This is a genomic window from Herbaspirillum sp. GCM10030257, assembly GCF_042666555.1.
In the GTDB taxonomy this organism is placed as follows: domain Bacteria; phylum Pseudomonadota; class Gammaproteobacteria; order Burkholderiales; family Burkholderiaceae_D; genus Noviherbaspirillum.
The window spans coordinates 346,029-461,371 of the sequence record NZ_JBHTDH010000003.1 but is presented as its reverse complement, the minus strand read 5'-3'; the positions used below and the strand labels follow the sequence as shown (position 1 = coordinate 461,371).

Below are 115,343 nucleotides of genomic sequence, written 5' to 3'. Positions count from 1 at the left end.
TGAAACCGAAGGCCCCGAGCGCGCGCATTACCTGATGGAGCGCATGGTTGATCTGGCCCGCCGCCGCGGTGCGCATATCCCGTTTTCAAGCAATACCGCTTACGTCAATACCATCCCCGCCCACCTTGGCGAACACTGCCCCGGCAATCTGGAATACGAGGAGCGCCTGCGTTCGTGGATGCGCTGGAATGCGATGGCGATGGTGGTCAAAACCAACCGTGCCGATGGCGATCTCGGCGGCCACATTTCCAGCTTTGCTTCGCTGGCCAACATGCTCGGTATCGGCTTCAACCATTTCTGGCATGCGCCGACTGAAGATCACGGCGGCGACTTGCTCTATATCCAAGGACACTCCTCGCCTGGTATCTATGCGCGCTCCTTCCTCGAAGGCCGTCTGACTGAAGAGCAACTGCTGAACTTCCGCCGCGAAGTGGACGGCAAGGGCCTTTCTTCCTATCCGCATCCAAAACTGATGCCGGACTACTGGCAGTTCCCCACGGTATCGATGGGCCTTGGCCCGTTGATGGCGATCTACCAGGCCCGCTTCCTCAAATACCTGCATGCACGCGACATCGCCAAGACCGACAATCGCAAGGTATGGGCATTCTGCGGTGACGGCGAAATGGATGAACCGGAATCGATGGGTGCGATCGGTGTGGCCGGTCGTGAACACCTCGACAATCTCGTGATCGTCGTCAATTGCAACCTGCAGCGACTCGACGGGCCGGTGCGCGGCAACGGCAAAATCATCCAGGAACTGGAAGCTGATTTCCGTGGTGCCGGCTGGAACGTCATCAAGGTGATCTGGGGCAGCTATTGGGATGAGCTGCTAGCGCGCGACAAGGAAGGCATCCTGCAGCGCGTGATGATGGAAACCGTCGATGGCGAGTACCAGAACTACAAGGCCAAGGATGGCGCTTACGTGCGCAAACACTTCTTTGGCAAGCATCCGAAGCTGCTCGAAATGGTGTCCAAGATGTCCGACGACGATATCTGGCGCCTCAACCGCGGCGGGCATGATCCGCACAAGATCTACGCGGCTTTCAAGCAGGCGCAGGAACACAAGGGCCAGCCGACTGTGTTGCTGGTCAAGACCATCAAGGGCTTCGGTATGGGCAAGTCCGGCGAGGCACGCAACACCGCCCACCAGACCAAGAAGCTCGACGACCAGGCCGTGCGCGAAATGCGCGACCGCTTCAATATTCCGATTCCGGACGACAAACTGGCCGAAGTGCCGTTCTTCAAGCCGTCCGACGATTCACCCGAAATGAAGTACCTGCACGAGCGCCGCAAGGCGCTCGGCGGTTACCTGCCGCAGCGGCGCAAGCAGGCTGACGAGACGCTGCCAGTTCCAGAGCTTTCCGCATTCCAGGCAGTGCTTGACCCCACTGCGGAAGGCCGTGAGATATCCACGACGCAGGCTTACGTCCGCATCATCACAACACTGCTGCGCGATCCCAACCTTGGCAAACGGGTAGTGCCGATCCTGGTCGACGAAGCACGTACCTTTGGCATGGAAGGTTTGTTCCGTCAGATTGGTATCTTCAACCAGCAAGGTCAGTTGTACGAGCCGGTCGACAAGGACCAGGTGATGTACTACCGAGAGGACAAGGCCGGTCAGATCCTGCAGGAAGGCATCAACGAAGCCGGTGCGATGAGTTCCTGGATCGCTGCGGCGACCTCGTACTCGACCAACAATCGCGTCATGATTCCGTTCTATATCTTCTACTCGATGTTCGGGTTGCAGCGTGTCGGCGATCTGGCGTGGGCGGCGGGCGACATGCGTGCGCGCGGCTTCCTGCTAGGCGGTACCGCGGGACGCACCACGCTCAATGGCGAAGGCTTGCAGCATGAGGACGGTCACAGCCATGTCCTGGCCTCGACCATTCCGAATTGCATCCCCTACGATCCGACCTTTGCGCATGAAGTGGCGGTGATCATGCATGACGGCTTGAAGCGCATGGTCGAAAAACAGGAAGACGTGTTCTACTACATCACTTTGATGAACGAGAACTACCCGCATCCGGGTTTGCGTCCAGGTACCGAGCAAGACCTGCTCAAGGGCATGTATCTGCTGCAGGAAGGCGACAAGGGCGGCAAGCAGCGCGTGCAGCTGATGGGTTCCGGCACCATCCTGCGTGAAGTGATGGCCGCTGCCGATCTGCTCAGGAATGATTGGGGCATCGAATCCGATATCTGGTCAGCACCTTCATTTACGCTGCTGGCACGTGACGGCCAGGATGCAGATCGCTGGAACCTGTTGCACCCGACCGAAGAGCCGCGCCTGTGCCATGTTGCAAAACTGCTGCAAGGCACCACCGGCCCGATCATTGCATCGACCGACTACATGCGGACATTTGCAGAGCAGATCCGTGCGTACATGCCGAAGGGACGCAACTACAAGGTGCTGGGAACCGATGGTTTCGGACGCTCCGACAGCCGCGCGAAACTGCGCGAGTTCTTTGAAGTCAATCGTTATTACGTGACGGTTGCCGCATTGAAGGCATTGGCGGAAGATGGAGCCATCAAGCCGGCTGTCGTTGCGGAAGCAATCGCGAAATACGGCATCAATCCGAACAAGCCGAATCCGGTAACGCTGTAACTCTCAATTAACAAAACTAACAACTCCCTCCCGGCTGGGAGAGGGTTGGGTCGGGATGGCTTTCCAGCGCGAATGGAAACCGTCTCCCCAGCCCTGTGCCCGGGGAGGGTGAGAACGGAGCAAACGCTATGAGTACAACGGTCAAAGTCCCGGACATTGGCGATTTCAAGGAAGTGGAAATTATTGAGCTGCTCGTCAAGCCGGGTGATACCGTCACTGTCGACCAGTCACTGATCACGGTCGAATCCGACAAAGCCAGCATGGAAATCCCGTCTAGCCATGCGGGTGTGGTCAGGGAAGTTAAGGTCAAGGTAGGTGACAAGGTCTCCGAGGGCAGTGTATTGCTAGTGCTGGACGAAGCTGCCGGCGCCGCCGCCACTACGCCGGCACCTGCTGCAGCAGCCGCGCCAGCACCGTCTCCTGCAGCAGCCCCTGCGCCAGCAGCCGCAGCGCCCGCAACCGCCGCAAGCGGATCGACCGTTGAAGTACAGGTACCCGACATTGGCGACTTCAAGGACGTTGAAGTCATTGAACTGATGGTCAAGCCAGGCGATACCGTGAAGGTAGACCAGTCGCTGTTGACCGTCGAATCGGACAAGGCCAGCATGGAGATTCCCTCAAGCCATGCAGGCGTGGTCAAGGAATTGAAGGTCAAGGTCGGTGATAAGGTGTCTAAGGGAGCGTTGATTCTGACCTTGGCTGCCGAAGGCGGTGCGCCTGCGCAGGCTGCTGCACCTGCCCCCGCGACCCAGGCCACCGCTATTGCACAGGCTTCCGCCAGTGCACCGGCTTCCGCGCCGGAATCCCGGCCCGCGCCGACCGCCGCACTCGAACCGGTGCAAGGAAATGGCAGCAAGGCCCACGCATCGCCTTCCATCCGAAAATTTGCCCGCGAACTCGGTGTCGATCTCGGCCGCGTGAAGGGAAGCGGCCCGAAGGGACGCATCCTGCAGGTAGACATACAAGGCTTCGTCAAGTCCGTCATGTCCGGCGCCGCTGCGGCACCGGCGGCATCCGCTGCGAAAGGCGGCGGTGGCGGACTCCAGGTGCTGGCATGGCCATCGCTCGATTTCTCCAAATTCGGTGAAACCGAATTGCAGCCGCTGTCCCGAATCAAGAAGATCAGTGGCCCCAACTTGCATCGCAACTGGGTGATGATCCCGCACGTTACGCAATTCGAAGAGGCCGATGTCACTGACCTCGAAGAATTCCGGAAGGATTCCAACGCGGCGATGGCCAAGTCCGGCGTCAAGCTCACCATGCTGGCATTCGTCATCAAGGCCAGCGTCTCGGCACTGAAGAAATTCCCGGCCTTTAATTCCTCCTTGGACGAGAAGGGCGAGAACCTGATCCTCAAGAAGTTCTACAACATCGGCTTTGCGGCGGATACACCGAACGGCCTGGTGGTCCCGGTGATCAAGAATGCCGACGCCAAGAGCATCTCGCAGATCGCGCAGGAAATGGGCGACTTGTCCGCGCAAGCGCGCGAGGGCAAGCTCAAGCCGGCCGACATGCAAGGCGCGACCTTCACCATTTCCTCGCTTGGCGGTATCGGCGGTACGGCATTCACGCCGATTATCAACGCGCCTGAAGTGGCGATCCTTGGCTTATCCAAGTCGGGGATCAAGCCGGTGTGGGACGGCAAGCAATTTGCCCCGCGCCTGATGCTGCCGCTGTCGCTGTCCTACGACCATCGTGTGATCGACGGTGCGATGGGTGCGCGGTTTGCGGCGTATCTCGCGGAAGTGCTGGGCGACATGCGCAAGACATTGCTGTAATCCAATAGTTGAGGTACCGGGCGCCGGTCACAGCGGAAAGTGAGAAAATCGCTCTCTTTTCACTGAAGACCTGGCGCTTCAAACCTTGCTTACGGAGAGTCCCAATGACCACTTGCGTCGTCGTCAAGAAGAACAATCAAATCGCCATTGCATCCGATTCACTTGTAACGTTCGGCGATACCCGGTTGTCCCATGCATACGAAGTCAACGAAAAGATTTTTCCGGTAGGGGATTCCTACGTCACGCTGGCCGGTACGGCGGCGCACTTTCCGGTGATGCGCAAACTGCTCACCGGCATGGGCGAAGAATGCAAGCTGGGCAACCGCGACGAAGTTTTCGAGACATTCTCGCGGGTGCATGAAATTTTGAAGGAAAAGTATTTCCTGAACACGAAGGAAGACGAGGACGACCCCTACGAGTCTTCGCAGATCACCGCGCTGATCGCCAATCCGAACGGCATCTTCGGCGTCTATTCGTATCGGGAGGTATTCAGCTTCGATCGTTTCTGGGGTATTGGCAGCGGGCGCAATTTTGCATTAGGCGCCATGTATGCGGCGTACGACAAGGCAACAAGCGCGCGAGAAATTGCCGAGATCGGCGTGCATGCCGGCGCGGAGTTCGACAAGAGCACATCGGGACCATTCCGGATCTACAGCATCCCGATGAGAGATTAATAATAAGTCCCTTCCCCAACGAGGGCGGAGGAGAACGGAGCTAAAGCTATGAGCATGATCGAAGTAAAGGTCCCCGATATCGGCGACTTCAAGGAAGTGGAAGTCATCGAGTTGCTGGTCAAGGCCGGCGACACCATCAAGGTCGACCAGTCGCTGATCACGGTTGAATCCGACAAGGCCAGCATGGAAATTCCATCGAGCCATGCCGGTGTGGTCAAGGACTTGAAGGTCAAGGTTGGCGACAAGGTGTCGGAAGGCTCATTGCTGTTGCTGCTCGAATCCTCCGATGCGGCCGTGGCTGACTCGGCGCAAGCACCCGCCAGCTATGGCGCATCAGCACCTGCCGGTGCGGCGCCTGCGCCAACTACTCCCGCACCGACGCCGACTGCTGCAAGCTTCAGCGGCTCGGCAGACATCCAATGCGACATGCTGGTGCTGGGTGCCGGTCCAGGCGGTTATTCCGCCGCCTTCCGCGCGGCCGATCTCGGTATGAATACGGTACTGGTCGAGCGCTATGCGACCCTTGGCGGTGTCTGCCTCAATGTCGGCTGCATTCCTTCCAAAGCCTTGCTGCACGTGGCAGCGGTAATCGATGAAACGGCTTCCATGGCAGCGCATGGCGTGACTTTCGGCAAGCCGCAGATCGACATCGACAAGCTGCGCGAGTACAAGGACAAGGTAGTCAAGAAAATGACCGGCGGCCTTGCCGGAATGGCAAAGGCGCGCAAGGTAAATGTAGTACAGGGTGTAGGCCAGTTCGTCGGCGCCAACCATCTTGAAGTCACTGCGACGGATGGCAGCAAGAAGACCGTGCAATTCAAGCAAGCCATCATTGCCGCGGGCTCCTCTGTTGTAAACCTGCCTTTCGTTCCGCAAGACCCGCGCATCGTCGACTCTACCGGCGCCCTGGAATTGCGCGAGGTTCCGAAGAAGATGCTGGTGATCGGCGGCGGCATTATCGGCCTGGAAATGGCGACCGTCTATTCGACGCTCGGTGCCCGTATCGACGTGGTTGAAATGATGGATGGACTGATGCAGGGCGCGGACCGCGACATGGTCAAGGTCTGGCAGAAGTTCAATGAAAAGCGTTTCGACAAGATCATGACCAAGACCAAAACGGTCGGTGTCGAAGCCCTGAAGGAGGGGATCAAGGTCATCTTCGAGAGCGCGGACCCGTCAGCGACGGCTCCCGAGCCGCAACTCTATGACATGGTCCTGGTTGCGGTTGGCCGCAGCCCGAATGGCAAGAAGATCGCCGCCGACAAGGCGGGCGTCGCCGTGACCGACAGGGGATTCATCAACGTCGATTCACAGATGCGCACCAACGTGCCGCACATCTTTGCGATCGGTGACGTCATCGGCCAGCCTATGCTTGCGCACAAGGCGGTGCATGAAGCGCATGTGGCTGCGGAAGCAGCCGCAGGACAGAAGTCGCATTTCGATGCGCGTGTCATTCCTTCCGTTGCTTACACCGATCCGGAAGTGGCATGGGTTGGCATTACCGAAGACGAAGCAAAAGCCAAGGGCATCAAGCTCGAGAAGGGCTTGTTTCCTTGGGCCGCTAGTGGACGCGCTGTTGCCAACGGGCGTGATGAAGGGTTCACCAAACTGTTGTTCGATGCCGAGACACATCGCATCGTTGGCGGCGGCATCGTCGGCACGCATGCCGGCGACATGATCGGTGAACTGGCCTTGGCGATCGAGATGGGCGCCGACGCGGTCGACATCGGCAAGACGATTCACCCACACCCGACCTTGGGCGAATCGATCGGCATGGCTGCGGAAGTCTTCGAAGGCGTGTGTACGGACTTGCCACCAATGCGCAAAAAGTAATTGCGCGACTAAATGAACCCAACAAAAAGGCGACGTGTTTTCACGTCGCCTTTTTTATTTTGCTGCCAGCGCGGACATCGATCCGCGCTTCGATTATCAATGACCTAGCTTGATCAGGATGTCGGACAGCATCGACACCATCTGGTCCAGTTCTTCCTTGGTCACGTTCAGGGAGGGCATGAAACGCAACAGGTCGGGACGCGGCGAATTCAGCAACAGGCCCACTGGTTCCATGTTACGGGCGGCTTCCACGATTTGCGGGCCGATATCCTTGCCAAGTTTCAGAGCGCGCAGCAAACCTTCGCCGCGCTCGCCATCCAGCCCATGCTTTTCGCTCAGCTTCAGCAGTTCGCCGCGCAGGTATGAACCCTTGTCCTTGACGGACTGCAGAAAACCGGGCTTGAGCAACTCGTTGAGCACGGCAATGCCGACTGCAGTCATGACCGGATTGCCATTGTAGGTACCACCTTGCTCACCCGGTTCAAACACCGAGACTTCCTCGCGTGCCAGCAAGGCAGCCAGCGGTACGCCACCACCAATGCCTTTGCCCAAGGTCATGATATCGGGCTCGATGTTCGACAACTGATACGCAAACAATTCGCCAGTCCGTCCCATGCCGGCCTGTACTTCATCGACGATCAACAGCATGTTGTGCTTCTTCGTCAGTGCACGCAGCGCCTGCATGAATTCGCGTGTGGCGGGAATCACGCCGCTTTCGCCTTGCACCGGCTCCAGTATGACAGCGACGCTTTTATCGGTAATCAGCTTTTCAACACTTGCAATGTCGTTCAATTCAGCTTTTGGGAAACCAGGGACCTGGGGCGCGAACATCGTATCCCAGCCGGACTTGCCGCTGGCTGACATGGTCGCAAGCGTACGGCCATGGAAGCCGTGGTTGAAAGTGATGATTTCATAGCGGCTTTCGCCGGCCGCATTCTTGTTGACCTTGCCCCATTTGCGCGCGAGCTTGATAGCCCCTTCGTTTGCCTCCGCACCGCTGTTGGCAAAGAATACGCGATCAAATACGGAATTCGCGGTCAGCAAGGATGCCAGCACGATGGAAGGTTCGTTATAAAAAGCAGGGGAGGGATTGAGAAGTTTTCCTGCCTGTGACGTAATGGCGTCGACAATGCACTGCGGCGAATGGCCAAGGCAATTCACTGCCCAGCCTTGCAGGTAATCGAGATAGCGCTTGCCGTTATTGTCCGTCAGCCACATACCTTGGCCTTGCGTAAACACGAGTGATGGCCTGCTGGTGATTTGCATGAGGGCGTTGACGTCGTACTGGCTGAATTCCATCTCGGGGCTCCTGAAGAAAGTCGATGTAAAGTCGATGAGGGTCAAAAATCGGGATCAAAAAAAAAGCCACAGGGCAGGCCTGTGGCTTAGTGAGCAGCAAACACTTACACGCACGGCTTCCCGGGTTGAGGCAGCAATGTACGGCGTCGCAAGGATTTGGCTGTCATATTCATAAAGTCAATGTTAAGACCTTTTGCGCGGTGCGTCAAAAACTATTTCGCAAACTATTTCGTTGTCAAAACACCATCCGCCAAGTCGGCCTCGGAAGTGAAAGCGTCTGCGTAGAATTCTTCTTCCGGCAATTTGCACTGTGCGACGAAATCCTGCTTTGCCGAATCAACCATGACGGGAGCACCACAAGCATAGACTTGATATCCGGACATATCCGGCAGGTCGGCGATCACTGCCTGATGCACAAACCCGGCGCGCCCGGTCCAGCCATCTTCAGGCAAGGCATTCGAGATGACCGGCACATATTTGAAGTTCGGCAGCGTCGCCGCCCATTCTTCGCAAAGGGCATTCATGTACAGGTCTTTCGGCCGACGGCCTCCCCAATACAGCACCATGGGACGTGTAGTCTTGTTATGAATCGCCTGTTCAACGATCGCCTTGATCGGTGCAAATCCGGTACCGGATGCCAGCAGGATCATCGGTTTTTCGGATTCTTCGCGCAGGAAGAAGGTACCCAGTGGCCCTTCGAAACGCAGGATGTCGCGTTCCTTCATGGTGTTGAAGACGTGGTCGGTAAATAATCCGCCGCTCATATGACGAATGTGCAATGTCAGGTGTTCGTCCAGATGCGGTGCATTGGCCATGCTGTAGCTACGGCGCTTGCCATCCTTGAGCAGGAATTCAATGTACTGGCCAGCCTTGTACTGAAGGCGCTCATTGGCTGGCAGTTGCAGGGACAGAACCATGACGTCGTCGGCAACTTTGTCGAGCTTTGCTACGCGGGTCGGCAGCTTCTTGATCGGGAACTCGCCTATGCCGAGCACTTCACGTGCTTCGATGACGATGTCCGAACCTGGCATTGCGCAGCAGAACAGCGACCAGCCTTTTTCCTCTTCCGCGAAGGACAGCGCCTTCTCCTGATGTGCTCGATGTTCAACCGAACCCTCAAGCAGTTTGCCCTTGCAGCTGCCACATGCCCCGTTCTTGCAACCGTAAGGCAGGCCGACGCCGGCGCGAATGGCGGCCGTCAATACGGTTTCGCCCTCTTCGCATGTGAATTGCCGACCACTCGGCTGAACTGTTACTTGGAAAGTCATACAATCCTGATCATGAAAAACATTGAATCAAAAGCATCGACAAAGCTGAACCGGCCTCGTTTGCTCATCCTCGGGTGTGGCGACGTCGGCATGCGCTTGCTTCCGCTGCTTCGTGACCGCTTCCGCATCTTTGCAGTCACTAGCCAGCCATCACGTTGTACCGAACTGCGCGCCGCGGGAGCTATCCCGCTGGTAGCGGACCTCGATCAGCCCGCGACACTGGTTCGCCTCGCACGACTGGCACAGACCATCGTGCATCTGGCGCCGCCTCAGCCCGATGGCATGATGGACCGTCGCACCCGTCATTTGACCGCCATTTTACCCGACCAGGCGACGCTCGTTTATGTCAGTACAACAGGAGTCTATGGAGATTGTGGCGGTGCCTGGGCGGATGAGACACGACCGGTCAATCCTCAAAATGCGCGGGCCAGGCGGCGTGTCGACGCCGAGAAGGTATTGCGGACCTGGGCGCGGCGTTCAGGATCCCGCCTCGCGATCCTGCGCGTACCCGGCATTTATGCCGCCAACCGATTGCCCGTCGAGCGTCTGCAAAAGGGAACCCCGGCGTTGCTTCCAGAGGATGATGTCTATACCAACCATATTCATGCCGATGACCTGGCGCGCATCATTGCGCTCTCAATTTTTCGTGGCCAGCCGGGGCGGGTCTATCATGCGGTCGACGATTCGGAATTGAAGATGGCCGACTACTTTGATGTCGTTGCCGATGCGTTCCGTATTCCTCGTGCACCGCGTCTGACACGCGACGCGCTTGCGAAGGAGGTAACGCCGGTGCTGCTGTCCTTCATGTCGGAATCCCGGCGTCTTGCTAATCGGCGCATCAAGCAGGAACTCGGTGTCAGGCTGCGATACGCAACCGTACAGGAAGCATTGCAGGGAATGGCAATGTCAAGCTGACACTGGCGCGAAGCTGGCTCTTCAGGACGCCGTGGTGCGCAGTACCGGATATCCAGCTTCTTCCACGGCGGACTTGATGCGTTCGATGTCCGCTTCCGACGAAATTGATACTTTCTGTTCGGCTAAAACAACATTGACCTTCGCAGTCGGATCGACATCCTGAACGGCTTGCGTAACAGCATTGATGCAGTGATTGCAGCTCATTCCTTCTACTTGTAATTCGTACATGATGATTGCCTTTGCTGATTATCGATGACAAGGAATTTGACTATAAGGTTTCCCACAATGGCAAGGTCAACCAAGTCCAGCATTGAGAAGAGGAATTTTCTTGGCAAGCACTCGCAAGAAATTTAATCACGAGAAAAATTTCCTTGCAAATCAGGGGCATGCGTACAAAAAACAGACTTATCCACAAGCTTAGTCACAGCGAATGGGGACAACCCTGGACAGGCATGCATGATGGCGTCTCTTGTCCGAGCTACTTACGAATCGAAGCAGGTCGCCATTCCTTGATTTGCTCGAACGGGCATACCGTCGGCACGTTGGCATCAGCGAGATAGAAACACCAGTCCTGCCTGCTCCAACGGACCTCTCGTTCCTTGCCGTCCGCCATGGCTGCAATGCAGATTTCGCTGTCGTAAAGATGGGATAGGGCGCTGTCTGCTCTCATGTGCGTGCGACTACGCGCAGACAGTCAAGTTCAAGGTTTTGCGCTGGACATAACGGCACCCGCAAACGTCTACTTGCTTTTCCTTAGCCTGCGCGACAGGACCAGCAGGTCATCGAACGCGGGGACAATGGCAAGAGCAATCAACACCAGTGCGAGTGGCACTGTTGCAAGGTAGCCGATATGTTTGAAACCGAACGCGCCGAGCACGCCACCGAGAAAGAAAAAACCGACCAGTAGCGACAGTGTCTTGAGTCGCGTTCTATCGGCCAGCACCCTCGGTTTTTCCGTGGACGGATCAATATTCCAGTAAAACAGTTTGCCGAGTTCAATGCCGATATCGGTCACGGTTCCCGTGAGATGCGTTGTTCGGATTTCGGACCGGGAGATCTTAGTAAACACAGCATTTTGCAGGCCCATAATGAAACACAGAAACATCACTGTCAGAGAAACAAAAAGCCCTTTTATCACCGACATCTGTGCGCCCAGAACGCCAAAGCAAAGCAGTAAGGTCGCCTCCAGAAGCAGGGGCATCGCGTATTCGCTGTACAGCTGATGGCGTCGCGCATAGTTCACCATCACCGCAGTGCATGCGCTCCCAAGAATGAAGGAAATCAGCGCACCAGCTCCCGCGGAAAGCCCCCCATATCCGTCTAGCACCAGGTTGTCCGCCATAGACGAAACGACGCCGGTCATGTGAGAAGTGTATTGCTGTATGGCGAGGAAGCCGCCTGCATTGGTAGCGCCGGCGATGAATGCCAGAGCGAAACCTAGATGTCGGTTGGCGACCGGTGTCCGGTCACGTCCTGTCAGGCGTCTGGCGTAATAGATTGGCACGGATGGTGGTTCCTGGATGCCTGGTGGAATTCAATAAAAGTTTAATTTTACTGCGGAGGGAAGGTAGGAGATCAATACTTGATCAACGCCATGAAGAGAAGAGCGCGGACTGCCGTTGATTTTGTTATTGGCTGCGGGGGGAGCTACGATGCGTGCGCACCAGCACAGCACATGCATGCGGACTTGAAATGAAGATCCAAAAACAGAAAGGGCTTACATGGTGGAACCATGTAAGCCCTTGCATTCGTGGTAGGCCGTGCGGGATTCGAACCTGCGACCAACGGATTAAAAGTCCGCTGCTCTACCAGCTGAGCTAACGACCCGAAGACCAAGATTATAGAGAACTTTTATGCCATCTGTCAAATGAGTCTCGACAGAAAATTGAAAAGTCCTTATTTAAAACACTTGATACCCTTCGTCCCTGACCAACATGGCGTTGAAAGGGCCTGGTACCGGACCTGCAAGAATCAAGCTACCTTAGTGCAGCCAGTCGTTCTTTCGCTGTTTCAGCCGACTGCGACTGCGGATATTGCGCCACCAGTGTTTCAAGGGTTTTCTTTGCCGCGGCCTTATCCTTGAGTTCCAGATAGCAGCTGGCAATATTCAGTAATGCATCGGCTGCCTTGGGACTATCGGCATAGTTCTTGACGACCACCTGCTGTGCAGTAATCGCATTGCGATAGTCGCGCTGTGCATAGTAGGTATTGCCGAGCCAGTACTGCGCCGATGGCGCAAGGCCGGATTGCGGATAGCGCTTCGTAAAATCGAAGAACGCTGCACCCGCACTGCGATAGTCGCCCGCCTTGAAGAAGGCAAGAGCAGCGTCATAGGCCCGCTGCTCGCCCTGTTCGACCATGACATCCTTCCCATCGACCGTTACCTGCTGCGGTTCAAGCTTGCGCACCCGCGTATCCAGATCTACGTAGAAGTCCTTCTGGCGCTTCTGTGTATTAGCCAACTCGTTGGTCAGCACCTCGATCTGGCCGCGCAGTCGGGAAATTTCCTGTCTGAGCTGCACATTCTCATTGTTCAGATCAAGACTGTTGGTCTTGTCCGCCTTGGCGTTAATCTCGCTCTGCATGTTCGCGAGACGGTTGCGGATTTCAAGGATGGCTTTGCGGGCTTCCTCGTCTTCAAACAGTGCCGCCTGCGATTGCAGAGGGATTAATGCGCTTGCGGCCAGTGCAGCCGCAGCAAGTGTCGATCGAAAGAAGGTCTTCATGTTTTATTGATAGGCCAGATCAGCGCGGCGGTTTTCTGCCCACGCGGCTTCATCGCTGCCAGTTGCTTTCGGCTTTTCCTTGCCGAAGGAAACAGCTTCCATTTGCGAATCAGGGACGCCCAGCAGGGACAGGGATTTGCGAACGGCTTCTGCACGCTTTTGACCGAGTGCCAGGTTGTATTCACGGCCACCACGCTCATCGGTATTGCCCTGGATGACAATCTTGCGACCCTTGTTGGCGGTCAGGTATTTGGCATGCGCGTCCACGACCGGCTTGAACTCATCCTTTACGATGTAGCTGTCGTAGTCGAAGTACACGCTGCGCTTGGCCAGGATGCCTTTCGGATCGTTGAGCGGGTCGGTCGACCCAGTGTTCACGGTGCTGATGGCACGGGAATCGGCGGTAGCCGGAACCGTGGTGCCCGAACGCTCTTCGATCTTGGCGTTGTCATCCAGCTTGACGGAAGAACCGCAAGCTGTAAGCGCCAGCGCGCTGGAAAGAAGAAGAGCGAGAGTTGTGGTAGTGCGCATTAAAAAATTCCTCCTGAGTGAATATTGCTTCGAACCATCTATTATTTCATGAACGGGCCCCAAGTGGGCTCCCTGATATCGCCCGCCCGCGTGGTCAGGCTATGCCTGACGCGGCCATCAACTGAAACCACGGCAAGCGAGCCGCGTCCGGTTGCATACATGATGTATTTGCCATTCGGCGAAAAACTCGGCGACTCGTCCTTGGCCGAGTCCGACAGGCGTAGTTCCTGGCCGCTTGACAGATCGAGCGCGTACAACTGGAACCGGCCTTCACGGCGGGAAATGTAAGCGATCGACTTGCCATCGGGCGCGACACGCGGGCTGATGTTGTAGCTGCCGTTGAAGGTGACACGTTGCGCTTCGCCGCCGTTGGCGCTCATGCGATAGATTTGCGGACCGCCACTGCGGTCGCTGGTGAAGTAAATATACTGGCCATCCGCCGAGAACTGGGGCTCGGTTTCGATGCCGTTGGAGTTGGTCAGCTGGCGTAGGTTGGAGCCGTCGGCATTGACTACATACACCTGGGTATAACCACTACGCGACAGAGCGAGGGCGAGCTTTGAACCATCCGGCGACCAGGATGGCGCCGAATTGTTGCCACGGTGATTGGCCACGACGGTACGCTGGCGCGAGGTCAGGTCCTGCACATAAACCACTGGCTTTTTCGCCTCGAACGAGACGTATGCTACCTTGGTGCCATCGGGTGACCAGGAAGGGGAAATGATGGGCTCGTTGGAGCGCAAAGCGACTTGCGTACCTTCGCCGTCGGCATCCGCCACTTCCAATCGATATTCATTACCGGCCTTGGTGACGTAAGCGATACGTGTCGAGAACGCGCCCCGTACACCGATCAGTTTTTCGTAAATATCGTCAGCGATCTTGTGGGATGCGACCCGCAAGCGATCGGGTCCGGCAACCTGGCCAAAGCCGGACAGGCTGGTTGATTTGACCGTATCCAGCAAGCGATAGCGTACGTCGTAACGGCCATCGGCAAGACGCTGCACGCTGCCAACTACGAGTGCGTCGGCGCCCCTGGATTTCCATTCTCCAAAGTTGATTTGTGTCGTCTCCGACATGGAGTTGCCGGTGTCGATGATCTTGAAATAACCACTGCGTGCAAGATCGGCCTTGATGATGGCGGTGATCTGTTGAGGTGCGATGGTCTCGTCAGCAAAGCCTGCAATGGCAACGGGAATCTGTGTCGCACCAACGCCGGAGGTTTCGACGCGCAACTGCGCCTGTGCGAACGTGGCTGTGAAGCCGACGGCAAGAATCACAAACGTGCGCGAAAAAAGATTTTTTATCATGGTCGCTTACTGGTCTTTGGGTTTATGGTGGCCTATGAATGTAGACGGCACGCTGCCCGACGAGTCTTTCGGGTAAGGCTGAGAGCGCTCAATCGCGCGAGCGACAGCTTCATCGAAACCCGGCACGCCGGAGGAGCGCAGCTTGCGCAAGCCGGCTACCGAGCCGTCGGGAAGCAAGCGCACTTCGTATTCTACAGGGGGGTTGCCCTGCAAGCTCTCCGGGACAATAAAGCTGATGTTGGATCGGATCTTAGCGGCGATACGCTGGCTATACGCGCCGTCGGCCCGGCCACCTTGTGCCTTGGGTGCGTCGCCTGAGCCGCCTGCACCGGTGATGCGGCGCATATCTTCTTCACGCATTTTCTGCGCGAGCTTGGCGTCCGCTTCTTCCTGCTGGCGTTTTTTCTCAACGAGTTTCTTTTCGGCCTCGGCCTTCGCTGCTTTTTCCTTTTCCAGGCGCTTGGCTTCTTCCGCCTTGGCCTTAGCGATTTTTTCTTTTTCTTCCTGCTCGCGCTTTTCCTGTTCGCGTTTCTTTTCCTTTGCCAGTTCTTCGTCCCGGCGCTTCTTTTCAAGAGCGAGCTTCTCGTCCTGTTGTTTCTTTTCCAACGCGAGTTTTTCTTTCCGCTCTTCTTCCTTGCGCTCTTCCTCTTCGCGGCGCTTTTTCTCTTCGATCTTGCGCTTCTTTTCCTGTTCGAGCGCGATATCAGGTTTGGCTACCGGGGGCTCTTCGATCTTGGGCTTGGGCGGTTCCGGCGCAGCGACCTTGGGTACCGGCTGTGGCTCGGGTTTCGGCTCAGGTTTGGGTTCCGGTGCTTTTACCGGTTCGGGCACGGGCGCGGCTTCGCGCGGTTGGGGACTCCAGATTTCAGCTTCAATCGTAGTCGGGGTTTCATTCTGCCAACGCACACCGATCCACAGGAACACCAGCAGAGCCAGATGCACCAGTGCGGCCAGGATCAGTGCGCGCCAGCGACCGCGCTCCTGTGGAACGGTGTACGGGGCGGAATCAGTCATTGCATTCATTGCTTGGTTGCCAACCCCACGCGAGTGATGCCCAGCTTCTTCGCCTCGGAAATGATCTGGATCACTTCGTCGTACTTGATGTCCTTGTCGCCGGAGATCATGACAGGCATGTCGGGATTCGCTTCATGCATGGCACGCAGCTTCTGGATCAGGCCACTGCGACCGCCTACCTTTTCGGCCTGGCTGGCGCTCTTTTGACCGATGATGCCGATAGTCGCAGTGGTATCTGGTTTGAGTGAAATCTGGATGTATTCCGTCGGCGGCAGCGACGATTTCGCTGCGGTTGGCAGATTGATCACGCCGGGATTGGTCATCGGTGTAGCCACCATGAAAATCACCAGCAGCACCAGCATCACGTCGATGTAGGGAACGACGTTGATTTCGGATTTGAACTTGCGGCTACGCCCACCGCGCATCGTGCTGTTGCCTGCCATTAGCGAACCTGACGTTGCAAGATATTGGAGAATTCTTCGATAAAGCTTTCGAAGCGGATCGCGAGACGGTCGATGTCATGCGAATAGCGGTTGTAGGCAACCACGGCCGGAATCGCGGCGAACAAGCCGATGGCGGTCGCTATCAGCGCTTCGGCAATACCCGGTGCGACTGATGCCAGCGTCGCCTGCTGTACATTTGCCAGTCCGCGGAATGCGTTCATGATACCCCACACCGTACCGAACAGGCCGACATACGGGGATACGGAACCGACTGATGCGAGAAAGGCAAGATGCGATTCCAATGCATCCATTTCACGCTGGTAAGCCGCACGCATGGCGCGGCGTGCTCCGTCGATCATGCTACCCTGATCAATCTGGCCCTTGCCTGCGAAAATCGCCTTGCCCTTGATGAATTCGCCCATGCCGGATTCAAAGATACGCTCCAAGGCGCCGCTCTTGCCGTTGCGTCGACGGTTCGACGTTGCTTCTTCATACAAGGCATTCAGGTTCCCGCCCGACCAGAATGCGCGCTCGAATTCCTCGGTCTGTACCTGCGCACTTTTGATCGCGAACATTTTGCGGAAAATGTAAGTCCAGCTCATGATCGAGACCAGCAATAGCAACGCCATGACGAGCTGGACGAGCACGGATGCATTACTGATCAGGGAAATAAACGAAAGGTCTTGTGTGACGCTCATTGGATTCTTTTAACGTAATTGCAAATTCTAACCATGCAAGGACATTGCCCACCTTGGCGGGCAATGTCCTTGCATGGGATTTAAGCTCTGCCGCTATTGCTTTTATATATACGGCCCAGCACTTCGTCGGGAATGGGCATTGGCCGAAAGCTTTCGGTATGTACGCAGCCGACCCGAATCTTACCCTTGGTCAGCAATTTTTTCTCGGCGCCATTCATTCGCCACGCTTCTTGCGCGAATTCCACTGAAGCGCGGCCCAGCCTTTCGACCACGACCGTGAGTTTCAGTTCATCATCTAATTTCGCCGGGGCATGATAATCCACGGCCGTGCTTCTGACGACAAACATTACATGATGTTTCTCGGCTAACAATTGTTGGCCGATGCCATGGGTCCGTAGCCACTCGGTACGCGCACGCTCGAAGAATTTGAGGTAATTGGCATAGAAGACGACACCGCCAGTATCTGTATCTTCATAGTAGACGCGGACAGGCCAGGAAAAATCGGAAGATGGATTATCCATTACATTGCGCTTCCAAGGCCGGAGACAAATTGGCGATATGAACAGTCAGCATTACATGTTGCGCTTGATATTTAACGGGCTGAAGCCCTGACAGGTCGGCATCATTTCAATGTAATTAATATTGATATGGGCCGGCAGTGTGGCGATCCAGTAGGCGGAGTCGGCAATGTCGGCCGCAGTCAGAGGTACGGTACCTTCGTACACCTTTGCCGCCGCCGCATCGTCCTTGAGACGCACATTGGAAAATTCCGTGCCGCCGCACAGCCCCGGGGCAATATTCGTGGCGCGTACACCCGTGCCGATCAGGTCAGCTCGCAGGTTCAGGGTGAAATGGTCAACAAATGCCTTGCTCGCGCCGTATACGTTGCCGCCAGGATAGGAATAGGCACCTGCCGTAGAGCCAATATTGATTACTGTACCGCGTCCGCGTGCCACCATGCCCGGCAGGATTGCGTGGGTCATTGTGACCAAACCTTTGCAATTGGTGTCGATCATGGTCTCCCAGTCTTCCAGCGAGGCTTTCTGAGCAGGCTCGGTCCCGAGCGCAAGGCCGGCATTGTTGACCAGTACATCGATGTCTTTCCAGTCCTGTGGCAGATCGTCGATTGCCTGCGTAATCGACACCTTGCTGGTGACGTCCATTTCGATCGGGAGCAGGGACGCGCCAAGTTCGGCGGCAATCTTGTCAAGTCGGTCGCGGCGACGGCCGGTTGCGATGACCTGGTGGCCATGTTTGGCGAATTTGCGTGCCATTTCTTCCCCGAAGCCTGAAGTTGCCCCGGTAATCAGCACGATCATGGTATTTCCTTCTCTGCAAAAACGTTACGTTGGCAAAATTGTAGCCGAAAGGTGAACGTCCAATTCCAATTCGGGGAAAAAGGTTTGCTAGCGATCCTTGCCACATTTGAGACGCTACTTTACAATTTAGGTCCATTTCGTCTCACGTAACTGGCGAATGCCGGGCGCGCAGCTAGTCGCGATTCGGCTAAAAGGTGGAAATCCACCGGGGAACGTGGGATATCAATAGCCGTTCGCCTGGGCAGCCCAAATGGAATGCACGACTGAGGCTGCCTGTCTTCTTTCTATTGGCCCCTCATTCGATTTCGGCAAACCCACTTTGCATCCTTAATCGATTGGAGTTTTCATGTTCACAAAAGACCATACCATTGCCAAAGTCGACCCCGAACTTTGGTCCGCCATCCAGCAGGAAAACGCGCGCCAGCAAGATCATATCGAACTGATCGCGTCCGAGAACTACACATCACCCGCTGTGATGGAAGCTCAGGGCTCCCAGCTGACCAACAAGTACGCCGAAGGCTATCCGGGCAAGCGTTACTACGGTGGCTGCGAATTCGTCGACATCGCCGAAACGCTGGCGATCAATCGTCTGAAGGAGTTGTTTGGTGCTGAAGCGGCAAACGTGCAGCCAAATTCCGGCTCGCAGGCAAACCAGGGCGTGTTTTTCGCGATGCTGAAGCCGGGTGACACCATCATGGGCATGTCGCTGGCCGAAGGTGGTCACCTCACGCACGGCATGGCGCTGAACATGTCCGGCAAATGGTTCAACGTGGTCTCCTACGGTCTCAATGAGAAGGAAGAGATTGATTATGAAGCAATGGAGCGCCTCGCACGGGAGAAGAAGCCGAAGATGATCATTGCCGGCGCATCTGCTTATGCGTTGCGTATCGACTTCGAGCGTTTCGCAAAGATCGCTAAGGAGGTCGGTGCTTATTTCATGGTCGATATGGCGCACTACGCTGGCCTGATCGCTGCCGGCGTGTACCCTAATCCGGTCCCGCACGCCGACTTCGTGACCTCGACAACGCACAAGTCCCTGCGCGGTCCGCGCGGCGGCGTCATTCTGATGAAGGCCGAGCACGAGAAGGCCATTAATTCCGCGATCTTCCCAGGTATCCAGGGCGGCCCGCTGATGCACGTCATCGCTGGCAAGGCGGTCGCATTCAAGGAAGCGTTGTCGCCTGAGTTCAAGGCTTACCAGGAACAAGTCGTCAAGAACGCTGATGCGCTGGCGAAAGCGCTGATCGCACGTGGCTTGCGTATTGTGTCCGGCCGCACTGAATCGCATGTGATGCTGGTCGATTTGCGCGCCAAGAAGATTACCGGTAAGGAAGCTGAAGCTATCCTTGGTTCGGCACACATGACCTGCAACAAGAATGCGATTCCAAACGATCCGGAAAAACCATTTGTCACCTCCGGCATCCGTCTCGGCAGTCCGGCGATGACGACACGTGGCTTCAAGGAAGCCGAGGCGACCAAGGTCGGTAATCTGATCGCTGACGTACTCGACAATCCGCACGATGCCGCAACGATCGAGCGCGTGAAGGCGGAAGTCAGGAAGTTGACCGAAGCGTTCCCGGTTTACGGTTAAATTCCGATGACCGGTTCCGGCCCTGAATTGCAATCAGGGCCCGGACCGGTATGACTGGCCATAATCGTTTCGCACATGAGGCCGGTCGCCCAGTCTGCTGCTAACGTGTTCTAATGGTGGTGGTAGCAGGGCCGGCACGCCGGGCGCTTTCCATTGCTGAGTTGATAATTTTGTATGCGATACTAGCGGCTACGATTTCCGAATACGTTAGCACTCTTCACCACAGCCGCCATGAAATGTCCCTTCTGTCAGCATGAAGACACCCAAGTCATCGACACTCGCGTGTCCGAGGAAGGGGATACCATACGCCGGCGACGCCGTTGCGCTCACTGCGATAAACGCTTCACTACCTATGAACGCATCGAATTGTCGATGCCGGTCATCGTCAAGAAAAATGGCAGCCGTACCGATTTCGACCCCGCCAAACTCCGCGCCAGTCTGATGCTGGCTCTTCGCAAGCGGCCTGTCTCTGCCGAGGCAGTCGATGCAGCAATTCACCGTATCGAAGAGAAACTTCTGTCTAGTGGCTCCCGCGAAGTGGTGTCCGGTCACATTGGCGAACTTGTCATGCGCGAACTCAAGCGTCTAGACAAGATTGCCTATATTCGTTTTGCTTCCGTTTATAAAAGCTTCGAAGATGTGGCTGAGTTTCAGGACGCCATCGCCGAAGTCGGTCCTGAACGCAAAACCCCCTCCAAGTAAACATTTTGCTGCCGCTTCCAGCGCATCTTGCCGCTAAAAATATTGCCATATATATAATTATCAAATATATAATATTGTCTTTCGGGAAGTAACAATTCATGGCAAGGAGGGGGCGGGATGGTGAGACAGAAGCATATAGTTGGCTTCTCGTTGATTGAGGTATTGGTCGCGGTACTGGTTCTCGCGTTGGGCGTGATCGGCGCGGCCGGTATGCAGTTGACCGCCATGCGTACCGGTCATCAGTCCGGCCTGCAAACGATGGCAGTTCAGTTCGCTGCCGAACTTGCCGACAAAATGCGCGCCAATGACGGGCAGATGAAGAAGAACGATGCAGACAATCCCTTTATCGGCATAAGTTTCCGGCATTCAGTCGAGGGCACCCCGACCACACCCTCCAAGTTGTGCTACAGCGCGAGTTGCGATAGCCGTGAACTTGCGGATTTCGATATCTACGAATGGAAGAAGCGCCTCGCTGCGACGCTGCCGGACGCGCGTGCTGTCGTATGTCGCGATGCGCAGCCTTGGGATGACGCACAGCATTCGCTCACATGGGAATGCCAGGGAGGTGCTGGCGCAGGTGCGTCAGTTGTCATCAAAGTCGGGTGGCAGGCAAAAAATCCAGATGGCACGCTGGTCAGAAACGCTTCCAAGGAATTCCCGCCTACCGTGGCATTCACTGTGGAACCCTATATTCAATGAGGGCAACTCGATTGCATGCGCTCGGCCCGCAATGTCGCGACGCCGGTCGACAACAAGGCCTGACCTTAATTGAGCTCATGATCTCCATTACGCTTGGATTGCTGGTTGTCATGGCGGCGACGGCATTGCTGTTGTCCGCAAAATCGGGCTATATCGCCCAGGATGACGATGCGCGCATGGATGACACTGGCCGTTACGCGGTTGAACTGATGACGCGCGCTGTTCGACAGGCCGCCTATGTCAACTGGGATCGGCAGGAGGCACCTGCGGTAGTCAGGCCGGAAATGAGCCCAAGCCTGGAGGGCCTTGATGCTCACCGACTGAAGTCCAATACACCCGGCATGACATCAGCGCTTGCGGCGGCGGTAAATGGCAGCGATATATTGTCTGTCCAGTTTTTTGGAGCCACGGATGGCGCTGTCGTCAATTGCGCCGGCTTTCCCATCCCTAACCAGGAGCGCAGCGCCAGCATCTTCTATGTGGCGGAAGATTCGATCGGTGAGCCTCAGTTGTACTGCAAGTACCAGGGAGACAGCAGCTGGAGGGCGGAAGGCGTCGCACGCGGGGTTGAAGCGCTTCAGGTGTTGTATGGGGTGGATATCGATGAGGACGGGCTACCCAACAAGATGCTGAATGCGGCTGCAATCAATGCACTCGATTCCGCGATGGCAGCCGGAGACATAAGTGACGCCGCACGCAATGCCAAAACATTCTGGAAGAAAATATCAACTGTGCGCATCGCCGTGCTGGTCCGCGGCACCAATAACTCACGTGTCCAAGCAGGTAAAACTAAAACGGTCTACGACTTGTTCGGTGACGAATATTCAAGCATGCATGCGTCGAATGACAAGGGTACACATCTGAGCGAAACCGATTTTCCCAAGAGCGTCAGGCAACGGCCGCGCAAAGTCTATACGGCGACGGTGCAACTGCGTAACCAGGCATCAGGCAGCGGCGAATGAGGGCAACGGACCTGAGCTTAGCGGCGCTGTGCCGTTACAGCGACTACATTACTAATCCACGGGAGCAGGGGGCTTCACTCGTCGTCGCCCTGATGATGCTGGTGGTGACGATGCTGCTTGGTATTTCTGCTGCACAGATTGCCCTGCAAGGCGAAAAGATTTCCCGCAATGACCGTGACAGACAGGTGGCGCTGCAAGCGGCGGAGGCAGCGCTCATGGATGCCGAGCTTGACATCGAAAGTTCGCCGGATGCCGCCAAATCACGTAGCGCCTTGTTCGCGTCGGACAATATTCTGGCGTTCCCCGAGGCCGGATGTGGCTCCGGCCTGGGCAGTACCAACCTCGGACTTTGCGCCGTTGCAGCAGAGACAGCGACTCCCATGTGGCAGAGCGTCGACTTCCTAAACGATTCCAGTGACGCTAGTTCAGTCCCCTATGGCCGCTTTACCGGCTATGTCTTCCCATCAGGTAAGGGAGCGCTGCCTGCAAAACTTCCCCGATACATCATTGAGCCGATGATGTTTTCTTACAAAGGGCATGGGGCCGAGAAGCCGGAAGTGTTCTTTCGCGTCACCGCAATCGGATTCGGCATGCGAGAAACCACGCAGGTGGTCTTGCAGACCTTTTACAGAAAGGCTGGTAAATAGATGGCCAGGGTAATCTCACTGGACACAGGTGCAATCACGATGCGCTGTGCACTGGGAATCGTATTAACGGCAATTGCCGTTGATACCGTCGCTGCGAATCCAGAGGTCAAGATGGCTAGTGGGCCTCTGTTCAATGGCCGCGCAAATATTCATCCCAATCTGCTGCTCAGCCTGTCAGTGGAGTTCCCCACGGTAGGTGTCGCCTACCGCGGAGACAAAGGAACTTATAACCGTACATTCGAGTACGTGGGTTATTTCAATCCGAAAAAATGTTATCAATACAAGGGCAGCAAGCGTAATCCAGGAAACGACCCGGATACCTACTACGAAGACCAGTACTTCATCCCCGACAAGAATGCCGACGCCTTGCATGAGTGCGGCAATGCCACCTTTAGTGGCAACTTCATGAATTGGGCAGCATCTTCAGCGATCGACATGGTGCGTTACGCGCTGACCGGCGGTGACCGAATTCTCGATACGGACCAGCAAACCATATTGCAGCGCGCCGTACTACGGGATAGCCCGGAAACCAATTTCTACGCACACAACACCTATTTTCCACGGCGTACGCTAACCATGGGCGGCAATGCCAGTGCGCCCGGGATGGTAACTCCGTTCGATGTCAAGACCTTGTACATCGTCTCCTGCCGCAACCGTATCCTGTTCAGCGAAGTGAGCAGTGGAACGGTGGACAGCAAGGACGCGAGCAAGTATTGCACTTCCGTCTGGGATGGCAATGGCAGCCTTCCGAAGCTGGCAACGGACAAGAAGCTGGGAGATTATCTGGTCAGGGTCAAGGTGTGCGACGACGAAGAGGGGCCGCAACGCACCGACCTTTGCCAGAAATACGGGAATGCCTATAAACCCGTCGGCCAAATCCAGCGTCATGCCGAGAAACTGCGTGTCGGCGCAATGGGCTATTTGCTGGACGACAGTGTGCAGCGCTACGGCGGTGTATTGCGGGCGCCAATGAAATATGTGGGGCCGCTTCGCAGGGATGCGCCGGATTTTCTTGCAAAGGACAACGATCTGCGCGAATGGGATCCGGTTTCCGGACGCTTTCACAACAATCCTGAAGTCCCTTCGGATCGGGATGGCAAGCCCAACAGCGGCGTCCTCAATTACCTGAACAAGTTCGGCCGTTCCGGCATTTACAAGAGCTACGACCCGGTCAGCGAGCTTTACTACGAAGGTATCCGCTATTTTCAGGGAAAGGGTCCGACCCCTGAGGCCACAAGCGGGATCGCCGATAGCATGAAAGATAGCTTTCCTGTGATAACGACATGGAAGGATCCGGTAATTGCTTCATGCCAGAAAAACTACATCCTCAATATTGCTGACGTCAACACCCATTGGGATCGTTTCATCCCGGGGAACAAACGTACCACTTATGCAACCGCTACTGGCGTAAGTGATGCGCATGATGTCGCACGTGCGGTGGAATCCGCCGACGCGTCGACGCCGGCGCTAGACGTTGTCGAATGGACGCGCCTTGTGGGCGAAATGGAGAGTGACGCCAGTGGAAGCTTCGGCAATCCAAGCAAAAATTCCGCACTCGCAGGCCTTGAAGCAAAAGACACCGGATCTGGCGGACATGGAACTTATTACATGTCGGGCCTTGCATACTGGGCAAACACTCACGACATACGCTTGGACAAACCAACGCGCGTAAAGACGTTTGTGATTGATGTCGACGAAGGCGGAAACGGCTTGATCGATGGCAGCAACCGCAGCACCAAGCCGCGTGACAGCCAGCTTTACCTCGCAGCCAAATATGGCGGCTTCGATGCAAAGACCAAGGACAATAATCCTTTCATTACGCTGGATGCAAATGGACAGCCGGTCTCTGGAAGCTATGCAGAATGGAGCAACGGTAAAACGCCCGCTGCAGTTCCCAGAAATTATTTTCTGGCAGGTCAGCCAAAGGAAATGATCAGTGCGATCGGCAAGGTCTTTGCCTTGCTGTCCGGAAGTGGGGGGACGATTTCGGGCGTATCGGTGTCAACTTCCCGTATTTCCACCGACGGAGCCTATGTTTTTCAACCGGGCTTTGATGCGGCAAGCTGGAGCGGTAGCCTGAAAAAACTCAAGCTGGCACTGGGTAGTGATGGGGTCGTGCATATTGCGAATACCGCAGAATGGGACGCCGGAGACCTGCTGACCGGAACAGCAGTAACAGCGCCGAGTCCTGCGCCCGAGAAGCGCAAAATATTCACGTCAGCTCCGGCTCCGAGCGGAGGAATCGCTACAGTCGAGTTCAAATGGAGCGAGCTGACCGACAGTCAAAAGATAGTGCTGAATACGTCGCCGACAAGTGGACAGGCAGACGGGCTGGGCAACGATCGGGTCGATTATCTACGTGGGAAACGCGAACTGGAAGTCGACCGGCCAAATGGCATCTTTCGAACAAGGAAGCGTGTACTGGGTGACATCATCAATGGCAATCCGGTCTATGTCGGTGCACCGTCGACAAATGTCCAAGGCAGCGGCTATCAGGACTTTTACAAGAATCATGCCGAGCGCGCCAGGGCAGTGTATGTCGGTGCCAACGACGGCATGCTGCATGCCTTTGATGCGTCCAGCGGCGCGGAATTGTTTGCCTATGTACCCAATGCCTTGCTCCAAGGCCTGAACCGCCTCACCGCCCCCGAATACCAGCACCAGCCATACATGGACGGTGCAATCGCAGTGGGCGAAGCATATGCCGGCAATGCGTGGAAAACCGTGCTGGTGGGTGGCATGGGAGGTGGGGCGCAAGGCGTATTCGCGCTGGACGTCAGCGATCCTTCCGCGTTCGCGGAAGGAGGCAAGGTGCTCTTTGAATTTACCGACATCGCAGATCCGGATATTGGAAACGTCACCGGTCTACCTGGCATTGCCAAATTCCGCGTCGGCATGAAGGACGGAGTCCCGGAGTACAAGTATTTTGCCGTCGTCGCCAGCGGCTTCAACAACTACCTGAACGATGGCGCTGACAAGTTCAATAACGATGCAGCGGGCTCGCTGTTTCTCCTGTCACTTGACAAGTCGCCAGCTGCCAAATGGCAGATCGGGGTCAATTACTTCAAATTCCGTACACCCGCCACCGAAGCCGGCCTGCAAAATGGCCTGAGCGCACCTGCATTGGTTACCGGGGCCGATGGCGCAGTCCGCTATGCATATGCCGGCGACCTTCAGGGAAACCTATGGAGGTTTGACTTCACCGGCACAATGCCGTGGACCAGCGCCCTTGCGGGGACCAAGCCATTGTTTGTCGCTAAAGATGGCAAGGGCAATCGCCAGCCGGTAACCACGCAGCCACGCGTCGTCTTCGCTCCCGAAGGTGGCTATGTGGTGCTGTTCGGAACCGGAAAATTTGTCGAAAACGATGACGTGGCCACGGGAAATTTTTCGACACAGACGTTCTACGGCGTATTGGATACATTGAAAGACAACTATGCGATCGGCGGCAGGACTGAACTGTCAGAGCGCAAGCTGGAGAAGGCAGGTGGTGCGTTCGCGATTACCGGTTCGCCTGTCGCTTACGACGCTGGGAGCGCTGGGGGCAAGGGCTGGTTTTTCGACTTTATGGAATCGGACAAAACAGGTGAACGCAGCGTCACCAACCCGATGGTCATCAACGGCTTGTTATTCTTCAATACACTTATGCCCGGGTCGGACCCATGCGATGCTGGTGGCGGACGCAGCTACGTGGTCAATACCCTCAGCGGCATTCCGGCCAATGGTAGTGTCACCGGCCAGCTTTCCACGGTTGGCATGCTAAGTGCGCCGGTGCCTTTTGAAACGGCGACAGAAGTTGGGGATCGCAACGCGGTTGGCAGGCGCACGCTCAGGAAAAAATATTCTATCGTGAACTTTGGCACCGGCAGCGGCTCTTCGTCTGGCACGACTGTCAACAGCTACGGCGCTCCCGGAGAGAAGGTGGAAGCAGCGCTGCCGGCAGGACGGTTCAGCTGGCGTGAAATTCCAAATTGGCAGGAACTGAGCAATGCGACCGCGAAGAAATAAGGTCGCCAGAATGAAGAACTACGACACCTCGCGCCAATGCGGCTTTACCTTAATCGAATTGATGATGGTTGTTGTCATCGCTGGCATCCTTGCGGCAATTTCCTATCCGTCTTACCTGGAATCGGTTCGCCGTACCAAACGTGCGGAAGGGAAGGCGGCTTTGGCGGAAATCTTGTTGCATCAGGAACGCTACTATTCGCAACACAATACTTACGTTGAGTTTTCGGCGACATCGGCTAACAAGGATTCGTTCAAATGGTATTCAGGCAGCAGTGCCGCCAACAGCGCCTATGAACTCGCGGCGACGGCCTGCGGTGATGAGGCCATCGTCAACTGTGTCAACCTTACTGCCAAACCGGGAACTGCGCTCGTTGATGGCCATTTCAGCGATCCAAAGTGCGGTGAGCTAGGTATGTCGAGCAATGGTAAAAGGAGTCCTGAAGATGCCGACTGTTGGAAGTAACTGCAAGTATGGTGATGAATACGGCCTCTGCACATGCCGTATTCATCATGCACACCGTTCACATGCAGCGCGTGATGTCCGATGTTTGCACGTCAACCTGGTACCGCAAAGGGCAGCCGGGTTTTCCCTGGTTGAATTGATGACGGCCCTCGCTGTGGCGGCGATTCTGCTAGGTCTCGCCATTCCTTCGTTTGCCGAACTGATTCAAAACCAGAAAGCGAGCGCGACGGTCAATGACTTTTTATCGGCCATACAATTGACACGCTCGGAGGCTATACGACGTGGAATGCGTGTGGATCTTGTCCCTGTCGGCGACAACTGGGCGACCGGGTGGACCATCTTTATTGATGAGGACGGAGATCAAAAAGCCGGTGCGGGTGAGCAAATCATCTACACTCATGCACCTGTGCCACCGGGTATGTCGGTCAGCTCTGCCTTGACGGACCAGTCACCGCTCTACCTGGCCTATACCGGCACTGGCCGAAGCAGGACCAATCTTGCCGGCGGTCAGCAGCTTCAATTTGGCTCTTTTACTTTTGAGCTTGGCAATCAAAGGCGCAAGATTTACCTGAATGCTTTGGGGCGACCACGGGTCTGCAGTCTAAAAGCGGGCGAAGCAAGTTGTTGACTAACGCCGCCTGTCTAAGGAGTCGGGCGGGCAAGCCAGCGGCAAAGGCCGCTCGCCGCAGGGAGCATGGTGCAAGCTGCGGCGCCGGCCGTATGGCACGATAGAATGTCGCTTTGGCCATGTACTGTATGGCTCACCAATAATCGGAGCGGCATTTCCGTGGATATAAACAACGACCAGCAAGGCATGATGTTGGCCCTGGAATGGGCAGCCAAAGGCATGCTGACAACTAATCCGAACCCAAGAGTAGGCTGCATTATCGTTAAGGACGGACGCGTGATCGGAGAGGGCCATACCCAGCCTCCCGGACAGGCACATGCCGAAGTGCAGGCCCTGAACGATGCCGCCCGTCGTGGCAACAATGTGCGCGGCGCGACAGCTTATGTGACACTGGAGCCGTGCAGCCACTTCGGCCGTACACCGCCTTGTGCCGATACGCTGATCCAAGCCGGTATTGGCAAGGTAGTGGCCGCGCTCGGCGATCCTAATCCCCTCGTCGCGGGGCAGGGCTTTGCCAAACTTCGCGCTGCGGGAATTGAAGTGGTATCCGGTGTATGCGAAAAAGAAGCACGCGAAATGAATATTGGCTTCTTGTCCCGGATGCAGAACGGCAAGCCTTGGGTTCGCATGAAATCAGCAGCCAGCCTTGACGGTCGTACCGCACTCCATAACGGGTTAAGCCAATGGATTACATCATCTCAGGCCCGTGACGATGGCCATTGGTGGCGTGCGCGCGCCTGTGCCATCCTGACCGGCATAGGAACGGTTCAGGAAGACGATCCCCAGTTGAACGTCCGCGCCATCGAGACGCCGCGCCAGCCCAGACGTATCGTCATCGACAGCAGATTGCAGATTGACCCCGATGCGCGTGTTCTCACTGGTGGAGGAACCTGGATTGTTGCCGCGCAAGGCAATCCCGAAAAGGAGGCGCGACTTCGCGAACGGGGCGCCGAGATCATTCTTTTGCCCAATTCGCATGGAAAAGTCGACCTTCCGGCGCTGATCGAAGAGCTCGGACGCAGACAGATTAACGAACTGCATGTGGAAGCAGGCTTCAAGCTGAATGGATCACTGATCCGCGAAGGCTGTGTTGATGAATTGTTGCTCTATCTTGCCCCGAGTCTGCTCGGTGATGCGCAAGGCATGTTTGATCTGAAACCACTCGATAGCCTCGAGGGCCAGAAGCGGCTTGCCTTCCACGACGTCAAGCAAATCGGCCCGGATTTGCGTATCCTTGTTCGTTTTATCTGATTGGATTCAGACCATGTTTACCGGAATCGTCGCCGCGGTCGGCAAAATTTCTTCGATTACGCCTTTGGGCAGCGAATCTGACGCCGGAGTACGTCTCACTGTCGATGCTGGCGGTTTACCGATGGCAGATGTCGCTCTTGGCGATTCGATCGCACTCAATGGAGCCTGCATGACCGTCGTCAGCAAGACTGCAAACGGCTTCACGGTGGATGTGTCGCGTGAAAGCCTGAACCGTACCGCTGGCCTAGATGCAGTCGGAGAGGTTAACCTGGAAAAAGCGCTGACACTGGCAGACCGGTTGGGCGGGCATCTGGTCTCCGGACACGTCGATGGCCTCGGCGTGGTACGCAAATTCGAGCCGGTAGGTGAATCCATGGAACTGGTTGTCGAAGCGCCTCGTGATTTGGCAAAATTCCTGGCCTACAAGGGTTCGATTGTCGTCAACGGCGTATCGCTGACGGTCAATCGGGTCGCAGATACCGCCCAAGCTTGCGAATTTTCGATCAACCTGATCCCCCATACTGTTGAAGTGACCACGCTCAAGCATTTGAAAGCCGGATCGAAGGTCAACCTTGAAATCGACCTGATTGCGCGTTACGTAGAACGCATGCTCAGCCTCAAGGCCTGAAGTTCAGACCGGCCGGTCCTGCCTGCGCCAGCCGGTTTTCGGATGGCGTTTGTTCGGATTTGTTTCGGCTCTGAAAGTTGGAAGCAGCCTAAATCCTTTAAAATAGCAGGCTACATAGGATCTTAGTCATGGCTATTTCAACAACACAAGAAATCATTGCCGAGCTGCGCGCCGGCCGTATGGTCATCCTCGTCGATGAGGAAGATCGTGAGAACGAAGGCGACCTGGTGCTCGCGGCGGAGTTTGTCACGCCGGAAGCCATCAACTTCATGGCAAAGTATGGTCGTGGACTGATTTGCCTGACGCTGACGGAAGAGCGCTGCAATCTGTTGAACCTGCCGATGATGACCACGCGCAACGGGACATCCTACGGCACCAATTTCACGGTATCAATCGAAGCGGCTGAAGGCGTAACTACCGGCATTTCTGCCGCCGACCGTGCACGGACAGTGCAAGTTGCAGTCGCCAAGAACGCCAAACCCAGCGATATCGTTCAGCCTGGACACATATTTCCGCTGAAGGCGCAGAAGGGTGGCGTACTCATGCGTGCCGGACATACCGAGGCAGGTTGCGACTTCGCGGAGCTTGCCGGTCTGACACCCGCCGCAGTGATTTGCGAAATCATGAAGGACGACGGCACCATGGCACGGTTGCCGGACCTCATGGAATTTGCACAGGAACATGGCTTGAAGATCGGCACCATCGCTGACCTGATTCATTATCGTAGCCAGAATGAGAGCATCGTCGAGCGGGTGGCCGAACGCGTAATGCATACCGCGCATGGACCGTTCCGCACCATCGCTTACCGTGACAAACCCAGTGGCGGCGCTCACCTTGCTTTGGTACATGGAGACATTGCCCCGGACCTGGAAACCCTGGTGCGGGTGCATCAACCGGTATCGATCCTCGATTTGCTGGAAACGCGCACCACGACGCATTCCTGGAACACTGCGTCAGCAATGGCCGCGATTCAGGCGTCTGAGCGTGGTGCCATGGTGCTGCTGAACTGCGAGGAATCCGCGGATCAAATGTTTGCCCAGTTCGATGCGCTCAACAATCCGGACGCCGTGCCGCAACCACGGGGATCGCGGCTTGATCTGCGTACCTATGGCATTGGCGCACAGATCCTCAAGGATCTCGGCGTCGGCAAGATGAAACTGCTGGCAAGCCCGCGCAAGATGCCGTCAATGACTGGATTTGACCTTGAAGTGATCGGTTATCAGGCAAAACCCGAAAATTAAGCGCAAGCAAAAGAACCAAGAAGCGACTTCGTCCACTCGGACCGTAGTCAAATAATTTATAACCGCCCTTGTGGCGAACGCAACGACAGTTCGAGGCGTCCGATGCAAGGCAGCAGTTTCATTGAGCGCGATTGCGCATAAAGGAATCACCATGACCGTAGGAACATACGAATCGAACTTGAGCGGAGAAGGTGTGCGCGTAGGTATTGTGCAGGCCCGGTTCAACGAAGACGTTTGTCACGGCCTGTTGTCCGCTTGCCTGGCGGAACTGAAGCATCTCGGCGTTGCCGACGAAGATGTATTGCATGTTACGGTGCCCGGCGCTCTGGAAATTCCTCTGGCCCTGCAGAAAATGGCCGAAACCCAGCAGTTCGATACTCTCATCGCCATCGGTGCAGTGATTCGCGGTGAAACCTACCACTTCGAACTGGTATCCAATGAGTCCGGTGCCGGGATTACGCGCGTTGGACTGGATTTTGGTATTCCGATCGCCAATGCCGTCCTGACTACCGATACCGACGAGCAAGCCGAAGCAAGGATGGCGGAAAAGGGCACGGATGCCGCTCGTGTCGCCATTGAAATGGCGAACCTGTCGATCGCGCTGGAAGAGCTCGCCGACGTCACCGAGGAAGAGTAAGACATGAACCAGAAGACAGCGCATGCCAATCCGAACAAGAACCGCACGCCGAGGCACCGCGCGCGCGAGTTCGCGTTGCAAGGCCTGTATCAATGGCTGCTCGCCAATGAGGATGCCGGCGCAATCGATGCCAACATTCGCGAAGCCCATGGTTTCGACAAGGCCGATGCCGACCATTTCAATGCCTTGCTGCACGGCTCAATCAAGCAGGCGACGACCCTGCGCGAAAATCTTGCGCCATTGATCGATCGTCCTATCGAACAGCTTTCCCCTGTCGAACATGCTGCTCTGCTGATCGGCGCTTATGAGCTCGCCAATCACATTGAAATTCCGTACAAAGTCGTGATCAATGAAGCGGTCGAACTGACCAAATCCTTTGGCGGTATTGACGGGCACAAATATGTCAATGGTGTGCTCGACAAGTTCGCCGCCAAGGTACGTAACGTCGAAGTCGACGACGCCCGCAAACGCTAAGGCAGCCAGATTAGGGCAGTACTGCAACGCGATGCGTCGTTCGGCGTTTCGCGTAGCGAAGCGCAGGTTGTGAAAGTCCGCAACCGTTCCTATCCTTGTTCAATGCTCAGACAGACCAAACTCACAGCATTACCTCGATATCATCCATCGCAATGAATCCACTTCTGGCTTCCCGACTTGCCAACATCGCGCCATTCCATGTGATGGAACTGGCGAAGAAAGCAACCGAACTTGAGCGCCAGGGTCGTTCGATTATCCACATGGGAATCGGCGAGCCCGACTTCACGGCGGCGCAACCTGTAATCGACGCCGCGACACGCGCCATGTCCGACGGCAAGATGCAGTACACCTCGGCGACCGGGATTCCGGCCTTGCGCGAAGCGATTGCCGCACATTACCAGCGTGTTTACGGCTTGAACGTCGCGCCCTCACGCATCATTGTGACCGCTGGTGCGTCGGCCGCACTGCTGCTGGCTTGCGCTGCCTTGGTTGAGAAAGGCGCAGAGGTGTTGATGCCGGATCCATCCTACCCATGCAATCGGCACTTTGTCGCAGCATTTGAGGGGCACGCGAAGATGATTCCCAGTGGACCGGAACATCGCTTCCAGCTGTCGGATGGCATGGTGCGCGAACACTGGAACACGTCAACGCGTGGTGTGCTGCTTGCATCACCCTCGAATCCCACCGGTACCTCGATTCCGCATGACGAACTGCGCCGCATCGTGGCAACGGTACGCGAAAAGAATGGATTTACCATCGTTGACGAGATTTACCAGGGCCTTACCTATGACGAAAAGCCATTTTCGGCATTGTCGCTGGGCGAGGACGTCATCGTCATTAACAGTTTCTCGAAGTACTTCAACATGACGGGATGGCGTCTCGGCTGGCTCGTGGTGCCTGATGCCATGGTACCGGCTATTGAGAAGCTGGCGCAGAATCTGTTTATCTGCGCGTCCAGCATTGCGCAGCACGCCGGAGTTGCCTGCTTTACCCCTGAAGCCATTGCAATCTATGAAGAACGTAAAGCCGAATTCAAGCGACGTCGTGATTTTATTGTCCCTGCGTTGCGACAGCTTGGTTTTCGGGTGCCGGTCACCCCGGACGGGGCGTTCTATGTCTACGCGGACTGTTCTGCGTTGTCTGACGACGCTGACCAGCTAACCATCGACATGCTGCATGAAGCCGGCGTAGTGCTGGTGCCTGGCCTGGACTTCGGTCCTTACACGGCTCGTCAGTACATTCGCTTGTCTTATGCGACATCCATGGAAAACCTGAAGGAAGCCGTGGTGCGTCTTGAAAAGTTTTTTGCGGCACGCCGCTGAGACCGGAAGTGGCGAGTCATCTTTGCGTAGCAAATAAAAAAGGAGCTGAAAGGCTCCTTTTTAGTTTTACAGCGTTGTATCTATCCGTGCTTATAGTGCTGCGACCTGATCTGTCTTGACTGGCGGAAGACCATCTTGTAAAGGGGAGGACGGGGATTCGATTGCGGCCTCTTCTACTTTGGGCTCAGCCGGTTTCGGCTTGGCCGGCGCCGCACTGGCTGACGTCGTGAAGATAGGTACCTGTTTGCCCATGGCGACTTCCTTCAGTCGACGGTACTCGGCAAGCACTTTAGCACCATAGCCAGAATCGGAGGCGAAAGCGCCGGCGCCCACGTACATTTTCAGGCCTGCCTCAACCGAACCACCGCGCTGCACATAATCCTTCAGGATCAACGAACCGACACGGATATTGGCAATCGGATTGAGGGCAGCCTTGACGCCGCCAAGTTCGGCAAATTTGTCATGGTGAACCTTTGACATGACTTGCATCAGGCCTTGCGCACCAACCGGGCTTTCGGCAAAAGGATTGAAGCCCGACTCGATCGCCATTACCGAAAGAATGAGCAGGGGGTCGAGTTTGATTTCCTTTGCGGTCATGTATGCGGCGGAAACCAGCATATTGGTCGCGTCGCCGGCCACCCGATATCGCTTGGCCAACCAGGTGGTGACCCATTGCTGTTGCTTGGTGTTACCGGTATTGAGATTGGCATTGACATCGGTATCGCCTAAAGGCTGGGCCGATGCGTATGCGGCAGTCGCAGCGGATGCAGCCGGCGCAGTCGGTGTTGCCGATGATGCTTTGGCATCAAGCGCTGCGACCGGGAGCGTGGTGTCTTCCGTTGCGGCGAATGGCGACAATTCCTTGAGCTGGTCAGCGATTTCAGGTTTGACAAACATGATGCCGAGTGCGGCGATCGCGATGATACCCAAGACCATCAAGGTATGGTGGGCGGTTGTGAGGAAACCACTTACCGTGTCGCGAGCGAACACCGCCCAGGCAGCGGATTGGCTTGCCTTGCGTTGGGCGAAACCTGTTGTCGCCCTCATAAATAGATGTAACATTGCACCTCCTGAATCGTCGCGGCAAGCGAAGAGCCCACTACAAGACCTTGTAGACCCTTGAGTTTGCCGTGAATCAGATAATCGACTGTGACCGCGCGCGGCGCTGGCAACAGTCGTCGGATTTGCTTGCCTCAGACTGTAGGCGGCTCTATGGCGCCCGGCAGTGGCAAGCAAATTTTTCGGGGGAGAAGGCGGAAGCCTTTTGAAAACACTCCTTAAAATGTCATGTGGGACCCCGATCCCGTGAGTGGCGAGCAATCAAGTGGCAGTTCCTTTGCCGGAAAGCATGCTCGTCAAGTTGGGCGAATTTTAGGGGTGTGTTTATATCGAGTCAATACTAACAAACGCTGTCTTTATTACTTCTAGATCTGACAATCTCGCTGCAACGCAACAGAACCCTAATAAAATCAATTACTTGGGCTTGCATTCTACAAACATAGGCAAGTCTCAAACTTTGTGAAAAATCATGAAATATTCGGATTTGCGAGATTTTATTGCCCAACTGCAACAAATGGGCGAACTTAAAGCGGTATCTGCCCCGGTTTCACCGTATTTGGAAATGACCGAAATCTGTGACCGCACGCTGCGCGCCGGCGGTCCGGCACTGTTATTCAACAAACCTGAAGGACACACCATGCCGGTCCTCGGCAACCTTTTCGGGACGCCGCGACGCGTCGCCCTTGGGATGGGGGCAGAGGATGTTGGCGAGTTGCGCAAGATCGGGCATGTACTCTCCAGCCTCAAGGAGCCGGAACCTCCCAAGGGACTGCGGGATGTATTAGGCCTGGGTTCGATGGTGAAGTCGCTGTGGGACATGGCGCCCAAAGAGCATCGTTCCGCGCCATGTCAGGACGTGGTCTGGGAAGGTAATGATGTCGATCTGAGCCGGCTGCCGATCCAGCATTGCTGGCCTGGCGATATCGCGCCGTTGATCACCTGGGGACTGGTCATTACCAAGGGGCCGCACAAGAAGCGTCAGAACCTCGGCATCTATCGCCAGCAGGTCATCGAGCGCAATAAGGTCATCATGCGCTGGCTTGCTCATCGTGGCGGCGCGCTGGATTTCCGTGAACACGGAATTGTTAATCCCGGTCAGCCTTATCCCATTGCTGTCGCTCTCGGCGCGGATCCGGCGACCATTCTTGGTGCTGTAACGCCGGTGCCGGACAGCCTGTCGGAATACCAGTTTGCCGGTTTGCTGCGCGGCAGCCGAACCGAACTTGTCAAGGCAATCGGTAGCGAGCTGCGCATTCCGGCATCGGCGGAAATTGTCCTGGAAGGCCATATCTACCCTGACACGTCGCATCCCAGCGGCTATGAACACGCGCTGGAAGGACCTTACGGCGACCATACCGGCTATTACAATGAGCAGGACTGGTTCCCGGTTTTTACGATCGATCGCATTACCATGCGGTGCGACCCGATTTATCACTCCACTTATACGGGCAAGCCGCCCGACGAGCCCGCCATTCTCGGTGTCGCGCTCAATGAAGTATTTGTCCCCTTGCTGCAAAAGCAGTTTTCGGAAATCACCGATTTTTACCTGCCGCCCGAAGGCTGCAGTTATCGGATGGCGGTTGTCCAGATCAAGAAAGCGTATCCGGGCCATGCGAAACGCGTCATGTTCGGCGTCTGGAGCTTTCTGCGTCAGTTCATGTATACCAAGTTCATTGTCGTCGTCGACGAAGACGTGAATATCCGCGACTGGAAAGAAGTTATCTGGGCCATCACGACGCGGGTTGACCCTTCGCGGGATACCACACTGGTGGATAACACGCCGATCGATTATCTCGACTTTGCATCGCCGGTGAGCGGACTGGGCAGCAAGATGGGCATCGACGCCACCAACAAGTGGCCGGGCGAGACCAGTCGCGAGTGGGGCACTACGATACGCATGACAGACGAGGTAAAGGCGAAGGTCGACCGGATCTGGAGTGAGCTCGGGATTTGATTTGAAGCAGAGGAGGGCGGAGCGCAATCGGAATACGATCGCAATGTGCTGAAATGAGCAGTCGCGTTTTAGGGAATCCGGATGGATTGTTGATCCGGCAACGCCCGGAAATAGGAAGACGATCCGTCTTCTTTGCTGTTAAAATACAAGTCGGCGGGCCCCTGCGCATTGTGGCATGGCCAACCTGGTCAGGTCGGGAACGAAGCAGCCACAGCCATTTCCCGCAAGTGCCGCAGACAAGGCTCGCCCCTTCTACCTTCCAAGTCTTTCCCTTCCTTATTTCCAGGTCCGCTGTAACAGATCACGTTTGCCTTTGCCGACTCATGTTTGCCGCTCCGGCCATGCGCGCTCCAGAATCGCCTGCTGCATGGCGGCAGCCGACAAGGTACCGTACACGCGGCCGGATTCGGCATCCACTCGGCTGGTAATGAATGCATCGGCAATATCGGCCGGTGCTGACTGCAGCATCAGGCAAGCTTGCGCCGCGAGTACCAGACGCTGTGCAAAGCGGCGTGCCAGCATTTCCCGCTGTTCGGGTGGTGTTGCCAGGTCCTTGCGCAAGGACGACACCAGTCCTGACAAGGCGGCATGGCCGGTTGCCACCTCGCTAAAGTGATCGAGCAGCATCAGGAACCCTTCCGTCTCCCTCTCGATCGCGCGCAGTACATCCAGACACATCACGTTGCCAGAACCTTCCCAGATAGAATTCACCGGTGCTTCGCGATACAGGCGCGCCATCGGACCCGTCTCGACATAGCCATTGCCACCCCAGACTTCCATGCATTCGCCGGTAAATTCCAGCGCCCGCTTGCAGATCCAGAATTTGGCCGCTGGTGTGACGACACGACGCCACGCACGTTCCAGTGGGTCGGTCGGTGATTCGAAAGCTTGGGCGAGGCGCAGCATCAGCACTGTTGCCGCTTCACTCTCCAGCGCCAGGTCGGACAATACATTGCGCATCAGCGGTTGCTCGGCCAGCATTCGGCCAAAGACCTTGCGATGGCGTGCATGGTGTGCCGCCTGTACGAAGGCCTGGCGCATCAGGCCGGCACTACCGATCACGCAATCCAGGCGGGTGTGGTTTGCCATTTCGATGATCGTGGGAATGCCGCGGCCTTCATCGCCAACCATCACGCCATAGGCGTCCTGAAATTCCACCTCGCTGCTGGAGTTGGAGCGGTTGCCAAGCTTGTCCTTGAGACGCTGGACCAGTATCGCGTTCTTGCTGCCGTCAGGCCGCCAGCGCGGCACGAAGAAACACGACAAGCCGCCTTCGGTGCGGGCCAGCACCAGGTGGGCATCGCACATCGGTGCGGAAAAGAACCATTTGTGACCGGTCAGCAGGTATTCCGCGCCACGACCTTCGCCGCTGAAAGGCCGGGCCGTAGTGGTATTGGTCCGGACATCGGAGCCGCCTTGCTTTTCCGTCATTCCCATGCCGATCAGAATGGATTTTTTCTGTTCTAGCGGCAGGTCTCGCGGGTCATGCTCGCGCGAGTAAAGCTTGTCGCGCAAGACGGCAAACAGGTGCGGTTCATTTTGCAAAACCGGGATCGAGGCAAAGGTCATGGTGGTGGGGCACAGGGAACCCGATTCCACCTGAGACTGCAAAAAGTAACCGGCAGCACGGGCCACGTGCGCGCCGGGCCGTGGATCGGACCACGGAAGGGAGTGCAGGCCTTCATTACGCAGCAAGCCGAGTAATGCATGCCAGCTTGGATGGAATTCCACGCGGTCCACGCGGCGGCCGACGCGGTCGTGCGTATTTAATTCGGGCAAGTGATGATTCGCCAATTCTCCCAGGCGCAGGACCTCTTCCGTACCAAGTGTTGCGCCGAAGCGCCGGAGATTTTCCTCGTGCCAGCCACCGGCACCGCGCTGCAATCCGGCGGAAAGTGCCACATCGCTGCTGAAAAGATTGTAGTCCTGTAGTTCCGGAACCTGATTTGTTACTTCATGTGTCGGCCATTGCATTCTGGATATCCTTTTTTCATAACAAGGTCAGAACCTATAACTTGCATCAGGTCAGGTAAAATGCTGGGTACAACCAACTGCCAGCGCAACCATGTCTTATCAAGTCCTCGCCCGCAAGTATCGCCCAAAGAGCTTCGAGACGCTCGTCGGGCAAGAGCACGTCGTGCGGGCGCTCACGCATGCGCTGGAGCAGCAACGCCTGCACCACGCCTACTTGTTTACCGGCACCCGCGGCGTTGGCAAGACCACGCTTTCACGGATTCTTGCCAAGTCGCTGAACTGCGAGACAGGTATCACGGCCAAGCCCTGTGGAGTGTGCGAAGCCTGTACCGCCATCGATGCCGGCCGCTTTGTCGACTATATCGAGATGGATGCGGCATCCAATCGCGGCGTCGACGAAATGGCGCAATTGCTTGAGCAGGCAGTGTATGCACCGTCGAATGCACGTTTCAAGGTATACATGATCGACGAAGTGCACATGTTGACCAACCACGCCTTCAACTCAATGCTGAAGACGCTGGAAGAGCCGCCCGAGCACGTCAAATTCATTCTGGCAACGACGGATCCGCAAAAAATTCCGGTCACGGTATTGTCGCGTTGTCTGCAGTTTAACTTGAAGCAGATGCCCCCCGGCCACATCGTCGGCCATTTAGAGGACATCCTCGGGCAGGAAAATATTGAATTCGATGCGCCTGCCTTGCGCCTTCTGGCACAGGGGGCGCATGGCTCCATGCGGGATGCACTCTCGCTGACCGATCAGGCAATCGCTTATGCCGCCGGCAAGGTGACGCTTGACGCCGTGCAGGGCATGCTCGGTGCGCTCGACCAGTCTTATCTGATCCGGGTGCTCGATGCGCTGGCCGCCAAAGATGGCGCAGGCCTGCTTGCTGTTGCCGATGAAATGGCGACCCGAAGCCTGTCGTATAACGCGGCGTTGCAAGACTTGGGTACCTTGCTGCACCGGCTTGCATTGGCGCAAACCGTACCGGCCGCCTTGCCTGACGACGTGCCCGAGCGTGAGGATATTCTACGGCTGGCCGGCATGTTCGATGCTGAAGAAATCCAGTTGCATTATCAGATCGCCGTGCATGGGCGGAATGAGCTTAGTCTCGCGCCGGACGAGTACGCGGGTTTCTCGATGACATTGCTGCGCATGCTGGCCTTCCGTCCAGGCATGGGCGGAGCGGAACGTGTAGCGCAGCCGCCGGCGCCACCGGTCCCGGCGCGTGCAAGTGGTCCGGCAGCCACATTGGCGAACCGAACTCCGATGTCCTCCGCACCGGTTTCCGCTTCTGCTGCTCCGGCCTTGACGCCTGCGAGATCGGCGGGAATCAGCCCGGCCCGTGCTGCGCTCGAAGCCGCGCGCAACGGTGGCAAGTCGCAGCCGGCAGCGATGCCGGCCCGCCCAGTGCCATCAACACCATCAACGCCATCAGCTTCGTTAGCTCCACCGGTATCGTCCACCCTGCCGCCATGGGAGGAAGACATGCCGGCAGGGCGCGATGCGCCGGCATTCGATTCGCTGCCTGTCGCCGCTCAAAAAAAAACTGAAGTCCGGTCCCAGCCGCAATTCCAGGCTCAGCCCCAGTCCCAGTCGCTGATCCAATCCGACACGGCGGTACTCGAAGAGCCGCCGATCATCGTCGTACCGGAACTGCCGGTGGCAGATGTACAGCCACTTGCATCCACACCAATGCCTTCGCTCAACTGGGATGGCAATTGGCCAGTGCTGGCTGCGGCACTTCCCTTGCGCGGCGTTGTCCAGCAATTAGCCCAGCAAAGCGAATTGTTGCAATGCGAAGATAAGGGCGAAGCAGTACTCATGCATTTGCGTATCCCGCTCGAAACCTTGCGTTCGGCCGGTGCCGTCGACAAACTGACGGCGGCGTTGACGGAGCATTTCAGCAAGACGGTACGCGTGACCACAGAAATCGGCACGGTACAGCAGACCGCCAATGCCCAGGCTGTTGCCGAGCGCGAAGCGCGTCAGCGTCAGGCGGAGGAAAGCCTGACGCGTGACCCTTTCGTGCAAACCATGATGCGTGAATTCGGCGCGACAATCGTGCCGGGTTCGATCAAGCCGGCCTGAGCGCGCAAGCGCCGGGACGGGGTTAACCACAATCTCACCAACAATCAGGAGTTAGACCATGATGAAGGGCCAACTGGCAGGGCTGATGAAGCAAGCCCAGCAGATGCAAGACAACATGAAGAAAATGCAGGAACAGCTTGAACTGATCGAAGTCGAGGGACAGTCGGGCGCCGGCATGGTCAAGGTCGTGATGACTTGCAAGAATAACGTCAAGCGCGTGACCATCGATCCATCCTTGCTGGGCGACGACAAGGACATGCTGGAAGACCTGGTTGCGGCTGCCTTCAACGACGCTGTCCGCAAGGCCGAAGCCACCTCGCAGGAAAAGATGGCCGGAATGACTTCTGGCCTGCCACTGCCACCCGGCTTCAAGCTGCCGTTCTAATCCGGCGACGGACGCAGCAGGCCCGCCTCAGCGCCCGGGTCTGCCTGACTTAACCTCATTGCGGTAACAGACACCTTAGTGAAATCGCCTTCCAGCCTTGAATTCCTGACCGAAGCCCTGCGCAGGTTGCCCGGTATCGGGCCCAAGTCCGCGCAGCGGCTGGCATACCACCTGATGCAGCATGACCGGGATGGGGCTTCCATGCTCGGGCGTGCATTAACGCAGGCTGTCGAACGCGTTCATCACTGCGCCAAATGCAATACCTTCACGGAAAACGAACTCTGCGAAATGTGCATGGATTCCGATCGGGACGAGTCCCTGCTTTGCGTGGTCGAAACACCTGCCGACCAGTTGATGATCGAGCAGACAATGACTTTCAAGGGTTTGTATTTCGTGCTGATGGGGCGGCTTTCGCCGCTCGATGGCATCGGCCCCAAGGATATTCACCTCGAAAAGCTGATTGCACGCGCTACAGATGGCATAGTCAAAGAGGTCGTGCTCGCCACCAACTTCACCAACGAAGGCGAGGCGACAGCGCATTACATCAGCGAAACCTTGAAGGCACGTGGTCTCAAGGTGAGCCGTCTTGCGCGCGGCGTGCCTGTGGGGGGCGAACTGGAGTATGTCGACGCCGGTACGATCGCACGCGCCATGCTGGATCGGCGATCGACTTGACCGTTATACGGTGCACGACTCTACCGCGAGATGCTGCCTCGGAACCTGCAGAATTGATTTCGACTCGATGTATTATCAATTCAGATCACGCTGGTGCGCATGGGTTGTCTGCGCCCCTTGCCAGTATCCCGAAACAACCCGCATACCGCACACCTGCTCGACATCAGCTTCAGGGATATGACAGAGAAAAAAACATCCGGCGGCCCACTCGCCGGCATCAAGGTACTCGAACTTGGCACACTGATTGCCGGTCCGTTCTGTTCACGCATGCTGGCCGAATTCGGCGCCGAGGTCATCAAGATCGAATCGCCCGAAGGTGGTGATCCGATACGTCAATGGCGCGTTCTGAAAGACGGTACTTCGTTGTGGTGGTCAGTGCAGTCGCGCAACAAGAAAAGCGTCACGCTCAATATGAAGGACGCGCGTGGTCAGGAAATCGCGAAGCGGCTTGCACTCGACGCCGACATCATTATTGAAAACTACCGGCCTGGCGTCCTTGAAAAATGGGGTCTTGGATTTGAAGATCTGAAGCAAATCAATCCGGCTACCATCATGGTGCGCCTGTCGGGATACGGCCAAACCGGGCCGATGAAGGATTTGCCGGGTTTCGGCGCCATCGGGGAGTCGATGGGCGGCTTGCGCTATGTGTCCGGGCATCCGGATCGGCCGCCAGTGCGGATCGGGATTTCAATTGGCGATTCCGTGGCCGCGTTACACGGCGTGATCGGCGCGATGATGGCTCTGCGCCATCGTGACGTAAGCGGTGGCCGCTGGAATGGCAAGACCGGGTCGGATTGCGTTGCAGGCCAGGGGCAGATGGTCGATGTGGCGTTGTACGAAGCGGTTTTCAACATGATGGAATCACTGGTGCCCGAATACGACCATGCCGGCGTAGTACGCGAACGTACCGGCGGCGCCTTGCCTGGCATCGTGCCTTCGAATACCTATACCACGGGCGACGGTGAAAACATCGTGATTGCCGGCAACGGTGATGCCATCTTCAAGCGCCTGATGCTGGCCATCGGTCGGCAGGACATGGCCGACGATCCTCAGCTTGCCCGCAATGATGGACGCGTGCCGCGCACTGCCGAGATCGATGGCGCCATACAGGCATGGTGCAGTACCCAAAACATTGAACAGGCGCTGGCCATATTGAAAGCCGCGGACGTTCCGGTGGGCAAGATTTATTCCGTGCGCGACATGATGAGCGATCCGCAGTTTCTCGCACGTCAGATGTTCGAACAACACGCGTTCGCCGATGGCACGCCCATCAAATTGCCTGCGATTACCCCCAAGCTGTCCGCAACGCCAGGCGAGACAAAATGGATGGGACCTGGACTTGGTGAGCACAGTGCTGAAGTCTTGCAGACACTGGGTTATGATGATGAGCAGATCGCGCAACTAAGACGCGAGCGTGTCATCTAGCGGCGCATCCTGAGAGGTCTGACAGGGTGCGCAACAACATGTCATACCCGCGCGTCCTGCGTTCGCGCGTTCGGACGACGGTGGAGCGAATCAAGCTCACGCAGCGTGAAGCAGTGAATACTGCGAACAATAATTCGGAGACATCATGAACAAGAACTTCTGGAAGCAGTTTGCCATTGCCCTTGCACTTTTCCTTGCCGGGTATCTCACCTTCAACGGAAATCTGTTTGCCCAAACGCTGGAGAAACCCAAAGTCTCCATCGCCGTTGGCGGCAAGAATCTGTTTTATTACCTGCCTCTGACTATTGCCGAACAACTCGGCTATTTCAAGGATGAAGGCCTGCAAGTCGAGATCAGCGACTTTGCCGGTGGCGCAAAGGCTTTGCAGGCATTGGTTGGCGGCAGTGCCGATGTCGTCTCCGGTGCTTATGAGCACACGATCAACATGCAGGCGAAAGGCCAGCCTATCACCGCCTTCGTGTTGCAAGGCAGGGCACCGCAAATTGTCCTCGCGGTTTCCAACAAGACCATGCCCAATTACAAAAGCATTGCCGACCTCAAGGGTAAAAAGATCGGCGTTACCGCGCCAGGGTCGTCGACCAACATGATGGCCAACTTCGTGCTCGCCAAGGGCGGGCTTAAACCGAGCGACGTTTCCTTCATTGGTGTGGGTACGTCGGCTGGTGCAATATCCGCATTGCGCTCCGGGCAGATCGATGCCATCGCCAACCTCGATCCGGTCGTCACCATGCTGCAGCAAAAGAATGACGTCAGAGTGGTGGCCGATACCCGTACGCTGAAGGACACCAACGAGATTTTCGGCGGACCGATGCCGGCTGCAACGCTGTATACCACCGAGGACTTCCTGAAAAAGAATCCCAACACCGCGCAGGCACTGACCAACGCGATGGTGCGTGCGCTCAAATGGCTGCAGAAGGCCGGTCCATCGGACATCATCAAAGTGGTGCCGGAGAGTTATCTGCTCGGTGACCGTGGCTTGTACATCGATGCTTTCATGAAAGTGCGTGAAGCACTCTCACCTGACGGCATTATCCCGGAAGCCGGGCCAGCCACCGCGCTGAAGACACTGCAGGCATTCGATACCGCTGTCGCGAGCAAGAATATCGATCTCGCCAAAACCTACACCAACGAGTTTGCCAAAAAGGCGAATGCGAAATACAAGTAAATACAAGCAGGTCAGCAGGTGACGCACCGCCAGACCAGAAAAGCAGAGACAACTGAAGCCGGTATGGTATTGAACCCACCATACCGGCTTCATCCAAATGAACAGGCCGTTTTCCCTCAAGGGCATGAACAACGATGACACCAGCGACGATGACACCAGCGCTTGCTCTCGACGACATTTCCTGTACTTTCATTTCCAAAGACGACCGTTCGCAACGTTACACCGCGGTTGCTGACACCAGCCTGCATATTGCGCCGGGAGAATTCGTTTCCGTGGTCGGCCCGACAGGTTGCGGCAAGTCGACGCTGCTCAACGTCGGTGCTGGCTTGCTAGCGCCTTCGACGGGAACCGTGAAGGTATTTGGAGAGCCGCTGGACGGAATTAATCGCAGGGCCGGATACATGTTTCAGACCGATGCATTGATGCCCTGGCGCAGCGCCTTGCAGAACGTAGTCGCCGGATTGCAGTTTCGCGGCGTCAGCGACGCCGAAGCCAGGCGGCTGGGCGAAGAGTGGCTGGCCCGGGTCGGCCTGCAAGGATTCGGTGACCGCTATCCGCATCAGCTGTCAGGCGGCATGCGTAAACGGGTGGCACTGGCACAGACGCTGATCCTTGATCCGGACATTATCCTGATGGACGAACCGTTCTCGGCACTCGATGTCCAGACACGGCAATTAATGGAAAACGAGGTACTGGATCTGTGGAACGCAAAGAAGAAAGCGGTGCTGTTCATTACCCACGACCTTGATGAAGCCATTGCCATGTCGGACAGGGTAGTGGTGCTGTCTGCGGGACCGCAAACACATCCCATTGGTGAGTTCCATATCGATCTCCCACGACCGCGCGACGTTGCCGAGATCCGCATGCACCCACGGTTTGTGGAGCTGCATGCGCAAATCTGGAATGTGCTGCGCGAAGAAGTCCTGAAGGGATACCAGCAGCAGAAAATCAAGGCATAGCGATAAAGCTGGCAATAAGAGTACCAAGAGCAATAGCGGTAACGACTACCTATCGCCTTGCGTCATCGGCAAATCAACAAAACAGATAATCGATGCTGAACCTCATTAAACCGAACCACAAAAACCTGCGCATCTGGCAAGTCCTCGTGCTGATCGTATTCTTTGCAATATGGCACTTCGCGACCCGCGATCCAAAGGCTGCATTTTTCTTCGGTGAACCGCTCAAGGTAATGGTGCGCATCTGGCAGTGGTTCACAGTGGGTAGCGGTTCCCTGGAGGTCGGGCTCGGGGACAGTACCTGGTTTACCCTGAATTTTCCGGCGGAGATTTATCCGCACCTGCTGGTGACTTTGACAGAAACGCTGCTGGCCTTTGGCATCGGCACGCTGCTCGGCCTGGTCTTTGGATTGTGGCTGGCCCTATCGCCGCTGACTTCAGCCATTTTCGATCCGTATATCAAGGCAGCCAACTCGATGCCGCGGGTGATTCTCGCGCCGATCTTTGCGATGTGGTTCGGTCTCGGTATCTGGTCGAAGGTGGCGCTTGCGGTAACGCTGGTGTTCTTCATTGTGTTCTTCAACGTGTACCAGGGCGTGAAGGAAGTGAGTCCCGTCGTGCTGGCGAACGCACGCATGCTCGGCGCCAATCAGCGTCAGCTGCTGCGTCAGGTCTACCTCCCGTCGGCAACATCATGGGTATTTTCGAGCCTGCATACTTCTGTCGGTCTGGCGTTTGTCGGCGCAATCGTGGGTGAATATCTTGGATCTGCACGCGGTGTCGGCTACCTGATCCTCCAGGCGGAAGGCACTTTCGATATCAACACGGTGTTCGCCGGGATTCTGGTGCTGACTGCATTTGCGCTGGTGCTGGATACCGTGGTTGGCATGATTGAGCGTCGGCTGATGAAGTGGCAGCCAAAGAGCGGCGAGACAGAAAAGATGTAGAGCAGGCTCGGGTCTTGCTAAGAGAGTGCCGAAGAATGCGCAAAGTGGTTCCCAAAGTAGGTAGGGACGTGTTCGCCGATATGTGTCATGGGAAGATGGCACCAAGAAGGTGACCGCGACCCGATCTGGTAAGGACATGCGCAATGACAGTGCAGCAATGCACCGTTTCAGTACAACCTGCACCAGTAAATGGAGGACTATCTTGCACCGACCACGCTCACTCATGATTTGCACTCTCTTCATCGCTTCTGCCGCCATGCTGGCCGGTCCAGCCTTTGCCCATCCCGGCGCACATCATGCGAGCGCAAGCTTTGCGGTTGGTCTGTCACATCCTTTCGCGGGTTGGGATCATCTGCTGGCGATGCTGGCGGTTGGCATCTGGGCCGCACAACAGAAACGTGCTCTGGCCTTGCTGATGCCGCTGGCTTTTCCCTTGATGATGGGACTGGGCGCAGTTCTGGCGATGCAATTCGGTAGTCTCCACTATGTGGAGTCCGGTATTGCGGCTTCAGTTGCGCTGCTAGGGTTGCTGGTTGCCTTCGCGGTTCGGATGCCAGTGGTTGCCGGGGCAGCCATCATCGCACTGTTCGGTTTTCTGCATGGCTATGCACATGGCATCGAGGCACCCGCCGGCGGATCGATGTTCGCGTACGGCGCGGGCTTTATCGCTGCCACAATAATGCTGCATCTGGCAGGCATGCTCAGCGGTATGTTCGCCCGTAGCGCAATCACGACAGGGTTGTTACGTGCTGGTGGCGGCGCGATGGCGACTGCCGGCGTGGCCCTGCTGGCGCTTGCCTGAATGCGCCTCCAGCAACTTGCACAAGCTGTCCACGCCGCGCCGGATCTCGGCCGGCGGGATGGCCGCAAATCCTAATAGCAGGCCGCAGGCACGCGTGACTCGTGAGCGGTCCTCCGGTTCATTATAAAAATAAGAAAGCCCGCGCAATTCCAGTCCGTATTCCAGTCCTGTCCGGGCGACGGCGTGGTCGTCGCATTTTTCACTGAACATCACCGGCAGGTGCAGTCCTGTATCAGTGGTGCCCAATTCCAGGCGGTCGGATAAACGCTCCTGCAGGGAGTGAATCAATACATCGCGCCTTTGGGCATACATATCCCGCGTACGCCGGATATGCCGCTGAAAATGCCCCTCATTGATGAAGTCTGCCAATACTGCCTGCGGCACCAGTGGCGCGTGACGATCGAGGATCGCCTTGCCCTGCGCAAAGGCCTCGGCCAGTTGGACGGGCGCGACGATGTAGCCGAGACGCAAGCCGGGAAACAATACCTTTGAGAGGGTGCCGACATAGATAACGCAGCCTGAATTATCGAGGCTTTGCAATGACGCCAGCGGCGGGCCATCGTAGCGATATTCACTGTCATAGTCGTCCTCGACGATCCAGGTCTTGTTGGCTGCGGCCCAGGCCAGCAATTCAAGTCGGCGTTGCAGGCTCATGGTCATGCCAAGCGGTAGCTGATGCGTGGGGGTGACATACACCAGTCGCGCATCGGGATAGTGTGCAATCCCGTCGCCGACGCACAAGCCATCGCCGTCGACCGGTACCGGACAGATGGCGGCATCGGCTGCCTTCAGCGATGCATTGATTCCACGATACCCCGGCTCTTCCACCCAGGCCTGGTCGCCCGGCATCAGCAGCATGGTCGCAATCAGGTAGACCGCTTGCTGCGATCCGGAAGTAATGATGATTTGCTCGGCCGTGCATTGCACACCACGTGCGGCGCGCAAGTAGCCTGCCAGTGCCTCGCGCAAGGGCATATAGCCTGCCGGATCGCCATATCCCAGTTCATGGGAAGGCCGCCTCCAGCGCCTTGCTTCCAGTCGCGACCAGATATCGAACGGAAATGCGTCCAGTCCCGGCATGCCGATACGGAACGCGCGCGGGGCCCCCTGATGGTAGGGCAGATATGCGTCAGGTCCGGAAAGGCGTGCGCCACGGGCAGAAAGAGGACGGATCGGCTGCGCATGAGGTTGAGGCTGCCTGCGGTTCGGGAGAGGCAGCGATGCGCTGACAAACGTCCCTTTGCCGACCACGCCGGACAGGTAACCTTCGGCCAGCAATTGTGCATAGGCGTTCAGGATGGTTTGCCGGGATACGCCAAACAGCTCGGACAACTCGCGAGTGGGAGGCAGCTGGACGCCGGGCTCCAGGGTGCCTGAGAGAATGGCTTGCTTGATCGCGGCATAAAGCTGGCGAAACATTGGCGTCGATGCGGCGGGATCGAGGCGCAAGGTGGCGAGTGACTGGGCTAAGTGCATGGCATGGCTGGTATTTAAATTGGTATTCTTAAATTACCATTTATTGGTACTTTAAGAAAGCCAGAGCGATAGGTAAGCTTTCTCGCTATCGGTGCTGTGCGTCCAAGTGTTTACGTGCCCATGCACCTTGACTTCGCTATTTAACCGCCATTTATTGCGAGAAATCATGCATACCTACGAAGCTACCATTTCCTGGAGTCGCGGAGAGCAGCCTTTCAGCGACAACCGTTACAGCCGCGGCCATCGCTGGAGTTTTGACGGCGGCATCGACGTACCGGCCTCATCATCGCCCTCGGTCGTACCCGAGCCGATGTCGGTTGCTAAGGCGGTTGATCCGGAAGAAGCCTTTGTCGCCGCGGTCTCAAGCTGTCACATGCTGACTTTTCTCTGGATCGCAGGAAAGCAGGGATTCATTGTTGACAGCTATGACGACCATGCACTGGGCGTGATGGAAAAGAATGCAGAAGGCCGGATTGCTGTTACCCGCGTTATCCTGCGGCCGCGCATTGTGTTTGCCGGCGAGCGGCAGCCCGGTGCGGAGGAAATCGACCGCCTGCATCATCAGGCGCATCAAGACTGTTTCATTGCCAACTCCGTGAAATCGCAAATCCTGGTCGAACCTGCATAAAGGAGTCCGATGTACATTCCATCCAAATTTGAAGAAACCCGTACCGAGGTCATGCACCAACTGATGCACGACCACCCCCTGGGCACCCTGGTGACACTCGGAGGCAATGGTCTCAACGCCAATCATTTGCCATTTGAAATCGCTTCCGATGGCCCGCTGGGGACCTTGCGCGCCCACGTTGCGCGCAGCAACCCGGTGTGGCGGGATACATCGGCTGCGACCGAGTCACTCGTTGTATTTCAGGGGCCGCGTGCGTATATCAGTCCGTCGTTCTATCCGACCAAACTTGAGGACAGCAGAGTAGTGCCAACCTACAACTACATGGTGGTGCATGCGTATGGCACGCTACGTGTCATAGACGACCCGGCATGGATTCGCGCGCAACTGGAGCGCCTGACGCAGGCGCATGAGGCAGACCGGGCCGTATCCTGGCAAGTGAGCGATGCACCGGCCGACTTCATTGCGAAGTTGCTGCCCGCGCTCGTCGGCATCGAGATCAGCATCACCCGCTTGTTGGGAAAATGGAAAGTCAGCCAGAACCAGCCGGAAATAAACCGGGCCGGTGTGGAGGCGGGTCTGCGGGCAGAAAAAACGGGGGATGCTACGGCGATGGCCGAGGCGGTCGCCAAGGCAGCACTACGAGCCGGACCATAACCGGCTTGCCGCTTCGTGAGCTGCCAGCTTTCTTGGCAATAATCAAGCTCCTTCGGCGACCCGATTGCAAGCCGGACGGTCCCTGCTTGGTACAATGGCGGTTTCGCAATCAACACCGGCACTTTCATGATCGATATCCAACTCCTCCGCAAAGACATCGACAGCGTCGCGGCGCGCCTTGCTGCTCGCAAGTTTCAGCTGGACGTCGCCGCCTTCAATGCAATGGAGGCTGAACGCAAGCAGATCCAGACCCGCACCGAAGAACTGCAAGGCAAACGCAATACCTTGTCCAAACAGATCGGCATGCTCAAGGGCAAGGGCGAAGACACCACTGCCGTCATGGCGGAAGTTGCCGGCATTGGCGACGAGCTCAAGGCTTCGGCCGAACGTCTTGATGCCATCCAGGCGAAGATGAGCGAGTTTATTCTCGCCGTGCCCAACCTGCCGAATGAGTCAGTCCCGGTTGGTCAGGATGAAAGCGGCAATGTGGAGGTACGCAAGGTCGGTACGCCGCGCAGCTTCGATTTCGAGGTCAAGGACCATGTCGATGTCGGCGCCACGCTCGGACTCGATTTTGACGTCGCCGCCAAGCTGACCGGATCGCGCTTTGCGGTGATGAAAGGCGGCATTGCCCGTCTGCACCGGGCGCTCGCGCAGTTCATGCTCGATACCCATACCGCCGAGCATGGCTATACCGAATGCTATACCCCGTACATGGTCAACGCCGATTCCCTGCGCGGCACCGGTCAGCTTCCCAAGTTTGAAGCCGACCTGTTCGCGACAAAGAAGGGAGGGCAGGAAGGTGAGGGCGAAGCGCTCTACCTGATTCCGACCTCCGAGGTGCCGCTGACCAACATGGTGCGCGACGAAATCGTTGCCGCCGATGCACTACCGATCCGCATGACCGCGCATACACCGTGCTTCCGTTCCGAAGCCGGCAGCTATGGCCGCGATACCCGCGGCATGATCCGCCAGCACCAGTTCGACAAGGTCGAGATGGTGCAGGTTGTTCATCCCGAAAAATCCTACGAAGCGCTCGAAGAGATGGTCGGACACGCCGAGAACATTTTGAAAAAACTCGGTCTGCCTTATCGTGTCATCACGCTTTGCACCGGCGACATGGGCTTCGGCGCAGCCAAGACCTATGACCTTGAAGTGTGGTTGCCGGCCCAGAATACGTATCGGGAGATTTCATCGGTATCCAATTGCGAAGCCTTCCAGGCACGTCGCATGCAGGCTCGCTTCCGTAATGCGCAAGGCAAGCCGGAACTGGTGCACACCCTCAACGGCTCCGGTCTCGCGGTTGGCCGGACCCTGGTTGCCGTCCTCGAAAATTATCAACAGTCGGATGGCAGCGTCGACATTCCCGAGGTCTTGCAGCCTTACATGGGCGGTCTGAAAAAGCTTGCGCCTGCGTCATAAGTTTTTAAACAACCGGGTGCCCGCGTGTGGCTGTAGCTAGCGGTCAAGTGGGCAGTTCGCTCTTGCGTGGTTGCTGGCGTAAGCTCAGGACAGGTAGATTTACGTGGGGTTGGTGCTAGAGCGCTTTCACCCTGACCGTACCGACGATGTCGGATGCTTTGCCCGCGGCACGGCGTTGCGCCTCCTTGCCATGGCTCGCCATGTCGCGTCGGCGCGCCTTGTTCCGCAGCCAAATCACCTCAGCCTCGCCTGGCCCGGTCAGGGTGAAAGCGCTCTAGCCCCACGTCGCGGGAGCCAATCCCTTGCGTCGTTCAATAAACAAACTGTTGCCGGGAATTTTCTTTGCCTGTTTTTTTGCATCCGCCGCCGCCGCTGCGATCTGGTGATGCGACAGAAATTTTCCGGACTCCACGCGGACCACACCAAGTGAGATACTGATCAACGGGTGGAGCACCTTCCGTCCGCGGCGATCTTCGCTGACATAGGCGCCACGCTCACGGTCTTGCGCGCTGTAGTGCCCGGGAATTGCCGTGGCCATTACCTCCATGATGCTGCGGCAACGCACTTCCCAGTCTGCGCTCTGAAACAGCACGATGAAATCATCGCCGCCGATATGGCCGATGAAATCGCGTGTGGGATCGCAATGCGCCGCCAAGGTCCTGCCGGTTAGCTGGATCACATCGTCGCCCTTGCGATAACCGTACGCATCATTGAAGGGCTTGAAATGGTCCAGGTCCGCATAGCACGCAAAGAAAGGTACGCCACTCTGCAGTAGACGGTCGATATGCTCATTGATCGGCACATTCCCCGGCAGCATGGTCAACGGATTCGCGTAGCGCGCCGCATTGATTTGCATCTGCGTGATTTCGCGCATCAGGTCCTGGCCGGTGCCCATGCCGATATATCGACCTTCGGCCGTGATGATGAAACCGTTCGACAGGTGATGATGGTCGGCCTCGACGATGGTGCGGCTGAGTTCTCGCAGGCTAGTGTCCTTGTCGATGATCAGCGGGGACGGGTCCATGAAAGTCGTACAGGGCTTTTTGCCATAGACGTCGCGCGAGAACAGACGGGCGAAGCGGTCAATCAGATCATGACGCGTGATCAGTCCCACCGGAATACCGTTTTCGACGACAGGCACAATCTGCAAGCCTGGCGCGCCGATGAACATTTCATACACATCGGTATTCGTCATCGCAGGTGAGACCGGCGGTATCGGCCGCAACAGCTTGGTGGCAGTGATGACGTTATGTTCCAGAGCAGCCCGGTAAGGGTAGACCGACACACCATTGCGGTTGAGTGATGCCACTATATCGGCGGCGACATTCGGTGCCGGATGTGCATGTGGCCTCGCGATATGGTAGCCCTGACCACAGGCAATGCCAAGGTCACGGATCAGCAGCAATTCGGTCTGTGTCTCGATTCCTTCGGCGATCGCGATCGTGCCGGATTCCTGGGCGATTTCCTGAATCGAGCGGACGAACTGCAGCTTCACCGGATCCTGATTGATGCCTTGCACAAAATGCATATCAATTTTTACGTATTCCGGACGCAATTCCGACCATAGCCGCAAACTGGAAAAGCCTTCCCCCAGATCATCGATGGCAATCTGAAAACCCATTCCACGATAATGCATTACCGCTTCGCGCAGCAGGTCGTAATCATAGGTAGGCTGGTTCTCGGTCAATTCGATGATGACCCGATCCGGATGGATACCTACTTCATCGATGTAGCCAAGCGTTTCCCCATGCCGCGCCTGCGGCTGCAGCAACATTTCCGGACTGACGTTGAGGAACAGTTTGCCGGGCAACTGCAATTCCGCAAAGCGTTCCAGCACCACGCGGCGGCACATGTGCTCAACCTCGACACTGAGATGGTGCGCGCGGGCGACTTTGAAGAGATTCATCGGCGAATGCAGCGGGCTATCCGAAGGTCCGCGAATCAGGCCTTCATAACCGACGATGCCTCCACGTTGCATGTTGATGATGGGCTGGAACAGGGCAGTCAGCTGTCGCTGATGCAGGATTTCGTGTAATCGCGATAACAGCATGACGTCTTTGCTCTCCAGCTGTTTGCTCACGTCATCATCCCTGTCGTTGGCTGCTTTTCGAGCGAGACAGTGGCCAACAGGCAGGTTGATCGCGCCGGCAGGCCGTACGCCGGGCGGGGAGGTAGTCTTGATCGGATACTCCTGTGCCAGGGTGTTATCAGGCGCGATCGAAAATGGGTGCGGGCTCAAAACAGGCTTTCTTGTTTTTATTGATAGGGACTTTGATACTGCCTCCGGAATGCTAATAAACCTTTATGACAGGATGATGATAGAAAGAAACTTTTTCGGGCGGTGTCGCCAACGTGGCGTCAGAAAATACCTTGCCAGACTTTGTCGAAAGGGCAAAAAATTAATCCGCTGCAACCCCTATTCGGCGTCGGAATATGTCTGCTATAATCTCGTGCTTTGCGGTGCTAACCCGCCGCAAGACGACCAAGACGGAGAGGTGGCAGAGTGGTCGAATGCGCTGGACTCGAAATCCAGTATACGTTTATGCGTATCGAGGGTTCGAATCCCTCCCTCTCCGCCAGAATGCGAAAAAGCCCTTGAGATTGCCTCAAGGGCTTTTTTATTGCGTGTCGGCGCTGCCTGACTTATTTAATGACTGCTTTGCAGGTTCGGGTTCGCAACAAGAAACGCCTGGCAATATGCAGCATGCACATCCTGTGCCGCCAATACAAGCGCTGCGATACCTTCGGAGATGGCTAGAGCGCGTCAAGCTTTGGTTCTTCCTGTTCATGGCAAATCGGATTTTGGCGGAGTGGCGGTTGCCAGCATCGTCAGTGCTTCCATGGCTTGCTGCGGTTCACTGTTCTTGCGCGTCACACTGAACCGCATCTCGGCCATATCCAGCGTCGGCCCTCGTAGTTCAGCACCCAGAATCCGACGCATTTCACGGTGCGCCTCATGCCTTCTTAAATTCGATTCGTGAGACATAACCACCTCCAGAACACTAACAATGGCAGCCCGGCGGACGCAGATCACGTCCTGCAACTTCATTGGACTGGCTTGCTGTGTATCGATGAGTAGCTTGGGGAATCAGAAGGTTCCGGAGGGAGGTCAGGTTGGTTGACTCTCAGCGCAAAATTCGAACAGACAGAGTTTGTCAGCCAGGACAAATGCGGGTGGAACAACGAATTTATTGCATCGGTCGCGCCAGTTGGGCAGCGGTGTCATCGGCACCCATGATGCGTGCGGCATCCAGGGCGGTAAGACCGCTTGCATCACGCGCCTGTAAATTGGCGCCGCGTTCAATCAACAGGTCGACCACAGCGGTGCGATTGAACATTGCAGCAAGCATCAGCGCTGTCTTGCCGCCCGGCGCGGCGCCTTCGACATGGGCACCGTGGTCGAGTAGTAGCCGCACAACTCGCAAGTCGCCCTTGTATGCCGCACCGGCCAAAGGTGTCTGTCCCTGGTCATTATGCAGTTCAGGGTCGGCCCCATGCTCAAGCAGCGCTTTCGCCGCATCGAAATGCCCGTGGTAACACGCCAGCATCAGCAAGCTGTCGCCCTTCTCATTGCGCAGATTGGGTGGCACACCGCGATCAAGCAATGAGGTAAGCGTCGCCGTATCCCCGGCGCGCACCAGCTGGAATATCTTCAGCGCAAAATCCAGAGTTTCCTGGTCCATGATCTTGCGCTCGCCGCCGCCGTCGGTTCCTGTCGAGTGTTGCATGTGGGTCCTTTCATTTCAGGCTGTAGTCATACATTGCTACGCAACTAAACTACTACAACCGCGTGAGGAAAATCGTGCGTATCCCGCACACTCCTGCATAGAATGTATCTGCGCGCTACACGCACACAGATACATGGACTTAACTTGCTTTTGACTTACTTAATACTCGCCGGCTCGTCAGTTCGTGCTTGTGTTTCCTGCTGGCCGCTGGTGTACGTCGGCGCGGCACGACGCTCATGTGGCGCGGGCTTGCCGGGCAGCGTTGGCAGCGCCTTGGCTTTCTCCAGGTCGATGCCGGCGACTTGCGCCACACGACGGCCGTAGTCTTCATCGCAATGCCACAGGTGCCAGACCATGCGCAGCTGGATCGGCTCCGGACATTGCTTGAGGTCGCCGCCGATATTGGCGATCAGGTCCTCGCGTTCCCAGTCTTCGAAGCTGCGATAGCGGTCGCCTGCCTGCTTGTAGTCGTCCGCGGTACGCGAAGTCTGGTAGCGGCCGAGGTGACCTTCAACCCACTGGTGATAATCCTTTGCCGGTTTCGGTGCTTCCTGCAGGCCGCCGAGTACGCTGGGTTCATAGTTGATGTGTTTGTTCTCGCCGCCGCCATCGACGTAAAAGGCCATCTGGGCGTCGCGCTGGTTGGTGCGGGCGCGGGCGGCTTCCTGTGGCGCGTTGATAGGTAGTTGCAGATAATTCGGGCCGACGCGGTATCGCTGCGTATCGGAGTAGGACAGGGTGCGCCCCTGCAGCATCTTGTCGTCCGAGAAATCAATGCCGTCGACCAGTACACCGGTGCCAAATGCTGACTGCTCCGTCTCTGCAAAGAAGTTATCGGGATTACGGTCAAGTACCATGCGTCCCAGAGGCAGCAACGGAAACTGGTCTTCAGGCCAGCGCTTGGTGTCGTCCAGCGGATCGAAATCGAGTTCAGGGTGATCGCCGTCGGCCATGATCTGCACGCAGAATTCCCATTCCGGGAAATCGCCACGCTCGATCGCGTCATAGAGATCCTTGGTAGCGTGACCAACGTCCTGCGCCTGAATTTCGGCTGCCTGCGCACTGGTCAGATTACGCACGCCCTGTTTCGGTTGCCAGTGGAACTTCACCAGATGGGCAACGCCCCGATCATTTACCAGCTTGTAGGTATTGACGCCGGAGCCTTCCATTTCGCGATAGTTGGCCGGAATGCCCCATGGACTCTTGACCCAAGTCACCATATGCAGCGTTTCCGGCGACTGCGACACGAAATCATAAAAGCGCCACGGCTCCTGACGATTGGTCACGGGGTCGGGCTTGAATGCATGGATCATGTCGGGAAACTTGATCGCATCGCGAATGAAGAAAACCTTGAGGTTGTTACCGACCAGATCCCAGTTACCATCGACTGTCTTGAGTTTGACGGCAAAGCCGCGCGGGTCACGTGCCGTTTCCGGCGAATCCTTGCTGCCGATCACCGTGGAGAATCGGACGAAGACAGGAGTACGTACGCCTGTCTGGGTAAGAACCTTTGCGCGTGTATATTTCTCGGCAGGCTCATTGCCGATCTTGCCGTAGGCCTCGAAATATCCGTGTGCGCCTGTGCCGCGCGCATGCACGACACGCTCGGGAATACGTTCGCGATCGAAGTGCGTGATTTTTTCAATGAACTGATAATTTTCTAGTGTGGCCGGGCCGCGTTCACCGACCGAGCGCAAGGCCTGGTTGTCGCTCACAGGGTGGCCCTGTCGGGTAGTAAGAGTAGGTCTCTGGTCGCTCATGACGTTCCTTTCGGGTGCGGTAATGAAAGATGTATGGACAAAATGATAGGGCCGGCACGCGTATAAGGATATTTGATTGTTCTTATGTGTTTAATAGCGTTCTCGTCGGAAATCAGTTGTGCGCAAACACCCTATGCATCTACCGGCTGAAGCACATCTGGAGAGGATGAGAGAAGCACAACTCACAAGGGTTCCTGCGACATTGCTTAAACGGTCTGCAGCGGAAGCTCTGCAACATCATTGCCTTGTCGCAAAAGTGCGAGCAAAACGCACTAGCAAGACCAAGCGCAACGGTTTACCTCGTAACGCCCCGGATCATCAAGGTTTGCCTAGTCGCCGCGCATTCGACGTTGCGCGAGAATGAATCGGCTTAAGCCCATGCTGCGCGACACGCGCTATATTTCCGGAGAGACTGGTTGCCGCGGTCAAGGGAGCAAGGAAATTGCGCATCAACGTGGCTTGCCCTCCGGCTGTCAGGACAGAAGCAGGTGTCGCCGCCAGTGCAAACAGGCTCGTGGCGCCAGTCATGTATTGCCGAAAGGCGGTCGAAGCCATTTCTATCTGTAGTGCAAACATGCGGTCCATGACTGCTTGCGCCGACTCGGTCGCCGCCTCGAGTTTTTCTTGCCCCATCAGGGTGAACTCCTTGCGGTCGCGCGCATTCGGCATAGGGCCCGCCATTGCCATGCGGCTGGTACGGTGGCCGATGACCTGCGATGAAGCGAATAGCATTTCGCTGGTTTTGAAGCCCAGTTGCATCCATACGAGCAAAGGACTGGCGTTGGGGTAGCGAAGACGCTGGGAAGACATGGTGACTCCTGTCCAGGAAGGGTGGCGGTGAAGGTGAAGTATGTCGGATCAATCGCGATGCCGGGCAGTGGAGCGCTCCCAACGGCGAAAATTCGGCAGGCAACTTGAATTTGAGTGATTGCACAGACGCTAAGTTCGTTAAAATCAAGTTGTCGTGCGCTATACCGGAACATCGCTCAATGGTGGACGGTCCGATCGATATGGCGGGTGGTCATGGCGGTGTCATGAACCACGATTAAGGTAAAAAGTTTTTGCCCGGAATAAGCTTGCACCATGACGCTGCACCTTTCCCTATATGGCAAAACAACAGGGCAACAGGGAAGCAGCGGCATCGAGCCGGCTCGTGACAGGAATGGGGAACATACATGTTTGCTGCGGTAGATCTTGGGTCCAACAGTTTTCGCATGCATATCGGCAGGCACGACGGTAATGCGATCCGTATCGTCAAGACGGCGCGCGACCCGATCCGCCTGGGAGCCGGTCTCGATGCGGAGGGCAATCTGACCGAACAAGCCATGCAGACGGCACTGAACTGCCTGCGCAACTTTCGGGCCATACTCGACGACTATTCACCCGATGCCGTGCGCGTAGTAGCTACCAACACCATGCGCATCGCAAAAAATGCCGCAGAATTTCTACCTGCCGCGGAAGAAGCCATCGGCCACACCATCGAAATCATTTCCGGGGAAGAGGAAGGGCGGCTGATCTACATGGGCGTGTCGAGTGCGCTGGCTGCGCCGGATGAGCGCCGGCTGGTGATCGATATCGGCGGCGGTTCTACCGAACTCATCCTTGGCCATGGCCCGGAGATCCTGCATGTCGAATCGTTCAGCATCGGTACCGCACGGCACAGCGAGTCGTTCTTCGCCAACGGCGTACTGGATGCTGCCGCCTTTACGGCAGCTACCCTGTCCGCACGTTCCTATTTCGAAGATGCGGTCACGCCCTATAATTCCAGTCACTGGAGCGCCGCCTACGGTTCATCGGGCACCATACGTGTGATGTCGGATGTGATCGCCAAGAATGGTATTGGCGATGGCCGCATGTCGTTGCTTAGTCTCGAAGCGTTGCGTGACCGGCTGATTGCTTTCGGTCACGTCAATGCAGTCAATCTGCAAGGCGTGAAACCGGAGCGCATCATTGTCATGGTAGGTGGGCTGCCCATCCTGATCGGCATCATGCAAGAGATCGGTATTACTGCAATGACAGCAGTCGATGCGGGATTGCGCATGGGGGTGCTGTGGGATCTGCAGTTGCGCGGCACCCGGCGCGATCGTCGCGAGCAATCAGTCATCGAATTCATGCGGCGTTTTCAGGTCGACCAGAGCAGGGCGCATCGCGTTGCCAACACGGCGGCCGCGCTTTACACGCAGCTCAAACCCAGTTCGGATTCCTATGCCAGGTATTTGTACTGGAGCGCGCTGCTGCATGAAATCGGCATGGCGGTGTCGCATACCGGTTATCACAAACATGCCGCTTACATGGTCGACAATGCTGACATGCCAGGCTTTACCACCCGTGAACAACGTCTGATGAGCACTCTGATCATTGCGCAAAAGGGCAATCTGCGCAAAGTGAGCGAATCGCTCGACGATAGCGATTTCGCCAAGGCGGTGCTGGCATTAAGAATGGCGGCGATGCTGATGCACTCGCGTATCGAAGCCGATGTGGATGAACTGAAAATCCGGATGAAAAGCCGTATCGAGCTTGAATTGCAAAAAGCCTGGCTTGCCCGGCATCCCACTGTGTCATATTGGGCAGATAAGGAGCGCGGCTTCTGGAAGGAAGTCGACATCGACTTCAGCGTCCGGGTCTTGTCCTGACGTCGATGCAGACTAATGTGAGCGCCCTGCAAGTGATCAGAACATCAGACTGCTGCCTTTCTTGAACAAGGCTATATCGAGATAGGACGAGAGGCGATTGCTGTTGGCACCAGTTGTAATCGTCATGCCGCCCAGATCTATCTCACCCTCTTGTGCGGCCAGTTCCTGAAGCGCATTGCGCGGTCCGCGTCTGGAATTCCGTAAAACCTTGACCAGTGCTTTAGCTGCAACAAAACCTTCTAAGGTCAATGCTGACAGTGACTCATCGCGGTACTTGCGCATCATGTTCATGTGTTCTACCTGCAGCAACGACGTCCCTGCGTTCGGATTCGGGACGACTTGCGAAAAGACGGTCCATTCCACCGCCTGCGGGCCGGCGAGTTCACGCAGCGTCGTAAGATTGGTCAGGGACGTGCCGGCGACGAATGTCTGCCTGTCGAGCTTGCGATATTCCCGCAAGAAGAGCGCCGTGCCAATGGTATCCGCGACCACCAGGACGAAACCAGGCCGCGATGCGGCAAGCTTTTCTGCTTCCTTGCGAATTTGTTCGGCTTGTGCACCCTGGATCCCGATGCGTACAATTCCGGTCAGCTTCATGCCGTGATCGCGAACTTCCACAGCCAGGTTTTTGTATGCTTCCTGGTTCGATGCCGTGTCCTGAAAGACAATGCCAACCTCTTTCATGCCCAGCTTCCCAAAGTGGCTGAATATATGCCGGAGCTCCTGGCGATAACTGGGTCGCCAGTACATCACGCGTGCATCACGCACATGATCTGCTGCCGCCAGCGGAGCGAAGAGCACGAGGCCGCTACGGCGGAAAGCATTGGTGTTCAGCACAGCATCCATGCTTGCGTCACCGACGCCGCCCATCAGCACATCGGCCTGGCCGCGATCCAGCAATTCTGTCGCCGCCTCCGCGGCGAGGGACGCCTGTCCACGGTCATCATGTACGACATACTGGATTTTTCGTCCGCCAATGCCGCCAGAGGCATTGACCATGTCGAAGCAGGTCTTGATGCCGGCAACATAGTCGCGCCCGATGTCGGCATTGGGGCCGGAAAGATCAATCGACTGACCGACGATAATCGGATTGGCACCGGCGGCAAAGGCCATTGATGAAACCGTGAGGGCAAGGCTAAGGCTGAGGCTTTGTATCAACTGCTTAGGGTGCATAAGATACGGGAGGGCTGGGTGCATGAAGAGATATCCGGATAAATGAATTCGGCCGCTATTCTTGCTATTGAATATGACGCTGTGATGAATGTGTATATGTAACGCATTCAGCTTGCACGTCGCGTAGATCGAGGCAGTTCCAAGGCGCGAAAGAAGCGTCCTGGAGCTTCATGGGCGGTCAGCTTTTATGCGCGACGCGCTTGGTCTGCGTAATCGACATGGCCAGAGCGGGTATGCGTAATACGCGGTTGCCTTGTCATGGGGAGCACGGCGCATGGTGTTGTGATCAGTGCGGAAGGGTAAACGGCAAGATCCTTCTCCGGTTCGTCAAGCCGGAAAACCGACACAGCCTGCGTAAGCAATTGCGCCTGTTGCTGTAGGTCCTTAGCGGCGGACGCAGCCTGTTCGACCATCATGGCGTTACGCTGGGTCACTTCATCCATTTGAGCCATCGCCTGGTTGACCTCTTCAATGCCGAGTGTCTGTTCGCGGCTGCCCACCGCAATCTCGGTCATGATACTGGCGACCTGCTCAACTGACATCACGATATCGGTCATGTTGGCACCCGCCACAGCGACCAGTTCGTTACCGGTATCGATCTCGCGTACCGAGTTTTCGATCAGTGTCTTGATCTCTCGCGCCGCGTCGCCGGAGCGCTGCGCCAGTGCGCGAACCTCCGCTGCGACGACGGCGAATCCGCGTCCGTGCACGCCAGCACGTGCAGCTTCGACCGCCGCGTTCAGGGCCAGAAGGTTGGTCTGAAAAGCGATGCCGTCGATGACTCGAATAATGTCGATGATCCGGCAGGAACTCGATTTGATGGAACCCATGGTGTCAACCACGTGTTCCATCGCTTGCCCGCCGCGACGCGCGACATCAGCGGCATTGGTCACCAGTTGGCGCGCGTGACCTGCACTTTCTTCGTTTTGCCTGACCACGGCGGTCAGTTGTTCCATCGAGCTTGCAGTCTGTTGGAGTGCGCTCGCCTGCGACTCCGTGCGCAAAGCCAGTTCGGCATTGCCGGAGGCAATCCCGGTCGACGTCAGATTGATCGACTCGCTACCACCGCGCACATTTGTGACCAGGCGCGAGAGGCCGAGGACCATGTCGCCGAAGGCGTTGACCAGACGGCCGATCTCGTCGCGTGCCTGCGAGGTAATGTGGCGGGAAAGATTGCCGGCGGCGGCGCCGGCAACTACCTCTTCAAGAAGACTGATTTCGCGGGTGAAGGATACGTAGAACCCGGCGAGAAGAAAGGTAGCGGCGGCAAGCGCAATCGCCAGCACAAACGCGATCCAGCGTATTCTGGCGGCATGTCGGTCCAGGCGTTGCGCCAGGAGAGTGTCCAGTTCAACCGACGCGGTTGCGGCCAATGCATGCAAACCATCGACGGCATTTGCACCTGCTGTAAAAAAATCCTTCCCTGATGTCTGATTGTAGGAATTCAGGACTTCTGCCTGTGCACGTTCCAGAAAAACGTGGGTGCCCTCGAGGACATTCCGATGTGCGGCCAGGCGCGCACGCAGTTCCGGATGTTCACGAAAAATGGCGTCCAGTTTCAGGGGAACCTGCTCCAGGTCCCGACGCACCACCATGACCGTTGAGTTCAGCAATAAGTCTTCGTTTGCCTCGAATAGTCCGGTATCGATATACGCCGCGCCCCGCCCAGCAATCTGCGCGATCGCTTCAGCCATATCGGGCAACGTATCCGCAAAGAGATGCGCCAGATACTGGCCACCTAATTCGGGGTCGAGCATGAGCCCTGACTTGTCGGCAGTGAGTTGCAACAGCTTTTTCATCTGGTCCAGCAAAGCGGACTGCGCGGCGTAGGCTTCCTTCGCCTTCATGGCGTCAAGCTTGCTGCCAAGCGCAAACCATTCCCTCTTGGCGGCCAGCAAAGCTTCTTCAGCTTCCTTACCTCCGACACCGGCAAGGTGAAGTGACGTAAAGCGCTTTTCGAGCGAGGATTGTAGTACCGCAGTCTGGTCGGTCACGCCGGTATTGCCGGACAAAGCCATATGACGCAGTCCGCGCAATTTTTGCATATCGCTTACCGCATCCGACAACATGCGGACTGCTTTTACTCCGTCACGCTCTCTTTCGGCTGCCAGCATGGACTGCTGTAACTCGGAAAACAGCAAGCCGGACACCAGCAACATGGGCAAAAGGAACAATGCCGCTACCAGCATGAATTTTGGCAGGAGACGTAGTCGATCCATGACAAAGGTGGCCGGGGCGAGAAGAGAAGTGACATTCATTGACGTTTTCATATTTGTTGATTTGCGCCAATTCTGAAGATGGATTATGACAACGTGATGAAGCCTGGCGCCGGAGCAGCCAAGGGCGAAACATGATCAAAGTTGCATATACAAAATATATGATATAAATTGTTTATACTATTATTTACATAGGAGAGGTTCATGGCAAAAAGTCCGGCATCCCCATCTACACCCACCGTCAAGCCGCTCGCGGCCAACCCGGTCAAGAGCAAAAATCCTGCATTGAAAACACCGGCTGAAGCGATTCAGCCACCAATCCCGGTGGCAAGTTCGGCGCCGCTGACCAAGCCGGTGGCAAAGGTGCAGGAAGTTGCGCCGAAGGATGCCAAGGCGGAAAAGAAACGCACAGGTAAAGTTGCCAAGGAAGACGGCAACAAGTCTGGCGAAACCAAGGAAAAGACCAAGAAAACCAAACTGGTACGGGATAGCTTTACGATGCCGGAGGCAGAATATGCCGTACTCGGCGACGTGAAGAAAGCCTGTCTGAAAGCCGGAATCGCGGTCAAGAAAAGTGAATTACTACGGGTTGGCGTGGCACTCATTCGCCAGCTCGATACGGCGAAACTGAAAGAGGAACTGGACCGCTTGCCAGTGCTCAAGGCCGGTCGCCCAAAGAAATCGAAAAACGCCTGACTCGGATTCCGGCCTCCTGCGGCTTGCATTCCCGAACGGTCCCTGTTGTCAAATGTGAACCAATCGCATCTTTCGGTGCTCGAACCGGATGAAATTCGAAGGGCCACTCAGCAACCCTGGGGACGTACCAGTTAATGCAAGAACAAGAACAGGCAATTCAATTAAACAAGACAAGACGACTGGCAACCGGCCTGTTGCTCACAATGGCGGTGTTGTTCGTCGTGTCGCGTCTGCTGCAGCCGCGTTATCACTACCTGTCCTTTGTGTCGGCCTTTGCCGAGGCAGCGATGGTCGGCGCACTGGCCGACTGGTTTGCAGTAACGGCGCTGTTCCGTTCGCCGCTCGGGCTGCCGATCCCGCATACCGCCATTATCCCCCGCAACAAGGACAGGATCGGCGACAGTCTGTCAAACTTTCTCGAGCATAATTTCATCACCCAGGAAGTCATCCGCGAGGAATTGCGCGCGATCGATTTTTCCGGTGCGGCGGCTTCCTGGCTGTCCCAGCCAGAAAACAGCCGGTCTGTATCCCGGCAGGTAGTGCGCAGCGTCCCGAGCCTGCTGAAGGTGGTCGAAGATGAAGACGTGCGTCAGTTCATGCAGAACCGGCTTTCTTCCGCACTTGAGAACACTAAATTTGCGCCAATTCTTGCCGAGATTCTTACGGTGCTGGTGGCAAGCGGGCATCACCGAGCCTTGTTTCATCACATGATCGGACTAGCCGCCCGCGCCCTGGAGCACAACAAGCCATATATCCGCTGGAAAATCCATGAGCACAGCCCACGCTGGATGCCCAAGGCATTCGATGAAAAACTCTATGTACGGCTGCTGGAAGCGGTGCAAAGCACGCTCGATGAGATGCGAGATGAAGACAGCGAATGGCAGACGCGTTTTCAGAACCTGGCAAATGAATTCATCGAGCAATTGCGCACCTCGCCGGAATACGAGGCAAAAATCGATGCGGTGCTGGGCGACATCCTGAATCATCCCTTGGTGCGCGATTACACGCTCCATGTCTGGCATGACGTCAAGTCGCGCCTGATTGCGGATGCCGTGTCACCCGATTCACAGATGCGCGCGAAACTCGACCAGGCCGTCAGCGCATTTGCAAACGAGCTGCTGCGCGACCAGAAAGTACAGAAGAAACTCAATCAGTGGATACGCATCTTCGCGACCGAAACCATTGTCGGTCGCCGGGAAGACATCGCCGATCTCGTATCGCGCGTGATCCGTAAATGGGATGCCGAGACCATGTCACGCAAACTGGAATTGCATGTGGGCAAAGACCTGCAGTATATCCGGATCAATGGCACGATTGTCGGCGGCCTGGTTGGCTTGGTATTACATGCGATTACCTTGCTACTGTGGAGCAGCGGTGCATAACCTCGCAAGCCATAGTCGCCGAGCCTGCGAGATCGAATGGATCAGTGCAATCCGGAGAAGGGGAAGTACAATGAAATTGATGCTATTTCCGGCAGGATGAGCCGTTCGAAGGAGGTCAAGATGCTGGCGCACATGAAGCACAAGAAGCAAATGACAAACCCGCGATTCGCAACACTCCTTGTATTCCTCGCGTTCGGTATTGTTTCCGCTGGCACGGTCGCCGCAACTGGCGCCAATGCGAATGACATACAGGCTCGCTATCAAACCGAATCCGCAGCGTGTCGCCAGCTCCCGGTCGCAGAGGAGCGGACAGCTTGCCTGAGGGAAGCAGCTGCTGCGCGGAATGAAGCACTCAACGGTCAACTGAGCGATGCACAGGAAACGTATGAGCGGAATGCGCTGGCGCGTTGCAATGCGCTGCCGGTATCGGATCAGGAAATGTGCAAGCGCCGTACGCGCGGTGAAGGCGTCGTGAGCGGCAGCGTTTCTGAGGGCGGTGTGTACCGCGAGTACCGGCAAATTACCATGCCCGACGCGGTACAGATCGAGACTGTGGTTGTGCCGTCCGCGCCAACCAGCGGCCAGTAAAAGCTCGGAGGGATTGCAGCTTATCGTGAGCGTTACCGCTAGTCTCATTAGCCCCGCTGGCTTCAAGAGCTTCACGAGCTCCGCCAATGAAACCAGCCGAGACCGCCCATTCCTCTGAAACCTCGCGGGCAACGGACCGTGCCTGGCACCGCCATGGCGTTACGGCAGTTACTTCCCTGCCAGATCGGCCCCCAGCACGACCCTGATGTAATTTGCATCCGCTTCGTCGGCCGCCTTCTGTGCGATCCAGACGATGCTGCCTTTGCGCATCACCCAGTCCTGTTCGGTGCCCGCAATCAGCAGTGAGGCGACGTGTCCGAGGGTAGGCTGGTGTCCGACAATCAATACCGGTTCACGACTCGAAGGCCATTTGGCGGCTTCGAGAATAGCGTCGGCAGTCGTGTCGGTCGCCAGTGATGCATGAGTCTTGAATTTGCGGCCAAGCGCTTCGGCTGTCTGCACGGTGCGCACTGCGGGACTCGCGAGAATGCGGCACTCGGACGGCAGGTTGCGGTCCAGCCATTCTCCCATTTTGACCGCCTGCTTGCGGCCTTTCGCGGTCAGTTCACGCGCTGCATCGGGCTTGTCCGCGTCGTGCGGTTCAGCCTCGGCATGTCGCCACAGGATCAGGTCCATCGCATTCTCCTTAGCCAGGTGTGCCCAGCAGTTGTGCTAGATATTGTTGTGCGCAAAATGCCTGCTGCTTACCGCGTGGCTTTCGCCTGTGATACTTGCCATCGACCCCCAGTTCCCAGGCATTCACGTTATCCTTGAGATAGGGATTGAGTCCTTGGGTAATGACTTGTTTTTTCAATGTTTTGTCGAGTACGGGAAACGCAACTTCGACGCGCCGGAACAGGTTGCGATTCATCCAGTCCGCACTGGCGAGATACACATCATGCTCAAGGCCGTTGCGGAAATAATAAATCCGGCTGTGTTCCAGGAAGCGGCCGACGATGGACCGCACGCGAATGTTCTCCGAGAGTCCCGGCACGCCCGGGCGCAGTGCGCAGGCGCCGCGAATGATCAGATCGATCTTTACGCCGTCTGCCGAGGCCGCGTAGAGTGCGCGTATCACCGATTCATCCAGCAAGGCATTCATTTTGGCGATGATGCGTGCCGGTTTGCCCTGGCGGGCGATATCCGCCTCATTTTTGATGGAACGGATGATTTCCTTCTGAAGGGCAAACGGGGCCAGCCACAGGTATTGCAGATGTTTCGGCTTCGTCAGGCTGGTCAGGTGAATGAAGATTTCATTCACTTCTGCTGTCAAGGCTGGATGCGCAGTCAGCAATCCGAAGTCAGTGTAATGCTTGGTGGTGGTTGGATGATAGTTGCCGGTTCCCAGATGGGCGTAACGATGCAACTCTCCACCTTCGCGTCGCAATACCAGTGCCAGCTTGGCATGGGTCTTCAGGCCAACGACGCCATACACCACTTGGGCGCCGGCGCGCTCCAGCTTTTCAGCCCAGTTGATATTGGCTTCTTCATCGAAGCGCGCCATCAACTCGACGATGACGGTGACTTCCTTGCCGCGGTGCGCAGCCGCAATCAGCGATTCCATCAGGTCGGAATTCATGCCGGTGCGATAAATTGTCTGCTTGATTGCCACCACATTCGGGTCGAGTGCAGAGCAACGAATGAATTCGACGACTGGCTGAAACGACTGAAACGGATGGTGCAGGAGAATATCGCGCTGCTTCAGCATATTGAAGGCGTCGCCATCGCCCAGAGTCGCCGGCATGCCCGGCTGAAAAGGGGGAAAGTGCAGGGCAGGTTGCTGGACGTTATTGATGAGTTCGAGCAGGCGCACCATGTTGACAGGACCGTCGACTGCGTACAGCCTGCTTTTGTCGATGGAAAACTGGTTAAGCAGGAATTCCGCCAGATGCGGCGGACAATTCCGTGCCACTTCAAGCCGAACCGCAAAGCCGAACTGGCGACTCTGTAATTCCGTGCGCAGCGCCTGCCGCAGATTCTTCACCTCTTCCTCGTCAACCCACAAGTCACTGTTACGCGTGACACGAAATTGCGAATAGGCAACGACGTTCCGCCCGGTGAACAGATCCGTGATATGAGCGTGGATGATGGACGACAGCAGGCAAAAGGCCACGCCTTTTGAGGATAGATGATCGGGCAAGCGAATCACCCGCGGCAGCACACGTGGTGCCTTGAGGATGGCGATCGCCGTACCGCGTCCGAAGGCATCCTTGCCGGAAAGCTCGACAATAAAGTTAAGGCTCTTGTTCACGACCTGGGGGAAGGGATGGGCAGGGTCCAGTCCGATGGGGGTCAGTAAAGGGCGAACCTCACGTTCGAAGTAATCCTTTACCCAGGCACGTTGCGCCTCGTTGCGGTCCTGGTGGCGCAGCAGGTGAACACCATTCTCCGAGAGTTGAGGAAGGATTTCTTTGTTCAGCAACGCATACTGGCGCTCGATGATCGCATGGCACTCCTCGCCGGTGCGTTCAAGTGTCGCGGCCAATTGTGGCGGTAGCACTTGCGCCCCCTCCATCCGGTTGTGCGCAAGCAGGCTGGCAATCCTGACTTCAAAAAACTCATCCAGATTACTGCTGACAATACATAAGTAGCGCAGGCGTTCCAGCAAGGGAATGCTGCGGTCTTCGGCTTGCGCCAGTACGCGCCGATTAAACGCAAGTTGCGATAGCTCCCGATTCAGATAAATGCCGGTCGGTTCTTTGATGGCGAGTTGCTTCGGCGAATCATCAAGACGCAGGGTTTTCTTATTCATGCCGGTAAACCATTCTTCGGGTCATTTTTCCGGAGTGTAGAGGGCGAATATGACAAGTTCATGACAGGGATTTTGATCATAAGGCAATTTATGACATGTCTTTTCTCCGGTGTCATAAACCTGTCACAATTGTTGGCTACAGTTCGCCCTGTCTTCTTTTGACAAACCTCATGGAGCAGCTATGCGACTGAACAAATTCCTGACATCGGCAGCTATCGCAGCCGGTAGCGCCATCCTGTTTTCCTCTGCGATCGCAGCCGACATCACCGGTGCGGGCGCAACGTTCCCTTACCCGATCTATGCGAAATGGGCAGAAGAATATAAAAAGGCCAGCGGCAACGGCCTGAACTACCAGTCCATCGGTTCCGGCGGTGGCATCAAGCAGATCAAGGCCAAGACTGTGGACTTTGGCGCTTCCGACATGCCGCTGAAGGCAGAAGATCTCGAGGCAGCTGGGCTGATGCAATTTCCGGCCATCATGGGCGGCGTCGTGCCAATCGTTAATCTGGATGGCGTAACGCCAGGCCAATTGAAGTTGACAGGCCAGGTAGTCGCTGATATCTATCTCGGCAAGATCACCAAGTGGAATGCCCCGGAAATCGCCGCGCTGAATCCTGGCGTCAAGCTGCCGACGGATGACATTACCGTGGTACATCGCGCTGACGGCTCCGGTACGTCCTTCCTGTTCACCGACTACCTGTCCAAGGTTAACGCCGACTTCAAGGCCAAGGTCGGTGCGGGCACCGCGGTCAAGTGGCCGACTGGTGTGGGCGGCAAGGGTAATGAGGGTGTCGCAGCCAACGTACAGCGTATCAAGAATTCCATCGGCTATGTTGAGTATGCCTACGCCAAGAAAAACAAAATGTCGCACACCCAGCTGAAAAACCGCGATGGTCAGTTCGTTCAGCCTGACGATGAAACCTTCAAGGCTGCTGCTGCAGGTGCTGACTGGGCCAAGACTCCTGGTTTTGCTGTCATCCTGACCGACCAGGCAGGCAAGACAAGCTGGCCGATCACGGGCGCGTCCTTCATCCTGATGCACAAGAACCAGGTGGACACCGCCAAAGGCAAGGAAGTCGTCAAGTTCTTTGACTGGGCCTACAAGAACGGCGGCGCAATGGCAGCGGAGCTGGATTACGTCGCGATGCCGTCCGCCGTGGTCAAGCTGGTGGAAGACGGCTGGAAGGCACAGCTGAAAGACGCTTCCGGCAAGGCACTCTGGTAATTGCGCTGCTAATCGCTAGCAGTTTGCCCCTGTCCAGCACGTTCAACGACTGCGCCGGATGCCCAAAAAAAGGAAATCTGGTGCAGTCACCATTGCCCGCAAGGGCATTCGCCCTATGAACGCAAATTACTCTACGATCGAGACCCCTCTTTCCAACGAATCGCAGCACGCCCGCGAAAGGGAAGCCGCCGATAAAGCGATGGGTTCGATCATGCGCAAGCAGCGGATCCAGGATTTCCTGTTCCACAAGCTGACGCTGACCTTTGCGCTGAGCGTGCTGGTTGTGCTGCTCGGTATTATTGTTTCGCTCATCATTGGTGCCTGGCCCGCATTCAAGGAATTCGGACCGGCCTTTATCACGACGGTCGAGTGGGATCCGGTCAACGACCAGTATGGCGCACTGATCGCCATCGTCGGCACCCTCGCCACTTCACTGATTGCCCTGCTGATCGCGTTTCCAATCAGCTTCGGCATTGCCCTGTTTCTGACGGAAATCTGCCCGGCACGCCTGCGCCGTCCATTGGGTACGGCCGTGGAATTGCTGGCCGGCGTGCCAAGCATTATCTATGGCATGTGGGGCTTGTTCGTGTTCGCGCCCCTGTTCGGCGATTATGTGCAACCCTTGCTCGGCAACACGCTGGGTCAGCTACCCGTCATCGGTCAGCTGTTCAAAGGGCCGACGATGGGCATCGGCATCCTGGCCGCCGGCCTGATCCTTGCCGTGATGATCATTCCCTTCATCGCCTCGGTGATGCGCGATGTATTTGAAATTGTTCCCGCAGTGCTGAAGGAGTCGGCGTACGGACTTGGCTGCACACGTTGGGAAGTGGTGCGCAAGGTGGTGCTGCCATACACCAAAACCGGTGTCGTCGGTGGTGTGATGCTCGGGCTTGGCCGCGCGCTTGGTGAAACCATGGCCGTCACCTTTGTGATCGGCAATGCGCATAAGCTGTCGTGGTCACTGTTCGCTGCGGGTAACAGCATTGCGTCGACGCTGGCCAATGAGTTTGCCGAAGCGGAATCGACGCTGCATGTGTCGTCGTTGTTCGCCCTGGGCCTTATTCTGTTTGTCATCACGTTTATTGTCCTGTCCGCCGCCAAGCTGATGCTGATGGGCATGGCGCGCAAGGAAGGAGCCAAATCATGAATCCAGTCTATCGCCGCCGCCTGCTGGCGCACCGCATCGGTATCGCGCTCTCGATTACCGCCATGGCCGTAGGCTTGCTGTTCCTTGCATGGATACTTTTCACGCTGCTCATCAAGGGTTTTGGCGCGCTCAGCATAACGATGTTCACGCAGACCACGCCCGCACCGGGCAGTGATGGCGGTGGACTGATCAATGCCATCGTCGGCAGTGTGCTGATGGTCGGTGCGGCGACGCTGGTAAGCACGCCGATCGGCATACTTGCAGGTATTTACCTGGCTGAATACGGCGAGGAAAGCTGGCTGGCGCAGATCACCCGTTTTGTCACCGACATCATGTTGTCCGCGCCGTCGATCGTCATCGGTCTCTTCGTTTATGCGATTTACGTAGCGAATGTGAAGCATTTCTCCGGCTGGGCCGGCAGTTTCGCGATCTCGCTGATTGCGGTCCCGGTGATAGTGCGTACCACGGATAACATGCTTAAGCTGGTACCCAGCAGCTTGCGTGAGGCGGCGTTTTCGCTTGGCGCGCCGCGCTGGAAAGTTGCACTTATGGTGCGCCTGCGTGCGGTCAAAGCCGGTGTGGTGACCGGCGTGCTGCTCGCGATTGCGCGTATTTCCGGTGAAACCGCTCCGTTGTTGTTTACTGCACTGAACAACCAGTTCTTCAGTGCCAACATGAATGCGCCGATGGCCAACCTGCCTGTCGTGATCTATCAGTTCGCGATGAGCCCGTACGACAACTGGCGCGAACTGGCATGGGGCGGCGCCTTGTTGATTACTTTCAGCGTGCTGGGATTGAACATCCTGTCGCGTACTCTGTTCAGCCAAAAGATCCCTAACTGACATGATGAATTCAAACACTGCAGGCCTTGCGAAGACGATGGAAATCTCCGGCCTGAATTTTTACTACGGCAGTTTTCAGGGCTTGAAAAACATCAACCTGAATATCTACGAAAAGAAAGTGACGGCCTTCATCGGCCCGTCTGGTTGCGGCAAGTCCACGCTGCTGCGTACACTCAATCGCATGTATGACCTGTATCCCGGTCAACGCGCGGAAGGCAAGATCATGTACAACGGACGCAATGTTCTCGATCCCGGACAAGACGTCAACATGCTGCGCGCCAAGGTCGGCATGGTGTTCCAGAAACCGACTCCGTTCCCGATGTCCGTGTACGAAAACATCGCCTTCGGTGTGCGTCTGTATGAAAACCTGTCCAAGGGTGAGATGGACGAGCGCGTCGAATGGGCGCTGAAGAAGGCTGCACTGTGGGGCGAGGTCAAGGATAAACTCAACAAGAGCGGCCTCAGCCTGTCCGGCGGACAGCAGCAGCGCCTGTGCATTGCGCGCGGCGTGGCAGTCAAGCCGGATGTGCTCCTGCTCGACGAGCCGACTTCGGCGCTTGATCCGATTTCTACAGTGAAAATTGAAGAACTGATCAACGAGCTGAAGCAGGATTACACCATTACTATCGTGACGCACAACATGCAGCAGGCCGCGCGCTGCTCGGATTACACGGCTTACATGTACCTGGGCGAATTGGTCGAATTCGGCGACACTGACCAGATCTTCATGAATCCGGCAAAGAAAGAAACGCAAGACTACATTACTGGTCGTTTTGGCTGATGCGGCCGCCACAGCCAACCCTGTTTTAGCATTGATGAACCCAAAGGAGAACCTGATGCCAGGCGATCACTCTTCAAAACAATACGACATGGACCTCGAAGCGATCCGCTCCAAAGTCCTATTGATGGGCGGCCTGGTGGAAAGCCAGTACACCGACGCCATCGCCTGTTTTCGCAGCGGCAACATCGCCCAGGCCGAGCAGGTGATCAAGGCGGACGAAAACGTCAACAAGCTGGAAGTGTCGCTCGACGATACCTGTAGCCATCTGATCGTAAAGCGCCAGCCGGCAGCAAACGATTTGCGCACAGTGATGGCGACGCTGAAGGTCATTACTGATCTGGAAAGAATCGGTGATGAGGCGACCAAAATTGCACGCACTGCAAAGAATCTGCATGAGCGCGGCACCGTTGGTGTGCTGAATCATTACGAATCGGTACGGGTGCTTGCTTCCAGCGCGGCAGATCTGCTGCATGATGCTCTCGATGCTTTCGCCCGCCTTGACGACAAGCAGGCGGCGCGCATCATTTCCCAGGACGAAGCCATCGACCATGAATTCCGTGCCATCACGCGTACAATGATCACGTTCATGATGGAAGATCCGCGCACGATTTCCGCTGCCCTGGATACGTTGTGGGTCGCCAAGGCGATCGAGCGGATTGGCGATCATGCAAAAAATATTGCCGAATATGTTATCTACGTGGTTGAGGGCAAGGACATCCGCCATACCGACTACGTGTATACCAAGCTGGATAGCGCTGTCTGAACATGGCCGTAGACAAAACCACCATACTGATTGTTGAAGACGAACCGCCAATTATTGAACTGGTGACGTTCACGCTCAAGGAAGCCGGCTGGAATGCAGCGGCGGTCCATACCTCAGCGGAAGGCTGGGAATACATGCAGCAGAAAACACCTCAGCTGGTACTCCTCGACTGGATGTTGCCCGACCAGTCGGGTCTGCGGCTATTGTCACGCATCCGTTCGGATCGCCAGTTGCAGGGCTTGCCTGTCATCATGCTGACTGCAAAAAGCATGGAAGAAGACAAGATAGCGGGACTGGACAATGGCGCGGATGATTACATCACCAAGCCGTTCTCGCCGCGCGAGCTGACCTCACGCATCAAGGCCCTCCTGCGCCGCAAGAGCCCGGAACATGCACAGAGCGCAATGACCGCCGGCCCCGTCACGCTGGATCCTGTCAGTTGTACGGTCATGCTCAATGCGCAAAAGATCGACATCGGGCATGCGGAATTCAGGCTGCTCAAGTTTTTCCTTGCGCATCCCGAGCGCGTATTTTCGCGCAGCCAGTTGCTCGACAAGGTATGGGGCGACCACGTCGCCATCGAAGAGCGCACCGTCGATGTCCATGTGCTGCGGCTACGCAAGGCATTAAAGGAAGCGGAATCGCTGATCAAGACCGTGCGTAGTGTAGGCTATATGCTGTCTGAAAAATAAATCACGCCTCACATGAATCCTCGCCTGCTTTTCTGGATCCCTGCCGTCCTGCGCCTGGCGCTGATCCTCGCCGGCGCCGGCGTTGTCTGGTATTTTTTTGGGCTGGTCATGGGATTGGCCGCGGGCATGCTTGGTTTATGCGCGTTGCTGGTGGTGCAGCTGCATTACCTGTTCCAGTTGTCCACTTGGCTTGACCACCCAAGCAGCTCGCGGCTGCCGGACGGGTGGGGTGCATGGACGGATGTTTTTTCCCGTTTGTACAGGCTGCGGCGCGACGACGAGCGCAATCAGGCCGAACTGGCTGAATGGCTGGCGCGCTTCCGTCAAGCCATGAGCCTGTTACCGGATGGCGTTGCCATCATGGACGATGTGCTGTTCCTCGAATGGTGCAATACGGCTGCGGAAAAGCATCTTGGCCTGCAGCTTGAGCGTGACAAAGGGATGCGTGTGACGAACCTGGTGCGTAGCCCCGAGTTCATCGATTACATTATCCTTGGCCGCTATGAGCAACCATTAACGCTTGCGGTACGCGACCGTAAGCTTATTGTTCAAATCATCCCATTTGAAAACCGGCGCCAGATCCTGGTCACCCATGACGCGACCGAGTCCGAGCGCATTGAAATGATGCGACGTGATTTCGTTGCCAATGCGTCGCATGAATTGCGTACGCCGCTTACCGTCATCAATGGCTTTCTCGAAATCGCGTGCAGCCAGCCTAACCTTGAAATGCAAACCCGCCTGTCTCACCTGAAGCTGATGGCCGAGCAGGGCCAGCGCATGCAAAACCTGGTCGAAGACATGCTGACACTGACGCGGCTCGAATCGGTTGATTATCCATTGCGGCCGGAACGGGTAAACATCCACGTCCTGCTCGAGCAGATCCTGCAGGATACCCAGGCGTTGTCCGGCGGGCGTCACGAGATTTCCCTCGATATCGACGGTCCGGACATCAAAGGCGGCACGGAGGAACTGCGCAGCGCCTTCGGCAATCTTGCCACCAATGCGGTCCGATATACTCCTGAGAACGGCACCATACGTCTGTCCTGGAAGATGAAAGAAAGCGGTCCGCAGTTCGCGGTTCAGGACAATGGTATCGGCATCAAGCCTGAACATATCGCTCGCCTGACCGAGCGCTTCTATCGCGTCGACAAGAGCCGCTCACGTGAGACCCAGGGAACTGGACTTGGCCTGGCCATTGTCAAGCATGTGTTGCTTCGACACGATGCATCACTCGTGATTGATTCGGTGCCGGAAAAGGGCAGCACGTTCATCGTCAAGTTTCCACTCAAGGCAGTTTGCGAAGCGCCGGCTGAAAAACTGATCGGGGCCTGACCGCAGTGCGCGGCAAGTCCCCGATGGTTGTTTTGGTGGCCGCCAGTCGGCGGATTCAGTCAGTTATTGACTAAAGAACTCCAAACGCCGAATCTGAATCCGCTCACGACCAATCAGCTTTCAGATCTTCTTACTTCTTACTTATACCCGACACGATCCAGGATCTTCTGCGCGGCAATCTGGTTTTTGCCAATGGTGGCAATCGAAACGTTCTCCGCCTTGAACTTGCCCATGGCATCCAGTGTCGGGTTAGCCGCGACCGCGGTCTTCACGACCGGCCACTCGTTATTTCCATTGGCGAAATAAGCTTGCGCTTCGTCACTCGCCAGGTATTCGAGGAACTTGACCGCCGCATCGCGATGCGGAGCATTCTTTGCCACGCCGCCGCCGGAAATGTTCAGATGAGTGCCCGAGGTGTTCTGGTTCGGCCAGAGAAAGGCAACCTTGCTCATCAATTCCTTGTCTTCCGGTTTGGTCGAACGCAGCAGACGCGCATAGTAATAGCTATTGGCTACCGCCACGCCACATTCGCCCGTGCCAACGCCCTTGATCTGGTCGGTGTCGCCGCCCCGCGGAGGGCGCGCGAAGTTGGCCACCATGCCTTGTGCCCATTTTTCAGTTGCAGCTTCACCGTTACGTTCAATCATCGAGCCAATCATCGACAGCATGTACGGATGCGAACCGGAACGGGTGCAGACCTTGCCCTTGTTCTTGGGATCGGCAAGTGATTCATAGGTGGAGACATCCTCCGGCTTCACGTTCGCCTTGTTGTAGACGATGATGCGGGCACGAGTCGAAAAGCCGTACCACTCTGAACCGTCGCCATCGTTCTTGCCACGCAGGTTGCCGGGAATACGCGCGTCCAGCACCTTGGACTTGACCGGTTGGAACAGTCCTTCGATCTGTGCGCGCCAGAGACGCGCCGCATCAACCATCAGGATAACGTCCGCCGGGCTATTCTTTCCCTCGTTGCGCAAACGCTCAAGCAGAGGGCTGTCTTCGGCTTCGATGCGATTGATCTTGATGCCAGTCTGCTTGGTGAAGTTTGAATACAGCTGTTCGTCGGTCTGGTAATGGCGGGACGAATACAGGTTCAGCACTTTTTCCTGCGCCTGGGCGGAGAAGGCTGCAGCAATGGCGATTGCCGCGATAACGAGCTTCTTTTGCATGACACCTTTCATCATGGGTCCTTGTTTAAATGGATATTCAGTATGTCAAGTATAGCTTTTTGACGAAATAATAGGAATCATTCTCATTCCAGCTTGATGGGGGAATTTTGTCGATGGGCTACAATGCGGACGTGTTTTCTTGTTGCCGGCCCGGCCATCATGCCAATGTGACCATTTCGATGTGCCTGCGCATGCTTTCCCTTTGCTCTCCAGCCCCGACTTCTTTCCATGATCCGCATCCGCCATAGCATTCTTGTCTGCTGTTCTCTATTCCTTTCCGCCTGCACCACCACGTCACCGACGCCGCCTGTCGTCACACAGCCGAATGGGCAAGCCACCGTCGCTCAAGCCAAGGTGGCCCGGCCAGTTCGTATCGGTTTGGCCCTCGGTGGCGGCGCTGCGCGCGGCTTTGCGCATATTGGTGTCATCAAGGCTCTGGAGGCACAGGGAATTGTGCCCGATGTTGTAGCCGGTACCAGTGCCGGCAGTCTGGTAGGTGCAATGTATGCCGCAGGAAATAATGGCTTTGCCCTGCAAAAACTGGCATTGGAAATGGACGAGGCTGCCATTTCAGACTGGTCGGTGCCGCTGTTTGCAAAATCAACTGGCGTGCTCAAAGGAGAGGCCTTACAGCACTATGTAAACCGTACGTTGGGAAACGCGCCAATTGAAAAATTGAAAATTCCCTTCGGTGCCGTGGCCACGGATCTGAGCACCGGAGCGCCCATTTTATTTCGACGCGGCAATACTGGCGTTGCGGTCAGAGCATCTTCGGCAGTGCCAGGCGTTTTCCAGCCGGTCCGGGTTGGTGATCACAATTATGTTGACGGTGGCCTGGTGTCACCGGTACCTGTTCGCTTTGCACGGGAAATGGGTGCGGACTTCATCATTGCGGTCAATATTTCAGCGCAACCGGATGCACAACCGTCTTCCAGTTCCGTCGATGTGGTCCTGCAGACATTCGCCATCATGGGGCAAAGTATCAATCAATACGAGCTTAAGGAAGCGGATGTCGTGATTCAGCCAAGATTGGGAACCATGAAAGGCAATGATTTCCCGGGACGGAACATTGCGATTCTTGCTGGCGAACAGGCTGTGGCAGCGGCTTTGCCGGAACTACGTCGCAAGCTCGCGGCAAAACGGGAGCAATAGGGCCGGCCTGCTATTCGGGCTGGGCCGGCGGGGATGACTGAGGGGACTGAATAATCCGACGTGCACCGTTAAAGCGCTTTTTCCAGTAACCGATATCCATGCTTTCGACGCGAACTTCCGCACCCGCACGAGGCGCATGGATAAATTTGTTGTCGCCAAGATAAATGCCGACATGGGAAAAGCCGCGGCGCAAGGTGTTGTAAAACACCAGATCGCCTGGTTGCAAATCCGCCTTGTCAATCTTTTCGCCGACTCGACTGATCTCTTCAGATGTGCGTGGCAATTCCGTCCCCGACGCCTTGCGGAAAACATAACGTACCAGACCGCTGCAATCCAAACCGCTTTCTGGGGCATTCCCGCCGTATTTATACCGGATGCCAATCATGGACATGGCTTGCATTGCCAGTTCGGATGCGCGGTTGGTAAAACCATGAAGTTTTGCCAACGGACCTGAAGGACTGACAGAAGCTTGTGGCTCAACAGCAGGGATCTCGGTCGTCCAGGCACTTCCCGTCAAGCCGGCATAAAACAGCGACGCGCAAAATGCTGCACGCCGTATCCGGAGAGGAAAAGTACGGTTCATTGTCATTCAATCAAAGTTTAATTCCAGCAACAGGGCCAATGTAAGGGAATCCGTGTATTGCTGTCAAAAAATCTTTACCGCAGGTATGCTTAACGCTATTCCTACCGACAGATTCTTCAGATGAACGGCACCTGAATGGCACCTCCTAGCGCAATCGATATTTCTGTCAAACCCCGTGTCCTGATTGCGGACGATTCACGAATTGTCCGAGCCACGCTGATCAAACACATTGAAGGCATGTTCGATTTCCGTGAAGCGCTCAACGGCGAGGAGGCATGGGAGACCCTGCTTATCGATCCGAATATCAAGGTCGTGATTACAGATCTTACTATGCCCAAGCTTGACGGGTATGGCTTACTGCAGCGCATCCGCAGTTCCAAAATCAGTCGCATCCGGGAAATCCCCGTGGTGGTTGTGTCGGGCAGCGATGAAGGGGCGGAACGGGAAAGGGCGAAAGCCGCAGGAGCAACCGATTTGATTACCAAGGGGATCGGCACGGCTCAATTGCTATCGCGGCTGGACATCCTTTCGAAGCTGGTCGCAACCCAACGTGAGTTCGAGCGCAGCCTGGAAGTTCTGGTGCGGAAAATCGAGCCGGTTGCAGCATTACAGTTGCCAACAATCGATGCATTTCGTGCCAAGGCGACTTCACTGTTGGAAACCGCGGCGAATGCCCGGAAAAATTTCGTGCTGCTCAATGTTTGTATTGGCCTCAAGCACGTAGGTCTTGAGGGCGCTGCCATGTCGCCGCCTGCCAGTGTATCGCGGGCGATAGGTCAGCTTTTGCAAAGCACGGTCAGGGAAACGGATCATGTTGCGCAATTGGGCGAAGCCGAGTTCACCGTGGCGACAGGGAGCATCAATTTTGATTCCGCACGTTTTTTTGCTCAACGTGTGTGCAGGGCGATTGCCGGTGCCCATCTTGTCAGCGATGAGAGCATGTCTTTCATCGCCAGTTGCGGAGTCGTCTCTCTTTCCGATCCCGGCATCGATCCAAATATGGTCACGTTCGATGAGTTGCTTGATCGCGCACGCAATCGCGCACTGCTGGGTATTGGCGGTAGCGTGACCGGTGTTGTCGGGCCGGAAGAGGAGGCGGCAGTATTATGCGGCCAACAGATTGCATCCTTGCCAATGGGGAAAGAGGGTGAGAGTCAGCTGGCGTCTCCGGACCTTGCCACGTTATTGCAATGGATACGTGAGGGACGCCAGAATGAAGTACTGCCGCACCTTGGCAGATTGTCAGCGGATTTGCAGCCACTGGTAGACCTTGTGCTGAAGCGCGGTAAGTAGGGGGCTTTGATCACGGTTTAGACGGCGGGGTAGGCGCCGGGGAATCAGCTGTCGTACAATCCTGCCTTCTTTAGAAGGAGCCTTAATGCAATCCAAACCTTTTCTCACACTCGACGACATCAAAAAAATTGCCGCAGCCGCAGAAGCGGAAGCAAAGGCAAACAACTGGGCAGTCACCATTTCCATCGTTGACGATGGCGGTCATTTGCTGTGGCTGCAGCGTTTGGATGGCGCAGCACCGATTTCCGCGCATATCGCTCCGGCAAAAGCCAGGACAGCAGCATTAGGCCGCCGTGAAAGCAAAATGTATGAAGATATGATCAACAACGGCCGCTATTCCTTTATGACCGCCCCGGTTCTCGAAGGTATGCTTGAAGGCGGCGTGCCAGTCGTAGTCCAAGGTCACTGCGTCGGTGCCGTCGGCATTTCCGGTGTAAAGTCGACTGAAGATGCGCAGATTGCAAAAGCAGGCATCGCCGCTCTCGGCGACTGATCGCTCCAGATCATTGAAACAGCGACAAGGAAGCAAAATTCTTGCTTCCTTGTTAAGTGCGGAGAGTACAAAAAATATTGAAAGAATGATTAGGGAATCCGTCCAGGAACCCTGATTTTAAACGCGTCTTGGGTTTGCAGCGAAGGCCGATCTCAGCTATAATCTTGGGGTTTAACTAATTCAGCCCGCCGTAGCGCATACCCCTTCCATCACGTCCCAAAAAGACCCACGACATCCAGCGCAAGCCGTTTGGTTGACGGTCGTTCTGGCGCGGCGCAGCGGCGGTAATCATCTCAGGAGTTACCCTTGCTGCCATTTTTTTCTGGCCATTCAGTTCCGGCCATCCTAGCGCTCGCAGACGGGTCGATTTTCCAGGGTTTTTCTATTGGTGCTCCCGGTCATACGATCGGTGAAGTCGTGTTCAACACGGCCATGACAGGCTACCAGGAAATTCTGACCGACCCCAGCTATAGCCGCCAGATCGTCACACTGACCTATCCGCATATCGGCAATGTCGGCATCAACGAAGAAGACGTCGAAGCCAATAAGATCCACGCTGCCGGCCTGATCATCAAGGATCTGCCTCTGGTGGCATCCAATTTCCGTTCACAGCAAACCTTGTCCGACTATCTGAAGTCGGAAAACGTTGTTGGTATCGCCGGTCTCGATACACGCAAGCTGACACGTATCCTGCGTGAGAAGGGCGCTCAGAACGGCGCTATCCTCGCTGGAGAAAACGATGTGGAAAAGGCACTGGCGCTGGCCAGGTCTTTCCCTGGCCTTGCGGGCATGGATCTCGCAAAAGTCGTATCGACGACCAAGTCCTACGTCTGGAATGAAACCGAGTGGAAGCTCGGCCAAGGCTTTGGTGCGCAGCATGCACCCAAATTCCACGTCGTGGCCTTTGATTACGGTGTCAAGCGCAACATCCTGCGCATGCTGGCCGAGCGTGGCTGCAAGATCACCGTCCTGCCGGCACAAGCGACCGCCGCCGATGCCCTCGCACTGAACCCCGATGGCATTTTCCTGGCCAATGGCCCCGGCGATCCCGAGCCGTGCGATTACGCAATTGCCGCGACCAAAGAACTCATCGAGCGCGGCATCCCGACCTTTGGCATCTGCCTCGGTCACCAGATCATGGCGCTGGCCTCGGGTGCCAAAACCCTCAAGATGAAGTTCGGCCATCACGGCGCCAATCATCCGGTGCAGGATCTCGATACCAAGCAGGTGATGATCACCTCGCAAAACCACGGTTTCGCCGTCGACCAGGCGACCCTGCCGGACAACTGCCGCGTCACCCATGTGTCGCTGTTCGACGGCTCGCTGCAGGGCTTTGCCCGTACCGACCGCCCGGCCTTCTGCTTCCAGGGTCATCCTGAAGCCTCGCCCGGCCCGACCGACGTCGCCCCCTTGTTCGATCGCTTCGTGGCGATGATGGAGAAACACAAACATGCCTAAGCGTACCGATTTAAAAAGCATCCTCATTATTGGCGCCGGCCCGATCATCATCGGCCAGGCCTGCGAATTCGACTATTCCGGCGCACAGGCCTGCAAGGCATTGCGCGAAGAAGGCTACCGGGTCGTGCTGGTCAACAGCAATCCGGCCACCATCATGACCGATCCGGAAATGGCCGATGTCACCTACATCGAACCCATCACCTGGCAGGTGGTCGAGCGTATCATCGCCAAGGAAAGGCCTGACGCGATCCTGCCCACCATGGGTGGCCAGACCGCGCTCAATTGCGCACTGGACTTGCACCGAAATGGTGTGCTGACCAAATACGGCTGTGAACTGATCGGCGCCACACCGGAAGCCATCGACAAGGCCGAAGACCGCTCCAAGTTCAAGCAGGCCATGACCAAGATCGGCCTGGGTTCGGCCCGCTCCGGCGTGTCGCACACGATGGAAGAATCGTGGGCGGTGCAAAAGGAAATCGGCTTTCCCGTCATCATTCGTCCATCGTTCACCATGGGCGGTACTGGCGGCGGCATTGCCTATAATCCGGAAGAGTTCGAGACCATTTGCAAGCGCGGCCTGGAAGCCTCGCCTACGTCTGAGCTGCTGATCGAAGAATCGCTGATCGGTTGGAAAGAGTACGAGATGGAAGTCGTTCGCGACAAGAAGGACAACTGCATCATCGTCTGCTCGATCGAAAACCTCGACCCGATGGGCGTGCACACCGGCGACTCCATTACCGTTGCCCCCGCACAGACGCTCACCGACAAGGAATACCAGATCATGCGCAACGCCTCATTGGCGGTGCTGCGCGAGATCGGTGTCGACACCGGCGGCTCCAACGTGCAGTTTGCAGTCAACCCGGCCGATGGCCGCATGATCGTCATCGAGATGAACCCGCGCGTGTCGCGCTCTTCCGCACTGGCCTCGAAGGCCACCGGTTTCCCGATTGCCAAGGTCGCCGCCAAGCTGGCGGTCGGCTTCACGCTCGACGAATTGCGCAATGAAATCACCGGTGGCGCCACCCCGGCGTCGTTTGAGCCGAGCATCGACTATGTGGTGACCAAGGTGCCGCGCTTTGCGTTCGAAAAATTCCCGACCGCCGACAGCCACCTGACCACGCAAATGAAATCGGTCGGTGAAGTCATGGCCATTGGCCGCACGTTCCAGGAATCCTTCCAGAAAGCGTTGCGTGGCCTGGAAGTCGGGGTCGATGGCATGAATGAAAAGACCACCGATCGCGAAACCATTGAAGAGCAGCTGGGCGAGCCAGGACCGGAGCGCATCTGGTATGTGGGCGATGCATTTGCTCAAGGTTTCTCGCTGGAAGAAGTTCATCAGTTGACGCACATCGACCCATGGTTCCTGGTGCAGATCAAGGAAATCGTCGACATCGAACTGTGGCTGGAAACGCAGTCGCTCGAATCGCTGGATAAAGACACGCTGTTCAAGCTGAAGCAAAAGGGCTTTGCCGACCGGCGCCTCGCCAAGCTGATGAAGACCACCGACAAGGCAGTACGCGAAAAGCGCCGTTCGCTCAACGTGCGTCCGGTCTACAAGCGCGTCGATACCTGCGCGGCCGAGTTTGCCACGCGTACCGCTTACATGTATTCGACCTACGAGGAAGAGTGCGAATCGCAGCCGACCGACAAGAAAAAGATCATGGTGCTGGGTGGCGGTCCGAACCGCATCGGCCAAGGTATCGAATTCGACTATTGCTGTGTGCATGCAGCGCTGGCGATGCGCGAAGATGGCTATGAAACCATCATGGTCAACTGCAATCCGGAAACCGTATCGACCGATTACGACACCTCCGACCGCCTGTATTTCGAGCCATTGACCCTAGAAGACGTGCTTGAAATCGTCGACAAGGAAAAGCCCTACGGCGTGATCGTGCAGTACGGCGGCCAGACACCCCTCAAGCTGGCACTGGACCTCGAAGCCAACGGGGTGCCGATTGTCGGCACCTCGCCGGACATGATTGATGCAGCCGAAGACCGCGAGCGCTTCCAGAAGCTGCTGCAGGACCTGGGGCTGCGCCAGCCGCCCAACCGTACCGCGCGTACCGAAGAAGACGCGTTGCGCCTGGCACAGGAAATCGGTTATCCGCTGGTGGTGCGTCCGTCCTACGTGCTGGGTGGCCGGGCGATGGAAATCGTGCACGAGCAGCGTGACCTCGAACGCTACATGCGTGAAGCGGTCAAGGTGTCCAACGATTCGCCGGTATTGCTCGACCGCTTCCTCAACGATGCGATCGAAGTCGACGTCGACTGCCTGTCCGATGGCCAGCGCACCTTCATTGGCGGCGTGATGGAACACATTGAGCAGGCCGGCGTGCACTCGGGCGATTCGGCCTGTTCGCTGCCCCCGTACTCGCTGTCCAAGGAGACCATTGACGAGCTCAAGCGCCAGACCTCCCTGATGGCCAAGGGCCTGAACGTGGTAGGCCTGATGAATGTGCAGTTTGCCATCCAGCAGCATGAGGTCGATGGCAAGCTGCAGGATGTCGTGTACGTGCTGGAAGTCAATCCGCGTGCATCGCGTACCGTGCCGTATGTATCCAAGGCTACCGGCCTGCAGTTGGCCAAGATCGCCGCGCGTTGCATGGTAGGACAATCACTCGACAGCCAGGGCATCAAGAATGAAGTGGTGCCGTCGTATTACTCCGTCAAGGAAGCGGTATTTCCGTTCAACAAGTTCCCGGGCGTCGACACGATCCTGGGACCGGAGATGAAGTCGACCGGTGAAGTCATGGGTGTGGGCAAGACGTTTGGCGAAGCGTTCGTCAAGTCGCAGCTGGGAGCCGGAGTAAAGCTGCCGACCTCGGGCAAGGTGTTTCTGAGCGTCAAGAACAGCGACAAGCCGCGTGCCGTACAGGTGGCGCGTGACTTGGTGGAACTTGGCTTTACGCTGGTGGCGACCAAGGGTACGGCGTCGGCCATCAGTGCGGCAGGAATTCCAGTGGCCGCGGTGAACAAGGTAGTCGAGGGTAGGCCGCACGTGGTGGACATGATCAAGAACAACGAGATCGTGTTGGTGATCAATACGGTGGAAGAAAAGCGTACCGCGATTGCGGACTCGCGCGCGATTCGTACCTCGGCCTTGCTGGCCCGTGCCACGACCTACACGACCATCGCCGGGGCTGAAGCCGCCGTCGAGGGTTTGCGCCATCTCGACGAGCTGCACGTCTACGATTTACAAGGCCTGCATAAGTCTTTACACTAGACCTACAGTCTTACTCCAGCCACAGAGGTCACAGACGGTACCGGGTTCCACCCGGCACTATTTGTGACCTCTGTGGTTTTCATTTCGTCAAAAAGAAAATTCATGAGCACAGTTCCTATTACCAAGCGCGGTGCAGAACTTCTGAAGGAAGAATTGCATCGCCTGAAAACCAAAGATCGTCCTGCAGTCATCAATGCAATTTCCGAGGCGCGTGCGCAAGGCGACCTTTCTGAAAATGCAGAATACGATGCAGCGAAAGAGCGTCAAAGCTTTATCGAAGGCCGTATTGCAGAACTCGAAGGTAAGCTGAGCGCGGCACAAATCATAGATCCTACCTTGCTGGATGCGGAAGGTCGTATTGTATTTGCGTCCACGGTCGACCTGGAGGATATGGAGTCCGGCCAGAAGGTGACTTACCAGATCGTCGGCGAAGATGAAGCAGACCTGAAGGAACTCAAGGTCTCAATCACTTCCCCAATCGCGCGCGCGCTGATTGGCAAATACGCTGGCGATGTCGTCGAAGTGAATGCGCCATCCGGCATTCGCGAATACGAAGTCCTCGAAGTACGCTACATCTGATCGCGGCAAAACTTGAACGCCACGCTTGCACTTACACGCGCACGTCTGCTAGTCGTCACCGTATGGGCCGGTAGCCTGTGGACGATCGGTTATGTAGTTGCTCCCACGCTGTTCGCGACGCTCGACGACAGAGTTTTGGCGGGGACGATTGTCGGCAGACTGTTTCGTGTGGAAGCCTGGCTTTCAGTTGCCTGCGCGATCATCCTCTTGATATTGGTGCGCGCGTTTTCGTCGGATTTCGGGGAAAATCAGCGACGCACCTGCACTTGGCTGCTACTTGCCATGCTGGCTTGTACGCTGTTAGGGTATTTCGGATTGCAGCCATTCATGGCAGCACTGCGCGAAGCGTCCGGTCCCGCAGGTGTAATGGATTCGGAGATGAAAATGAAGTTTGGCCTGCTACATGGCGTATCCAGCGCGATTTATCTCGTGCAGAGCCTGCTGGGCGTGGCGCTGGTTATTAAGGCGCGTTGATCATGCTGCCCCGGCAGGGCAGAAGTCCCGAACGGTAGTGCGATACGGGACACGGCGCAATCGGTAAGACTGGAAGGGTTTAGCCTCGGCCAAGCGCCGACTTTTTGGAACTTGTCTGACGCGGTTTGGCACGCTTGATGTTGCCGCCGGCGGTGACGCGTTCATTGCCTTTCAGAATCACTTTCGTTACGGTGGGTCGCTTGGTACCGCTCGGGCTAGGTTTGACGATGGTGACCTCGCGCAAACCTTTTCCGCTTTTGCCACTGCGTTCCTTGGCGGCTTCTTTTTTAGGGCGATAGAGCACGAGTAGTTTGCCGATATGCTGGATTGGTGCGGCATCCAGTTGTTCGCATATGGTTTCATACATTCCGACGCGGGCTTCCCGGTCGTCGCCGAAGACCCGAACCTTGATGAGGCCATGCGCATTCAGGCTGGCATCGATTTCCTTGAGCACAGATGGTGTCAATCCGGCTTCGCCGATGATGACCACCGGACTTAGTGCATGGGCGTCCGAACGCAGGGCACTGCGCTCGGCTGGTGTCAGTTTCAACATAATTATTTATTCCTTAAAAACGGTATTCTACGCGAATGGCCAAGAACAAATTCAACAAAAACTGGTTGCACGACCACATCAACGACCCCTACGTGAAGCTCGCGCAGAAGGAGGGATATCGTGCACGGGCCGCTTACAAGCTCAAGGAAATCGACGAGGAAGAGAAACTGATTCGTCCCGGTCAGGTGATTGTTGACCTTGGCAGTACGCCTGGGAGCTGGTCGCAATATGTGCGCAACAAATTGTCGGGGAAGGAGGGGGGCGGCATCAACGGCACCATCATTGGACTTGACATGTTGCCAATGGACCCCATCGCCGACGTGCATTTTATTCAGGGCGATTTCCGTGAGGAAGAGGTGCTACGTCAGCTGGAAGAAGTGCTGGCCGGGCGCAAGGTGGATCTGGTCTTGTCGGACATGGCGCCGAACTTGTCTGGTGTGGCCATCACCGACGCGGCGCGCGTAGAACATATCATCGATCTGGCGATAGAGTTTGCGCAAGCTCATATGAAACCTTCCGGTGCCTTGCTCGTCAAATGTTTCAACGGGACAGGGTATACGCAGCTGGTGGAAAAATTCAAGCAAGAGTTCAAAACCGTCGCCCAAAAGAAGCCCAAGGCCAGCAGGGATAAATCGTCCGAAATCTTTTTGCTTGGTAAAGTGCTGAAGAATCCCGCTTAACAACCCCATGATCGCAAGTGATTGTCAAATAATTACTTGTTTGCCCTTGTTTTACCGATTCCGGTCCGCAAATGCAGCCTAGCAAGCGCTGTTCAATGCGAGTAGAATCAATTTTACAAGCTATGTAAATATAGGCATCCCTGTGCCTAAGGAGTTCTAGTGAACAACATGTTTTCCAAAGCCGCCATTTGGGTGGTGATTGCCTTGGTGCTGTTTACCGTCTTCAAGCAGTTTGACGGCCGCACTTTGGCGGGTGGCGCTACCCCGATACCGTATTCCGATTTTCTGGATGAGGTGAAGGCCAAGCAGATCCGCGAGGCGACCATTGAAGATCGCACTATCGTGGCAACGACCAACGATGGCAAGCGCATTAAGACTGCGGTCACCTATCTCGACCGTGGCCTGATCGGCGACCTCATCAACAACGGTGTCAAATTTGACGTCAAACAACCGGAAGAGCAGTCCTTCCTTTCGCAAGTCTTCATTTCCTGGTTCCCGATGCTCTTGCTCATCGGCGTCTGGGTCTTCTTCATGCGTCAGATGCAGGGTGGCGGCAAGGGTGGGGCGTTTTCGTTCGGTCGCTCCAAGGCGCGCATGCTGGACGAGGCAAGCAATACCGTTACATTCGCTGACGTCGCAGGTTGCGACGAGGCCAAGGAAGAAGTGCAGGAGTTGGTTGACTTCCTGCGCGATCCGACCAAGTTCCAGAAACTTGGCGGACGTATCCCGCGTGGCGTCCTGATGGTCGGTCCTCCGGGTACCGGTAAAACCCTGCTGGCGCGTGCCATCGCTGGCGAAGCCAAAGTGCCATTCTTCACGATTTCCGGTTCGGACTTTGTCGAAATGTTCGTCGGTGTCGGCGCCTCGCGTGTGCGTGACATGTTCGAGAACGCCAAGAAACATTCCCCCTGCATTATCTTCATCGACGAGATCGACGCTGTCGGTCGTCATCGTGGTGCAGGCATGGGTGGTGGTAACGATGAACGTGAACAGACTCTCAACCAGTTGCTGGTCGAGATGGACGGCTTTGAGGCCAACTCCGGTGTCATCGTGATTGCCGCCACCAACCGCGCCGACGTACTCGATAAGGCGCTGCTGCGTCCGGGCCGTTTCGACCGACAGGTGATGGTCGGTTTGCCCGATATCCGCGGCCGCGAACAGATCCTCTACGTCCATATGCGTAAGGTACCTATCGCGCCGGACGTCAAGGCTGACATCCTCGCACGTGGTACCCCGGGATTCTCCGGCGCCGACCTGGCCAATCTGGTCAACGAAGCCGCATTGTTTGCTGCCCGTCGTAACAAGCGCCTGGTGGAAATGCAGGATTTCGAGGATGCCAAAGACAAGATCGTCATGGGGCCGGAGCGCAAATCCGCCGTTATGCGTGAGGAAGAGCGCCGCAATACTGCGTACCATGAGTCCGGACACGCAGTGGTTGCCAAGCTGTTGCCCAAGGCCGATCCGGTGCACAAGGTCACCATCATGCCGCGTGGCTATGCATTGGGCTTGACCTGGCAGTTGCCGGAACATGATCGGGTCAACATGTACAAGGACAAGATGCTGGAAGAGATTGCCATCCTGTTCGGTGGTCGTATCGCCGAGGAAATCTTCATGCATCAAATGTCGACTGGCGCATCCAATGACTTCGAGCGCGCAACCAAGCTGGCTCGCGCAATGGTGACCCGTTACGGTATGTCGGAGACGCTGGGCACGATGGTGTATGAAGACAGCGAGCAAGATGCCTATTTCGGACGCATGAGCTCCAAGACGGTATCTGAGGCAACCCAGCAGAAAGTTGATACTGAGATTCGTGCCATTCTCGATGCACAGTACGCGCTGTCGCGCCGTTTGCTCGAAGAAAACAAGGACAAGGTTGAAACCATGGCCAAAGCCTTGCTCGACTGGGAAACACTCGACGCTGATCAGATCAACGACATCATGGAAGGTCTGGAACCACGTCCGCCGAAGGCTGGCATTCCGGTCAAGCGCTCTCCGTCGGATAGCGCTTCGGGCGGCATGTCGCCGAACGCGACTGCACCGGCTTAATGCCGGCTTCTTAAGTCAGGACCGTCGTAGACGAACTGCAAAAAGCAAGAAAATGAAAGGGTGAGGAGCAATCCTCACCCTTTTTTATTTCTCCTTCTCTTTGGTGTTTCGCCGCTATCCGAATAAATTTTCGATGCTGTTTTCTTTCGTGACGCTTTTCACGATCGATCACATAAAATAGCGTTTTGTATATTTTCTGGTATTCGGACACGTTTCTGTGCGCCGGATTCGAAATCAGGCTTTCATGAATCAACTTTCGCAGCCTCCGCGTCATTATGCGTTTCATCATGTGCTTCCCATCATCATCATCGTAGCGGACGCATTATGAGCACCAAACACCTGCAGTTCGGACGCTATCGTTTCCCCCTCAGCGCAGAGTCAAGCCGTCCCCTCGTCATGGGCATCCTCAATGTGACGCCCGATTCGTTTTCCGATGGCGGCCAGTTTCATTGCCTCGATCTCGCCTTATCGCATGCCGAACAGATGATTGCCGATGGTGTTGACATCATCGATATCGGTGGCGAATCGAGCCGACCAGGTGCCGCGCCCTTACCGTTGGACGAAGAGTTGCGGCGAGTCATGCCTCTTATCTATGCGCTGCGTGACTGCGGAAAGCCGCTTTCCGTCGACACCTACAAGCCTGAAGTGATGCGCGAAGCCATCGCGGCAGGTGTGGACATGATCAACGATATCAATGGATTCAGGGCAGAGGGTGCGTTGCGTGCCGTCAATGAAAGCGAATGTGCCTTGTGTATCATGCACATGCAACATAACCCTGTAACCATGCAACTTCACCCGGAATATGCAGATGTCGTGGCCGACGTCACGCGTTTTTTAGGTGAAAGGGTGGCGGCATTTGAAGCCGTTGGGGTAGAGCGGGAGCGCCTGTGCATCGATCCGGGTTTCGGATTCGGGAAAACCGTCGATCATAATCTGATGCTGTTAAAAGATTTGCGACATATTTCTGGTGAAATCGGCTTGCCGATATTGGCAGGCCTGTCCCGTAAATCCACTATCGGGGCAATTACCGGGAAGCCAGTTGAACAGCGCATGGCAGGCAGCATTGCGGCAGCTCTGAGTGCGGTAGCCCACGGAGCCTTTATTGTCAGAGTACACGATGTCGCTGAAACGGTCGATGCCCTGAAGGTATGGCAGGCAGTCGAAACACTAAAGAAGGACAACACATGACACGCAAATATTTTGGTACTGACGGTGTACGTGGACGCGTCGGTACATCACCGATTACGCCGGATTTTGTCATGCGCCTCGGCTATGCGGCCGGCAAGGTGCTTGCACAAGGCGAAGGCAGCAGCGGCAAACCCATAGTCCTGATCGGCAAGGACACCCGTATCTCGGGCTATATGCTGGAAGCAGCTCTCGAAGCCGGCTTTGCCGCCGCCGGGGTAGATGTCATGCTGGCCGGACCGATGCCTACACCCGCAGTCGCCTATTTAACCCGCGCATTGCGGCTCTCTGCAGGCGTCGTCATTTCAGCGTCACATAACCCCTATGCCGACAACGGTATCAAGTTCTTTTCATCATCAGGCAACAAGCTGCCAGACGATGTCGAGTCTGCCATTGAAGCTGAACTCGAGCATCCGATGGAATGTGTGTCATCGGAAAACCTGGGCAAGGCAAAACGCCTGTTCGATGCGCAGGGGCGTTACATCGAATTCTGCAAGAGTACCTTTCCCAACGAGCTGGATTTGCGCGGCCTGAAGATTGTCGTCGACTGTGCCCATGGCGCCGCTTACCACATCGCACCGGATGTCTTCCATGAACTGGGCGCCGAAGTGATCGCCATCGGTAACAAGCCGAATGGGACCAACATCAATGATCGTGTCGGTGCAACTGCGCCCGACGCCTTGTGCGCTGCTGTGAAAGAACATCAGGCGGATCTTGGCATTGCGCTGGATGGCGACGCCGACCGACTGTTGATGGTCGATGCAACAGGCAAGGCATATAACGGTGACGAACTGCTTTACATCATGGTAAAGGACAGGATGGCGGCCTCGCCTGTCAAGGGAGTCGTCGGCACGCTGATGACCAACATGGCATTGGAAGTCGCGTTCAAGGAAATGGGTATTGGATTCGCGCGTGCCAAGGTCGGCGACCGCTATGTGCTGGAAGTTTTGCACGAGCGTGGCTGGTGCATCGGTGGCGAAGGTTCTGGTCACCTGCTGTTCCTGGACAAGCATACGACCGGCGATGGCATCGTCTCGGCATTGCAGGTACTGTCGGCGCTGAAGCGCAGCGGCAAGACCTTGCCGCAGTGTGTAGAAGATCTCACTCTGTATCCACAATGCCTGATCAATGTAAAGGTCGCTCCCGGTTTCGAATGGCAAAAGAATCAGGCTTTGATGAGTGAGAAGGAAATCGTCGAATCCTCCTTGGGCGATAATGGCCGGGTGCTGATTCGCAGCTCTGGGACCGAGCCGCTGATCCGCGTCATGGTGGAAGCCAGGGATCCGGAACTGGCGGAGAAAATGGCAAAGCGTATCGCCGACAAGGTGGTGGCCTAATCGATGTTGTTTCGGGAACCAGGACCTCAGGCATCGGCATCACGCAGGGGTCGTAACTATCTCGCAAGTCGTTGACATTAGCCACGATAATCGGAAAGCATAGAAAGAGAGATAAAATCTGAATAACGGGCTCCCGGGCTCGCGTTATTGTTTCCGACGTTGCTTCTGCACGTGATACTCTGCCCGTCCCGCTGTTCCGCACACCAAGTCCAAATTTGCACTTGGCGCCCAATGCGATCTTGACAATGCATTCAGACTCACAGAGTACAGAACTATTAAGAGCGCCTATCAAAATGCCGCTTGCCGCGTTGCTACTCCTAGCCGTACGCCTGTACTGTCTTCGTCGGCACGCCTTGCCATCGTCATTTTGATAGGCGCTCTAAAGACCGACTGCCGCATCCGAAGGTCCGAGCAAAAATTTTTGCAGAATGAAAACGCCTCACACCGCTGAAGACCTTCTCCCAAAGCTGGAGAGGTCGCGCAATTTCAATCGCCTCACTTTCAAGCCGCCACTTGCGGTGCGTGACGGAGTCAGCCCGAGTTACATCTGGCTTTCTCCTGGGCCTTGGGTCAATCTGTTGTCCTTCCTCGTAGAGCGCTTTCCCAATGTGTCGCGCGACGCGTGGCAACTGCGGATGCATCGCGGTGATGTAGTCAATGCGCATGGCGCGCGCATGGACGCCGAAAGTCCATACCGCCCGAACGACTGCATTTTCTATTACCGCGAACCCGAGCCGGAAACGGTAATCCCTTTTGCGGAGCACATTGTCTATCAGGATGAAAACATCCTGGTGTCTGACAAGCCGCATTTTCTACCGGTTATTCCGTCGGGGCGCTTTCTGCGAGAGACCTTGTTGGTCAGGTTAAAAAAGAGAACCGGCCTTGATCATCTGACGCCGATTCATCGTATCGATAGGGAGACCGCCGGACTTGTTGTGTTCTCACATAATCTGCGTACACGTGGCGCTTACCAGTCACTCTTCCAGAAACGCGAAGTCGAGAAGGTGTATGAGGCGGTAGCCGCAAACCTGAATGGCGTGCAATTTCCATTCGTGTACCGCAGCCGACTTGTAGAGGGCCAGCCGTTTTTTCGGATGACCGAGGCCGACGGTGAGCCAAATTCGGAAACCCATATTGATGTCGCGGACAGAGGAGAGCGCTGGTCGCGTTACCTGCTGCGGCCTGTAACCGGGAAAAAACATCAGTTGCGCGTGCATCTTGCGGCACTCGGTATTCCTATCATCAACGACGCGTTTTACCCGGATGCGCTGCCTTGCAAGGGTGATGATATGTCGCAGCCTTTGCAGTTGCTTGCCAAGGCAATTGCTTTCCAGGACCCGGTTAGCGGCAAGGCGCAATATTTCGAAAGTAGAAGGAAGCTTGCATTGACGCACAAATAACTTACTGTCAAATCTTTAAAATTACGGAAATACCAGATTAAAAGGCTTCCTTGAATTGACCTGAGAGTGTTGCTCAGGTATGATTAAATTCTTCGGAGTGTGGCGCAGCCCGGTAGCGCACCTGGTTTGGGACCAGGGGGTCCAAGGTTCGAATCCTTGTACTCCGACCAAATTTAAAAGGGGTTAGCTTTTTAGCTAACCCCTTTTTCTATTTCTGCTCTGTTTCCGCTTCCCAAACACAGGAATTGTGGCCGAGATTCACATCACGGCACAGACTCCCCTCGTTGTTATTCATCCTATGCGATCCGCCACGGACTATGTGCACACTCTGATCGCACGGTAGCAAGTAATGTACCGATTGCCCACAAACAGTGTTTGCAGATTGCTTTGTCTCTTGGCGGCTGAGATAATCTGGCGGTCACGACGATGTGTTAATTGGGGAAATGTTGGCGTTCGCACAAAATGCATTTTTTGTATTCCGGATTGCCAAAGAGGCCGTTGCATGAAGCATGTTGATGCCGATGCGACGGAGTTGATGGCAGTGCGTGACGCACATCTGCAGCGGCAGGCCGAGCAGATCATTTCATCGATGCCATCTGGCCTGATGCTTGTCGATGCCACACTGCGAATTCTCCGTATCAATCGGGCGATGTGCGACTTGTTCTCTATCTCCGACATCCCGGCAACGATAGGTTTGCCGTTGCGGTCCGTGATTGACAGCGACATTCTCGAAAAGTGGCTCGTGCTGGCCACCCGCGGTAACGGCGATAGTAACGGTGACGGTGCGTCCCCGCTGCACGATGCATTGGCGCTCACCCTGCGCACACCAGGCAGCTACCGTCATGTCGAATTAAAGATATCCATCACGCCCGCCAAGCCGGACAAGGTCTTCCTCGTCATGGCGCAGGACATCACCGAACGTATCCGTTCGCAGGAAGAATTGAAGCGCTTCCGAATGGCGTTGGACAGTTCCATTGATGCCGTCTACCTCATCGATCATGAACTGATGCGCTTCATCGATGCGAACAAGACTGCACTTGCGACGTTAGGCTACAGCTACGAAGAATTGATGCAGCTCGGGCCGCAAGATCTCAAACCGGATCCGGGCGAGCTGGATAAGATTCAGCGCCGCTTCAATGAAGTCATTAAGAGCGAACACAAGACCGGGACGATTGAAACACTCCATCAGCGCAAGGATGGCAAGCGCTTGCCGGTAGAAGTGTATTTGCGCGCATTCATGTCCGAAGGCCGGCAGTTGCTGGTGGCCGTGGTGCGAGACATCACAGCGCGTATCAAAGCTGAGGCAGTCCTGCGCGACAGTGAGCAACGCTTCCGCGTCGCGTTCAACCAGGCTGCAGTCGGACTGGCACACGTATCACCGGATGGACGCTGGCTGATGGTCAACAAGAAGCTCTGCGAAATCGTCGGATACACCCAGAACGAATTGCTCGGCATGCGCTTCCAGGACGTCACGCATCCGGAAGATGTGGGTGCCGACTGGGCACTTGCCAGGCGAATGATCGCGGGTGAAATCGACGAGAAGAGCCGCGAGAAACGCTATCGTCACAAGAACGGGTATTACATATGGGTGAACCTGACCAGTTCGATGGTGCGTAGCGACGATGGCAATCCCAAGTACTACAGCACCGTCGTTGAAGACATATCGAGACGCAAGCAGATAGAAGAAGAGTTGCTGCACCTGGCGAACCACGACGCCCTGACCAGCCTGCCTAATCGCTCGCTGTTACTTGACCGCCTGTCACAGGCGCTGGTGTTCGCTGAGCGTTCGGAGGAACAAGTCGCCGTTATGCTGATCGACCTCGATCGCTTCAAAAACATTAACGACAGCCTGGGTCATGATGCCGGTGACAAGATCATCATGGAGATCTCACGGCGTTTGTCCGCGAGTGTGCGTGCGGGAGATACCATTGCCCGGCTGGGCGGCGACGAATTCGTGATCATCCGTCCCGACGTGGTCAAAGATGATGCAGTCGCCATTCTGGCTCAGCAGATACTTGAAGCCGTGTCGCGACCACTAATCGTCCAGGGGCACGAATTTTATCCAACGGGCAGCATTGGCATCAGCATGTACCCCAAGGACGGCAGCGATGGCCAGACCTTGCTCATGAATGCCGATACCGCGATGTACCGGGCCAAGGATGCAGGGCGCAATAATTTCCAGTTCTATGCGCATGAAATGAATTCGCGTGCCCTTGATCGCCTGAAGCTGGAAAGTGGTCTGCGCCGGGCACTGGAGCGCAAGGAATTCGTCGTGCATTATCAGCCGCAGATGGACATTGCGTCCGGACGCATTGTCGGTGCGGAAGCTTTGCTACGTTGGGAGCCGCCAGGGCAAGCCATGGTTTTCCCGGGCGATTTCATTCCCATCGCCGAAGAGGCCGGCTTGATCGTCCAGATAGGTGAATGGGTACTACGTACCGCCTGCACTCAGAAAAAAGCCTGGCATGACGCAGGCATCACCGTACCGCTTAAGGTGGCCGTCAATCTTTCCGCTCGCCAGTTCAAGCATCAGGATATCGTGAAAGTCGTTTCACATGTTCTGGAGCAGACCGGCTGTCGGCCGGACTGGCTGGAACTTGAAATTACCGAAAGCGTCATCATGGAAAACCCCGAGTCCGCTGCGGCAACGCTTCATAAACTGAGCGACATGGGTGTCCACCTGTCGATCGACGATTTCGGGACTGGTTACTCCAGCCTGAGTTATCTCAAACGCTTTCCCATCAATTCACTCAAGATTGACAGATCGTTTGTACGCGACATCACCACCGATGCGGATGATGCAGCAATCGCCAAAGCCGTGATTGCGCTGGCCCACAGTCTCAAGATGCGAGTCATCGCTGAAGGCGTGGAAACGGCTGAGCAGCTCGCATTTTTGCGGGAGCAGCAGTGTGACGAGATGCAGGGCTATCTCCTGAGTCGTCCGGTACCGGCCGCAAAACTGGAGGAATTGGTGACGTCGACTTCCTCAAATTTGAACGAGCCTTCTTCCAGTCATTGAAACGATTTCCCATTAGAGGTAATATCCGCAGACTCGGACGCGTTTGATTGTTAACATCCGTTGCCGACGTCCTTCACTGTGAGGGCTTCAGATTCTCTAAAAGCCTTCGCGTCGCAGTACAGGCTGCCCATAGCTCAGTTGGATAGAGCAACGGCCTTCTAAGCCGTAGGTCGCAGGTTCGACTCCTGCTGGGCAGGCCACTTCTATCACTTGCGCTGATAGCGATTGCTTACGTTGTGCTATTTGCATCGGGCTTGCTATTCAATCTGGAAACACAATCCCTTTCAATCGGCCCAGCGACAGCATATTTGGTTCGCAGTGATCTTCTTTATCTTCCAACTCAAGGTATAGCGAAGCTGCAGCAGGAAAGACCATACTTGGCGGCTAGCCGGCTTTACCCATATTGTGGGCATCACGCTGCGAGGGAAGGCCAGTCCGGAGAGGAGCGGTAACCTGTACGCTCCCAGCCTCTTCCCGAAAGGCGATGGTGAATCCCGGGCGGCGAACTTTCCTTGCCAAGGGATAGCCGGCATGCCAGAGGCTGGAGCACATGCCGGTCTGCAATTGGAACTGGATAACGAAGTTGGTAAGCGTTGCGCCGTCGTAGCAGGTGCGCGGCACATTCTGCAACGGCGAACTATGTAAAAAGCCGGAACGAGCAACCGTGTATTGGTACTGGAAACCGAACCTTGCGGCAATCTGGCGCGACTCATCGTGCGACTCTCCCCACGGCCATGCTAGGTGGCGGAAATGTGAGCTAGGCAGTCCTAACTCTTGTGTGAGGTGGTCGAGCGATGTTGCGAGATCCTGGGTCAACTCGTTGCGGGTCAGATCAGACAGCGACCGGTGTTCATGCGTATGGGAGTGAAACTCCATCCATCCACCGGACTGCATTTCCCTGATTTGCTGCCATGATAGAAATCCGGGGTCACCGTGCGAGACGGACGAACTCGACACTACCGAATGCCTGATTGATTTTGTGGAAAGGAAACAAAGGGCACTAAAGTTAAAGCTTTTCAATACAGGGAGAGCTTCTAAAAAAACACTTTCATAGCCGTCGTCAAAGGTCAGTAAAAAGGACTTGGCCGGCATGCTTTTTCCCCGGGCGGCATAGAAATCTAATTCACTAGCCGTTAACGACCTCCATCCACGCTTGGACAACCATTCGAGGTGACTAGCAAATACTGCTGGAGACGTGGACGTCGATAATTTTTCATTATCGATCCGGTGGTAGACCAAGATTGGAATGCAGTTCGGCATGTTTTTACCATAGCAATGTTTTCCTGTCGTTAAGATTACAAAGTAACCGGAAGTAAATAATTGACTAAGGTCAACTAAAGTGATTGCGTTATTAAATCGCGGTGGATACTTGTGCTTTCCGTGTGTGCATTTAGTTAGAACACCGCAAATACTCATGGCAAATGTTGCGTCGAGGTCTTAAGCAAGCTTTATCCAAGACAAGATTCTTGAATTCAGTGATGCTTGAACAAGTCAAGCCCTGCACCAAGTTGGCCGCCTCCGTAATGCCTGTGCAAAACCGTTCACTTACGTAACAGCCCTGCTCATACCACTTGCATGCGCACTTATGCGATTCAAGAATTGTCAAGCCGGCGTTTGCAGTTCATTAGTGACGGTTAATCAAATCAGTGGCCGAGACAACAATGCAAAAGCATTTTCTACACGAAAGCTTATATGATTCCCGTCGATATTGACGTCTGGCTGGCTGCAGAACGGTTTGGTGAAGACATTAAGGTCATCCCGTATGTACGTACTGCAGAAGAAATGAGTGTGCAGTACGATATAAAGCTGATACGGCAAGAAACCTCTATCTCGCAAAAAAGGAGCAGTGCAGGCATCTGCTAAAGAGCCGGGGAAAATCGCGCATATGACCGTGAATGCAAATCACAGTCATGTCGGGTGCCGAATAAATATCGTATTAATGAATAACGGGCAGAATCTCGGGCAGTATGAATTTGAATGCCCTTCCCGAGCATATGCCAATATGGCTTTTTAATCTCTGCTTTCCAGCGTAAGCCAAGGCACTCGAATCAATAGGCTTTAACTTGCCAATAACTCGGACCGCCTTGCCTTGCACTCTGCTTCATACTGCTCCGTGATCCGATTTGCCTTACGCCGGGCCTTCTCTACGGACTTTTGGGGGGCTGTCCTAACATCTTCGCTGGCATATTGCTGGCGTCGCGATAATGCGGCGCACTTCTTCTCCAATGCCGCTCGCTGTTTTCCTACGCGCTGCTGCGCCTTGTAGTGGGCCTCGGTTTCTCTATGGCGGGCATTTTCCACCTTCTCAAGAGCCTTTTTGTTCTCAATATGCTGTTTTTTTGCGCTTGACGGGCTGTCGATTTGCGAGTCCCTGATTTCAAGTTGTCTCGCACCTGGGCATGGCATGTCGCTATAGCTGATTTTGCCTGAAGCTTCGCAGCGGTAGATCGCGTACGCTGGCATGGAAATGCAGAGAAGGCTGGCAACTAACGAGCCACATAAAAAATAAATGCGCACTTAAATAACCTTCCCTGGATTCATGATATTCAACGGATCCAGCGCCTGCTTCAGTGTACGCATCAGTCCCAACTCCACCTCAGACTTGTAGGCCCGGACCTCGTCACGCTTCAACGCGCCGAGACCATGTTCCGCCGAGATCGAACCGCCAAATGCATGCACGCTGTCGTGCACTACGCGATTGATTGCCGGCTGGCTTTCGATGAAGGCATCCGGCGATGCGTTCTCAGGCGGCGAAACGTTATAGTGCAAGTTGCCGTCCCCGAGATGACCAAAGGTCACCATGCGGCAACCCGGGAACTGCTCTGCAAGCAGCACATCGGTGACACGAATAAATTCACCGATGCGTGAAATCGGCACCGAAACATCGTGTTTGATGTTCTTGCCTTCCTCGGCTTGTGCCAGCGGAATATGTTCACGCAAATTCCATAAAGCCCTGGATTGTGCAATCGACGATGCAATGACGGCGTCGTCGATGATGACTTGTTCTAGCGCTTCGGATACCAAGCCCTCGAGCATGTCGTTGGCGTGTTCTTCCGACTCGCTGTCCGATAGTTCCAGCAGGACGTATTGCGGATAGGACTGCGGGAAGGGCAGACGCATCTGCGGGAAGTGTTTGGTGACCAAGGTCAAGCAGAAGTCAGACATCAACTCAAAACCGGTCAGCGCCGCGCCGCAACGTTCCTGCGCCATCGACAGGAAACGTAGCGCTTCTTCAGGCGATTTCATCGCAGCCAGTGCCGTGAGTTGGGCTTTCGGTTGCGGAAAGAGCTTGAGTACGGCGCCGGTGATCACGCCCAGCGTACCCTCGGCGCCGATAAACAGATCACGCAGATCGTAACCGGTATTGTCCTTGCGGAGACCGCGCAAGCCGTTCCATATGTCGCCTTGTGCGGTGACGACTTCGAGCCCCAGGCAGAGTTCGCGCGTATTGCCGTAACGAAGTACCGCGGTACCGCCCGCATTGGTAGCAAGGTTGCCGCCGATGGTGCAGCTTCCTTCCGCAGCAAGTGACAGCGGGAACAGGCGACCGGCTTCCGCGGCCGCATTCTGGATCTGTTCAAGGATGCAGCCCGCATCGACCGTCATGGTGTTGTTGATAGTGTCGGTGGCGCGGATGCGCGTCATGCGGGAGAGTGACAGCACGATGGCATTGCCGCTTTGGTCGGGCACGCTGCCCAGTACCAGTCCGGTGTTGCCACCTTGCGGGACCAGCGGCACATGGTGCAGGTTGCATAGCCGGACGATCGCGGCGACTTCGTCGGTGTTGGCTGGACGAACCACCCCGAGCGCGCGGCCGGTGTAGCGGCGGCGCCAGTCGGTTAAGTAACGTTCAAGGTCTGCTGTTTCGGTCAGCACGTTGGCTGCGCCGACCACGTCGCGGCAGCTACTCAGGAAATCGTTCATGGCTATGCTTATTTGGAAGCTTTTTGGATGGCTTGCTGCGCAATTCTTTTTGCTTCCTGTTTATAAGGACGCAGAAAAAGAACGATGCAAACAAAAAATACGCAGACCAGTGCGACCTCTACCCAACCCAGCGTAGCGGAAAGGCCCTTGTCGCTCGTCGCGCGCACGATCCCTTCGGTGAAATACAACAGGATCAGCATGGAAGACCACTGCATCGTGTAGATGTTCCGCTTCAGGATGCCACGTAAGGGAAGCAGCAGTGGCAATACCTTGAGCACCATCCATGAACCGCCAGGGCGCAACGGAGCTAGCACCAGTTCCCATGCCACGCAGAGCAGGATCAATGCGATCAGGCTGATCGTCGCACCAAAGTAACATCCTTGCTGAAAGCGAGTCTGCATCAGACACCCCTCAATCGAACAGTGGTTTCGGCAAGGCGCTTGCCGAGGGCGATAGTCAGAATCCGCGTGTCGTCCGAGAGGTCGTTAGCGCCGTCGGCCCCCGACCAGTGACTGGCCCCATACGGTGTTCCGCCGCTGCTGGTCGTCATCAGCTGTGGATGGGTATAGGGCACGCCCATGACGAGCATGCCGTGATGCAGCAGCGGGATCATCATTGACAGCAGGGTTGACTCCTGTCCGCCGTGCAGACTGCCCGTCGAGGTGAAGACGCAGGCGGGTTTGCCCGACAGGGCGCCGGACAGCCATTGCGTCGATGTGCCGTCGAGAAAATACTTCATCGCAGCAGCCATGTTGCCGAAGCGGGTAGGCGATCCCATAGCAAGGCCGGCGCATTCCTCCAAGTCACGCTGGTCCGCGTACGGAGCACCTTCGGCGGGAATGTCGGGTTCGGTGGCTTCGGTTAAGGTGGACACGGCCGGCACGGTGCGCAAGCGGGCTTCGCAGCCGCGGACGCTCTCAATCCCCTGGGCGATCAGCTCTGCCAGTTTGCGGGTCGATCCATGCCGGGAATAATATAAAACGAGGATAGGAAGATCAGGCGAATTCATGCTTGGTATTATAGGATGGTTTCCAAGCACCCAGACACGAATGCCACAACCGCAGCCAGTCAGACGGATTTTCCCGTTCAATCTCCAGATCTTCCGGAATTTTCCGGTGGATGACGTGCGCGGTTTATTCCAGTTTGCCCGCCGCCGTCTCCATGAAGAACGTCTGCCTCAGGTCGCCGGCAGTCTTACCTTCACGACGGTGCTGGCACTGGTGCCGGTGTTTGCCATCGCATTCGCGATCTTTACGACATTTCCCTTGTTCAACACCTTTCGTGCCGGTCTGGAAGCCTATTTCATCAAGAGCCTGATGCCCAAGGGGATCGCCAATAACATTCTGGGCTACCTCAACCAGTTCGCCAGCAAGGCTACGCGGCTCTCTGCCATCGGTGCTGTCGGCCTGATCCTGACTGCGGTCGTGATGATGCTGACCATCGACCGGGCGTTCAATCATATCTGGCGCGTCAAGACGCCACGGCCCATCTCGCAGAGGCTGGTGATCTATTGGGCGATCGTTACCCTGGGACCATTGCTGATCGGCGCGTCGATCACTTTTACGTCCGACTTGTTCAGCGCGACGAACGGCTTTGTCGTCAGTTTTCCGCTGATCGGCGCAACCTTTTATACCATCCTCTCCGTCCTCCTGACCATGGGGGCGTTCACACTGTTGTACCTTGCAGTGCCGAACCGTTTCGTCGACTGGCGCGATGCAGCCTGCGGCGGATTGCTTGCTGCGGCTGCTTTCGAGATTGCCAAGCGGGTCTTCGTCATTTTCATTACCAAGTTTCCTGCCTATACCGTCTTGTATGGGGCGCTGGCTGCTATCCCGATCTTCTTGCTGTGGATTTATGTGTCGTGGATGATCACGCTGATGGGAGGCGTGCTGGCTGCTGCCTTGCCGATCGTGAAGTATGAACGATGGTGGCACATTCCCACACCAGGAAGTGCCTTCATCGACGCCATGTCCATCCTGACGGTTCTGCATGATGCGAGGTCGAATGGACAGAATGCGGCAGTTGACGCCCGAACGCTTCGTGCGCTCACGCGCCTGGGTTTTGATGAGTCGGAGTCGCTGCTTGAACAGATGCTCGATGCCGGTTGGGTAGGTCGCATCAAGGCGGAATTACCGCGGCGCGTACGCATTGGCAAACGGATAGCAGAGGGGCTGGATACCTGGGTCCTGCTGGCTAATCCCGCGCAGCTGCGAGTAGCAGATGTGTATCGCCTGTTCGTCTTTAATACAGGCGGAAACGCGGTCCTGGCAAAGCGGGTAGAGGCTGCGGTAGAGCAGGGTTTGCACACCAGCCTTGCCGACTATTTTGTTTCGGGCAAGGTCGGCGCAACTGTCACTTGAGACTGCCAAACATAGGCTAGAACGACGCTTGACCGGTCAGCATCTGCCAATACATCACCCAATCACCCATGAAAGAATAAATCGGATGTTTGAAGGTTGCGGGCTGGTTTTTTTCAAAAGCGAAATGCCCGATCCAGGCGAAGCCGTATCCGGATGCCAGCGCGGCGAGCAGCCACCACCAGTTGCCTGTAAGCAGCAGGGCACCTAGAAAAATCAGGGAAAGAGTGGAACCGACGAAGTGCAATTCCCGGCAAGTGCGGTTGGAATGCTCAGCGAGATAGACCGGATAGAATTCCGCAAAGGATGCGTACTCACGCTGCATGACACTGGCCATCACGTTTCTCCTGGCAATAGACATACTTCAGAGTAGTCCGGGACTGGTATGGATGCAACCTAAATTCTCTGCGCCAATTCTGGCTGCTTATCTTTTGCAACATCACCCTCACTTCATTGTTCCAATCGACACGATACGACCAAGAAGAAAATAAACTTCTGCTGGTGCTGCTTTCAAGAGAATTTTAGACGGCGCCAACCCGTCTATCATGCTCCGAAATTCCGAGTACGTAAGCGCTCAAGCGCAACGAAAGACCACCAGTCGTGGGAATGTAAATCGACGTCGCGCTGTCGCAAGACAGTGGTCGACAGGTCGGGCACACTTCAACCATTCGGTGTAGTTATCTTCTACGTCGCCAAAGTGAGGGTAAAACGGATCCGGGCAATGAATGATCTGAAGGGACATCCCATTAATCAATGAAAGACAATATGAAACAAAGCGCTGAGGAAACCATCACCGCGCTTGCCACTGGTGATTTCACAGACCTTGCCGATACGTTCGCCAACGCCGGCATGTCCGTCAGGGTACCCTCACGCGGGGTCCTGCAGATTTCAGCGTCGGCGGGCATGCGTGCCCGTCCGCGTATCTTATTGTCCGTCGGCGTGCATGGTGATGAGACCGCACCGCTGGAAATGCTGGGTCACATCCTTCACGAGTTTGCCGGAGCACCACGCCGCCTGGGAGTGGACCTCATGATCGTCGTCGGCAATCTCGCTGCGATTGCCGCAGGCAAGCGCTACATCGACGCCGATCTTAACCGCCTGTTTCGCATAGAGCGCAGCGATCGCGGTGATTTACAAGGGACCGCCGAAGCGGAACGCGCGGACCAGATCATGCGCGCTACGGCTTCGTTCTTCAGCGCCCCGGATGCAGACAAGTGGCATCTCGACCTGCACACCGCGATTCGCGCGTCGCATTACTCTACCTTCGCCGTCGTGCCGGCCGGAATGCCGGAACGGAATCGCGATGTCTTGCTCGGCTGGTTAGGCAAGGCGGCAATCGAAGCTGTCATTCTGAGCCCCTCGTCGGCCGGGACCTTCAGTGCCTATACGGCAGAGCGACATGGCGCGAGCAGTGCCACGCTTGAACTTGGCCAGGTGGCGGCGCTGGGCAGTAACGACTTGAGCCGTTTTGCAGACACGGCCGATGCGCTGAAGCACTTCTTGTCGAGCGGTATTCCGGACCGTGCAAGCGCACCTGCAATATTCCGGGTGAAGCAGGAACTGATCAAGAGCAGCGATGCATTCAGCATGAGTTTCGACCAAAACACAAAAAACTTCACGCCATTGCAGCCGGGCGAATTGATTGCCCGCGACACCAACATTGAGTACAAGGTAGGCAACGCAACCGAATACGTGGTGTTTCCCAATCCTGGTGTTCGTGCGGGCTTCAGGGCGGGGTTGATGGTGGTCAGGGAGAGCTAGATTGCAGCATTTTCTGGCGCCGACACTGCTCGATTGCATCGACTACCTTGACCGCATTGAATGGTTTGACGACGAAACTGGCGGCGCCGGCCTGTAAAGCAGCTTGCACGTTCTCCAAGGTCGGCACTGCGCTGACGATGATGATGCCGACATCCGGCGTGCGCTCCACGATACGTCGGGCAGCGTCATGACCAGTCAGGCGCGGCATCTGTATATCGAGGAAGGCAATATCCGGCTTGTGTATCTCGCACATATCAACCGCCTTTTCGCCATCGTGCGCCTCACCAATGACCAGATGGCCGTGCTCCTGCAGCAGCAGTCTCAACACGCTGCAGGTCGTACTGTCGTCGTCCGCAATCACGATCCTGAATGGTGTCTGCAGGGGCGTCATCGGCGTTCCTTATCCGAGCAGGGTGTGCAGCTTGCTGCTCACCCGCGCATATTCAGTGTCGATAATCGATAAGCGGTTCGCAAGATCTTCGGGCAGGCCGGTCTTTGCCGCTGCTTCCAGTTCGCTGCACAACGCCGAGAGCCGTATCGCTCCGATCGACGCGCTGCTGCCGGCAAACGCATGCGCCACCTTGGCGATGATCTGTGCGTCACGAACTTCAGAGGCGTGGCGCAAAGCCTGAATGCGGGGAGGGCTGTCGTTGAGGTAGAGCGTCGCAAGTTCGGCAAAGTCAGCGCCAAACATTTCCCGCATGGCTTCCAGCTCGTCGCCGGCAACGTCGGACGACACCATATCCGCTTGCAACGCGCGCGGCATCCAGCGAGCCAGCATATCCTTGAGTGTCTGGGGGCGTATCGGCTTGGACAGAAAGTCATTCATGCCCGCCGCCGAGCATTTGTCGCGCTCTTCCTCCGTAGTACAGGCGGTCAGCGCAATCACCGGCACATGCTTGGCCGAACCCTCCAGCCGGCGAATCTGTCCTGTTGCCTCATAACCATCCAGCTGCGGCATGTCGCAATCCATCAACACCAGATCATAGTGCCGGGTCTTTTGCATGTGGACCGCTTCGTGGCCGTTGATCGCAAGGTCGACCTTGCAGCCGATCTTTTCAAGCATGCGCATGGCTACCTGTTGATTGACCAGATTGTCATCGGCAACCAGCACGCGTTTGCCTTGCAGGTTTTCGGCGCTTTGCTCGAAATCCTTGCCGTTGGCGCCCGATGTTACGGGAATCTGCCGCGTAGCCAGCCCTGCAAGCCGGAAAACCGCATTCATCAAGGCAATCGGTGTCATCGACGGCATGATGAGGGTATCAAAGCCCTCGCGCAAAAGTCGGTAAGTCTCCGGTCCTGCCGTATCGGCAAGGATTCCCAAGCCGCAGTGCGCATAAGACGCGTCATTGCGCACAGCCGTCGCCAGCATGTCGGCCTGTATGCCGCCGACCGTGCGCTCGAACATCACGATCCGATACGGCGCATGCTTGTCAGCTGCGGCACGCAAGGCGGCAAGACCCTCCATTACCGATGTTGCGGTATCGACCTGCATGCCTTGGGCAGTAAGCGATGCAAGCACAGGCTGCCACTTCTCCAGCGTATCTGCCAATACCAGCGTTCGTAATCCCGCAACTACGGCAGCCGCCAGCGGAATGTCGAGCAGCAAGCGGAAGTTGGCGCCAAGGCGCGGCGAGCAATCGACGCTCACGCTGCCGCCCATCAATCGCGCAAGCCGTACGCACAGCGCCAGTTCGACGGCATTTTTGCCGTGTACCTTGAGTGCCGCAATGCCGGTCAGCAGCGGCTGGTTCAAGGCGGATGTCAATTGTTCGCCAGCTTCAGACGGCCCACTGGCATGCACCGCCATTCTGAGTTTCCCCATGCCGGCTTCGACTTGCAGTTCCGTGCCGACCCGGATCTCGCCATGTTCGGCAACCCGGATTGCGGTATCGATCAGGATGCCAACCACCTGGCGTAACCGTACCGGATCACCGGTCAGCAAAGCTGTCTGCGGATAAGCGATGGTGAGTTGCAAGCCTTTCTCTTCGGCTGCGGTAGCCTTGTCGGCACAGGCTTGCTGTAGTTCGCTCAGGAGATCGAAGGGAAGTTGAGTCAGGCTGAACTGATTGGATTCCAGTAGTGAAAGGTCAACGATGCGTTCGATGACCTGCAGCAGCGTATCGACACTGTTCTGGGCAATCCGGGCGTACTCATGCTGCGCGGCGGTCAGGCCGGTTTCGAGCAGCAATTCCAGCATGCCGACAATCCCGTTCATCGATGTGCGGATGTCGTGGTTCATGTCGGCGAGCAGACTGCCCATGGAAAGGGCGCTGGGATCGGCGGCAGGCGCTGCCGCTGCATTGGTATTCGCAGTCGCGGACAAAGGCATTGCAGAGGAGGGGCTGTCTTGTTCTTGCTGCACGTTCGGTCCTGATGGGCTGTAATCGGTTGCGGAATGGCGCCGGCAAATGGCTGTTTTCCAGAAACGGCTACTGTAATACGATTTACCCAAGCCTGTCTTCCCGTCTCTATGGGAACTATTTCCCTGGAATGGATCGGAAATCCGTCTCTTTTCCATCACAGGTTTTTCTTCCGGAGCTTGATAATGCATGGTATGAAATTCCGGCCCATGGCATAACAATAATTCCGCCGGAATCCCTACCCGGCGGGAGCGAAAAGATAGACACCAATCAGGCATCGCTCAACACACTCAAGCTCCAGGACGATGGCCCGGAGAGGGAGGTGGAAAGGGCGGCCGTGGGTGCCCGGGATAACGAAGAGCGTGCCGCCAGCGCTGACCTGCGCAATTGGGGACCCGACCTCAAAGCGATCCGCGAGTCCATTGCAAAGGTCGAAGCGGAAGCCAAGGCCACGGTCGCGTCCGAAAACCGCTCCCGCGCAGAGGAGCGCGCCCGTGCTTTGGCGGAAGAACACGTACGCATCGAAGCGCTTGCCGCCGCGGTCAAGCGCGAAATCGATGAATTGCGTGCACGCACCGAAGTCGATGCGCAAGCTCGGCGCGTCGCCGACGAGCGTGCCCGTGCGGAACGTGAAGCCCGTGAGCGCGCGGCCAAACACATCGCCACCCAATCCCACTTGTCGCCCGAGTGATGGCGGTGGCTGAAGAACTTGCACAGGAAACTGAAGTGGCCCGCTGGCAAGCCGTGCAACGGATTGCCGCGACCGAAGCCGCTTGCCAGGAAGCCGAAACCCGTGCACGGGCTGATGCGCGCATTGCCGATCTGGCGCGCGAGCAGGAGCGTCGAGAAAAAGCAGCCCGGCAGCCGCCGACGCCGTCGAAGCGAAAGCACGCGAAGCAATTGAACTGGCACGGCTGGAAAGCGCGCGTGCCAAGGCCGAGCAGCAGGCACTCGAAGCGATCCGGGAACGTGTGCGCGCTGAGCCGATCGCTCATGGAGAGGCCGAACAACGCGCAGTCGCTGAGCGTGAAGCTGCCGAACTGGCAGCGCAGCGCCTGGGTGCACAAATCGAAGCGCACGCGGCTGAACAATTGCGTGTCGATGCTGAATGCCGGGCCCTGGAGGCAGGGCGGCGGCAGAAGGAATACGCTGATGCCAGCGCCAAGCAGGCCGACGCGCTGAAGCAGCAATGTGAGCACGTCCGCGCCGAAGTGGAAGCAATTGCAAAAGACCTGATCGGCCGTATGCGCAGCGACAAGGAAAAGACCGATGCGTGGACCGTGCGGTCCAAGGGGGTCATTGCTGATTCGCCGGTACCCGCCGTACGTCACACCGGTATTCGCAGGCCGGTGGCCGCATTGATCGGCGGCGTGGCCTTCGTGGCTGGTATTGGCGTGACGGTTGCCACCGGCTGGCATATGGAGTTCGCCGACGTGAGCAGTGTATCCCGCGCTATATCGAGCGGCTCCGTAGTCCCCGCTTCACCTGTAACGGTAGGCGAGGCAGCGCCGGCAATGCCGGTGGTGCCGTCCAGGCTGCAAATGACCTATATATTGAGTCCGTCCAGCAGCGCGCCTGATCAGGCACGAGCCAAGTCCGGCAAATAAGCCACGCAGGCGGTCGAGTGGCATGGCGGAAAACCATGCCACGTTAGCTTGCATCTTGTCTCCCCGCCAAGAGTAGACGCCTGCCTACCCGCACGCACTAACCATTTCTTGTTTTTGGTGCCACCTCCAAATAGCGTATTGCCTTTCTGAGGGTTAGAATGCCGCGGTTCAGCATGATGAAGGTGCTATTGACGCTTCTTGCCGCTTTGTCAAATATCGTCTGCACGCGTCCTCGGCCCCTGTTGTCGTGAAATCTGCTTTAAGTTGCTTCCGGCGAACTCTTGTATCGCTGCGGCCTTTTTTGCTGCAAAATAACACCCATTCAAACCATGACATCTTTGTCCCGCCGCATGTTTACCACTCATTTGCATCCTGTCATCTACAAATCCGTCGCGGTCGCCGGCTTGATGGTTGCACTGGCGGCTCCGGTATTCGCCGATGATATTGCCGATGTCGGCAAACTGATGCGCGCCGGACAATACGAAGAAGCACTGAGCAAGGCTAATGTCTTCCTGAACAAAAATCCGCGTGATGCACAAATGCGGTTTTTGAAGGGTGTGATTCTCACCGAGCAGAACAAGTCGGCCGAAGCGATTACCATTTTTTCGCGCCTGACCGAAGACTACCCGACCCTGCCGGAGCCGTATAACAACCTCGCCGTGCTGTACGCAGCGGCAGGGCAATACGACAAGGCACGCGCGGCACTCGACTCGGCGATCAGGACCAATCCGAGTTACGCCACCGCTTATGAGAACCTCGGTGACGTGCATGCCAAGCTGGCAAGCCAGGCATACGACAAGGCGCTTCAGTTTGACTCAGGCAATTCCGCCGCAAAATCCAAGCTGACGCTGGTACGTTCGCTGGTGGGCAACATCAATGGCAGTACGCAAGCCAATGTCAACGCAAATGCCGGCAACAACAACGGCAACAATACCAAGGTTGCGGCTGCGCCGGCACCAGGGCTCGCTAAGACACCGGCTAAAGCGCCAGATGCGGTTGTCGCTGCGCCGGTGCAGCCAGCTCCCGCCCCGGACACCAAGCCCGCGCCGCCCGAACAAGTCGCCGTAGCCAAGCCGGCAACGAAACCGACGGCCACGTCTGGAGCAGAAAATGCCGAGCGCGACGAGGTCATGGACACGGTGAATGACTGGGCCAAGGCATGGAGCTCGCAGGATGTGAAGTCTTACCTGAATGCCTATGGTTCCGATTTCCAGGCGCCGAATGGCCAGCAGCGTAAAACGTGGGAAGAGGAACGCCGCAGTCGTATCGTGGGCAAGGGGCGGATCAACGTCAAGGTCGAAAAGCCGCAAGTCATCATTAACGGCAACACGGCCACAGTCAAATTCCGCCAGGTATATGTTTCTGATCGCCTGACCGCCAATACACGCAAGACCCTGGTCTTGAACAAGCAGGGTGGAAAATGGAAGATCAAGCAGGAGAGTACGGGTAGCTGATGTTGTGCCTCCAACTTACCATGCGTCCATCGTCTACCGGCCGCAAGCGTCTCTGGTATGTCGGGCTGTCTTGCCTGCTCGCGGCCGGGGCATCGATTTCGTCCGGTGTCTTGGCAGGCAACCCACCGGTGCGCGCACAAACAATGGCGGCCGCACAAGCGGTGGCGAGCAAGCCCGACCCTGAAGTATTGCTGATCGACGTCTACAAGGAGCTCGGCGCCAACCATTTGCGCGCAGCGCTTGAGAAAGCCGATCGCCTCGTTGCGGCGTACCCCAATTTCCGTCTGGGCCACCTGATCCGCGGCGACCTGCTTTTGATGCATACGCGACCCGTCACTACATTGGGAGCGGTCGAAGGGCCTGAAGACAAGCTTAAGAACCTGCGAGAAGAAGCGATGGTTCGCCTGCGCTCCCTGCGTGAGCGTCCGGACGCCGGTATGCTGCCGCGTCAGGTGCTGCAGCTTCGCGATGACCAGAAGCACGTGCTTCTGGTGGATGCCAAGCGTTCGCGCCTCTATGTCTATGAGCACCACGCCGGCCAGCTCAAACTGGTGACCGACTACTACGTCAGCCAAGGCAAGTTTGGTGTCAACAAACTTAAGACTGGGGACCAGAAAACTCCGGTCGGTGTGTATTACATCACGAGTCACCTTGCGGGCTCACGCCTGCCGGATTTCTACGGTTCTGGTGCACTGCCGATCAACTATCCCAATGAGTGGGACAAGTTCAACGGCCGCAGCGGTTCAGGCATCTGGCTGCATGGCACGCCTTCGGACAGCTTCAGCCGTCCGCCTCTCTCATCCGATGGTTGCGTTGTACTGACCAATCCAGACCTCTACAGGCTGGCGAATTCGGTGGAAATCGGAAAAACTCCGATCGTGATCAGCGAAAGCATCGACTTTGTCAACAAAGCGAAATGGGAGAGCGATCGCAACATTGCGATACGCTTGGTCGATAACTGGCGGCGTGATGTGGAAAGCCTGAACCCGTCACGAGTCGCTTCTCAATATTCACGCCAGTTCAAGTCAGATCAAGGCGAAGATGTCGACACCTGGCTTGCCAAGCATCAGAAATCACTCGGTACAATCACCGAACTGTCTATTAAGCTACGCGATGTCACGCACTTCTTCTATCCCGGTCGCGACGACATGATCGTGAGTACCTTTACCCAGGACGCACAAATGGGTAAGGCCAGGACCTCGCTACGAAAGCGGCAATACTGGGCAAAGGAAGGTGCTCAATGGAAAATCATTTACGAGCTGAACCTGTAGTCGAAGAGATGGTGAAAAGCGGGTTTGCTACCCTCCCGCAAGCTTTCCTTTCCTAATGATTTTCATCAACAAGCTTCCACTTAATCGATTAAATCGATAGCACACGGCGCTCACCGGCGCTAAGCTGTTGAACCACTGTTGCCTCTGGTTGTCTTTGTGAATATACGCAACCGATTCATCAGACCCGGCCGCTATGCGATACCGATATTGCAGGGCAGAACATCCCGGCTTTGTCAGGATTTGCCCCTCACGCAATAAGCCCACCTCCTCAAACGACTTGCCGTCGCGTTCTGCGTATTCACACAGTTCCACGAGGCCGGTCTGGGGAGAGCACACGGCAACGGTAGCCGCTATCGCCCGACCTGACTATGCCAAGCTTCTCCGGAGGACCCGCTACTTGACCGGCTTTACCCCACCACCATCATCGACCGATCCTGATCGCCGAAACACCGGCCCGGCGGTGCATGCTGGCGCGCAGCCACGGGTTGAACCGACTGTTGATGGGGCTAGCGATCCCCAGGGCACGTCGCAGGTCAATCCAGCCTACGAGCAATTCCAGCGTGAATATGCGGAACGTTATGCGAGGTACGAACAACCCAATGTGCCACGTCGCCGGCTGCCGCGCCTTGCTTACATGGCGATGGTCTTTATCGTCGGTGCCGGTGTCGGCCTCGGATCCGCATGGTGGGTCGGCCATCAGTCCAGCCCGAGGGCCCAAAGCGTTCCGGGAATCAGCAGCAGCACGCCGTTGCTGCCTCCGCTGGCCGAAGCCCGCAAACTGACAGCGCCGGGGCACGGCACCGGAGTCCGCGGCATCAGCCCCAGTGAGCTTCCGTATGATGGCGCACCGCCGCCGGATGACGCGGATGATCTGCCGGCTGTTGTCCCGCCGCTCGCGTCGGCAAGCAACCAGCGCTCAAGCCCGATCGCGAACTCATCCGGCAACAGTGTGGATGAAATGGATGTGCAATCGGAGCCGACGCCGCGGTCGTCGACCAGCACATCGGTAGAATCGGCCGCGCCAAGCCGTCAGGAAATACCGACATCTCAGGTCGCCAAGCCTGATGCGCCGAAAGAAAAGGACACGCTGCCGGCATTGGCCAGCAAGGAAGAAACCCAGCCCGAGAAGTCCGATCCAAAACCTTCCGTCGCCCCCCAAAAGCGGAAGCCTGAACCGAAAGTCGCCAAGAATCTTGAGATCGAGCGGATTCGCCAGCAAGCTGACGAGGAGCTAAAAAAAAAGACCGAGGCTAAACGACGCATAGAAGAGGCGCGTGTCGCAAAGAAATCGAATGGATCCGGCTCGAATGCTTCCAGTGGGTCAGGCAATTCAAACACTGCCACGGCGCGCTCTGGCGGCGAAGGGCTGTTACCGAAGGTTCATGGCACCCAAGTCATGCTGGCGCGTTGCGAGCAGGCCTCCAACATCTTCGTCCGCGAGCAATGCAAATGGAAGCTTTGTAACGGCATGTGGGGCCGCAACGGTTGCCCGTCTTATACCAAGCCCGCCGGTAACAACGCTTATTAAACACAGCTCAGTCAGACAACTCCGTCAAGTCCCCGCCTTCGGCACATGCTTTATCTGTGTGCTATTGCACTAACCACGTTTCAAAACGGCCGCAGTTATCTGCTTCAAAAAGCTATAACAATAAGCCGGCCAACCTACCTCAATTCAACCTTCCACCATCACGCATGGACTGTATTTACACCGCTCAACCACAAAGTACATACAAAAGTTAGAACAAGGTTTGAACGGTCGTAAATACTAAGTGGCAATCAACGCTGCATTGTTCCAACATTGTTCAAATAAAAATTTGCTCTATGGAAAATAAGTTGTACTATGTTGGAACGTACTGTTAAAGGGATTTCTATGAAGACTGCAATCCGCAAGATGGGTAATTCGCAAGGGGTGCTGATCCCCAAGCCGTTCTTGTTGCAGACCGGTCTTGATATCGGTGAGGTGGAGATCGAAGTCGAAGACGACACGATCGTCATTCGCAAGCCGAAGAAGAAATCTCGCGAAGGATGGGCGAAGGCCTGCCAGAAGATCGCCGCGGGCAATGCCGAACAGGTGATCGCATGGCCACTGATCACCAATGAACAGGACGCTGGATTTACATGGTAAAGCGGGCAGAGGTTTGGCTTGTCGACTACGGAAAACCGATCGGCAGCGTGACGCAGCAACGCTGGCCATGCGTCGTGGTCTCGCCGGAAGAAATGGACGAGTACTTGAGCACGCTGATCCTTGCTCCCATGAGCACGCATGACATGCCGGCGCCTTTCCGTATCCCGGTAAATTTCATGGGCAAGCAGGGACTGATCCTGCTGGACCAGATCTGCACGATGGAAAAGGCGCGACTGATCCGGAAGCTGGGCATGATCGGCGACGACACCATGGCCAAGACACTCGAAGTATTACAAGAAGTTTTCGCTTATTAAAGATAAGGACCGAACTCACATGGCTAACGATTACCTGTCCGAGATCCGCGATGTCAATCTGAGTTACCTGATGATTGCGCAACAGATGATTCGCGACGATCGCGCCGAGGCTATTTTTCGTCTCGGTATCAGTGGCGAGATCGCTGACCTGATTGCCGGCATGAGCAACGCTCAAGTCCTGAAAATGGCGGGCTGCAACGTCATGCTGTCCCGCTTCCGCTTCAACGACACCGCGATCCTGTCCACGCTGCTGCGTGACAAGGCAGGCGCATCCAACGCTCCGGTCCACGCCTCCATCATCATGGCGTCGCAGGCTCCGGAAGCAATGGTCTGAACAACCGAACGTCGTTCGGCGTGATGCGCGATCGATGCAATGTCATGAACTTCATGACTGTCCGTTCCTCAAGAGGTGCGGACAGCAACCTTGCCGTCCACACAATCCGCATCACTCATCGCAAGGCGATCACGCTCCGGCATTCTTCAGACGGAGCGCAGTGACATGCAGGCTCTCGATATTCTCGACAGCTCGCTGCAATGGGAAACCGAACGACTGAACCGCATCCACAAGGAAGCGCTGGAGTTGCGCAAAAAACAGGCACGCGACGAGCCTATACGCAATGAAACCGCCACGGATGATCCTGCTTCCCCCATCATCCGTGCAGCACAATTTTCTAAAGCCGCTGTGGTAGACGCCGCGTCCTTGCGCAGTGAATGGATCGATAAGGTATTCCGCATCCCGCGCATGCGCTCCGCCCTGATCCCACTCGATGAAGGAAAGGAGGGCGCGGAGTGGAGTAAACCTTTTTCCTTATTGAAGGCAGACATCGAGCCGCTCGGGTCCTTCTTCAGCGGCTACAGGCAGTCATGCCTATTCATGGATGGTGGTGGCGCCGAACCGCAACTTGACTTCACCGTACGCGCCTTGCTCGACCTTTAAGAGGCCAGCCACAAAATCATTCTCGATCCGCCCGTGCAGATCGACGCACAGATCGACTTCCACGCCCTTGAAGAAGAACTACGCGATTGCCGCGACCATGTACGCGCACGCAACCTCATCAAGTTTGCACGGAACGTTCATGACAAACAGTTGGAACAAGCGGTCGTTCGCGGCCGCGAGATGGGCAATGCACTGCACGATGCATTGATGGGCGAAGGGCACGGCAACCTGATTCATGCCTGGACGCAGAAACACAAGCGCAAGCCGACTGTGCAGGAACTGCATCTGTTGCTGAAAAAGGAAAAGATTACGGCGGACAACCGTCGGCCGGCTGCGGTAGCAGATCCGGTGATGGAGCGGTCGACGCGTCCGGTGGTTGATATGGTACGTGAGGAAGTCTCAGTGGCGCCAGCCGCGCCCTGGATTGAGCCAGCGTCACAAGTTGCACAGCTTAAGCAGACAGCACCACAGTCAATACAGACTCGTCCTTCGATTGTAGTATCTGATACCGCAATCGAAGGGCAATCAGAAGCGGCAACGAAGAAAGCGGTACCTAGCCGTGCTAGGCAACTTTTAATCTACGGTCTGCACGCAATAATTTGTACTACGGCGTTGATTGCTTACGCTTGGTATTTTTAAACACTGATCGTCACCTGGCACGCCAAGATCAAGCTAACCCGCCCCAATCGAGGCTTGCCGGACGGATCATAACGGTAGTCGTCCTCACTCAACTCTCAATCACCTATCACCGGCCGAATTTGTACGCCCTGTGCGGCTTTCCGAGCCCGGTCCCGGTTTAACCAACGCCGAAAATTCGCTCTCGGATTGGTCCAAGAAACCCAAGCGGATCGATTAGTACCTGGCTAGCATACCCCTCTCGCTACCATGTGCACTACACACATATCTACAGTTCCTGGCTCAGTCAAGTCGAACGCTGGTTTTGCCTGTTCACACAAAGAGCGTTGAAACGGAATTCATTCAAAACCGTCACGGCTTGCCGATCCATTTTTGTTATCACCCGATGGCTTTTAAGATCTTACCGTATCTAACTGATACCACTAACATCTGGCCTGTACAAGTTAAAGATAGAACGTCGTAATTAATCTGGAGGGCGGATGAAGAGCGTATTGGTGAGTTGCTGTGCATTAACCTTTTTCCTGGGCCGCGGAGCGGTACAAGCATGATTTCTCAGGCTGGACAAAAGGTGCAGGTGCTCATTGTGGGAGCAGGGCCCACAGGCCTTGCTTTGGCCATTGAGCTCGGACATCAGGGTGTCTCTTGTATGGTGGTCGAGAAGAACGATCGAGTTGGTTATGCGCCGAGAGCAAAGACTACAAATGTGCGGACTCGAGAATTCCTCAGGCGCTGGAAAATTGCCGACAAGTTGCGCGCAGCATCCCCGCTTGGCGTCAACTATCCATCCAACGTGGTCTTTGTTACCCGGTTAAGTGGTTATCGCCTCGCCTCGTTCGACAACGCATTTTATTGCGCACCCGGTCGTAATCCGCTTTATTCAGAACATGCGCAATGGGTGCCGCAGTATACGCTTGAAGAGGTCCTGCGCGCGCACGCAGAAACCCTGCC

Annotated in this window: 105 protein-coding genes, 4 tRNA genes, 1 other RNA gene, 1 pseudogene and 1 riboswitch (2 of these 112 cut by a window edge); of the genes and pseudogenes, 73 read left to right on the top strand and 38 right to left on the bottom strand. The window is 56.2% G+C overall.

Annotated features, from left to right (window positions below):
• The 4 genes from aceE to lpdA all read left to right on the top strand — a co-directional run.
• Positions 1-2,602, top strand: partial view of a pyruvate dehydrogenase (acetyl-transferring), homodimeric type gene (gene aceE, locus ACFQUU_RS06845; protein WP_382244534.1) — the 3' portion only. 95 nt of this gene lie to the left of the window's left edge; the window shows 2,602 of its 2,697 coding nt (coding positions 96-2,697); the start codon falls outside the window, past its left edge; it ends in the stop codon at positions 2,600-2,602.
• Between the two features lie 128 nt (positions 2,603-2,730).
• A complete protein-coding gene (aceF, locus tag ACFQUU_RS06840) occupies positions 2,731-4,380 on the top strand; it encodes a dihydrolipoyllysine-residue acetyltransferase (protein ID WP_382244531.1) in 1,650 nt (549 codons plus the stop codon).
• Between the two features lie 104 nt (positions 4,381-4,484).
• A complete protein-coding gene (locus tag ACFQUU_RS06835) occupies positions 4,485-5,054 on the top strand; it encodes an MFS transporter (protein ID WP_382244528.1) in 570 nt (189 codons plus the stop codon).
• A gap of 48 nt (positions 5,055-5,102) precedes the next feature.
• Complete coding sequence (gene lpdA, locus ACFQUU_RS06830) at positions 5,103-6,887, top strand: dihydrolipoyl dehydrogenase (RefSeq protein WP_382244525.1); 1,785 nt, start codon at positions 5,103-5,105, stop codon at positions 6,885-6,887.
• 96 nt (positions 6,888-6,983) lie between these two features.
• On the opposite strand, the gene ACFQUU_RS06825 is transcribed toward lpdA, so the two are convergent.
• Together ACFQUU_RS06825 and ACFQUU_RS06820 are read right to left on the bottom strand one after the other, a co-directional pair.
• Positions 6,984-8,186, bottom strand: coding sequence for an acetylornithine transaminase (locus ACFQUU_RS06825; RefSeq protein WP_382244522.1), 1,203 nt, complete (start codon positions 8,184-8,186; stop codon positions 6,984-6,986).
• Between the two features lie 224 nt (positions 8,187-8,410).
• Positions 8,411-9,454 (bottom strand): CDP-6-deoxy-delta-3,4-glucoseen reductase, encoded by a 1,044-nt coding sequence (locus ACFQUU_RS06820; protein WP_382244519.1) that lies wholly within the window; start codon positions 9,452-9,454, stop codon positions 8,411-8,413.
• Between the two features lie 12 nt (positions 9,455-9,466).
• Here ACFQUU_RS06820 and ACFQUU_RS06815 point away from each other — a divergent pair, with 12 nt between their 5' ends.
• Complete coding sequence (locus tag ACFQUU_RS06815) at positions 9,467-10,369, top strand: SDR family oxidoreductase (protein WP_382244516.1); 903 nt, start codon at positions 9,467-9,469, stop codon at positions 10,367-10,369.
• A 21-nt stretch (positions 10,370-10,390) separates the two neighbouring features.
• On the opposite strand, the gene ACFQUU_RS06810 is transcribed toward ACFQUU_RS06815, so the two are convergent.
• The 12 genes and pseudogenes from ACFQUU_RS06810 to ACFQUU_RS06755 all read right to left on the bottom strand — a co-directional run bounded on the left by ACFQUU_RS06810 (position 10,391) and on the right by ACFQUU_RS06755 (position 18,407).
• Positions 10,391-10,597, bottom strand: a complete 207-nt coding sequence (locus ACFQUU_RS06810) for a heavy-metal-associated domain-containing protein (protein WP_382244513.1) — start codon at positions 10,595-10,597, stop codon at positions 10,391-10,393.
• A gap of 250 nt (positions 10,598-10,847) precedes the next feature.
• Positions 10,848-11,039, bottom strand: coding sequence for a hypothetical protein (locus ACFQUU_RS06805; RefSeq protein WP_382244510.1), 192 nt, complete (start codon positions 11,037-11,039; stop codon positions 10,848-10,850).
• Between the two features lie 105 nt (positions 11,040-11,144).
• Positions 11,145-11,873, bottom strand: a pseudogene (locus ACFQUU_RS06800) (YoaK family protein); the annotation flags it as partial.
• Positions 11,874-12,120: 247 nt separating this feature from the next.
• Positions 12,121-12,196 (bottom strand) — tRNA-Lys (locus ACFQUU_RS06795).
• A 149-nt stretch (positions 12,197-12,345) separates the two neighbouring features.
• Entirely contained in the window at positions 12,346-13,095 is a 750-nt protein-coding gene (ybgF, locus tag ACFQUU_RS06790; RefSeq protein WP_382244507.1) for a tol-pal system protein YbgF, read from the bottom strand.
• Between the two features lie 3 nt (positions 13,096-13,098).
• Positions 13,099-13,626 carry a peptidoglycan-associated lipoprotein Pal gene (gene pal / locus ACFQUU_RS06785; RefSeq protein ID WP_382244504.1) on the bottom strand — a complete coding sequence of 176 codons (528 nt, stop codon included), beginning with the start codon at positions 13,624-13,626 and terminating at the stop codon, positions 13,099-13,101.
• 41 nt (positions 13,627-13,667) lie between these two features.
• The gene (tolB, locus tag ACFQUU_RS06780) at positions 13,668-14,933 is read right to left on the bottom strand and encodes a Tol-Pal system beta propeller repeat protein TolB (protein WP_382244501.1); all 1,266 of its coding nucleotides are present in this window, start codon (positions 14,931-14,933) and stop codon (positions 13,668-13,670) included.
• 6 nt (positions 14,934-14,939) lie between these two features.
• Positions 14,940-15,947: a cell envelope integrity protein TolA gene (gene tolA, locus ACFQUU_RS06775; protein WP_382244498.1), complete on the bottom strand. Its 1,008-nt coding sequence runs from the start codon at positions 15,945-15,947 to the stop codon at positions 14,940-14,942.
• 5 nt (positions 15,948-15,952) lie between these two features.
• Entirely contained in the window at positions 15,953-16,390 is a 438-nt protein-coding gene (locus ACFQUU_RS06770; RefSeq protein WP_057292597.1) for an ExbD/TolR family protein, read from the bottom strand.
• Positions 16,390-17,088 carry a protein TolQ gene (gene tolQ / locus ACFQUU_RS06765; protein ID WP_057292598.1) on the bottom strand — a complete coding sequence of 233 codons (699 nt, stop codon included), beginning with the start codon at positions 17,086-17,088 and terminating at the stop codon, positions 16,390-16,392. The genes ACFQUU_RS06770 and tolQ overlap by 1 nt, the downstream gene beginning before the upstream one ends.
• Positions 17,089-17,168: 80 nt before the next feature.
• Complete coding sequence (ybgC, locus tag ACFQUU_RS06760) at positions 17,169-17,609, bottom strand: tol-pal system-associated acyl-CoA thioesterase (RefSeq protein ID WP_382244495.1); 441 nt, start codon at positions 17,607-17,609, stop codon at positions 17,169-17,171.
• A gap of 51 nt (positions 17,610-17,660) precedes the next feature.
• A complete protein-coding gene (locus tag ACFQUU_RS06755; RefSeq protein WP_382244492.1) occupies positions 17,661-18,407 on the bottom strand; it encodes an SDR family NAD(P)-dependent oxidoreductase in 747 nt (248 codons plus the stop codon).
• A 136-nt stretch (positions 18,408-18,543) separates the two neighbouring features.
• Positions 18,544-18,657, top strand: a riboswitch (ZMP/ZTP riboswitch).
• A 96-nt stretch (positions 18,658-18,753) separates the two neighbouring features.
• Here ACFQUU_RS06755 and glyA point away from each other — a divergent pair.
• The 14 genes from glyA (at position 18,754) to ACFQUU_RS06685 (ending at position 33,660) form a co-directional block, all read left to right on the top strand.
• Positions 18,754-19,998 (top strand): serine hydroxymethyltransferase, encoded by a 1,245-nt coding sequence (gene glyA, locus ACFQUU_RS06750; protein ID WP_382244489.1) that lies wholly within the window; start codon positions 18,754-18,756, stop codon positions 19,996-19,998.
• A 231-nt stretch (positions 19,999-20,229) separates the two neighbouring features.
• A complete protein-coding gene (gene nrdR / locus ACFQUU_RS06745; protein ID WP_057292602.1) occupies positions 20,230-20,700 on the top strand; it encodes a transcriptional regulator NrdR in 471 nt (156 codons plus the stop codon).
• A gap of 117 nt (positions 20,701-20,817) precedes the next feature.
• Positions 20,818-21,399, top strand: a complete 582-nt coding sequence (pilV, locus tag ACFQUU_RS06740; RefSeq protein ID WP_382244485.1) for a type IV pilus modification protein PilV — start codon at positions 20,818-20,820, stop codon at positions 21,397-21,399.
• The gene (locus ACFQUU_RS06735) at positions 21,396-22,361 is read left to right on the top strand and encodes a PilW family protein (RefSeq protein ID WP_382244482.1); all 966 of its coding nucleotides are present in this window, start codon (positions 21,396-21,398) and stop codon (positions 22,359-22,361) included. The genes pilV and ACFQUU_RS06735 overlap by 4 nt, the downstream gene beginning before the upstream one ends.
• Positions 22,358-23,008, top strand: a complete 651-nt coding sequence (locus tag ACFQUU_RS06730; RefSeq protein WP_382244479.1) for a PilX N-terminal domain-containing pilus assembly protein — start codon at positions 22,358-22,360, stop codon at positions 23,006-23,008. The genes ACFQUU_RS06735 and ACFQUU_RS06730 overlap by 4 nt, the downstream gene beginning before the upstream one ends.
• Entirely contained in the window at positions 23,009-27,016 is a 4,008-nt protein-coding gene (locus ACFQUU_RS06725; RefSeq protein ID WP_382244476.1) for a pilus assembly protein, read from the top strand.
• Between the two features lie 10 nt (positions 27,017-27,026).
• Positions 27,027-27,479, top strand: a complete 453-nt coding sequence (locus ACFQUU_RS06720) for a type IV pilin protein (protein WP_382244473.1) — start codon at positions 27,027-27,029, stop codon at positions 27,477-27,479.
• An 85-nt stretch (positions 27,480-27,564) separates the two neighbouring features.
• Positions 27,565-28,107 (top strand): GspH/FimT family pseudopilin, encoded by a 543-nt coding sequence (locus ACFQUU_RS06715; RefSeq protein WP_382244599.1) that lies wholly within the window; start codon positions 27,565-27,567, stop codon positions 28,105-28,107.
• 159 nt (positions 28,108-28,266) lie between these two features.
• On the top strand, positions 28,267-29,358 hold the full coding sequence (gene ribD / locus ACFQUU_RS06710; protein WP_382244470.1) for a bifunctional diaminohydroxyphosphoribosylaminopyrimidine deaminase/5-amino-6-(5-phosphoribosylamino)uracil reductase RibD: 1,092 nt from the start codon (positions 28,267-28,269) through the stop codon (positions 29,356-29,358).
• A gap of 13 nt (positions 29,359-29,371) precedes the next feature.
• On the top strand, positions 29,372-29,986 hold the full coding sequence (locus ACFQUU_RS06705; protein WP_382244467.1) for a riboflavin synthase: 615 nt from the start codon (positions 29,372-29,374) through the stop codon (positions 29,984-29,986).
• Positions 29,987-30,114: 128 nt separating this feature from the next.
• Positions 30,115-31,227 (top strand): bifunctional 3,4-dihydroxy-2-butanone-4-phosphate synthase/GTP cyclohydrolase II, encoded by a 1,113-nt coding sequence (ribBA, locus tag ACFQUU_RS06700; RefSeq protein ID WP_382244464.1) that lies wholly within the window; start codon positions 30,115-30,117, stop codon positions 31,225-31,227.
• Positions 31,228-31,378: 151 nt separating this feature from the next.
• Positions 31,379-31,864, top strand: a complete 486-nt coding sequence (gene ribH / locus ACFQUU_RS06695) for a 6,7-dimethyl-8-ribityllumazine synthase (protein WP_382244461.1) — start codon at positions 31,379-31,381, stop codon at positions 31,862-31,864.
• 3 nt (positions 31,865-31,867) lie between these two features.
• Complete coding sequence (gene nusB, locus ACFQUU_RS06690) at positions 31,868-32,338, top strand: transcription antitermination factor NusB (RefSeq protein WP_057290545.1); 471 nt, start codon at positions 31,868-31,870, stop codon at positions 32,336-32,338.
• A gap of 152 nt (positions 32,339-32,490) precedes the next feature.
• The gene (locus tag ACFQUU_RS06685) at positions 32,491-33,660 is read left to right on the top strand and encodes a pyridoxal phosphate-dependent aminotransferase (protein ID WP_382244457.1); all 1,170 of its coding nucleotides are present in this window, start codon (positions 32,491-32,493) and stop codon (positions 33,658-33,660) included.
• 90 nt (positions 33,661-33,750) lie between these two features.
• Here the strand turns inward: ACFQUU_RS06685 and ACFQUU_RS06680 are convergent, their stop codons facing one another.
• Positions 33,751-34,722, bottom strand: coding sequence for a transglycosylase SLT domain-containing protein (locus tag ACFQUU_RS06680; RefSeq protein WP_382244454.1), 972 nt, complete (start codon positions 34,720-34,722; stop codon positions 33,751-33,753).
• 466 nt (positions 34,723-35,188) lie between these two features.
• Here ACFQUU_RS06680 and ubiD point away from each other — a divergent pair, with 466 nt between their 5' ends.
• Positions 35,189-36,673 (top strand): 4-hydroxy-3-polyprenylbenzoate decarboxylase, encoded by a 1,485-nt coding sequence (ubiD, locus tag ACFQUU_RS06675; RefSeq protein ID WP_382244451.1) that lies wholly within the window; start codon positions 35,189-35,191, stop codon positions 36,671-36,673.
• Positions 36,674-36,825: 152 nt separating this feature from the next.
• Positions 36,826-36,924: signal recognition particle sRNA small type (gene ffs / locus ACFQUU_RS06670), an RNA gene on the top strand.
• 70 nt (positions 36,925-36,994) lie between these two features.
• On the opposite strand, the gene ACFQUU_RS06665 is transcribed toward ffs, so the two are convergent.
• Positions 36,995-38,647 (bottom strand): isovaleryl-CoA dehydrogenase, encoded by a 1,653-nt coding sequence (locus ACFQUU_RS06665; protein WP_382244448.1) that lies wholly within the window; start codon positions 38,645-38,647, stop codon positions 36,995-36,997.
• 91 nt (positions 38,648-38,738) lie between these two features.
• On the opposite strand from ACFQUU_RS06665, the gene ACFQUU_RS06660 reads away from it, so the two are divergent.
• From ACFQUU_RS06660 to ACFQUU_RS06625, 8 genes are all read left to right on the top strand, one after another.
• Positions 38,739-40,736, top strand: a complete 1,998-nt coding sequence (locus tag ACFQUU_RS06660; RefSeq protein WP_382244445.1) for a DNA polymerase III subunit gamma/tau — start codon at positions 38,739-38,741, stop codon at positions 40,734-40,736.
• A gap of 58 nt (positions 40,737-40,794) precedes the next feature.
• The gene (locus ACFQUU_RS06655; RefSeq protein ID WP_057290539.1) at positions 40,795-41,121 is read left to right on the top strand and encodes a YbaB/EbfC family nucleoid-associated protein; all 327 of its coding nucleotides are present in this window, start codon (positions 40,795-40,797) and stop codon (positions 41,119-41,121) included.
• 78 nt (positions 41,122-41,199) lie between these two features.
• Positions 41,200-41,796: a recombination mediator RecR gene (gene recR / locus ACFQUU_RS06650; RefSeq protein ID WP_057290538.1), complete on the top strand. Its 597-nt coding sequence runs from the start codon at positions 41,200-41,202 to the stop codon at positions 41,794-41,796.
• A gap of 177 nt (positions 41,797-41,973) precedes the next feature.
• The gene (locus tag ACFQUU_RS06645) at positions 41,974-43,221 is read left to right on the top strand and encodes a CaiB/BaiF CoA transferase family protein (RefSeq protein ID WP_382244441.1); all 1,248 of its coding nucleotides are present in this window, start codon (positions 41,974-41,976) and stop codon (positions 43,219-43,221) included.
• Positions 43,222-43,366: 145 nt separating this feature from the next.
• On the top strand, positions 43,367-44,407 hold the full coding sequence (locus tag ACFQUU_RS06640) for an ABC transporter substrate-binding protein (protein ID WP_382244438.1): 1,041 nt from the start codon (positions 43,367-43,369) through the stop codon (positions 44,405-44,407).
• Between the two features lie 149 nt (positions 44,408-44,556).
• Positions 44,557-45,366 (top strand): ABC transporter ATP-binding protein, encoded by an 810-nt coding sequence (locus tag ACFQUU_RS06635; protein ID WP_382244596.1) that lies wholly within the window; start codon positions 44,557-44,559, stop codon positions 45,364-45,366.
• 92 nt (positions 45,367-45,458) lie between these two features.
• Positions 45,459-46,310 (top strand): ABC transporter permease, encoded by an 852-nt coding sequence (locus tag ACFQUU_RS06630; RefSeq protein WP_382244435.1) that lies wholly within the window; start codon positions 45,459-45,461, stop codon positions 46,308-46,310.
• 223 nt (positions 46,311-46,533) lie between these two features.
• Positions 46,534-47,112, top strand: coding sequence for a HupE/UreJ family protein (locus ACFQUU_RS06625; protein WP_382244433.1), 579 nt, complete (start codon positions 46,534-46,536; stop codon positions 47,110-47,112).
• On the opposite strand, the gene ACFQUU_RS06620 is transcribed toward ACFQUU_RS06625, so the two are convergent.
• On the bottom strand, positions 47,053-48,588 hold the full coding sequence (locus tag ACFQUU_RS06620; protein WP_382244430.1) for a PLP-dependent aminotransferase family protein: 1,536 nt from the start codon (positions 48,586-48,588) through the stop codon (positions 47,053-47,055). The genes ACFQUU_RS06625 and ACFQUU_RS06620 overlap by 60 nt on opposite strands.
• 166 nt (positions 48,589-48,754) lie before the next feature.
• Here ACFQUU_RS06620 and ACFQUU_RS06615 point away from each other — a divergent pair, with 166 nt between their 5' ends.
• From ACFQUU_RS06615 to serS, 3 genes are all read left to right on the top strand, one after another.
• Positions 48,755-49,216, top strand: coding sequence for an OsmC family protein (locus ACFQUU_RS06615; protein ID WP_382244427.1), 462 nt, complete (start codon positions 48,755-48,757; stop codon positions 49,214-49,216).
• A gap of 9 nt (positions 49,217-49,225) precedes the next feature.
• Positions 49,226-49,870: an FMN-binding negative transcriptional regulator gene (locus ACFQUU_RS06610; RefSeq protein WP_382244424.1), complete on the top strand. Its 645-nt coding sequence runs from the start codon at positions 49,226-49,228 to the stop codon at positions 49,868-49,870.
• Positions 49,871-49,996: 126 nt separating this feature from the next.
• Complete coding sequence (gene serS / locus ACFQUU_RS06605; protein WP_382244421.1) at positions 49,997-51,292, top strand: serine--tRNA ligase; 1,296 nt, start codon at positions 49,997-49,999, stop codon at positions 51,290-51,292.
• A 115-nt stretch (positions 51,293-51,407) separates the two neighbouring features.
• Here serS and ACFQUU_RS06600 read toward each other — a convergent pair whose 3' ends face one another.
• The gene (locus tag ACFQUU_RS06600; protein ID WP_382244418.1) at positions 51,408-51,530 is read right to left on the bottom strand and encodes a hypothetical protein; all 123 of its coding nucleotides are present in this window, start codon (positions 51,528-51,530) and stop codon (positions 51,408-51,410) included.
• Between the two features lie 36 nt (positions 51,531-51,566).
• Entirely contained in the window at positions 51,567-53,342 is a 1,776-nt protein-coding gene (locus ACFQUU_RS06595; RefSeq protein ID WP_382244593.1) for a GGDEF domain-containing protein, read from the bottom strand.
• A 439-nt stretch (positions 53,343-53,781) separates the two neighbouring features.
• Between ACFQUU_RS06595 and ACFQUU_RS06590 the strand changes: the two genes are divergently transcribed.
• A tRNA-Ser gene (locus ACFQUU_RS06590) sits at positions 53,782-53,871 on the top strand.
• Positions 53,872-54,077: 206 nt separating this feature from the next.
• Here ACFQUU_RS06590 and ACFQUU_RS06585 read toward each other — a convergent pair.
• From ACFQUU_RS06585 to ACFQUU_RS06570, 4 genes are all read right to left on the bottom strand, one after another.
• Positions 54,078-54,341, bottom strand: a complete 264-nt coding sequence (locus ACFQUU_RS06585; RefSeq protein ID WP_382244415.1) for a hypothetical protein — start codon at positions 54,339-54,341, stop codon at positions 54,078-54,080.
• Between the two features lie 139 nt (positions 54,342-54,480).
• Positions 54,481-54,975, bottom strand: a complete 495-nt coding sequence (locus tag ACFQUU_RS06580) for an ankyrin repeat domain-containing protein (protein ID WP_382244590.1) — start codon at positions 54,973-54,975, stop codon at positions 54,481-54,483.
• Between the two features lie 200 nt (positions 54,976-55,175).
• A complete protein-coding gene (locus ACFQUU_RS06575) occupies positions 55,176-56,780 on the bottom strand; it encodes a catalase (protein WP_382244412.1) in 1,605 nt (534 codons plus the stop codon).
• 318 nt (positions 56,781-57,098) lie between these two features.
• Positions 57,099-57,590, bottom strand: coding sequence for a polyhydroxyalkanoate granule-associated phasin (locus ACFQUU_RS06570; protein WP_382244409.1), 492 nt, complete (start codon positions 57,588-57,590; stop codon positions 57,099-57,101).
• 365 nt (positions 57,591-57,955) lie between these two features.
• On the opposite strand from ACFQUU_RS06570, the gene ACFQUU_RS06565 reads away from it, so the two are divergent.
• Entirely contained in the window at positions 57,956-59,413 is a 1,458-nt protein-coding gene (locus ACFQUU_RS06565) for a Ppx/GppA family phosphatase (RefSeq protein ID WP_382244407.1), read from the top strand.
• A gap of 36 nt (positions 59,414-59,449) precedes the next feature.
• Here ACFQUU_RS06565 and ACFQUU_RS06560 read toward each other — a convergent pair whose 3' ends face one another.
• A complete protein-coding gene (locus ACFQUU_RS06560; protein WP_382244405.1) occupies positions 59,450-60,610 on the bottom strand; it encodes an ABC transporter substrate-binding protein in 1,161 nt (386 codons plus the stop codon).
• A 161-nt stretch (positions 60,611-60,771) separates the two neighbouring features.
• On the bottom strand, positions 60,772-62,844 hold the full coding sequence (locus tag ACFQUU_RS06555; protein WP_382244402.1) for a methyl-accepting chemotaxis protein: 2,073 nt from the start codon (positions 62,842-62,844) through the stop codon (positions 60,772-60,774).
• 162 nt (positions 62,845-63,006) lie between these two features.
• On the opposite strand from ACFQUU_RS06555, the gene ACFQUU_RS06550 reads away from it, so the two are divergent.
• The 3 genes from ACFQUU_RS06550 (at position 63,007) to ACFQUU_RS06540 (ending at position 65,468) form a co-directional block, all read left to right on the top strand.
• A complete protein-coding gene (locus ACFQUU_RS06550) occupies positions 63,007-63,498 on the top strand; it encodes a hypothetical protein (RefSeq protein ID WP_382244399.1) in 492 nt (163 codons plus the stop codon).
• A gap of 134 nt (positions 63,499-63,632) precedes the next feature.
• Positions 63,633-64,880: a DUF445 domain-containing protein gene (locus ACFQUU_RS06545; RefSeq protein WP_382244397.1), complete on the top strand. Its 1,248-nt coding sequence runs from the start codon at positions 63,633-63,635 to the stop codon at positions 64,878-64,880.
• A gap of 36 nt (positions 64,881-64,916) precedes the next feature.
• The gene (locus tag ACFQUU_RS06540; RefSeq protein WP_382244394.1) at positions 64,917-65,468 is read left to right on the top strand and encodes a hypothetical protein; all 552 of its coding nucleotides are present in this window, start codon (positions 64,917-64,919) and stop codon (positions 65,466-65,468) included.
• Positions 65,469-65,636: 168 nt separating this feature from the next.
• Here ACFQUU_RS06540 and ACFQUU_RS06535 read toward each other — a convergent pair whose 3' ends face one another.
• The gene (locus ACFQUU_RS06535; RefSeq protein WP_382244391.1) at positions 65,637-66,104 is read right to left on the bottom strand and encodes a SixA phosphatase family protein; all 468 of its coding nucleotides are present in this window, start codon (positions 66,102-66,104) and stop codon (positions 65,637-65,639) included.
• A gap of 10 nt (positions 66,105-66,114) precedes the next feature.
• A complete protein-coding gene (gene ppk1 / locus ACFQUU_RS06530) occupies positions 66,115-68,220 on the bottom strand; it encodes a polyphosphate kinase 1 (protein ID WP_382244388.1) in 2,106 nt (701 codons plus the stop codon).
• 181 nt (positions 68,221-68,401) lie between these two features.
• On the opposite strand from ppk1, the gene pstS reads away from it, so the two are divergent.
• From pstS to phoR, 7 genes are all read left to right on the top strand, one after another.
• Complete coding sequence (gene pstS / locus ACFQUU_RS06525; RefSeq protein WP_382244385.1) at positions 68,402-69,445, top strand: phosphate ABC transporter substrate-binding protein PstS; 1,044 nt, start codon at positions 68,402-68,404, stop codon at positions 69,443-69,445.
• Positions 69,446-69,644: 199 nt separating this feature from the next.
• Positions 69,645-70,592: a phosphate ABC transporter permease subunit PstC gene (gene pstC / locus ACFQUU_RS06520; RefSeq protein ID WP_382244587.1), complete on the top strand. Its 948-nt coding sequence runs from the start codon at positions 69,645-69,647 to the stop codon at positions 70,590-70,592.
• Positions 70,589-71,434, top strand: a complete 846-nt coding sequence (gene pstA / locus ACFQUU_RS06515; RefSeq protein WP_382244382.1) for a phosphate ABC transporter permease PstA — start codon at positions 70,589-70,591, stop codon at positions 71,432-71,434. The genes pstC and pstA overlap by 4 nt, the downstream gene beginning before the upstream one ends.
• Position 71,435: 1 nt before the next feature.
• Entirely contained in the window at positions 71,436-72,215 is a 780-nt protein-coding gene (gene pstB / locus ACFQUU_RS06510; protein WP_382244379.1) for a phosphate ABC transporter ATP-binding protein PstB, read from the top strand.
• Between the two features lie 55 nt (positions 72,216-72,270).
• The gene (gene phoU, locus ACFQUU_RS06505; protein WP_382244376.1) at positions 72,271-72,978 is read left to right on the top strand and encodes a phosphate signaling complex protein PhoU; all 708 of its coding nucleotides are present in this window, start codon (positions 72,271-72,273) and stop codon (positions 72,976-72,978) included.
• 2 nt (positions 72,979-72,980) lie between these two features.
• On the top strand, positions 72,981-73,670 hold the full coding sequence (locus ACFQUU_RS06500; protein WP_382244373.1) for a response regulator: 690 nt from the start codon (positions 72,981-72,983) through the stop codon (positions 73,668-73,670).
• A gap of 12 nt (positions 73,671-73,682) precedes the next feature.
• The gene (gene phoR / locus ACFQUU_RS06495; RefSeq protein WP_382244370.1) at positions 73,683-75,002 is read left to right on the top strand and encodes a phosphate regulon sensor histidine kinase PhoR; all 1,320 of its coding nucleotides are present in this window, start codon (positions 73,683-73,685) and stop codon (positions 75,000-75,002) included.
• A 137-nt stretch (positions 75,003-75,139) separates the two neighbouring features.
• Here the strand turns inward: phoR and ACFQUU_RS06490 are convergent, their stop codons facing one another.
• On the bottom strand, positions 75,140-76,171 hold the full coding sequence (locus ACFQUU_RS06490) for a Fe(3+) ABC transporter substrate-binding protein (protein ID WP_382244367.1): 1,032 nt from the start codon (positions 76,169-76,171) through the stop codon (positions 75,140-75,142).
• Positions 76,172-76,399: 228 nt separating this feature from the next.
• On the opposite strand from ACFQUU_RS06490, the gene ACFQUU_RS06485 reads away from it, so the two are divergent.
• On the top strand, positions 76,400-77,323 hold the full coding sequence (locus ACFQUU_RS06485) for a patatin-like phospholipase family protein (RefSeq protein ID WP_382244364.1): 924 nt from the start codon (positions 76,400-76,402) through the stop codon (positions 77,321-77,323).
• Positions 77,324-77,333: 10 nt separating this feature from the next.
• Here the strand turns inward: ACFQUU_RS06485 and ACFQUU_RS06480 are convergent, their stop codons facing one another.
• Positions 77,334-77,912, bottom strand: a complete 579-nt coding sequence (locus ACFQUU_RS06480) for a C40 family peptidase (RefSeq protein ID WP_382244361.1) — start codon at positions 77,910-77,912, stop codon at positions 77,334-77,336.
• 129 nt (positions 77,913-78,041) lie between these two features.
• Between ACFQUU_RS06480 and ACFQUU_RS06475 the strand changes: the two genes are divergently transcribed.
• The 6 genes from ACFQUU_RS06475 (at position 78,042) to ACFQUU_RS06450 (ending at position 85,426) form a co-directional block, all read left to right on the top strand.
• Positions 78,042-79,199, top strand: coding sequence for a response regulator (locus tag ACFQUU_RS06475; RefSeq protein ID WP_382244358.1), 1,158 nt, complete (start codon positions 78,042-78,044; stop codon positions 79,197-79,199).
• A gap of 85 nt (positions 79,200-79,284) precedes the next feature.
• Positions 79,285-79,692, top strand: a complete 408-nt coding sequence (locus ACFQUU_RS06470) for a heme-binding protein (protein WP_382244355.1) — start codon at positions 79,285-79,287, stop codon at positions 79,690-79,692.
• A 306-nt stretch (positions 79,693-79,998) separates the two neighbouring features.
• Positions 79,999-81,150, top strand: a complete 1,152-nt coding sequence (gene carA / locus ACFQUU_RS06465; protein WP_382244352.1) for a glutamine-hydrolyzing carbamoyl-phosphate synthase small subunit — start codon at positions 79,999-80,001, stop codon at positions 81,148-81,150.
• Positions 81,143-84,373, top strand: coding sequence for a carbamoyl-phosphate synthase large subunit (carB, locus tag ACFQUU_RS06460; RefSeq protein ID WP_382244348.1), 3,231 nt, complete (start codon positions 81,143-81,145; stop codon positions 84,371-84,373). Before carA ends, carB begins: the two co-directional genes overlap by 8 nt.
• Positions 84,374-84,475: 102 nt before the next feature.
• The gene (greA, locus tag ACFQUU_RS06455; RefSeq protein ID WP_382244345.1) at positions 84,476-84,952 is read left to right on the top strand and encodes a transcription elongation factor GreA; all 477 of its coding nucleotides are present in this window, start codon (positions 84,476-84,478) and stop codon (positions 84,950-84,952) included.
• Positions 84,953-84,964: 12 nt separating this feature from the next.
• Positions 84,965-85,426: a DUF4149 domain-containing protein gene (locus tag ACFQUU_RS06450; protein WP_382244342.1), complete on the top strand. Its 462-nt coding sequence runs from the start codon at positions 84,965-84,967 to the stop codon at positions 85,424-85,426.
• A 79-nt stretch (positions 85,427-85,505) separates the two neighbouring features.
• Here the strand turns inward: ACFQUU_RS06450 and yhbY are convergent, their stop codons facing one another.
• On the bottom strand, positions 85,506-85,979 hold the full coding sequence (gene yhbY, locus ACFQUU_RS06445) for a ribosome assembly RNA-binding protein YhbY (protein WP_382244339.1): 474 nt from the start codon (positions 85,977-85,979) through the stop codon (positions 85,506-85,508).
• A gap of 35 nt (positions 85,980-86,014) precedes the next feature.
• Here yhbY and ACFQUU_RS06440 point away from each other — a divergent pair, with 35 nt between their 5' ends.
• The 8 genes from ACFQUU_RS06440 to ACFQUU_RS06405 all read left to right on the top strand — a co-directional run bounded on the left by ACFQUU_RS06440 (position 86,015) and on the right by ACFQUU_RS06405 (position 95,846).
• Positions 86,015-86,659 (top strand): RlmE family RNA methyltransferase, encoded by a 645-nt coding sequence (locus ACFQUU_RS06440; protein ID WP_382244336.1) that lies wholly within the window; start codon positions 86,015-86,017, stop codon positions 86,657-86,659.
• A gap of 159 nt (positions 86,660-86,818) precedes the next feature.
• Positions 86,819-88,705 (top strand): ATP-dependent zinc metalloprotease FtsH, encoded by a 1,887-nt coding sequence (gene ftsH / locus ACFQUU_RS06435; protein WP_382244333.1) that lies wholly within the window; start codon positions 86,819-86,821, stop codon positions 88,703-88,705.
• 324 nt (positions 88,706-89,029) lie between these two features.
• Positions 89,030-89,893, top strand: a complete 864-nt coding sequence (gene folP / locus ACFQUU_RS06430; RefSeq protein WP_382244330.1) for a dihydropteroate synthase — start codon at positions 89,030-89,032, stop codon at positions 89,891-89,893.
• Positions 89,890-91,227, top strand: coding sequence for a phosphoglucosamine mutase (gene glmM, locus ACFQUU_RS06425; protein ID WP_382244327.1), 1,338 nt, complete (start codon positions 89,890-89,892; stop codon positions 91,225-91,227). The genes folP and glmM overlap by 4 nt, the downstream gene beginning before the upstream one ends.
• Before the next feature lie 428 nt (positions 91,228-91,655).
• Positions 91,656-92,627, top strand: a complete 972-nt coding sequence (locus tag ACFQUU_RS06420) for a pseudouridine synthase (protein WP_382244324.1) — start codon at positions 91,656-91,658, stop codon at positions 92,625-92,627.
• A 93-nt stretch (positions 92,628-92,720) separates the two neighbouring features.
• Positions 92,721-92,797, top strand: a tRNA-Pro gene (locus ACFQUU_RS06415).
• A gap of 332 nt (positions 92,798-93,129) precedes the next feature.
• A complete protein-coding gene (locus tag ACFQUU_RS06410) occupies positions 93,130-95,646 on the top strand; it encodes an EAL domain-containing protein (RefSeq protein WP_382244321.1) in 2,517 nt (838 codons plus the stop codon).
• Positions 95,647-95,769: 123 nt separating this feature from the next.
• Positions 95,770-95,846, top strand: a tRNA-Arg gene (locus ACFQUU_RS06405).
• Positions 95,847-96,030: 184 nt separating this feature from the next.
• Here ACFQUU_RS06405 and ACFQUU_RS06400 read toward each other — a convergent pair.
• Entirely contained in the window at positions 96,031-96,738 is a 708-nt protein-coding gene (locus ACFQUU_RS06400) for a polysaccharide deacetylase family protein (protein ID WP_382244318.1), read from the bottom strand.
• Positions 96,739-97,338: 600 nt separating this feature from the next.
• On the opposite strand from ACFQUU_RS06400, the gene ACFQUU_RS06395 reads away from it, so the two are divergent.
• Entirely contained in the window at positions 97,339-97,509 is a 171-nt protein-coding gene (locus ACFQUU_RS06395; protein ID WP_382244315.1) for a hypothetical protein, read from the top strand.
• A gap of 195 nt (positions 97,510-97,704) precedes the next feature.
• Here ACFQUU_RS06395 and ACFQUU_RS06390 read toward each other — a convergent pair whose 3' ends face one another.
• The 4 genes from ACFQUU_RS06390 to wrbA are packed head-to-tail and all read right to left on the bottom strand — an operon-like array spanning position 97,705 to position 100,579.
• The gene (locus tag ACFQUU_RS06390; protein ID WP_382244312.1) at positions 97,705-98,163 is read right to left on the bottom strand and encodes a hypothetical protein; all 459 of its coding nucleotides are present in this window, start codon (positions 98,161-98,163) and stop codon (positions 97,705-97,707) included.
• Positions 98,164-99,570: an FAD-binding oxidoreductase gene (locus tag ACFQUU_RS06385; protein ID WP_382244309.1), complete on the bottom strand. Its 1,407-nt coding sequence runs from the start codon at positions 99,568-99,570 to the stop codon at positions 98,164-98,166. It abuts the gene before it with no gap.
• Positions 99,571-99,578: 8 nt separating this feature from the next.
• Positions 99,579-99,971 (bottom strand): DUF2069 domain-containing protein, encoded by a 393-nt coding sequence (locus ACFQUU_RS06380; RefSeq protein WP_382244306.1) that lies wholly within the window; start codon positions 99,969-99,971, stop codon positions 99,579-99,581.
• Positions 99,971-100,579 carry an NAD(P)H:quinone oxidoreductase gene (wrbA, locus tag ACFQUU_RS06375; RefSeq protein ID WP_382244303.1) on the bottom strand — a complete coding sequence of 203 codons (609 nt, stop codon included), beginning with the start codon at positions 100,577-100,579 and terminating at the stop codon, positions 99,971-99,973. The genes ACFQUU_RS06380 and wrbA overlap by 1 nt, the downstream gene beginning before the upstream one ends.
• On the opposite strand from wrbA, the gene ACFQUU_RS06370 reads away from it, so the two are divergent.
• Positions 100,578-101,930 carry a YihY family inner membrane protein gene (locus ACFQUU_RS06370; RefSeq protein WP_382244300.1) on the top strand — a complete coding sequence of 451 codons (1,353 nt, stop codon included), beginning with the start codon at positions 100,578-100,580 and terminating at the stop codon, positions 101,928-101,930. The genes wrbA and ACFQUU_RS06370 overlap by 2 nt on opposite strands.
• Positions 101,931-101,946: 16 nt before the next feature.
• Here ACFQUU_RS06370 and ACFQUU_RS06365 read toward each other — a convergent pair whose 3' ends face one another.
• Positions 101,947-102,264, bottom strand: a complete 318-nt coding sequence (locus ACFQUU_RS06365; protein WP_382244297.1) for an Mpo1-like protein — start codon at positions 102,262-102,264, stop codon at positions 101,947-101,949.
• 428 nt (positions 102,265-102,692) lie between these two features.
• Here ACFQUU_RS06365 and ACFQUU_RS06360 point away from each other — a divergent pair, with 428 nt between their 5' ends.
• A complete protein-coding gene (locus ACFQUU_RS06360) occupies positions 102,693-103,688 on the top strand; it encodes a succinylglutamate desuccinylase (RefSeq protein ID WP_382244294.1) in 996 nt (331 codons plus the stop codon).
• Here the strand turns inward: ACFQUU_RS06360 and ACFQUU_RS06355 are convergent.
• Both ACFQUU_RS06355 and ACFQUU_RS06350 read right to left on the bottom strand, forming a co-directional pair.
• A complete protein-coding gene (locus ACFQUU_RS06355) occupies positions 103,675-104,079 on the bottom strand; it encodes a response regulator transcription factor (RefSeq protein ID WP_382244291.1) in 405 nt (134 codons plus the stop codon). The two genes, ACFQUU_RS06360 and ACFQUU_RS06355, sit on opposite strands and share 14 nt — an antisense overlap.
• 9 nt (positions 104,080-104,088) lie before the next feature.
• Positions 104,089-106,053 (bottom strand): response regulator, encoded by a 1,965-nt coding sequence (locus tag ACFQUU_RS06350; protein WP_382244288.1) that lies wholly within the window; start codon positions 106,051-106,053, stop codon positions 104,089-104,091.
• Between the two features lie 128 nt (positions 106,054-106,181).
• On the opposite strand from ACFQUU_RS06350, the gene ACFQUU_RS06345 reads away from it, so the two are divergent.
• From ACFQUU_RS06345 to ACFQUU_RS06295, 11 genes are all read left to right on the top strand, one after another.
• Complete coding sequence (locus ACFQUU_RS06345) at positions 106,182-106,742, top strand: hypothetical protein (RefSeq protein ID WP_382244285.1); 561 nt, start codon at positions 106,182-106,184, stop codon at positions 106,740-106,742.
• Between the two features lie 280 nt (positions 106,743-107,022).
• Positions 107,023-107,658, top strand: a complete 636-nt coding sequence (locus ACFQUU_RS06340; RefSeq protein ID WP_382244282.1) for a hypothetical protein — start codon at positions 107,023-107,025, stop codon at positions 107,656-107,658.
• Between the two features lie 329 nt (positions 107,659-107,987).
• Positions 107,988-109,112 carry a tetratricopeptide repeat protein gene (locus ACFQUU_RS06335; RefSeq protein WP_382244279.1) on the top strand — a complete coding sequence of 375 codons (1,125 nt, stop codon included), beginning with the start codon at positions 107,988-107,990 and terminating at the stop codon, positions 109,110-109,112.
• 20 nt (positions 109,113-109,132) lie between these two features.
• Entirely contained in the window at positions 109,133-110,383 is a 1,251-nt protein-coding gene (locus ACFQUU_RS06330; protein ID WP_382244276.1) for a murein L,D-transpeptidase family protein, read from the top strand.
• A 397-nt stretch (positions 110,384-110,780) separates the two neighbouring features.
• Positions 110,781-111,911, top strand: a complete 1,131-nt coding sequence (locus ACFQUU_RS06325; protein WP_382244273.1) for a hypothetical protein — start codon at positions 110,781-110,783, stop codon at positions 111,909-111,911.
• A 342-nt stretch (positions 111,912-112,253) separates the two neighbouring features.
• Positions 112,254-112,508, top strand: coding sequence for an AbrB/MazE/SpoVT family DNA-binding domain-containing protein (locus ACFQUU_RS06320; RefSeq protein ID WP_382244270.1), 255 nt, complete (start codon positions 112,254-112,256; stop codon positions 112,506-112,508).
• Complete coding sequence (locus tag ACFQUU_RS06315; RefSeq protein ID WP_382244267.1) at positions 112,502-112,822, top strand: type II toxin-antitoxin system PemK/MazF family toxin; 321 nt, start codon at positions 112,502-112,504, stop codon at positions 112,820-112,822. The genes ACFQUU_RS06320 and ACFQUU_RS06315 overlap by 7 nt, the downstream gene beginning before the upstream one ends.
• A gap of 19 nt (positions 112,823-112,841) precedes the next feature.
• The gene (gene flhD / locus ACFQUU_RS06310) at positions 112,842-113,156 is read left to right on the top strand and encodes a flagellar transcriptional regulator FlhD (RefSeq protein ID WP_382244264.1); all 315 of its coding nucleotides are present in this window, start codon (positions 112,842-112,844) and stop codon (positions 113,154-113,156) included.
• Positions 113,157-113,321: 165 nt separating this feature from the next.
• Complete coding sequence (locus ACFQUU_RS06305) at positions 113,322-113,759, top strand: hypothetical protein (RefSeq protein ID WP_382244262.1); 438 nt, start codon at positions 113,322-113,324, stop codon at positions 113,757-113,759.
• 33 nt (positions 113,760-113,792) lie between these two features.
• Positions 113,793-114,398 carry a hypothetical protein gene (locus ACFQUU_RS06300; protein WP_382244259.1) on the top strand — a complete coding sequence of 202 codons (606 nt, stop codon included), beginning with the start codon at positions 113,793-113,795 and terminating at the stop codon, positions 114,396-114,398.
• A 541-nt stretch (positions 114,399-114,939) separates the two neighbouring features.
• A protein-coding gene (locus ACFQUU_RS06295; RefSeq protein WP_382244256.1) for an FAD-dependent monooxygenase crosses the window boundary here: on the top strand, positions 114,940-115,343 show its beginning. 1,231 nt of this gene lie beyond the right edge of the window; 404 of the gene's 1,635 nt are visible here — the first part of the coding sequence; its start codon is at positions 114,940-114,942; its stop codon lies beyond the right edge, outside the window.

What these genes read in the sequence shown, in the direction of transcription:
- aceF (WP_382244531.1), top strand. Translation starts at nt 2,731, where the DNA reads ATGAGTACAACGGTCAAAGTCCCGGACATTGGCGATTTCAAGGAAGTG.
- ACFQUU_RS06835 (WP_382244528.1), top strand. Translation starts at nt 4,485, where the DNA reads ATGACCACTTGCGTCGTCGTCAAGAAGAACAATCAAATCGCCATTGCA.
- lpdA (WP_382244525.1), top strand. Translation starts at nt 5,103, where the DNA reads ATGAGCATGATCGAAGTAAAGGTCCCCGATATCGGCGACTTCAAGGAA.
- ACFQUU_RS06825 (WP_382244522.1), bottom strand. Translation starts at nt 8,186, where the DNA reads ATGGAATTCAGCCAGTACGACGTCAACGCCCTCATGCAAATCACCAGC.
- ACFQUU_RS06820 (WP_382244519.1), bottom strand. Translation starts at nt 9,454, where the DNA reads ATGACTTTCCAAGTAACAGTTCAGCCGAGTGGTCGGCAATTCACATGC.
- ACFQUU_RS06815 (WP_382244516.1), top strand. Translation starts at nt 9,467, where the DNA reads ATGAAAAACATTGAATCAAAAGCATCGACAAAGCTGAACCGGCCTCGT.
- ACFQUU_RS06810 (WP_382244513.1), bottom strand. Translation starts at nt 10,597, where the DNA reads ATGTACGAATTACAAGTAGAAGGAATGAGCTGCAATCACTGCATCAAT.
- ACFQUU_RS06805 (WP_382244510.1), bottom strand. Translation starts at nt 11,039, where the DNA reads ATGAGAGCAGACAGCGCCCTATCCCATCTTTACGACAGCGAAATCTGC.
- ybgF (WP_382244507.1), bottom strand. Translation starts at nt 13,095, where the DNA reads ATGAAGACCTTCTTTCGATCGACACTTGCTGCGGCTGCACTGGCCGCA.
- pal (WP_382244504.1), bottom strand. Translation starts at nt 13,626, where the DNA reads ATGCGCACTACCACAACTCTCGCTCTTCTTCTTTCCAGCGCGCTGGCG.
- tolB (WP_382244501.1), bottom strand. Translation starts at nt 14,933, where the DNA reads ATGATAAAAAATCTTTTTTCGCGCACGTTTGTGATTCTTGCCGTCGGC.
- tolA (WP_382244498.1), bottom strand. Translation starts at nt 15,947, where the DNA reads ATGACTGATTCCGCCCCGTACACCGTTCCACAGGAGCGCGGTCGCTGG.
- ACFQUU_RS06770 (WP_057292597.1), bottom strand. Translation starts at nt 16,390, where the DNA reads ATGGCAGGCAACAGCACGATGCGCGGTGGGCGTAGCCGCAAGTTCAAA.
- tolQ (WP_057292598.1), bottom strand. Translation starts at nt 17,088, where the DNA reads ATGAGCGTCACACAAGACCTTTCGTTTATTTCCCTGATCAGTAATGCA.
- ybgC (WP_382244495.1), bottom strand. Translation starts at nt 17,609, where the DNA reads ATGGATAATCCATCTTCCGATTTTTCCTGGCCTGTCCGCGTCTACTAT.
- ACFQUU_RS06755 (WP_382244492.1), bottom strand. Translation starts at nt 18,407, where the DNA reads ATGATCGTGCTGATTACCGGGGCAACTTCAGGCTTCGGGGAAGAAATG.
- glyA (WP_382244489.1), top strand. Translation starts at nt 18,754, where the DNA reads ATGTTCACAAAAGACCATACCATTGCCAAAGTCGACCCCGAACTTTGG.
- nrdR (WP_057292602.1), top strand. Translation starts at nt 20,230, where the DNA reads ATGAAATGTCCCTTCTGTCAGCATGAAGACACCCAAGTCATCGACACT.
- pilV (WP_382244485.1), top strand. Translation starts at nt 20,818, where the DNA reads ATGGTGAGACAGAAGCATATAGTTGGCTTCTCGTTGATTGAGGTATTG.
- ACFQUU_RS06735 (WP_382244482.1), top strand. Translation starts at nt 21,396, where the DNA reads ATGAGGGCAACTCGATTGCATGCGCTCGGCCCGCAATGTCGCGACGCC.
- ACFQUU_RS06730 (WP_382244479.1), top strand. Translation starts at nt 22,358, where the DNA reads ATGAGGGCAACGGACCTGAGCTTAGCGGCGCTGTGCCGTTACAGCGAC.
- ACFQUU_RS06725 (WP_382244476.1), top strand. Translation starts at nt 23,009, where the DNA reads ATGGCCAGGGTAATCTCACTGGACACAGGTGCAATCACGATGCGCTGT.
- ACFQUU_RS06720 (WP_382244473.1), top strand. Translation starts at nt 27,027, where the DNA reads ATGAAGAACTACGACACCTCGCGCCAATGCGGCTTTACCTTAATCGAA.
- ACFQUU_RS06705 (WP_382244467.1), top strand. Translation starts at nt 29,372, where the DNA reads ATGTTTACCGGAATCGTCGCCGCGGTCGGCAAAATTTCTTCGATTACG.
- ribBA (WP_382244464.1), top strand. Translation starts at nt 30,115, where the DNA reads ATGGCTATTTCAACAACACAAGAAATCATTGCCGAGCTGCGCGCCGGC.
- ribH (WP_382244461.1), top strand. Translation starts at nt 31,379, where the DNA reads ATGACCGTAGGAACATACGAATCGAACTTGAGCGGAGAAGGTGTGCGC.
- nusB (WP_057290545.1), top strand. Translation starts at nt 31,868, where the DNA reads ATGAACCAGAAGACAGCGCATGCCAATCCGAACAAGAACCGCACGCCG.
- ACFQUU_RS06685 (WP_382244457.1), top strand. Translation starts at nt 32,491, where the DNA reads ATGAATCCACTTCTGGCTTCCCGACTTGCCAACATCGCGCCATTCCAT.
- ACFQUU_RS06680 (WP_382244454.1), bottom strand. Translation starts at nt 34,722, where the DNA reads ATGTTACATCTATTTATGAGGGCGACAACAGGTTTCGCCCAACGCAAG.
- ubiD (WP_382244451.1), top strand. Translation starts at nt 35,189, where the DNA reads ATGAAATATTCGGATTTGCGAGATTTTATTGCCCAACTGCAACAAATG.
- ACFQUU_RS06665 (WP_382244448.1), bottom strand. Translation starts at nt 38,647, where the DNA reads ATGCAATGGCCGACACATGAAGTAACAAATCAGGTTCCGGAACTACAG.
- ACFQUU_RS06660 (WP_382244445.1), top strand. Translation starts at nt 38,739, where the DNA reads ATGTCTTATCAAGTCCTCGCCCGCAAGTATCGCCCAAAGAGCTTCGAG.
- ACFQUU_RS06655 (WP_057290539.1), top strand. Translation starts at nt 40,795, where the DNA reads ATGATGAAGGGCCAACTGGCAGGGCTGATGAAGCAAGCCCAGCAGATG.
- ACFQUU_RS06645 (WP_382244441.1), top strand. Translation starts at nt 41,974, where the DNA reads ATGACAGAGAAAAAAACATCCGGCGGCCCACTCGCCGGCATCAAGGTA.
- ACFQUU_RS06640 (WP_382244438.1), top strand. Translation starts at nt 43,367, where the DNA reads ATGAACAAGAACTTCTGGAAGCAGTTTGCCATTGCCCTTGCACTTTTC.
- ACFQUU_RS06635 (WP_382244596.1), top strand. Translation starts at nt 44,557, where the DNA reads ATGACACCAGCGCTTGCTCTCGACGACATTTCCTGTACTTTCATTTCC.
- ACFQUU_RS06630 (WP_382244435.1), top strand. Translation starts at nt 45,459, where the DNA reads ATGCTGAACCTCATTAAACCGAACCACAAAAACCTGCGCATCTGGCAA.
- ACFQUU_RS06625 (WP_382244433.1), top strand. Translation starts at nt 46,534, where the DNA reads ATGATTTGCACTCTCTTCATCGCTTCTGCCGCCATGCTGGCCGGTCCA.
- ACFQUU_RS06620 (WP_382244430.1), bottom strand. Translation starts at nt 48,588, where the DNA reads ATGCACTTAGCCCAGTCACTCGCCACCTTGCGCCTCGATCCCGCCGCA.
- ACFQUU_RS06615 (WP_382244427.1), top strand. Translation starts at nt 48,755, where the DNA reads ATGCATACCTACGAAGCTACCATTTCCTGGAGTCGCGGAGAGCAGCCT.
- ACFQUU_RS06610 (WP_382244424.1), top strand. Translation starts at nt 49,226, where the DNA reads ATGTACATTCCATCCAAATTTGAAGAAACCCGTACCGAGGTCATGCAC.
- serS (WP_382244421.1), top strand. Translation starts at nt 49,997, where the DNA reads ATGATCGATATCCAACTCCTCCGCAAAGACATCGACAGCGTCGCGGCG.
- ACFQUU_RS06595 (WP_382244593.1), bottom strand. Translation starts at nt 53,342, where the DNA reads ATGCTGTTATCGCGATTACACGAAATCCTGCATCAGCGACAGCTGACT.
- ACFQUU_RS06585 (WP_382244415.1), bottom strand. Translation starts at nt 54,341, where the DNA reads ATGAAGTTGCAGGACGTGATCTGCGTCCGCCGGGCTGCCATTGTTAGT.
- ACFQUU_RS06580 (WP_382244590.1), bottom strand. Translation starts at nt 54,975, where the DNA reads ATGGACCAGGAAACTCTGGATTTTGCGCTGAAGATATTCCAGCTGGTG.
- ACFQUU_RS06575 (WP_382244412.1), bottom strand. Translation starts at nt 56,780, where the DNA reads ATGAGCGACCAGAGACCTACTCTTACTACCCGACAGGGCCACCCTGTG.
- ACFQUU_RS06570 (WP_382244409.1), bottom strand. Translation starts at nt 57,590, where the DNA reads ATGTCTTCCCAGCGTCTTCGCTACCCCAACGCCAGTCCTTTGCTCGTA.
- ACFQUU_RS06565 (WP_382244407.1), top strand. Translation starts at nt 57,956, where the DNA reads ATGTTTGCTGCGGTAGATCTTGGGTCCAACAGTTTTCGCATGCATATC.
- ACFQUU_RS06560 (WP_382244405.1), bottom strand. Translation starts at nt 60,610, where the DNA reads ATGCACCCAGCCCTCCCGTATCTTATGCACCCTAAGCAGTTGATACAA.
- ACFQUU_RS06555 (WP_382244402.1), bottom strand. Translation starts at nt 62,844, where the DNA reads ATGAATGTCACTTCTCTTCTCGCCCCGGCCACCTTTGTCATGGATCGA.
- ACFQUU_RS06550 (WP_382244399.1), top strand. Translation starts at nt 63,007, where the DNA reads ATGGCAAAAAGTCCGGCATCCCCATCTACACCCACCGTCAAGCCGCTC.
- ACFQUU_RS06545 (WP_382244397.1), top strand. Translation starts at nt 63,633, where the DNA reads ATGCAAGAACAAGAACAGGCAATTCAATTAAACAAGACAAGACGACTG.
- ACFQUU_RS06540 (WP_382244394.1), top strand. Translation starts at nt 64,917, where the DNA reads ATGGATCAGTGCAATCCGGAGAAGGGGAAGTACAATGAAATTGATGCT.
- ACFQUU_RS06535 (WP_382244391.1), bottom strand. Translation starts at nt 66,104, where the DNA reads ATGGACCTGATCCTGTGGCGACATGCCGAGGCTGAACCGCACGACGCG.
- ppk1 (WP_382244388.1), bottom strand. Translation starts at nt 68,220, where the DNA reads ATGAATAAGAAAACCCTGCGTCTTGATGATTCGCCGAAGCAACTCGCC.
- pstS (WP_382244385.1), top strand. Translation starts at nt 68,402, where the DNA reads ATGCGACTGAACAAATTCCTGACATCGGCAGCTATCGCAGCCGGTAGC.
- pstC (WP_382244587.1), top strand. Translation starts at nt 69,645, where the DNA reads ATGGGTTCGATCATGCGCAAGCAGCGGATCCAGGATTTCCTGTTCCAC.
- pstA (WP_382244382.1), top strand. Translation starts at nt 70,589, where the DNA reads ATGAATCCAGTCTATCGCCGCCGCCTGCTGGCGCACCGCATCGGTATC.
- pstB (WP_382244379.1), top strand. Translation starts at nt 71,436, where the DNA reads ATGATGAATTCAAACACTGCAGGCCTTGCGAAGACGATGGAAATCTCC.
- phoU (WP_382244376.1), top strand. Translation starts at nt 72,271, where the DNA reads ATGCCAGGCGATCACTCTTCAAAACAATACGACATGGACCTCGAAGCG.
- ACFQUU_RS06500 (WP_382244373.1), top strand. Translation starts at nt 72,981, where the DNA reads ATGGCCGTAGACAAAACCACCATACTGATTGTTGAAGACGAACCGCCA.
- phoR (WP_382244370.1), top strand. Translation starts at nt 73,683, where the DNA reads ATGAATCCTCGCCTGCTTTTCTGGATCCCTGCCGTCCTGCGCCTGGCG.
- ACFQUU_RS06490 (WP_382244367.1), bottom strand. Translation starts at nt 76,171, where the DNA reads ATGCAAAAGAAGCTCGTTATCGCGGCAATCGCCATTGCTGCAGCCTTC.
- ACFQUU_RS06485 (WP_382244364.1), top strand. Translation starts at nt 76,400, where the DNA reads ATGATCCGCATCCGCCATAGCATTCTTGTCTGCTGTTCTCTATTCCTT.
- ACFQUU_RS06480 (WP_382244361.1), bottom strand. Translation starts at nt 77,912, where the DNA reads ATGACAATGAACCGTACTTTTCCTCTCCGGATACGGCGTGCAGCATTT.
- ACFQUU_RS06475 (WP_382244358.1), top strand. Translation starts at nt 78,042, where the DNA reads ATGGCACCTCCTAGCGCAATCGATATTTCTGTCAAACCCCGTGTCCTG.
- ACFQUU_RS06470 (WP_382244355.1), top strand. Translation starts at nt 79,285, where the DNA reads ATGCAATCCAAACCTTTTCTCACACTCGACGACATCAAAAAAATTGCC.
- carB (WP_382244348.1), top strand. Translation starts at nt 81,143, where the DNA reads ATGCCTAAGCGTACCGATTTAAAAAGCATCCTCATTATTGGCGCCGGC.
- greA (WP_382244345.1), top strand. Translation starts at nt 84,476, where the DNA reads ATGAGCACAGTTCCTATTACCAAGCGCGGTGCAGAACTTCTGAAGGAA.
- yhbY (WP_382244339.1), bottom strand. Translation starts at nt 85,979, where the DNA reads ATGTTGAAACTGACACCAGCCGAGCGCAGTGCCCTGCGTTCGGACGCC.
- ACFQUU_RS06440 (WP_382244336.1), top strand. Translation starts at nt 86,015, where the DNA reads ATGGCCAAGAACAAATTCAACAAAAACTGGTTGCACGACCACATCAAC.
- folP (WP_382244330.1), top strand. Translation starts at nt 89,030, where the DNA reads ATGAGCACCAAACACCTGCAGTTCGGACGCTATCGTTTCCCCCTCAGC.
- glmM (WP_382244327.1), top strand. Translation starts at nt 89,890, where the DNA reads ATGACACGCAAATATTTTGGTACTGACGGTGTACGTGGACGCGTCGGT.
- ACFQUU_RS06420 (WP_382244324.1), top strand. Translation starts at nt 91,656, where the DNA reads ATGAAAACGCCTCACACCGCTGAAGACCTTCTCCCAAAGCTGGAGAGG.
- ACFQUU_RS06410 (WP_382244321.1), top strand. Translation starts at nt 93,130, where the DNA reads ATGAAGCATGTTGATGCCGATGCGACGGAGTTGATGGCAGTGCGTGAC.
- ACFQUU_RS06400 (WP_382244318.1), bottom strand. Translation starts at nt 96,738, where the DNA reads ATGCCGGCCAAGTCCTTTTTACTGACCTTTGACGACGGCTATGAAAGT.
- ACFQUU_RS06395 (WP_382244315.1), top strand. Translation starts at nt 97,339, where the DNA reads ATGATTCCCGTCGATATTGACGTCTGGCTGGCTGCAGAACGGTTTGGT.
- ACFQUU_RS06385 (WP_382244309.1), bottom strand. Translation starts at nt 99,570, where the DNA reads ATGAACGATTTCCTGAGTAGCTGCCGCGACGTGGTCGGCGCAGCCAAC.
- ACFQUU_RS06380 (WP_382244306.1), bottom strand. Translation starts at nt 99,971, where the DNA reads ATGCAGACTCGCTTTCAGCAAGGATGTTACTTTGGTGCGACGATCAGC.
- ACFQUU_RS06370 (WP_382244300.1), top strand. Translation starts at nt 100,578, where the DNA reads ATGCTTGGTATTATAGGATGGTTTCCAAGCACCCAGACACGAATGCCA.
- wrbA (WP_382244303.1), bottom strand. Translation starts at nt 100,579, where the DNA reads ATGAATTCGCCTGATCTTCCTATCCTCGTTTTATATTATTCCCGGCAT.
- ACFQUU_RS06365 (WP_382244297.1), bottom strand. Translation starts at nt 102,264, where the DNA reads ATGGCCAGTGTCATGCAGCGTGAGTACGCATCCTTTGCGGAATTCTAT.
- ACFQUU_RS06360 (WP_382244294.1), top strand. Translation starts at nt 102,693, where the DNA reads ATGAAACAAAGCGCTGAGGAAACCATCACCGCGCTTGCCACTGGTGAT.
- ACFQUU_RS06355 (WP_382244291.1), bottom strand. Translation starts at nt 104,079, where the DNA reads ATGACGCCCCTGCAGACACCATTCAGGATCGTGATTGCGGACGACGAC.
- ACFQUU_RS06345 (WP_382244285.1), top strand. Translation starts at nt 106,182, where the DNA reads ATGGATCGGAAATCCGTCTCTTTTCCATCACAGGTTTTTCTTCCGGAG.
- ACFQUU_RS06335 (WP_382244279.1), top strand. Translation starts at nt 107,988, where the DNA reads ATGACATCTTTGTCCCGCCGCATGTTTACCACTCATTTGCATCCTGTC.
- ACFQUU_RS06330 (WP_382244276.1), top strand. Translation starts at nt 109,133, where the DNA reads ATGCGTCCATCGTCTACCGGCCGCAAGCGTCTCTGGTATGTCGGGCTG.
- ACFQUU_RS06320 (WP_382244270.1), top strand. Translation starts at nt 112,254, where the DNA reads ATGAAGACTGCAATCCGCAAGATGGGTAATTCGCAAGGGGTGCTGATC.
- ACFQUU_RS06315 (WP_382244267.1), top strand. Translation starts at nt 112,502, where the DNA reads ATGGTAAAGCGGGCAGAGGTTTGGCTTGTCGACTACGGAAAACCGATC.
- flhD (WP_382244264.1), top strand. Translation starts at nt 112,842, where the DNA reads ATGGCTAACGATTACCTGTCCGAGATCCGCGATGTCAATCTGAGTTAC.
- ACFQUU_RS06305 (WP_382244262.1), top strand. Translation starts at nt 113,322, where the DNA reads ATGCAGGCTCTCGATATTCTCGACAGCTCGCTGCAATGGGAAACCGAA.